Origin of the sequence: Parabacteroides sp. TM07-1AC, from assembly GCF_003480915.1 — a bacterium.
Taxonomy (GTDB): domain Bacteria; phylum Bacteroidota; class Bacteroidia; order Bacteroidales; family Tannerellaceae; genus Parabacteroides; species Parabacteroides chongii.
Genome location: NZ_QUKD01000002.1, coordinates 490,091 through 605,433, shown reverse-complemented (window position 1 = coordinate 605,433; position 115,343 = coordinate 490,091). Strand labels below are relative to the sequence as shown.

General features: G+C 43.8%; 90 protein-coding genes and 2 tRNA genes (1 of these 92 cut by a window edge). 61 read left to right on the top strand and 31 right to left on the bottom strand.

The window, feature by feature from the left end; all coding sequences use genetic code 11:
- A protein-coding gene (locus DXD68_RS07135; protein ID WP_122361099.1) for a glutamine synthetase III crosses the window boundary here: on the bottom strand, nucleotides 1-329 show its beginning. The gene continues 1,861 nt to the left of window position 1, outside the view; the window shows 329 of its 2,190 coding nt (coding positions 1-329); it begins with the start codon at nucleotides 327-329; its stop codon lies off the left edge, out of view.
- 185 nt (nucleotides 330-514) lie between these two features.
- Nucleotides 515-694: a hypothetical protein gene (locus DXD68_RS07130; RefSeq protein WP_122360937.1), complete on the bottom strand. Its 180-nt coding sequence runs from the start codon at nucleotides 692-694 to the stop codon at nucleotides 515-517.
- A 768-nt stretch (nucleotides 695-1,462) separates the two neighbouring features.
- Here DXD68_RS07130 and DXD68_RS07125 point away from each other — a divergent pair.
- The 3 genes from DXD68_RS07125 to DXD68_RS07115 all read left to right on the top strand — a co-directional run bounded on the left by DXD68_RS07125 (nucleotide 1,463) and on the right by DXD68_RS07115 (nucleotide 7,523).
- A complete protein-coding gene (locus DXD68_RS07125) occupies nucleotides 1,463-4,588 on the top strand; it encodes a DUF6383 domain-containing protein (RefSeq protein WP_147382981.1) in 3,126 nt (1,041 codons plus the stop codon).
- A 425-nt stretch (nucleotides 4,589-5,013) separates the two neighbouring features.
- Nucleotides 5,014-5,295: a hypothetical protein gene (locus DXD68_RS07120; protein ID WP_233577022.1), complete on the top strand. Its 282-nt coding sequence runs from the start codon at nucleotides 5,014-5,016 to the stop codon at nucleotides 5,293-5,295.
- 116 nt (nucleotides 5,296-5,411) lie between these two features.
- The gene (locus tag DXD68_RS07115) at nucleotides 5,412-7,523 is read left to right on the top strand and encodes a VapE domain-containing protein (RefSeq protein ID WP_122360934.1); all 2,112 of its coding nucleotides are present in this window, start codon (nucleotides 5,412-5,414) and stop codon (nucleotides 7,521-7,523) included.
- A gap of 315 nt (nucleotides 7,524-7,838) precedes the next feature.
- Here the strand turns inward: DXD68_RS07115 and DXD68_RS07110 are convergent, their stop codons facing one another.
- A complete protein-coding gene (locus DXD68_RS07110; RefSeq protein ID WP_122360933.1) occupies nucleotides 7,839-8,063 on the bottom strand; it encodes a DUF4248 domain-containing protein in 225 nt (74 codons plus the stop codon).
- 453 nt (nucleotides 8,064-8,516) lie between these two features.
- Between DXD68_RS07110 and DXD68_RS07105 the strand changes: the two genes are divergently transcribed.
- Complete coding sequence (locus DXD68_RS07105) at nucleotides 8,517-8,972, top strand: HU family DNA-binding protein (protein WP_122360932.1); 456 nt, start codon at nucleotides 8,517-8,519, stop codon at nucleotides 8,970-8,972.
- A 22-nt stretch (nucleotides 8,973-8,994) separates the two neighbouring features.
- On the top strand, nucleotides 8,995-9,468 hold the full coding sequence (locus DXD68_RS07100; RefSeq protein WP_122360931.1) for a glucosaminidase domain-containing protein: 474 nt from the start codon (nucleotides 8,995-8,997) through the stop codon (nucleotides 9,466-9,468).
- Between the two features lie 106 nt (nucleotides 9,469-9,574).
- On the opposite strand, the gene DXD68_RS24070 is transcribed toward DXD68_RS07100, so the two are convergent.
- Nucleotides 9,575-9,712 carry a hypothetical protein gene (locus DXD68_RS24070; protein ID WP_158585861.1) on the bottom strand — a complete coding sequence of 46 codons (138 nt, stop codon included), beginning with the start codon at nucleotides 9,710-9,712 and terminating at the stop codon, nucleotides 9,575-9,577.
- A gap of 5 nt (nucleotides 9,713-9,717) precedes the next feature.
- Nucleotides 9,718-11,922: a sodium-translocating pyrophosphatase gene (locus DXD68_RS07095; RefSeq protein WP_122360930.1), complete on the bottom strand. Its 2,205-nt coding sequence runs from the start codon at nucleotides 11,920-11,922 to the stop codon at nucleotides 9,718-9,720.
- A gap of 148 nt (nucleotides 11,923-12,070) precedes the next feature.
- On the opposite strand from DXD68_RS07095, the gene DXD68_RS07090 reads away from it, so the two are divergent.
- The 3 genes from DXD68_RS07090 (at nucleotide 12,071) to DXD68_RS07080 (ending at nucleotide 15,781) form a co-directional block, all read left to right on the top strand.
- Entirely contained in the window at nucleotides 12,071-12,910 is an 840-nt protein-coding gene (locus DXD68_RS07090; RefSeq protein ID WP_122360929.1) for a patatin-like phospholipase family protein, read from the top strand.
- 58 nt (nucleotides 12,911-12,968) lie between these two features.
- On the top strand, nucleotides 12,969-14,666 hold the full coding sequence (locus DXD68_RS07085; protein ID WP_122360928.1) for an alpha-amylase family glycosyl hydrolase: 1,698 nt from the start codon (nucleotides 12,969-12,971) through the stop codon (nucleotides 14,664-14,666).
- A 173-nt stretch (nucleotides 14,667-14,839) separates the two neighbouring features.
- Entirely contained in the window at nucleotides 14,840-15,781 is a 942-nt protein-coding gene (locus DXD68_RS07080; RefSeq protein ID WP_122360927.1) for a ribose-phosphate pyrophosphokinase, read from the top strand.
- 71 nt (nucleotides 15,782-15,852) lie between these two features.
- On the opposite strand, the gene DXD68_RS07075 is transcribed toward DXD68_RS07080, so the two are convergent.
- The 6 genes from DXD68_RS07075 to mnmA all read right to left on the bottom strand — a co-directional run bounded on the left by DXD68_RS07075 (nucleotide 15,853) and on the right by mnmA (nucleotide 18,764).
- Entirely contained in the window at nucleotides 15,853-16,134 is a 282-nt protein-coding gene (locus DXD68_RS07075) for a winged helix-turn-helix domain-containing protein (protein WP_122360926.1), read from the bottom strand.
- Nucleotides 16,119-16,748 carry a hypothetical protein gene (locus DXD68_RS07070; RefSeq protein WP_122360925.1) on the bottom strand — a complete coding sequence of 210 codons (630 nt, stop codon included), beginning with the start codon at nucleotides 16,746-16,748 and terminating at the stop codon, nucleotides 16,119-16,121. Before DXD68_RS07070 ends, DXD68_RS07075 begins: the two co-directional genes overlap by 16 nt.
- Before the next feature lie 13 nt (nucleotides 16,749-16,761).
- Complete coding sequence (locus tag DXD68_RS07065) at nucleotides 16,762-17,034, bottom strand: 2TM domain-containing protein (protein ID WP_122360924.1); 273 nt, start codon at nucleotides 17,032-17,034, stop codon at nucleotides 16,762-16,764.
- Between the two features lie 184 nt (nucleotides 17,035-17,218).
- Nucleotides 17,219-17,419, bottom strand: a complete 201-nt coding sequence (locus DXD68_RS07060; protein WP_122360923.1) for a type II toxin-antitoxin system YafQ family toxin — start codon at nucleotides 17,417-17,419, stop codon at nucleotides 17,219-17,221.
- Entirely contained in the window at nucleotides 17,416-17,628 is a 213-nt protein-coding gene (locus tag DXD68_RS07055; RefSeq protein WP_122360922.1) for a hypothetical protein, read from the bottom strand. Before DXD68_RS07055 ends, DXD68_RS07060 begins: the two co-directional genes overlap by 4 nt.
- A gap of 59 nt (nucleotides 17,629-17,687) precedes the next feature.
- Nucleotides 17,688-18,764, bottom strand: coding sequence for a tRNA 2-thiouridine(34) synthase MnmA (gene mnmA / locus DXD68_RS07050; RefSeq protein ID WP_122360921.1), 1,077 nt, complete (start codon nucleotides 18,762-18,764; stop codon nucleotides 17,688-17,690).
- A 137-nt stretch (nucleotides 18,765-18,901) separates the two neighbouring features.
- Between mnmA and DXD68_RS07045 the strand changes: the two genes are divergently transcribed.
- The 5 genes from DXD68_RS07045 to DXD68_RS07025 all read left to right on the top strand — a co-directional run bounded on the left by DXD68_RS07045 (nucleotide 18,902) and on the right by DXD68_RS07025 (nucleotide 24,280).
- Entirely contained in the window at nucleotides 18,902-20,959 is a 2,058-nt protein-coding gene (locus tag DXD68_RS07045; protein ID WP_122360920.1) for a dipeptidyl-peptidase 3 family protein, read from the top strand.
- 3 nt (nucleotides 20,960-20,962) lie between these two features.
- On the top strand, nucleotides 20,963-21,646 hold the full coding sequence (locus tag DXD68_RS07040) for a DNA alkylation repair protein (protein ID WP_122360919.1): 684 nt from the start codon (nucleotides 20,963-20,965) through the stop codon (nucleotides 21,644-21,646).
- Between the two features lie 57 nt (nucleotides 21,647-21,703).
- Entirely contained in the window at nucleotides 21,704-22,168 is a 465-nt protein-coding gene (locus tag DXD68_RS07035) for a Fur family transcriptional regulator (RefSeq protein ID WP_075556218.1), read from the top strand.
- A 29-nt stretch (nucleotides 22,169-22,197) separates the two neighbouring features.
- Complete coding sequence (locus DXD68_RS07030; protein WP_075556219.1) at nucleotides 22,198-23,469, top strand: adenylosuccinate synthase; 1,272 nt, start codon at nucleotides 22,198-22,200, stop codon at nucleotides 23,467-23,469.
- A 124-nt stretch (nucleotides 23,470-23,593) separates the two neighbouring features.
- Nucleotides 23,594-24,280 carry a zinc metallopeptidase gene (locus DXD68_RS07025; protein ID WP_122360918.1) on the top strand — a complete coding sequence of 229 codons (687 nt, stop codon included), beginning with the start codon at nucleotides 23,594-23,596 and terminating at the stop codon, nucleotides 24,278-24,280.
- 230 nt (nucleotides 24,281-24,510) lie between these two features.
- On the opposite strand, the gene DXD68_RS07020 is transcribed toward DXD68_RS07025, so the two are convergent.
- Nucleotides 24,511-24,717: a DUF6722 family protein gene (locus tag DXD68_RS07020; protein WP_122360917.1), complete on the bottom strand. Its 207-nt coding sequence runs from the start codon at nucleotides 24,715-24,717 to the stop codon at nucleotides 24,511-24,513.
- 172 nt (nucleotides 24,718-24,889) lie between these two features.
- On the opposite strand from DXD68_RS07020, the gene hisS reads away from it, so the two are divergent.
- From hisS to DXD68_RS06970, 10 genes are all read left to right on the top strand, one after another.
- On the top strand, nucleotides 24,890-26,245 hold the full coding sequence (gene hisS / locus DXD68_RS07015) for a histidine--tRNA ligase (protein ID WP_122360916.1): 1,356 nt from the start codon (nucleotides 24,890-24,892) through the stop codon (nucleotides 26,243-26,245).
- A 168-nt stretch (nucleotides 26,246-26,413) separates the two neighbouring features.
- A complete protein-coding gene (locus DXD68_RS07010) occupies nucleotides 26,414-27,844 on the top strand; it encodes a glycoside hydrolase family 30 protein (protein WP_122360915.1) in 1,431 nt (476 codons plus the stop codon).
- Between the two features lie 254 nt (nucleotides 27,845-28,098).
- Entirely contained in the window at nucleotides 28,099-28,368 is a 270-nt protein-coding gene (locus tag DXD68_RS07005) for a co-chaperone GroES (protein WP_075556223.1), read from the top strand.
- Nucleotides 28,369-28,401: 33 nt separating this feature from the next.
- Nucleotides 28,402-30,042, top strand: coding sequence for a chaperonin GroEL (groL, locus tag DXD68_RS07000; protein WP_122360914.1), 1,641 nt, complete (start codon nucleotides 28,402-28,404; stop codon nucleotides 30,040-30,042).
- Nucleotides 30,043-30,141: 99 nt separating this feature from the next.
- Nucleotides 30,142-31,041 carry an AraC family transcriptional regulator gene (locus DXD68_RS06995; RefSeq protein ID WP_122360913.1) on the top strand — a complete coding sequence of 300 codons (900 nt, stop codon included), beginning with the start codon at nucleotides 30,142-30,144 and terminating at the stop codon, nucleotides 31,039-31,041.
- Between the two features lie 258 nt (nucleotides 31,042-31,299).
- Entirely contained in the window at nucleotides 31,300-34,770 is a 3,471-nt protein-coding gene (locus DXD68_RS06990; RefSeq protein ID WP_122360912.1) for a DUF6383 domain-containing protein, read from the top strand.
- Between the two features lie 475 nt (nucleotides 34,771-35,245).
- A tRNA-Leu gene (locus DXD68_RS06985) sits at nucleotides 35,246-35,327 on the top strand.
- Between the two features lie 82 nt (nucleotides 35,328-35,409).
- On the top strand, nucleotides 35,410-35,961 hold the full coding sequence (locus tag DXD68_RS06980) for an RNA polymerase sigma factor (RefSeq protein ID WP_122360911.1): 552 nt from the start codon (nucleotides 35,410-35,412) through the stop codon (nucleotides 35,959-35,961).
- A gap of 46 nt (nucleotides 35,962-36,007) precedes the next feature.
- Nucleotides 36,008-36,394, top strand: coding sequence for a hypothetical protein (locus tag DXD68_RS06975; protein WP_122360910.1), 387 nt, complete (start codon nucleotides 36,008-36,010; stop codon nucleotides 36,392-36,394).
- Nucleotides 36,395-36,442: 48 nt separating this feature from the next.
- Nucleotides 36,443-36,913, top strand: a complete 471-nt coding sequence (locus DXD68_RS06970) for a hypothetical protein (RefSeq protein WP_122360909.1) — start codon at nucleotides 36,443-36,445, stop codon at nucleotides 36,911-36,913.
- Nucleotides 36,914-37,009: 96 nt separating this feature from the next.
- On the opposite strand, the gene mazG is transcribed toward DXD68_RS06970, so the two are convergent.
- The 4 genes from mazG to DXD68_RS06950 form a co-directional block, all read right to left on the bottom strand.
- Nucleotides 37,010-37,795 carry a nucleoside triphosphate pyrophosphohydrolase gene (gene mazG / locus DXD68_RS06965; RefSeq protein ID WP_122360908.1) on the bottom strand — a complete coding sequence of 262 codons (786 nt, stop codon included), beginning with the start codon at nucleotides 37,793-37,795 and terminating at the stop codon, nucleotides 37,010-37,012.
- Nucleotides 37,796-37,916: 121 nt separating this feature from the next.
- Nucleotides 37,917-39,992, bottom strand: coding sequence for a protein-disulfide reductase DsbD family protein (locus DXD68_RS06960; RefSeq protein ID WP_122360907.1), 2,076 nt, complete (start codon nucleotides 39,990-39,992; stop codon nucleotides 37,917-37,919).
- Nucleotides 39,993-40,017: 25 nt separating this feature from the next.
- Complete coding sequence (locus tag DXD68_RS06955; protein ID WP_122360906.1) at nucleotides 40,018-40,929, bottom strand: RluA family pseudouridine synthase; 912 nt, start codon at nucleotides 40,927-40,929, stop codon at nucleotides 40,018-40,020.
- A gap of 531 nt (nucleotides 40,930-41,460) precedes the next feature.
- Entirely contained in the window at nucleotides 41,461-43,101 is a 1,641-nt protein-coding gene (locus DXD68_RS06950; protein WP_122360905.1) for a vWA domain-containing protein, read from the bottom strand.
- Between the two features lie 138 nt (nucleotides 43,102-43,239).
- Between DXD68_RS06950 and DXD68_RS06945 the strand changes: the two genes are divergently transcribed.
- From DXD68_RS06945 to DXD68_RS06875, 15 genes are all read left to right on the top strand, one after another.
- Nucleotides 43,240-43,818 (top strand): RNA polymerase sigma factor, encoded by a 579-nt coding sequence (locus tag DXD68_RS06945; protein ID WP_122360904.1) that lies wholly within the window; start codon nucleotides 43,240-43,242, stop codon nucleotides 43,816-43,818.
- Nucleotides 43,815-44,678 (top strand): energy transducer TonB, encoded by an 864-nt coding sequence (locus tag DXD68_RS06940; protein ID WP_122360903.1) that lies wholly within the window; start codon nucleotides 43,815-43,817, stop codon nucleotides 44,676-44,678. Before DXD68_RS06945 ends, DXD68_RS06940 begins: the two co-directional genes overlap by 4 nt.
- A gap of 739 nt (nucleotides 44,679-45,417) precedes the next feature.
- Entirely contained in the window at nucleotides 45,418-45,960 is a 543-nt protein-coding gene (locus tag DXD68_RS06935; protein ID WP_122360902.1) for an RNA polymerase sigma-70 factor, read from the top strand.
- Nucleotides 45,961-46,030: 70 nt separating this feature from the next.
- Nucleotides 46,031-46,996, top strand: a complete 966-nt coding sequence (locus tag DXD68_RS06930; protein WP_122360901.1) for a FecR family protein — start codon at nucleotides 46,031-46,033, stop codon at nucleotides 46,994-46,996.
- Nucleotides 46,997-47,261: 265 nt separating this feature from the next.
- Nucleotides 47,262-50,513 carry a TonB-dependent receptor gene (locus tag DXD68_RS06925; RefSeq protein WP_233577021.1) on the top strand — a complete coding sequence of 1,084 codons (3,252 nt, stop codon included), beginning with the start codon at nucleotides 47,262-47,264 and terminating at the stop codon, nucleotides 50,511-50,513.
- 12 nt (nucleotides 50,514-50,525) lie between these two features.
- Nucleotides 50,526-52,160, top strand: coding sequence for a RagB/SusD family nutrient uptake outer membrane protein (locus DXD68_RS06920; protein ID WP_122360899.1), 1,635 nt, complete (start codon nucleotides 50,526-50,528; stop codon nucleotides 52,158-52,160).
- Between the two features lie 78 nt (nucleotides 52,161-52,238).
- Nucleotides 52,239-54,932 (top strand): glycoside hydrolase family 2 protein, encoded by a 2,694-nt coding sequence (locus tag DXD68_RS06915; protein WP_122360898.1) that lies wholly within the window; start codon nucleotides 52,239-52,241, stop codon nucleotides 54,930-54,932.
- A 210-nt stretch (nucleotides 54,933-55,142) separates the two neighbouring features.
- Complete coding sequence (locus tag DXD68_RS06910) at nucleotides 55,143-57,758, top strand: valine--tRNA ligase (protein ID WP_122360897.1); 2,616 nt, start codon at nucleotides 55,143-55,145, stop codon at nucleotides 57,756-57,758.
- Nucleotides 57,759-57,908: 150 nt separating this feature from the next.
- The gene (locus DXD68_RS06905) at nucleotides 57,909-59,876 is read left to right on the top strand and encodes a sensor histidine kinase (protein WP_122360896.1); all 1,968 of its coding nucleotides are present in this window, start codon (nucleotides 57,909-57,911) and stop codon (nucleotides 59,874-59,876) included.
- Nucleotides 59,877-59,903: 27 nt separating this feature from the next.
- Entirely contained in the window at nucleotides 59,904-60,755 is an 852-nt protein-coding gene (locus DXD68_RS06900; RefSeq protein ID WP_122360895.1) for a sugar phosphate isomerase/epimerase family protein, read from the top strand.
- Nucleotides 60,756-60,797: 42 nt separating this feature from the next.
- A complete protein-coding gene (locus DXD68_RS06895; RefSeq protein ID WP_122360894.1) occupies nucleotides 60,798-61,829 on the top strand; it encodes a DUF6340 family protein in 1,032 nt (343 codons plus the stop codon).
- 67 nt (nucleotides 61,830-61,896) lie between these two features.
- On the top strand, nucleotides 61,897-62,358 hold the full coding sequence (locus DXD68_RS06890) for a hypothetical protein (RefSeq protein ID WP_122360893.1): 462 nt from the start codon (nucleotides 61,897-61,899) through the stop codon (nucleotides 62,356-62,358).
- Between the two features lie 57 nt (nucleotides 62,359-62,415).
- Nucleotides 62,416-62,488 (top strand) — tRNA-Thr (locus DXD68_RS06885).
- A 193-nt stretch (nucleotides 62,489-62,681) separates the two neighbouring features.
- Nucleotides 62,682-65,594: an ATP-binding cassette domain-containing protein gene (locus DXD68_RS06880; RefSeq protein ID WP_122360892.1), complete on the top strand. Its 2,913-nt coding sequence runs from the start codon at nucleotides 62,682-62,684 to the stop codon at nucleotides 65,592-65,594.
- Nucleotides 65,595-65,627: 33 nt separating this feature from the next.
- Nucleotides 65,628-66,458 carry a hypothetical protein gene (locus DXD68_RS06875; protein ID WP_122360891.1) on the top strand — a complete coding sequence of 277 codons (831 nt, stop codon included), beginning with the start codon at nucleotides 65,628-65,630 and terminating at the stop codon, nucleotides 66,456-66,458.
- Between the two features lie 56 nt (nucleotides 66,459-66,514).
- On the opposite strand, the gene DXD68_RS06870 is transcribed toward DXD68_RS06875, so the two are convergent.
- The 6 genes from DXD68_RS06870 to DXD68_RS06845 all read right to left on the bottom strand — a co-directional run bounded on the left by DXD68_RS06870 (nucleotide 66,515) and on the right by DXD68_RS06845 (nucleotide 73,349).
- Nucleotides 66,515-67,678 carry a PP2C family protein-serine/threonine phosphatase gene (locus tag DXD68_RS06870; RefSeq protein WP_122360890.1) on the bottom strand — a complete coding sequence of 388 codons (1,164 nt, stop codon included), beginning with the start codon at nucleotides 67,676-67,678 and terminating at the stop codon, nucleotides 66,515-66,517.
- 19 nt (nucleotides 67,679-67,697) lie between these two features.
- The gene (locus tag DXD68_RS06865; protein ID WP_122360889.1) at nucleotides 67,698-68,531 is read right to left on the bottom strand and encodes a sensor histidine kinase; all 834 of its coding nucleotides are present in this window, start codon (nucleotides 68,529-68,531) and stop codon (nucleotides 67,698-67,700) included.
- Complete coding sequence (locus DXD68_RS06860) at nucleotides 68,524-69,642, bottom strand: sensor histidine kinase (protein WP_122360888.1); 1,119 nt, start codon at nucleotides 69,640-69,642, stop codon at nucleotides 68,524-68,526. The genes DXD68_RS06865 and DXD68_RS06860 overlap by 8 nt, the downstream gene beginning before the upstream one ends.
- A 1-nt stretch (nucleotide 69,643) precedes the next feature.
- The gene (locus DXD68_RS06855) at nucleotides 69,644-70,054 is read right to left on the bottom strand and encodes an ATP-binding protein (protein ID WP_122360887.1); all 411 of its coding nucleotides are present in this window, start codon (nucleotides 70,052-70,054) and stop codon (nucleotides 69,644-69,646) included.
- Between the two features lie 17 nt (nucleotides 70,055-70,071).
- Nucleotides 70,072-70,374: an STAS domain-containing protein gene (locus DXD68_RS06850; RefSeq protein ID WP_122361098.1), complete on the bottom strand. Its 303-nt coding sequence runs from the start codon at nucleotides 70,372-70,374 to the stop codon at nucleotides 70,072-70,074.
- Nucleotides 70,375-70,664: 290 nt separating this feature from the next.
- Nucleotides 70,665-73,349, bottom strand: coding sequence for a calcium-translocating P-type ATPase, PMCA-type (locus tag DXD68_RS06845; protein ID WP_122360886.1), 2,685 nt, complete (start codon nucleotides 73,347-73,349; stop codon nucleotides 70,665-70,667).
- A 244-nt stretch (nucleotides 73,350-73,593) separates the two neighbouring features.
- On the opposite strand from DXD68_RS06845, the gene DXD68_RS06840 reads away from it, so the two are divergent.
- Nucleotides 73,594-74,091 (top strand): DUF4251 domain-containing protein, encoded by a 498-nt coding sequence (locus tag DXD68_RS06840; RefSeq protein ID WP_122360885.1) that lies wholly within the window; start codon nucleotides 73,594-73,596, stop codon nucleotides 74,089-74,091.
- Here the strand turns inward: DXD68_RS06840 and DXD68_RS06835 are convergent.
- Nucleotides 74,051-75,007, bottom strand: coding sequence for a TIGR01212 family radical SAM protein (locus tag DXD68_RS06835; RefSeq protein ID WP_122360884.1), 957 nt, complete (start codon nucleotides 75,005-75,007; stop codon nucleotides 74,051-74,053). The two genes, DXD68_RS06840 and DXD68_RS06835, sit on opposite strands and share 41 nt — an antisense overlap.
- A 168-nt stretch (nucleotides 75,008-75,175) precedes the next feature.
- Here DXD68_RS06835 and DXD68_RS06830 point away from each other — a divergent pair, with 168 nt between their 5' ends.
- The 3 genes from DXD68_RS06830 to DXD68_RS06820 all read left to right on the top strand — a co-directional run bounded on the left by DXD68_RS06830 (nucleotide 75,176) and on the right by DXD68_RS06820 (nucleotide 79,378).
- On the top strand, nucleotides 75,176-77,350 hold the full coding sequence (locus DXD68_RS06830) for a S9 family peptidase (RefSeq protein ID WP_122360883.1): 2,175 nt from the start codon (nucleotides 75,176-75,178) through the stop codon (nucleotides 77,348-77,350).
- Nucleotides 77,350-78,195, top strand: coding sequence for a lipoyl synthase (gene lipA, locus DXD68_RS06825; RefSeq protein ID WP_122360882.1), 846 nt, complete (start codon nucleotides 77,350-77,352; stop codon nucleotides 78,193-78,195). Before DXD68_RS06830 ends, lipA begins: the two co-directional genes overlap by 1 nt.
- 64 nt (nucleotides 78,196-78,259) lie before the next feature.
- A complete protein-coding gene (locus DXD68_RS06820; RefSeq protein WP_122360881.1) occupies nucleotides 78,260-79,378 on the top strand; it encodes a hypothetical protein in 1,119 nt (372 codons plus the stop codon).
- 9 nt (nucleotides 79,379-79,387) lie between these two features.
- On the opposite strand, the gene DXD68_RS06815 is transcribed toward DXD68_RS06820, so the two are convergent.
- Nucleotides 79,388-79,882, bottom strand: a complete 495-nt coding sequence (locus DXD68_RS06815) for a metallophosphoesterase family protein (RefSeq protein ID WP_122360880.1) — start codon at nucleotides 79,880-79,882, stop codon at nucleotides 79,388-79,390.
- Nucleotides 79,883-79,940: 58 nt separating this feature from the next.
- On the opposite strand from DXD68_RS06815, the gene DXD68_RS06810 reads away from it, so the two are divergent.
- From DXD68_RS06810 to DXD68_RS06800, 3 genes are all read left to right on the top strand, one after another.
- A complete protein-coding gene (locus DXD68_RS06810) occupies nucleotides 79,941-82,019 on the top strand; it encodes an RNA degradosome polyphosphate kinase (protein WP_122360879.1) in 2,079 nt (692 codons plus the stop codon).
- Nucleotides 82,007-82,669 (top strand): hypothetical protein, encoded by a 663-nt coding sequence (locus DXD68_RS06805; RefSeq protein ID WP_122360878.1) that lies wholly within the window; start codon nucleotides 82,007-82,009, stop codon nucleotides 82,667-82,669. Before DXD68_RS06810 ends, DXD68_RS06805 begins: the two co-directional genes overlap by 13 nt.
- 569 nt (nucleotides 82,670-83,238) lie before the next feature.
- A complete protein-coding gene (locus DXD68_RS06800; RefSeq protein ID WP_122360877.1) occupies nucleotides 83,239-84,228 on the top strand; it encodes a DUF4837 family protein in 990 nt (329 codons plus the stop codon).
- A gap of 72 nt (nucleotides 84,229-84,300) precedes the next feature.
- Here the strand turns inward: DXD68_RS06800 and DXD68_RS06795 are convergent, their stop codons facing one another.
- On the bottom strand, nucleotides 84,301-85,683 hold the full coding sequence (locus DXD68_RS06795; protein WP_122360876.1) for a methyltransferase RsmF C-terminal domain-like protein: 1,383 nt from the start codon (nucleotides 85,681-85,683) through the stop codon (nucleotides 84,301-84,303).
- Between the two features lie 52 nt (nucleotides 85,684-85,735).
- Here DXD68_RS06795 and DXD68_RS06790 point away from each other — a divergent pair, with 52 nt between their 5' ends.
- Both DXD68_RS06790 and DXD68_RS06785 read left to right on the top strand, forming a co-directional pair.
- The gene (locus DXD68_RS06790; RefSeq protein ID WP_122360875.1) at nucleotides 85,736-86,440 is read left to right on the top strand and encodes an SAM-dependent methyltransferase; all 705 of its coding nucleotides are present in this window, start codon (nucleotides 85,736-85,738) and stop codon (nucleotides 86,438-86,440) included.
- A 6-nt stretch (nucleotides 86,441-86,446) separates the two neighbouring features.
- Entirely contained in the window at nucleotides 86,447-87,022 is a 576-nt protein-coding gene (locus tag DXD68_RS06785; protein WP_122360874.1) for an acyltransferase, read from the top strand.
- A 161-nt stretch (nucleotides 87,023-87,183) separates the two neighbouring features.
- Here the strand turns inward: DXD68_RS06785 and DXD68_RS24730 are convergent, their stop codons facing one another.
- The 3 genes from DXD68_RS24730 to DXD68_RS06770 all read right to left on the bottom strand — a co-directional run bounded on the left by DXD68_RS24730 (nucleotide 87,184) and on the right by DXD68_RS06770 (nucleotide 88,747).
- Entirely contained in the window at nucleotides 87,184-87,417 is a 234-nt protein-coding gene (locus DXD68_RS24730) for a DUF6722 family protein (RefSeq protein WP_122361097.1), read from the bottom strand.
- 115 nt (nucleotides 87,418-87,532) lie between these two features.
- On the bottom strand, nucleotides 87,533-88,372 hold the full coding sequence (gene nadC, locus DXD68_RS06775; protein ID WP_122360873.1) for a carboxylating nicotinate-nucleotide diphosphorylase: 840 nt from the start codon (nucleotides 88,370-88,372) through the stop codon (nucleotides 87,533-87,535).
- 3 nt (nucleotides 88,373-88,375) lie between these two features.
- Nucleotides 88,376-88,747, bottom strand: coding sequence for a DUF4783 domain-containing protein (locus DXD68_RS06770; protein ID WP_087880576.1), 372 nt, complete (start codon nucleotides 88,745-88,747; stop codon nucleotides 88,376-88,378).
- An 89-nt stretch (nucleotides 88,748-88,836) separates the two neighbouring features.
- Between DXD68_RS06770 and rlmH the strand changes: the two genes are divergently transcribed.
- A complete protein-coding gene (gene rlmH, locus DXD68_RS06765; RefSeq protein WP_075556271.1) occupies nucleotides 88,837-89,310 on the top strand; it encodes a 23S rRNA (pseudouridine(1915)-N(3))-methyltransferase RlmH in 474 nt (157 codons plus the stop codon).
- A 72-nt stretch (nucleotides 89,311-89,382) separates the two neighbouring features.
- Here rlmH and aroC read toward each other — a convergent pair whose 3' ends face one another.
- Nucleotides 89,383-90,453, bottom strand: a complete 1,071-nt coding sequence (aroC, locus tag DXD68_RS06760) for a chorismate synthase (protein ID WP_075556272.1) — start codon at nucleotides 90,451-90,453, stop codon at nucleotides 89,383-89,385.
- A gap of 125 nt (nucleotides 90,454-90,578) precedes the next feature.
- Nucleotides 90,579-91,157, bottom strand: a complete 579-nt coding sequence (locus DXD68_RS06755) for a peptidylprolyl isomerase (RefSeq protein ID WP_122360872.1) — start codon at nucleotides 91,155-91,157, stop codon at nucleotides 90,579-90,581.
- Between the two features lie 317 nt (nucleotides 91,158-91,474).
- Here DXD68_RS06755 and DXD68_RS06750 point away from each other — a divergent pair, with 317 nt between their 5' ends.
- Nucleotides 91,475-93,193: an LTA synthase family protein gene (locus DXD68_RS06750; protein WP_233577019.1), complete on the top strand. Its 1,719-nt coding sequence runs from the start codon at nucleotides 91,475-91,477 to the stop codon at nucleotides 93,191-93,193.
- A 79-nt stretch (nucleotides 93,194-93,272) separates the two neighbouring features.
- Here the strand turns inward: DXD68_RS06750 and DXD68_RS06745 are convergent, their stop codons facing one another.
- Nucleotides 93,273-94,448, bottom strand: coding sequence for a MalY/PatB family protein (locus tag DXD68_RS06745; protein ID WP_122360870.1), 1,176 nt, complete (start codon nucleotides 94,446-94,448; stop codon nucleotides 93,273-93,275).
- Nucleotides 94,449-94,645: 197 nt separating this feature from the next.
- Here DXD68_RS06745 and DXD68_RS06740 point away from each other — a divergent pair, with 197 nt between their 5' ends.
- The 12 genes from DXD68_RS06740 to DXD68_RS06685 all read left to right on the top strand — a co-directional run bounded on the left by DXD68_RS06740 (nucleotide 94,646) and on the right by DXD68_RS06685 (nucleotide 115,215).
- A complete protein-coding gene (locus tag DXD68_RS06740) occupies nucleotides 94,646-95,203 on the top strand; it encodes an RNA polymerase sigma-70 factor (protein ID WP_122361096.1) in 558 nt (185 codons plus the stop codon).
- Between the two features lie 196 nt (nucleotides 95,204-95,399).
- Complete coding sequence (locus tag DXD68_RS06735; protein WP_122361095.1) at nucleotides 95,400-96,395, top strand: FecR family protein; 996 nt, start codon at nucleotides 95,400-95,402, stop codon at nucleotides 96,393-96,395.
- A gap of 158 nt (nucleotides 96,396-96,553) precedes the next feature.
- The gene (locus DXD68_RS06730) at nucleotides 96,554-99,856 is read left to right on the top strand and encodes a TonB-dependent receptor (RefSeq protein WP_233577018.1); all 3,303 of its coding nucleotides are present in this window, start codon (nucleotides 96,554-96,556) and stop codon (nucleotides 99,854-99,856) included.
- A 14-nt stretch (nucleotides 99,857-99,870) separates the two neighbouring features.
- On the top strand, nucleotides 99,871-101,304 hold the full coding sequence (locus DXD68_RS06725) for a RagB/SusD family nutrient uptake outer membrane protein (RefSeq protein WP_233577017.1): 1,434 nt from the start codon (nucleotides 99,871-99,873) through the stop codon (nucleotides 101,302-101,304).
- 73 nt (nucleotides 101,305-101,377) lie between these two features.
- Complete coding sequence (locus DXD68_RS06720; protein WP_122360867.1) at nucleotides 101,378-102,838, top strand: alpha-L-fucosidase; 1,461 nt, start codon at nucleotides 101,378-101,380, stop codon at nucleotides 102,836-102,838.
- A 403-nt stretch (nucleotides 102,839-103,241) separates the two neighbouring features.
- Nucleotides 103,242-105,074, top strand: a complete 1,833-nt coding sequence (gene ilvD / locus DXD68_RS06715; protein WP_075556865.1) for a dihydroxy-acid dehydratase — start codon at nucleotides 103,242-103,244, stop codon at nucleotides 105,072-105,074.
- Between the two features lie 108 nt (nucleotides 105,075-105,182).
- Complete coding sequence (gene ilvB / locus DXD68_RS06710; protein WP_122360866.1) at nucleotides 105,183-106,883, top strand: biosynthetic-type acetolactate synthase large subunit; 1,701 nt, start codon at nucleotides 105,183-105,185, stop codon at nucleotides 106,881-106,883.
- 12 nt (nucleotides 106,884-106,895) lie between these two features.
- Nucleotides 106,896-107,447 (top strand): acetolactate synthase small subunit, encoded by a 552-nt coding sequence (gene ilvN, locus DXD68_RS06705; RefSeq protein ID WP_075556283.1) that lies wholly within the window; start codon nucleotides 106,896-106,898, stop codon nucleotides 107,445-107,447.
- A gap of 39 nt (nucleotides 107,448-107,486) precedes the next feature.
- Complete coding sequence (locus DXD68_RS06700; RefSeq protein ID WP_122360865.1) at nucleotides 107,487-108,218, top strand: acyl-[acyl-carrier-protein] thioesterase; 732 nt, start codon at nucleotides 107,487-107,489, stop codon at nucleotides 108,216-108,218.
- Between the two features lie 168 nt (nucleotides 108,219-108,386).
- Nucleotides 108,387-109,433 carry a ketol-acid reductoisomerase gene (ilvC, locus tag DXD68_RS06695; RefSeq protein ID WP_007654491.1) on the top strand — a complete coding sequence of 349 codons (1,047 nt, stop codon included), beginning with the start codon at nucleotides 108,387-108,389 and terminating at the stop codon, nucleotides 109,431-109,433.
- Between the two features lie 887 nt (nucleotides 109,434-110,320).
- A complete protein-coding gene (locus DXD68_RS06690) occupies nucleotides 110,321-113,605 on the top strand; it encodes a SusC/RagA family TonB-linked outer membrane protein (protein ID WP_233577014.1) in 3,285 nt (1,094 codons plus the stop codon).
- 17 nt (nucleotides 113,606-113,622) lie between these two features.
- Nucleotides 113,623-115,215, top strand: coding sequence for a RagB/SusD family nutrient uptake outer membrane protein (locus DXD68_RS06685; RefSeq protein ID WP_122360863.1), 1,593 nt, complete (start codon nucleotides 113,623-113,625; stop codon nucleotides 115,213-115,215).
- Nucleotides 115,216-115,343 lie beyond the last annotated feature (128 nt).

Sequence of the window (115,343 nt, the reverse complement as noted above, 5' to 3'; positions counted from 1 at the left end):
CCGTCGTGTTCTACAAAAGCGTCGTGCTTTTCGGCTGTTCCGTCGGTAAGCGGTTGGAACCAGTGTGTGTAATGGGTTACTCCTTTTTCCAGTGCCCACATACGCATACCGGCAGCTACATGGTTGGCTATTTCCCGGTCGATAGGTGTTCCATTATCAATGGCGTGGGTCAGGGCTTTGTACGTTTCCTTGGAGAGATACTTTTGCATCGCCTTGCGGTTAAATACGTTCTCGCCATAGTACTCGGATACTTTCTGTTTGGGAGTGATGGCTTCTACGGCCTTACGGTTGGAAGCTTTCTCCACTGCATTAAAGCGTGAGATTGACATACGGATTATTTTTTTGTTTACCGGCTGCAAAGATACGGGCAAATCTTTGTTTATGCTTTCATTGGGTAGTTAAAAAGAAACAAAGCCCACCCGACTTGGGATGAGCTTCGATTATCTTTTTTTAGAGTACAGTATGTTAGGACTGAGCTAACAAGGGCACTATTATGGAGCAAAAGTAGGGTATTCTATTTTTTCTCGTTACAATCTTCTTCGGAGTCTTTTTTTCCCCATTTATGCCTTGCCCAGAAATATACAATAGACAAGCAAGCCACTAGAAAAAGCTGAATTATAAGTCTATCGTCCATTTTGTTTCTTTTATCAATAAAATATTTGCCAAGCTCCTTCAGCATGTCTTCGTTCTTCATACAAATTTAGATTATTATGTGTATATATCAAAGGTTATTCACTAAATTCTTTTGCATCTTAGCATAAATACATTGTTTTTCTTTCGAAAAGCGAAGAAATGATTTTTTACATGCTTCAATTCTATATCCAATAGTGAAGCAATAATACAGGGAAGGATTAATACACTTATTCATAGTATAAAAGTTTTGAGTTACCGAACATCAAGTAACAATGCAAATATAAAGATTAGTTTTCATTTCCTAAATTATTCGACTTTTTATTTTCAAGAAATCAACGCAAATTATTCTTTTATTGGGTGTTCAGAATGGCTTTTTGAATGTAAAAAATGCGATTATTCCCGTTTCTCTTGATTTTATTCTTCCAGGTAACTAATTAAATTAATGTACACACGCGTACATTATATAAGGATATGTTTTATTTTGATGATTGTTTTTGGGAACGTATAATGCTGTGTAGACTTTGAATATTATATATTGGAGGGCTGAAAATGAGTGACTAATTTTAACGTCCCTTTTTTCTCGTCACTTTTTGGGAATTCGTTTTCTAAAGCGAGTATTTCGTACTAACTTTGCTATCCAATTGATAAGAAAGGATATAGGAAAAGAAAAATTATTCGGAAAAAGATTGGCGGTTAGAAAGAATGTTGTAATTTTGCTGACGAGAAAAAAGGGACGTTTAAACTAGTCATTCGAGTTTTGACAGTATCAAAAGCCCCTACGGAAAAGGACTTTTAAGTAACACTATTATTAATATTAAATTTATTGATTATGAACAAAAAGTTTTCTACGCTTGTAGCTAGCTTGTTATTTGCTTCAGCTTTTTCAGCTTATGCAGGTACAGCGGCTTCAATGTTTACGGCTCCTACAGCTGTTGTGGCTTCTACTCGTGCTACAGTTGCAGCAGTGGAAACAGACTTGGATGCTTTGGATGGTTGGGATGCAACTGCTACAGTGGAAGGACAGTTGTTGTCTACTATTAAAGACAATTCTCGTTTATTTGTTATTCAGAAGGCTGCAACAACAGCTGCTGATGCTGACGATTTCCTGACTTATAATGCAACTTTTAAAGGAGATGCTTATGATGGAACTTCTGCTGCTGTTGCTGCTCCTTTCTACTGGTCTTTAACTGCTAATGGTCAGGTTAAGAATCAGGCTGGTAATGTACTTAGTGTTGGCGGTTTCTCTAACTTCGAAGTTGTTCCGGTTAAGAACAGTGGTTCTGTAACTGTAAATGGTGCTTTCTATGCGTTGGCTGTAAAAGCTGCTGATGGTAAAGTTTCTTATGTAGAATATGATGGTACAGATTTTACGCTGGGAACTGCTGATGCTGCTTATGCTACTAACATTGCTGATGCAGCTTTGTTTTCACCGGTAGAAGCTGCTTATACAACTGCTGCTAAAGGTGAAGATTTGAATAAAGAACTAAAAGATGGCTTTAGCCTGGCAGTTACTTATGGTGACAAAACAGTTACTGGAGCAGAGTTATTTGCAGACAAGTTGACTGCAATGGCCTTTGCAGGTGGTAATTTTGCTGCTGCAACGACAGAGACTACTTTCTATCTGAAAAATAAAGCAGGAAAATATCTTGTTTTTGATCCGAGCTTGAACTCAACAAATGCAGTAAAAGGTGGTTTTAAGCTAATTAGCGAAGCTGATGCAAAAACATTAGCTGCTGGTGCTAGTGCTGCTACAGCTCAATTTATTATCAACACAGCTGATAACGGAACAAATACCGTACAGGTATTGGTTGATACTGACAAACGTTTATATGTAAATGTATCAAGTGCTACTAATGTATTGACAGCTCTTGATCCTGCAGCTTTGGGTACAAATGCTGCAAACTGGGCTGGATCAGCTATTGGCGCCTCAAACACACTTGACTTCAAGACCTTGTTGACAGGTCAGTTCTATAAAGTTAGCTATGTGAAGACAGGTGATGAAACGAATGCTAACGCATACAAAATCAATGGTGTGTTAGGTTTGAGATATAATACTACTACTGCTGCTGTTGAAGACGATTTCGTAAAGGCTGTTGACTTTGTTGCTGAAGATCCTTCTACAATGTGGGCTCCGAGCATTGATGGCGGTAACCTGGTATTAACAAACCGTGAAAATACAGGTATTAAAGTATCTCTTTCTTCATTGCGTCTTGTTGATGGTTCTTATGAAGCGGCTGTCGTAGCTAGTGAAGGTATTGCAGACAATGACTTGATCAAGATCACTCCGGTAGCTTCAGTTACAAAAACTGACGGTTATGAAGTGTATGCAGACAATGTACTGATCAACTCAACATTCTATTTGGGACAATCTCGTCGCAATGCTGACGGTGACGTTCCTGCTTATTGGGCAGAAAATCATGGTACTCACCAGATTGGTGCTACTGTAAATCAGGAAGAAGCTACTCAGTGGAATGTACAATTGGTTAAGAAAGAAGATGCTAAATATAATACACAGATCGACTCTGTATTGGTAGATAGCAAATTGTATTCTTACAATGCAACAACTGGTGTTATTACTGAAACTACCAATACATTGGCAGTTCTCCCGTATGTATTCCAAAACAGAGGTAACCGCGAATATGTAACTTTGAACGATGAAGTAAATTTGGAATATTACATCTGCGACAAGGACAACAAGAATACTCCTCGTGATGCTAAGTTCTTTGCATTGAAGAAAAGACCGGGTAATACATACAACTATGTAACTCTGGCTCTTAATAATACTTATAACGATAAAGGTAATGTTGATGCTATTGCTGCAATCAACGGTGCTGACAAAGTATACTTGAAGAACAGTGCCAACAAAGGTACTTGGGAAAACGTTGCAACTTATTCAGACGATGCTAACTCTTTGATGGTTGTTGATCCTATCGACGCTCCTGAATACCGTAAGGTGAAAAAAGACTGGGGTGATATCGTTAAGATCTACCGCGAAGAATATCCTACAGAAGTATTGTTCGAAAAAGCTGACGCTAAGTCTGTTGTAGACGGCGAAACTTTGAGCTTCCTGAATGTAAACAACAGCGTAAGCGGTGCAAACCCTGCATTGTTTGTTGACACAGCTTATGTAAACCGTACAGTTGGTGGTGTTGCAAACACTTGCTACCAATATCTGTTGGCTGTAAACGTAGACAAAGAAAACTCTGTTTACTGTCCTTACAATCCTGAACATAACACAGATGCTTGGAGAGAAGAACACGGTGGTCCTTGCGCTGACGCAAAAGAAAACCCGGCTGTAGTAAAAGGTCGCTTCTTGATCAACTTGATCGACACTGCATTTGCTTACAAAGAAGATCATCTGCACAACAATCCGTATATCAATATGGTTGAAGCAGACGAAAACAAAGCTAAGTTGTCATTCGTAGAAGGTATTCACAGCCAGGATACATTGTATATTACTCGCAAGGGTGGTGAAGTTGTTAAATTGGCTATGGACTCTCCGGAATTCAATGTTGCTAAGTTTGCTTTCCGTTATGTAGATAACAATGCTGGCTCATTCAAGATTCAGACTCAGTATAAGGAATATAATGCTGCTGACAAAGATGCATTTGATAAATCAGCTGATAATGAAGGTTACCTGCGTTGGGTGAACGGTACTGTAGTTGTAACTAATCAGTACACTAACGGTGAAACATTCAACATGGAAGAAAACTACGAAGGTAATGCGACAGCTAACGATGCAACTCCTGAAGTATCTGCAATCTCTGTTGCTACTGTTAAGGGTGCCGTTATCATCAAGGGTGCTGCTGATAAGAACGTGGTGATCACTAACGTACTTGGTCAGACAATTGCTAACACAGTAATCACTTCTAACGAAGCAACAATCTCTGCTCCTGCAGGTGTAGTTGTAGTAGCTGTAGAAGGCGAAGCTGCTGTAAAAGCAATCGTAAAATAAGCAATTATTTATAATCAAAATAATTCTAAATTGTTTACCGCGCGGTTCATATTGCATGCAACGCACAAAGAACCAATTAGCCTGTGACAGGCGAACAAGCGGTAGATATTAATACTAAAGTAATGAAATAAAGTTCTTCTGTTCGATCTCTGTGATGAGCAAAGACAGACAAAAACAAGCCCCGACGGTTCATTCCGCCGGGGCTTCGTTGTTAGAAAATATTGAACCTACTTTTGGCTTGATCTTTTGGTTACTTTTCTTTCAAGAGAAAAGTAACATTCAATTCTTATAAAACAAACAAATATGAAAAAAAACTGGACGCCGCACTACTGACAAACGCGGCACAAGATTTCAGGAACCAGTGTGAACAACTGGAGAGTGTATTGAATGAAGTGAAGAAAAGCGACAACTATATGTGTCGGCTTTTGAAAAACGCAGTGTGGAACGAAGATATGGTCGTGGAAGAAACGATCGTTTTCAACGGAACCGGTGCAGAGTTCGTCGAGCTGATCGGCCCCTTGCTGATGAGCGGGAAATGGACTGTCAACGACAAACATGCGGTGAAAGCTTTCCTCCGCTCGCTTTATTCCGTCTTTCAGATATGCTATGACTCGAAGAAAGAACCTCTGACACTCGGATCACTCGAAAATCTGGTACGGAATTATATGGATGAACACCGTGAAAGTCGTTCACACTTAGGTTATTAATTCCTTATTTTTCAAGCCGCCTATTGTTTCCCTAAAATAGTGTAAAACAATAGGCGGCCTTCTTTTTACTTCTTACATTGAGCATTTGTTAATCAACCTCTTTAATACAATTTATTATGCTGAAAGTAACACAGTTTGCCCGGTTCAAGCGCAATGAAGGAGATGTAAACCTGATCGATGTCCTGCAGGATATCCGTAGCGGGAAGTATGCCACCAAAGTCAACCAGATCCGTGTGTATATGGATAAGGGCAACCCCGACGCTGCCGAGACACTGAAGAAAGAGCTGCCTGCCGTCACCCTCTCGGCTACCTACGCGGGGCAGCGACTGGCTAAGTGTATCACTGCTTATAACCCGCTGGTGATTCTCGATTTCGATGAACTGAAGAAAGAAGACCTTGCCCGTTTGCTGGAAACGGCACGCCAGGCTGTCTATACGGTGGCCTGCTGGATCAGTCCGCGCGGACACGGAATCAAGATCATCGCTTATCCGGCTGTCCGCATGGAGCGCACCCTGAAGAACCATAAGGCGGTCTACACCCTGGTGAAGGATTGGTATGAAAACCAGCTGGGCATCGGGGCGGATGCGTCGGGGAGCGACATCGGGCGTCTGTGCCTGTTGTCGTACGATCCGACGTTGTATATCTCTCCCTGTTTCGAAGCGTGGCTGAAAGGCGAAAGCGGCGAGCCGGAAGGGATCGGCCTCATCGAGCCGCCGGTCGATCCGAAAGCGTCGCGCCTGCTCGCTTCTGCCCGCAAGAAGACCACCCGTAAGTATGCCTACGACAAAGGCAACCGTAACAATTATGTCCATCTTTTTGCCAGCCATTGCAACCGCCTGGGCATTAACCGGGCCGATGTGGTGAATTATGCCGCGAAAGCTTTTGCCGATCTCCCGGCGGATGAACGTGCAGCAGTTATCGACAGCGCCTATGCGCACGATGAACAGCATGCCACCGTTTTTTTGCAGACCGGCAGGAGAGGAGCGAGTTATGTGGTGCAGATACAGGAGCATTTGTCCGCTCACTATGATCTGCGCCGCAATGTGGTGCGCCGTCTGGTGGAGTGTAGACCGAAGGGTACGGATGAGTCGTTTACGCCGGTCAACGACTATTGGGAAAACTCCGTTTGGTGTGCCTTGCAGAAGGAGGGCGTATTGTGCAGTGTCTCCGAGCTGCGGTCGGTGATCCATTCCGATTTCAGTCCGGAGTATGATCCGTTCTGTTCTTATTTTGATCAGTTGCCTGCCTGGGACAGACAGACCGATCCGATCGGGGCATTGGCGGCTACTGTCTGCACGACCCGCCCGGCGTATTGGGAGAAATGTCTGCGAAAATGGCTGGTTGCCCTCGTTGCCTGTGCCTGCGACGAGCGGTTGGAGAATCATACGGTTTTGATGGTGAGCGGTGCGCAGGGGTTGGGCAAGACCACCTGGCTGCGTAACCTGGTGCCTCCCCGGTTGCGGCAGTATGTCTATTCGGGCAACCTCGACCCGACGGCCAAGGATTCGTCGTTGATGATGAGCGACTGTTTCCTGATCATCCTCGACGAGCTGTCGGGGCAGAGCCGCACGGAGCTGAATCAGTTGAAGGCGTTGATCACGAAAAACAGCGTGTACGAACGCCGTCCCTATGCCCGTAATGCCGAGACCTATGTGCGTCGTGCCTCCTTTGCCGCTACTGTCAACGACAGTGAGGTGCTGACCGACCGCACCGGGTCGCGGCGTTTCCTCTGTTTCGAGGCGACGCGTATCGACTATACCCTGCCGGTCGACCATACCGCCGTTTATGCGCAGGCGCTGGCTTTGTTTCGCGAAGGTTTCTGTTTTTGGTTTGCCAATGCGGATATTGCGGAGATCAACAGTAACAACGAACCTTTCCAGCTGGTCAGCCCGGAGCTGGAGCTGCTTTATACCTATTACCGTAAGCCGGTACGCTTCGAGATGCCGTTGTTGCTCTCCTGTAGCGAACTGGTCACCCGTATTGCCGAGCGGACACGTTTTCCGGTGACTGCTTCCGGTATAAATATCATGGGAAAAATGTTAAAAAGAGAGGGTTTCGAGTGGGTGAAGAAGCATGGCAAGCAGCTTTACAGGGTGATCGAGCTGACTTCCGAACAGGTGGAGGCCCGACGTAAAGGGTTCGGTTACGATCCGTCGGAAAATCCAGAAGACACAGATAAAGAGAAAGATATAGGAGACGATCAGACCGATCCGAAACTACCATTCTGAAAGCCGGGGGTAGGATGGGGCAGGCAAAAGATGTTTTCCGAAACTTTTTTAGCCTGTTCCTTTTGTTCCCTCTCTCCCGAAACCGCAAGGAACAAAAGGAACGGGTCGGAAAAGGTTCCCGGAGAGGGCTTTTAGGCTGCCTTATCCTGCCTTTTTCATCGCTGCCCTGCTTTTTGATATATATTTCTTTTCGGTGGCTGCCCGAGCCACTTTGTGTGGCTGCTGCAGTCGTTTCCGGTGGCTGCTGCAACTGTTTTGAGTGGTTGCAGCAGCGGTTTCAAATAGCTGTGGCAGCCACGGAAAAACAGTTACCGTTCAAGGTTCTCCCAAATGCAGGACGATGCACTCCACCTGTCTTGGCGTGAAGCTCCGCGCACCGGTATGATAGCCGAGTTCGATTAATTTTGCTTTCAGTGTGCCGTGATAGTTTATCCACCGCCAAAGTTGCATAATGGCTCCCCGCCGGCTGAGGTGGGGGTTATAGAGTTCCGCCAGTTCGCCTACTCCGTATGACCGTATAATGAAGCTTGCTTGTTCCATAGCTCGTTGTTTTTTATTTACTAAGATACGAATAATCAATGGATTGCCGAAATGTATCACTGCTTATTTTATACAAAAAAAGGTTTCCACTTAGTGAAAACCTTTATGATATTAATAAATCCTGACTGATCGTCAATATGTCTACTCTTCCTGATGGCGTTCTTCTTTGCGGTCTTGTATCATAAAGTAAATGCCACCAACAAAAGCGATAACAATTACTAATCCAAACATAATTAATGCTCCCATTTTATTTCCTCCTTTTCTTTTTTTCCGGTTGTTCTTTTGTCAAATAGAGCCCCCTAAGGCAAAGTTAGTAAATGTTTTTCATTCTCTATCACTTTACCGGAAATAAAATGTCGTTTCGTCACGTCCTGTCACCTAGGACATCAATGCCTCCTCATGGCTGTTGTATCTTTGATATATCATTAATAATCAACTAAAAACAATTGGATTATGGCATTTCAGTATCATTTGGTTCTCAGGAAGAACCTCAGTAAGAATGTAGAGGAAGGGAAGGAGAAACTTTTCTATGCGCAGACCCGTGCGACGGGGACGTGTACCTTCGCAGAGTTGTGTGCCCTGGTGGCACAGAGTTCCACGGCTTCGAGTGGTGATGTGAAGGTGGTGATCGACCGTTTGATAGAATTTCTCCTGTTGTTCCTGGCACGCGGTGAAGTGGTTCAGTGCGGCGAGTTCGGAACCTTCCAGTTGGTGCAGACCAGTTCCGGAAGTGTCACGGTCGATGATTTCTCTTCATCTATGTTGTATCGTGCACGTCTTCGTTTCCGTCCCGGCGAGAAGTTGCGCAACCTGATCGCGACAGCCAAAGGCGAGCGTTTCAAATTGGATGAGCCGAAAACGGACACAGGTGGCGGCAGTGGCGAAGATGACCGTCCGGTAATCGAATAATATCCTTACCCCCCCTGTGTGTATGGATAAAGAGTCGTTTACCCGCAAGTACCTCCCCGCCGCACGTGTGGCGGGTGAGTTGTACGGACTGAACCCGGTGGTTATCCTGGCGCAGTCTGCCATCGAATCCGGCTGGGGCGAGAGCACCCTGGCTACCCTCTACAACAACTTTTTCGGGCTGACGGGCTACGGTGTGGCGAATGCCTACTGGCATGGCGGCAAGACAGTTCCGGATAAGCCGGACGGCCTGTTGTTCCGCCGGTATGACCGTCCTGAAAACAGCTTCCTCGATTTTGCCCGCCTGATAACGACGGTCTACAAACAGGCGGCTGCCGTGAGCCATTATCCGGCGGCTTATGCCCGTGAGATTGCTTACAGCCGGTATATCAGTGAAGTGAACGGGGATAACCGCGAAGCGTATTGCAATATGCTGGAACGTATTGCACGGTCGCTGGTCCCCATAGTGTATAATCTTAATAATAAAGAAAGTGTATGAGCGAGAATGGAAACAGTAACAAGGTGAGAGGAATACTTCAGTTTATAATGGATTTGCTGGGATTCCTGTTGGGTAGGAGAAAGCAATAGAAAGAGAGGGGGAGAGCTCAATGTTTGTCAGATGTGAATGTAGCGTCGTTGGTAGGGGCGGTTCGCGAACCGCCCTTACAGGCGCCGTCATAATGGAACAGGCAGGTTCGACCGTAGGGGCGGGGTCTGCCCGCCCCTACAGCTGAACCTGTCATTTGGGTTAAAACAGACTCCATGCCACCGTCAGTCCAGCCATCACAATCGCCACCATGCTCATCAGTTTGATCAGGATATTGAGGCTCGGTCCGGAAGTATCTTTGAACGGATCGCCGACCGTATCGCCAACGACAGTTGCCTTGTGGGCTTCGCTGCCTTTGCCACCGTGGTTACCCTCTTCGATATGCTTCTTTGCATTGTCCCAGGCTCCTCCGGCATTCGCCATGAAGATGGCTAGGACGAAGCCGGTGCTAAGGCCGCCGATCAGCAGTCCGATCACTCCGGTAACTCCGAATATCAGTCCGGTAACGATTGGAGCAATGATAGCCAGCAATGAAGGAACAATCATCTCATGCTGTGCCCCTTTCGTCGAAATCTCCACGCAACGGGCATAATCGGGTTCTGCCTTGCCGGTCAGAATACCCGGTATTTCGCGGAACTGGCGGCGTACTTCCTCCACCATATGTCCGGCAGCACGTCCGACGGCATTCATCGTCAATCCGCAGAACATAAACGCCATCATAGAGCCGAGGAACATGCCCGAAAGTACTTTCGGATTCATCAATGTCACATCATAATAAATCATGAAGTCGGAGAAAGAAGCCTTCGAAATCTCCATCGTCCGTCCGTCGGCGAATGACAGGACGGTTTCTCCCAGGCGAAGCAAACCGATTTTGATCTCTTCTATATACGAAGCAAGCAATGCCAGTCCCGTCAGTGCTGCTGAACCGATGGCAAAACCTTTGCCCGTAGCCGCTGTCGTATTTCCGAGCGAGTCGAGCGCATCGGTACGTTTGCGCACTTCTTTACCCAGGCCGGACATTTCGGCATTACCTCCGGCATTGTCGGCTATCGGTCCGTATGCATCGGTCGCCAGTGTAATACCCAACGTGGAAAGCATTCCGACGGCGGCAATACCGATCCCGTACAATCCCATCCCGACATTGCTGAAATCGAATCCGGAAGCAAAAAGGAAGGAACAGATGATACCGACAACGACGGCCAGTACGGGGATAGCGGTAGACATCATTCCTAATCCCAATCCGGAGATGATAACGGTAGCCGGTCCGGTCAGTCCTGCTTCGGATACCCGTCTGGTGGGTTTATATGATTGCGAAGTGTAATATTCCGTAGCCTGTCCGATCACGATACCTACCAGCAAACCGATCACTACCGAGCAGCTGATCCAAAACCAGTTGTTCAGTCCCAGCATATAAAGTATCCCGAACGTAGAGAGTGCGATCAGCACCGAACTGAGGTTTGTTCCCGTCGCCAGTGCTTTCAGCAATTGCCGGATCGTAGCATCTTCATTGGTCCGGACGGCAAAGATACCCAGGATCGAGAGGACGATCCCGACGGCTGCGATCAGCATCGGTGCGATAACAGCCTTGTACTGCATTTCTATATCTCCGGAAGAGACAAAGGCGGCGGCACCGAGGGCTGCGGTCGCCAGTATCGATCCGCAATAAGATTCATAGAGGTCGGCACCCATACCGGCTACGTCGCCTACATTATCACCTACGTTGTCGGCGATGGTGGCAGGGTTACGCGGGTCGTCTTCCGGAATACCGGCTTCCACTTTCCCGACCAGGTCGGCACCTACGTCGGCTGCTTTGGTATAGATGCCGCCACCTACACGGGCAAAGAGTGCCTGGGTGGAAGCACCCATTCCGAACGTCAGCATGGTAGTGGTGATAATGGTCAGTTTATGAGTCGGATTCAATGCTTCATCGGGGATAAGAGCATTCAGGAGGATATACCAGAAAGATATGTCGAGCAGTCCGAGCCCCACAACCACGAGTCCCATTACGGCACCGCTGCGGAAGGCAACCTGTAGTCCCTTATTTAAAGACGAGCGGGCTGCATTGGCTGTACGGGCAGAAGCATAGGTCGCAGTTTTCATCCCCAGGAACCCCGCCAGCCCGGAGAAGAAACCGCCGGTCAGGAAGGCAATGGGAACCCATTCGTTCTGCACGCCGAAACCATAAGCCATAATGGAAAACAAGATAACCAATACAAGGAAGACCGAGGCTACGACCTTGTATTGTTGTTTCAGGTACGACATCGCACCTTCACGTACATAAGAAGCGATCTTTGCCATCGTTTCCGTTCCTTCACTCTCTTTCATCATTTGCCGGAAGAAGAACCAGGCAAATACCAGCGCCAGAACCGACGCTACGGGTACAATCCAGAAAATACTAGTTATCATAGTCATTCGATTTAAAGTGATTCAAGACCTTATTTTGTCTCCCGTAAATGTAACGAAAATAAAGAAGTGGAGAAACTTTTTCGTAAATAATAATGTTTCATTCTAAAAAAAACAGCATATTTGTCACATAAAAGAGAGAAAACATACAATGACGCAAGAATCGAACCATAAGACCTATAAACTGGGATTGGCCTTGAGCGGAGGTGGCGCGAAAGGTTTTGCACACCTGGGAGTATTCAAGTTGCTGGAAGAGTGCGGATTGAAGCCGGATGTGATCGTTGGGACGAGCGTCGGATCGTTAATGGGTACCTTGTTTGCCGACGGTTATTCGGCGGATGAGTTGAAAGAACTTTTTACCGGTCGTGAATTCTCCGAATTTGCACAGCTTCAGATCCCCAAATCCGGATTGTTTGACAGCAAACGTTTCCGGTATTTTCTGAAACGCCATTTAAGAGCCAAGACGTTTGAAGAGCTGAAGATTCCTATGATAGTGGTAGCGACCGATCTCGATAACGGCGAAAGCCATGAGTTCAAGAGCGGACCTATCGTGGATGCGGTGACTGCCTCGTGCAGTATTCCGATCATTTTCAGCCCGGTGGTCATCAACGGAGTGCATTATGTGGATGGCGGCCTGTTCCATAACTTCCCGGTATCCATTATCCGCGATATGTGCGAGAGGGTGATCGGGGTGAATGTCAGTCCGCTTGTCCCCCAGAAATACAAGCAAACGATATTTCATATAGCAGAGCGTTCCTATCACTATATGTTCCGGGCGAATACGCTGGAAGACCGCGAAATGTGCGACGTACTGATCGAAGCGGAAGAATTTGGCATGTATAAAACCTTTGATCTGGAGAATGTGGAACAGATTGCACGTATCGGCTATGATGCGGCGATCCGGGCATTCGAACTGGTGATACAAGAGAATAAATATGAAACCCTGGTGAAAGCGATTGTGGCACGAAAGAATAATATACTCTTGCCATAGTTTGGCACGGCACTGGACCGGGTAACTTTTACCGATAATTTTTAAAGTGGATAAAGCGATGAAACAAATGGATAAGATGGTCATTTATCAGGTATTTCCCCGTTGGTTCGGAAATTTGAGATCTTCGTTGGTGAAGAACGGCAGTAAAGATGAGAACGGAGTAGGTAAGTTCTCTGCCTTTTCGTCGACGGCACTGGCTAAGATCAAGGAGTTGGGCACTACGCATATCTGGTATACGGGAGTGATAGAACATGCTACCCAAACAGATTATACCGCTTATCAGATACGTAAGGATCATGCGGACGTGGTGAAAGGAAAAGCCGGTTCTCCTTACGCGATAAAAGATTATTATGATATAGATCCCGACCTGGCGGAAAATGTGCAGAACCGTATGAAAGAGTTCGAAGCGCTGGTGAAACGTACGCATGAGGCGGGTATGAAAGTAATCATTGACTTTGTGCCTAATCATGTGGCACGCGAGTATTATTCGGATGCGCGCATGTCGTATGTGGAAGACCTGGGTCAGCATGATAATACGACGAAAGGATTCGACCGTAATAACAATTTCTATTATATTCCGGGATGCCCGTTACACCTGTCGTTTGCCGATTCGCACGGCGAATATGATTATAGCGAGTTCCCGGCAAAAGTAACCGGAAATGACTGTTTCAGTCCTGCTCCCGGAAAGAATGACTGGTACGAAACGGTCAAACTGAATTACGGAGTGGATTATGTGAACGGACGGATCGGTTATTTCGACCCGATTCCGAATACCTGGACGAAGATGCTGGATATCCTGTTGTATTGGGCGGATAAAGGTGTGGACGGTTTCCGTTGCGATATGGCGGAAATGGTGCCGGTGGAATTTTGGAACTGGGTGATCCCGAAAGTAAAAGAAAAACATAAAGTGTGTTTTATTGCCGAGGTGTATAATCCGGCGGAGTATCGTAACTACATCTTTAACGGTCATTTTGACTATCTGTATGATAAAGTGGGCTTATACGATACGGTGCGTGCGGTTATGTGTAACCAGGCTCCGGCAAGTAATATCTCTTACTGCTGGCAAGGGTTGGAAGGTATCCAGTCGAATATGCTGAATTTCCTGGAAAACCATGACGAACAGCGTGTTGCATCTTATTTCTTTGCAGGCGATGCCCGCCCGGGTATTCCCGGTATGATCGTATCGGCGATGATGAATACGAATCCGGTCATGATCTACAGCGGTCAGGAACTGGGTGAACCGGGCATGGACGAGGAGGGTTTCAGCGGACGCGACGGTCGTACGACGATATTCGATTACTGGAGCGTCGATAGTTTGCGTAAATGGATTAACGACTGGAAGTTCGACGGTGCCGGCTTAACGGCTGAACAGCGTGCCTTGCGCGAAAAGTACGCTAAGATACTGAATGTGGCGAAGACAGAACAGGCGATCACACAGGGGGCTTTCTTCGATCTGATGTATGCCAACTCGAAAAATCCGTATTTTAATACGCACCGGCAGTATGCTTTTATGCGTAAATACCGCAATGAAGTCGTACTGATTGTCGTTAATTTTGATAAGAATGAACAGACCGTACGAGTGAAAATTCCTATTGAAGCTTTTCAGATATTGGACTTTGACGACAATAAAGCGGCTGTGCAGACCGATTTGCTGACGGGAGATACTTGTATCAGTACGTTGACGACGGCTTGTCCGTACCAGCTGGTTTTACCAGCCTATTCCGGTAGGATACTGCGGTTTACGTATGATAAGTAATTGACAATTGACAATTGATAATTGACAATTAAGAGTAAAGAATTATCTTAGAATAAAAGCTTCTTGTAATTGTTTTATATTTTAATTGTCAATTGTGCATTGTCAATTGTCAATTGTTTTGTACTTTTGCACCACAATTCAAATCTATTTACTTAAGATAAATATTCGGAATAATGAGTGCACAAACTCCTTTCTTGGTGTTTTCGGGAACCAACTCCCGGTATCTTGCAGAGAAAATTTGCAATAGTCTTGGTTGTCCTCTGGGACAGATGAACATTCAACACTTTGCTGACGGTGAATTTTCAGTTTCTTATGAAGAATCTATCCGTGGCCGCGATGTGTTCCTGGTTCAATCGACATTTCCTAATTCGGACAATCTGATGGAGCTTCTCCTGATGATTGATGCTGCTAAACGTGCTTCTGCACACTCTGTAATTGCTGTCGTTCCTTATTTTGGTTGGGCCCGTCAGGACAGAAAGGATAAACCCCGTGTATCTATCGGTGCGAAACTGATCGCTGATATGTTGAGTACAGCCGGTATCGACCGTTTGATTACGATGGACTTGCATGCTGACCAGATTCAGGGATTCTTCAATGTTCCTGTCGATCACTTGTATGCTTCTTCTATCTTCCTGGATTATATCAAGGGTGAACTGCCTTTGGATAACTTGTGTATCGCTACTCCTGACGTAGGTGGTACGAAACGTGCCAGCAGCTATTCCAAATATCTGGGATTGCCGATGGTTATCTGTCATAAGTCACGCCTGCGTGCCAATGAAGTTGCAGAAATGCGTATCATCGGTGATGTGGAAGGTTTGGATGTCCTGTTGGTAGACGACATGGTCGATACAGCCGGTACGATTACGAAAGCTGCTAACCTGATGATGGAAAACGGTGCTAAGTCGGTACGTGCGATTGCCAGTCATGCTGTCATGTCTGACCCGGCTTCTACCCGTGTAGATCAGTCTGCATTGACGGAAATGATCTTTACGGATTCTATTCCTTACGCAAAGAAATGCGAGAAGGTGAAAGTTTTGTCTGTTGCCGATATGTTTGCCGAAGCGATCCGTCGTGTTTGCAGTGGCGAATCTATCAGTTCTTTATATGCTATTTAATTAGCGGGATTAATGATATAAAAAGGCTGCCGTCTGTTGATGGCAGCCTTTTTTATGTTTGATCCTTGGGGTTATCCGATGTAATCTTTCAGGGCGTTTACGTAATTCTCGAAAGCCTGCCGTCCTGCGGCTGTTATCTGGCAGGTCGTACGGGGTTTCTTTCCGACAAAGCTCTTTTCTACTTCTATATAACCGGCTTCGCTCAGTTTGTCTATCTGTACACTCAGGTTCCCCGCCGTAGCCTGTGTCTTTTCTTTCAGATAGACGAATTCAGCCTCCTCGACCGAAAGGAGGATGGACATCACGGCAAGCCGTAATTGGGAGTGGAGTAGCGGATCTAGTTCTTTAAACATTGCATTTTAGCTTTATTGTTGACGATATGTCCGGGTATGATCATCATAAACACGAACGACAAACCGAAGTAAAGATACCATAAAGTGGTCGCTTTTTCACCAATCATCAGCATGGTAAGCATATAGATTGCGATAATAAAAGCGATCAGAGGTGTATAAGTCATCCAGCGCTCCTGTATGATAATGCCGGTAATGGAAACGCCGATTCCGCAATAAATCAAAGAGAGCGGCAGCATCAGAATGAAGTCGATATACCGGGCGAAACTAAATTCGATGATACCGATCGTCAGAAAAGTAACGATGAACATCCAGCCCATTACCTGCCATACTTTTGAGATGACTTTGTCGGTATAAGTCACTACTTTCGGAGGTTTTTGTCTTTGTCTGTAAGACATTATCGGCCATATAACGAACATCAGCATCCATCCCCAACTCCATATAAAGTCGTGTGTAAGACTGATCAGTGCAAATAAAACGATTGATAGGGCCGTTGTGAAATAGCCATATATTAGCATGATATTCCCTTGCCCAATCTCCATGTTCTTTTTACTGGAGTTTATCATTTGAGTGATGAGCGCTAGACTCTCTTTCTCGTTCAATTTTTTGTCTTCCATGATTTTATATGTTTTATTGTTGTTTGTAATAGGTTGATTTTACATTAATGTCATTTGTCGGACAGTCTTCTTCTCGCTCTTCTTTGATCATGTAATGACAAACTATCTCCAATATCAGATTGATGCCCCAGCCGGCAATTACCCATAGAACCCACCAGTAATGTGGGGTTGTGACATAATTTACTACTGCTAAAAAGCTGCATATAACGATATAGCGGAGGATGTTCATCTTCAGCTGTGCTGGAAATGAATTGTTTTTCTTGTTTGAGTTTACTGTTGCTTCCATTGTTGTTCTCTCTTTAATTGTTGTTTGTAAAATGGTTTATATTATAAACTATATATGGATTAAAAAAGTGCAAGGAGCTGCGCATTTCTCACTTACACACCGCAAATATAAAATGGTTTATAATATAAACCAAATAAAACAGAAAAAAAAATAGACTGATCTGGTATAAATTTATTTTTCTATCCTATCTGATTGGATTTATATGACATTCCCACAGACCTTCGTATTTGCCGCTTAATTTGTGTGGGTGATACGAAGGGGGGAGAGTTCCGGTTTCACATAATAAGGATATTGCATCACGTAAAAGATGAGTATTGTATCCACGTTTTTCACAGCGCTTCATATCCTTTTTAAACTTGTTGGAATAACGAGCGCTGTATTTCATGCTGTTAGATCTTTCCAGAGTTCATCCATATCTGTATAGGCTTTCGATACTCTTCCGGCTTTCACGTCTTCCCATGCTTCATCAAGCCCGCATTTCTTTTCTTTGCGAACCGTGATGCTTCCTCCCATGCTTTTTACCAGTTTACGTATAGCAGATACGTATTTTTCGGGAATGGAGATTTCGAATGTTTTTAAAGTTGTTGTTTCCATAGTTGTTTATATTATAGTCTGATACAAAGATTATCATAGGTATAATTATTGACAAAGGTTTATTTTCCCTCGTCGATTATCATACCGCTACCCAGGCAGAGACGGTGGTCTTTGTCGTAGACAACACCGTACTGGCCGGGGGCAATTCCCTGTATTTTGTTCTCGGACTCGATACGATACAAATCTCCGATACGGCGGATACGTCCCGGGGTAAAGTCCGGTGTATGGCGGATTTTGAAGGTGATCTCCTTCTCGTCGGTGAATTCTCCCCACGGGTCTTCGGTGATGAAGTCGAAACCGTGCAGGTTGATTGTTTTGCCGTATTGTGTTTCCGGATCGTAGCCGTTGGAGACGTAGATGATATTGCGTTTGATATCTTTCTTGATAACGAACCAGGGACCGCCGCTCAATCCGAGACCTTTGCGCTGCCCGATCGTGTGAAACCAGTAGCCGTTGTGTTTACCTAAGACTTTACCCGTTTCCAGTTCGACGATCTTGCCGACACGTTTTCCCAGGTAACGTTCGATAAAGTCGTTATAGTTGATTTTGCCGAGGAAACAGATACCCTGGCTGTCCTTACGCATGGCGCTGGGCAACTTCTGTTCGGCGGCGATGGCGCGTACTTCGGCTTTCATCAGGTGACCGATCGGGAACATCAGCTTCTGGATTTGCAGACGGGTGATCTGTCCGAGGAAGTCGGTCTGGTCCTTTACCGGGTCTTTAGCGGTAGAAAGCCATACTTTGCCGTCTATCTCAGTCGTTGTGGCGTAATGGCCGGTTGCGATCTTGTCGAAGTCTTTTCCCCATTTTTCTTCGAAGCAGCCGAACTTGATAAATTTGTTGCACATCATGTCCGGGTTGGGAGTGAGGCCGCGCTTCACCGAGTCGATCGTGTAGCTGACCACCTTGTCCCAGTATTCGTCATGCAGGGATACCACTTCCATGCGGCAACCGTATTTGCGTGCTATATAAGATGTTATTTCTATGTCTTCTTCGGCAGGGCAGTCGATATATCCGTCTTTATCTTCCATACCGATACGGATATAGAAGATGGTAGGATCGTATCCTGCCTCCTTCAACTGATGGACAACTACAGAGCTGTCCACACCTCCTGATACTAATGCTGCTATTTCCATTCTTTTCTAAGTATATCGGGTACAAAGGTACAAAATATTGGGGTGATATTCCTATGGCTTCGATTTATTCGTTACCTTTGCGGGAGAGCCTTTCGTTGTAATACTTCAGAAAAAATAAAAGAGTTATTATAAATAATATGAGAAATACAATAGTATCGCTTATGACAGTAATGGCATTGACTGCTTGTGCTGGTCCGAAAGAAAATAAAGGACAGGCACCGCAGGAGGATTTTAATTATGTGGTAGACCAGTTCGCTGACCTGCAGATTCTTCGTTATCAGGTTCCCGGATTCGAGTCTCTTTCATTGAAACAAAAACAGTTATTATATCATTTGTCGCAGGCTGCGCTGATGGGCCGCGATATATTCTTTGATCAGAATTGTCGCTATAACCTACCGATCCGTCGCACTCTGGAGACGATTTACACAACGTATAAAGGAAATCGGGAAGATGCGCAGTTCAAGGCGCTGGAGACTTACCTGAAACGGGTGTGGTTTTCAAGCGGCATCCATCATCATTATGCAGAGGATAAGTTTGTTCCCGGATTTACACCTGAGTTTTTCAAGAGTTGTCTGGAACAGGTAGACGTGGCTAATCTTCCTTTACGTGAAGGGCAGACATTGGAGCAGTTTGTCGCTGAGATATCTCCGGTGATCTTTGATCCGTCTGTATTGGCGAAGCGTACCGTGCAAAGCGGTGATCAGGATCTGATTCTGGCATCCGCCAATAATTACTATGGCGAAGGTGTTACCGAGAAAGAGGTGGAAGGCTTTTATTCTGCCATGAAAGCGGGAAAAGATACTATCACCCCGATTTCTTACGGTCTGAACAGTCGTTTGGTGAAAGAGAACGGAAAGATCGTTGAGAAGGTGTGGAAAGTCGGCGGCCTTTATTCGGCAGCCATCGAACAGATAGTCGGCGAGTTGCAGAAAGCCGTGCCTTTTGCCGAGAACGATGCACAGAAGGCGATCATCGAAAAACTGATCGAATACTATCAGACGGGCGATCTGAAAACGTTCGATGCTTATTCCATCCTTTGGGTAGAAGATACGACATCTGATGTGGACTTTGTAAACGGTTTTATCGAAACTTACGGCGATCCGCTGGGAATGAAGGCTAGTTGGGAATCTACCGTGAACTTTATCAACAAGGAAGCGACAAAGCGTACAAAGATTATCAGTGATAACGCACAATGGTTTGAAGACCATTCCCCGGTAGACAAACGTTTCAAAAAAGAAAAGGTGAAAGGTGTAAGCGCCAAGGTGATTACCGTCGCCATGCTGGGAGGCGATTGCTATCCGGCAACTCCGATCGGCATCAATCTGCCGAATGCAGACTGGATACGCCGCGACCACGGTTCGAAATCAGTTACTATCGAGAATATAACGGAAGCCTACGATAAGGCTTCGCAAGGCAACGGTTTTAGCGAAGAGTTCGTTTGGAGTGACGTTGAACGCGAGGCGTTGAAGAAATACGGATTTATCACGGATAATTTACATACGGATTTGCACGAATGTTTGGGGCATGGTTCCGGTAAACTGTTGCCGGATACGGAATCCGGAGCCTTGAAAGCGTACGATTCTACGCTTGAAGAAGCTCGTGCCGACCTGTTCGGACTGTATTATCTGGGTGATCCGAAATTAGTGGAATTAGGTTTGGTGCCGGATGCAGAAGCATATAAGGCAGAGTATTATAAGTATATTATGAATGGCCTGATGACACAACTTGTCCGTATCGAAGCCGGTAAGAATGTGGAAGAAGCCCACATGCGTAACCGTCAGTTGATTGCTCAATGGGCCTACGAGAACGGTAAAGCCGATAACGTGATCGAATATAAGAAACGTGACGGCAAAACATACGTAGTTGTAAACGATTACGAAAAACTCCGTAATCTTTTCGGTACGTTACTGGCTGAAGTACAGCGCATCAAGAGCGAAGGCGATTTTGCAGCCGGAAAGAAACTGGTGGAAGATTATGGCGTAAAAGTAGACCAAATATTACACGACGAAGTGCTTGCCCGTTATGCCAAACTGAACCTGGCTCCTTACAAAGGTTTTGTGAACCCGGTTATGAAAGAGGTGAAGAACGATAACGGAGAAGTGACCGATATCGTCCTCGATTATACCGAAGGCTACACGGACCAGATGCTTCGTTACAGTAACGATTATTCATTCCTCCCATCTTACAACGACTAAGCTATGTTGCAGGACCAATTAAGAGAAATAAGAACCCAGCTCCGCATGGCAATGAATGGTATTACATCCACCAGCATGCGCGAGAAAGGGATAAACTATAAACTGAACTTCGGTGTTCCTCTGCCCGAAATAAAGCAGATTGCCGCTATGCACGAACCCGGTTCGGAGCTGGCAGCGGCTCTGTGGAAAGAAGATATCCGTGAGTTCAAGATACTGGCATCCATGTTACAGCCTGCGGATGATTTTCCTTTCGATCAGGCAAAGCAATGGGTGAAAGAAATACCCTATTTGGAAATCGCGGAGCAATGCAGCCGTAATCTGTTTTGCAAGTTGCCTTATGTCGATAACCTTCTTTTGGGATTAATCTTCAATGTGGAAGACGAGTATGCCCGTACGGTGGCCTACCTGATTTGGGCGGAACTGTTCAAGGAGGGGAAAACTGTGGTTGCGCCGGTAAGAGCTGCATTCATTGTAGAATGTATGCGTTCTATTGCCTGGCCCGACTTCGGCGCTACCTGGAAAGAGAAGCAGGCAGCTGTAAAAGCAATGAAATTTTACGGTCGCCAGTCTGCCGATCATGCCCGGCAAATGTTAAGTGGTTTCGATGAGTTTCCGGAGTTCATGGAGACGCCGGAAGGACAGGAAATATATAATGATTTAAAATTTGAATTTGAATATTATAGCTAAGGCTTTGCGTTTAAAATAAATGCGCTAACTTTGTCGGTCGCGTAGAGTCGCAACGAAATGGATGAAAAGAAGTACATAGAGATGAAGCAGTCGTTTACGGAGTATCTGACTGAGAAAAAACTACGAAAGACGGAGGAAAGATATGCTATATTTGAATGCATATGTCGTTTCTCGGGTCATTTCGACATGTACTCACTCCAGGAAAAACTGGAAGAAACGAACTTCCATGTGAGCAAGGCAACGCTTTACAATACGCTGGACGTGCTGGAAGACGGTGGCCTGATCGTGCGGCATCAACTCAACGCCCAATCGGTTCAATACGAACTCCGGGCTTTGGCGGAAACGCATCTTCATCTGATCTGTATGAAGTGCGGGGCGATCCGGGAAATGAAAGACAGTATGCTGAAAAAGGATGTCAACAATCTGAAGATATCCCGTTTCACACCTGAGTTTCATGCGTTGTATATTTATGGGATATGCAGTAAATGCAAGTTCAAGCTTCAGCAGAAGAATGGTAAATAAGAATATTAATAGTCTATTATAAAGATAACATGAAAGTAGATGTTTTATTAGGATTGCAATGGGGTGACGAGGGCAAAGGTAAAGTTGTCGACGTGCTGACTCCGAATTACGATGTAATCACTCGTTTTCAGGGAGGTCCCAATGCAGGACACACATTGGAGTTTAACGGAGAAAAGTATATCCTTCGTTCTATTCCGTCAGGTATTTTCCAGGGTGGAAAAGTGAATGTAATCGGTAATGGCGTCGTTCTCGACCCGTTATTGTTTAAGCAGGAAGCCGAAGCGCTTGCTGCCAGTGGTCACGACCTGACCAAACAACTTTGTATTTCCAAGAAGGCACACCTGATCCTGCCTACCCACCGTATGCTGGATGCTGCTTACGAAGCGGCTAAAGGTTCAGGTAAGATCGGTACGACCGGTAAAGGTATCGGCCCGACATATACAGACAAGATCAGCCGTAACGGTCTCCGTGTAGGTGACTTGCTGCATAACTTCGATGAAAAATATGCTGCTGCCAAGGCACGTCACGAAGCAATCCTGAAATCACTGAACTATTCTTATGATATCAAGGAACTGGAAGCTCAATGGTTTGAAGCATTGGAATATCTGAAACAATTCAACCTGATCGACAGCGAGCATGTGGTAAACAACTACCTGAAAGACGGTAAGTCTGTTTTGGCGGAAGGCGCACAGGGAACTATGCTGGATATCGACTTCGGCTCTTATCCGTTCGTTACTTCTTCGAATACGATCTGTGCCGGTTGTTGTACGGGTCTGGGCGTATCTCCGCGCAATATCGGTGAAGTATACGGTATCTTCAAGGCGTATTGTACACGTGTCGGCAGCGGTCCGTTCCCGACAGAGTTGTTCGATGAAACAGGCGATCTGCTTTGTACGTTAGGGCATGAGTTCGGTTCTGTAACAGGACGTAAACGTCGTTGCGGCTGGATTGACCTGGTTGCTTTGAAATATGCCGTTATGATCAACGGTGTAAGCCAGCTTATCATGATGAAGAGCGACGTACTCGATAGCTTCGAAACGATCAAGGCTTGTGTGGCTTACAAGATCAACGGCGAAGAAGTAACGGAATTTCCGTTCGAGATCGACGATACGATCGAACCGGTATACGTTGAACTGCCGGGTTGGAAGACTGACATGACAAAGATGCAGAGCGAAGATGAATTCCCTGAAGAATTCAACGCTTACCTTTCCTTCCTGGAAGAAGAGTTGGGTGTTCCCGTTAAAATCGTGTCAGTAGGACCTGACCGTGAACAGACAATTATCCGGTATACGGAAGAATAAACCTCATATACTATTACAAAATGGCAGAAGACCACCTCTCAGCAGGCCTATCTTCTGCCATTTTTGTTTTTGGCAGACTTTTTGTAAGACATTTCTTGTATAACACTTAATTAATTAGAGCATTATGAGCATGTATTGGATTATATTTATTGGTTTTGCCTTGTTAAGCTGGCTGGTATCTTCCCGACTGAAAAACAAGTTTGAGAAGTATTCTAAGATCCCTATGCCTAACGGTATGACCGGAAAGGACGTGGCTGAGAAGATGTTGCATGATAACGGCATTTACGACGTGAAGGTGATTTCTACTCCCGGACATTTGACAGACCATTACAATCCTGCAAATCAAACGGTGAATCTTAGTGAATCGGTATATTACAGTAATAGTATTGCTGCGGCAGCCGTTGCAGCCCATGAATGCGGTCATGCGGTACAGCATGCCACTTCGTATGCTCCGCTGAAGATGCGGTCGGCATTGGTGCCGGTGGTCAGCTTCGCTTCGAATATCATGACGTGGGTGTTGCTGGGCGGTATGTTGCTGATCCATCAGTTCCCGCAGTTGCTGCTGTTCGGTATCATTCTGTTCGCATCTACGACGTTGTTCAGCTTTATCACGTTGCCGGTCGAGATCAATGCCAGCCAGCGTGCATTGGTTTGGTTGAGTAGTGCCGGTATAACGAATGTCAGTACGCATGGAATGGCGGAAGATGCTTTGCGTTCTGCTGCTTATACCTATGTGGTGGCTGCTTTAGGTTCGCTGGCTACATTATTATATTATATAATGATCTTCCTGGGCGGAAGAAGCCGTGACTAAACGGAAATGACTGCGGCAGCGGATAAAACTGGCTGCTGCAGTGAATAGGGACTGGCTGCTGCACCCACTAAAAATAGCTGCCCGAGCCATTCAAAATGACTCGGGCAGCTATTTTTATTTCTTCTTTTTCTTCTCTTGACTGAATTTTCGTTCGATATAGAGAGACCAAATAAAGGCTACGATTGCCAATATCATAGGAATTGAAAATGCTAAAAGAATGTTAGTCATAATTACTCCTCCTTTAATTTTATGAATCGCAAGCCTAGTCCAAGAAAGACGGCAACTGCGATAATTCCACTTAAATAAATAGTGATGGTATAGTCTCCAAAATCTTTTAATAAGGTGGAAACAATTACCCCAGTAATGATATATTTGGCTAAATCGGTGAAAAAACTACCGAGCTCGCCATACAACGCTTTCTTCTGTTTCTTTTTCATAGTCTTGTTATCTTTTGATTATGCTACAAACGTAATAAAAAGAAACCGGTAAAACAATCAACTTAACCGGAAAACTACGAAATTGAAACAAAATACCTACCTTTGCATTCCGAATAATAATTTAATAGATAAAAGTCGGTTAGCTCCGACGATAAACAAGAGCAAACGATATATGCAGAAGCCGTCTATACCAAAAGGTACCAGAGATTTTTCGCCTGAAGAAATGGCGAAACGTAATTATATATTCAATACGATTCGTGAAGTATATCATCTGTACGGATTTCAGCAAATAGAAACCCCAGCCATGGAAAACCTGTCGACCCTGATGGGCAAGTATGGTGAGGAAGGTGATAAACTGCTTTTCAAGATATTAAACTCAGGAGATTGCTTTTCAGGTATCACCGATGAGGAGTTGCTGGAACGCAATGCCGTACGGTTTGGCGTGAAAGCCTGCGAGAAAGGTCTGCGTTACGACCTGACCGTACCTTTTGCCCGTTACGTGGTACAGCACCGCAATGACATAACATTCCCTTTCAAACGTTATCAGATACAACCTGTATGGCGTGCCGACCGTCCGCAGAAAGGACGTTATCGCGAATTCTACCAATGTGATGGTGACGTGGTCGGTTCCGACTCGCTGATCAATGAAGTGGAACTGATCCAGATCATGGATGAGGTATTCCACCGTTTCGGTATCCGCGTTTGCATCAAGATGAACAACCGTAAGATCTTATCCGGTATTGCCGAGATCATTGGTGAAGCAGATAAGATTGTCGATATAACCGTAGCTATCGATAAGCTGGATAAGATCGGCCTGGACAATGTAAACGAAGAACTTCGCTCGAAAGGCCTTACCGAAGATGCCATTGCCCGCCTGCAGCCGATCATCATGCTGGCAGGAACCAACCGTGAGAAACTGGCTGTATTGAAAGAGCAGCTGGCAACCTCTGAGATCGCCATGAAGGGTATTGAAGAAATGACCTTCATCCTCGACCGTATCGATCAGCTGCCTATGCGTGCCGAACTGGAACTTGACCTGACATTGGCGCGCGGACTGAACTATTATACCGGAGCCATCTTTGAAGTGAAAGCCCTCGACGTACAGATCGGAAGTATCACCGGTGGCGGACGATATGACAACTTGACCGGCGTATTTGGCATGGACGGTGTGTCGGGTGTCGGTATCTCTTTCGGTGCAGACCGTATCTTCGACGTGCTGAACCAGCTGGATCTCTATCCAGCCGATTCATTAATGACAACGCAGCTGTTGTTTGTCAACTTCGGAGCCACGGAAGAGAGCTACCTGTTGCCGATTATCTCGAAAGTGCGTGCTGCCGGAATCCGTACGGAGTTATTCCCGGAAGCGTCCAAGATGAAGAAACAGATGGGCTATGCCGATACGAAGAAAATCCCGTTTGTCGCCATCGTCGGTGAAACGGAAATGAACGAAGGCAAGATCAACCTGAAGAATATGATCACAGGCGAACAGGTCCCTGTCACTGTGGAAGAGCTGATCGCCCGGTTCTAATAAAAAAGCCGGTGATAAAAGTCTGTAAATGGCACGCAGATGACACAGATTAGGTGGATTGACACAGATAAAGTATTTATTAATAATAACAATCAGTGGTCATCTGCTCAATCCGCGTCATCTGTGTGCCGTTTACAAACTTAGATACCACGTTTATCCTTATTTATCATGAAAGCATATCAATTAATTCTCACATTCGCATTATGTCTTTCGGCCTGTACTATCCAACCGCGTGCATCGTGGGTGACAACGACCGAAAACGATCAATGGGTGGAACGCCCCGACCTGGTATCGGCCTCTGTAGATACCATTCCCGACATCGACGCCGTTGTCCATACCGGAAAGAAACTCCAAAAGATAGACGGCTTCGGTGCCTGTTTCAACGAACTGGGCTGGATCTCTCTGAGTAAACTCGACCCGACAGTCCGTGAAGAAATCCTCGAAGAACTCTTCTTCCCCGAGATAGGGGCAAACTTTACCATCTGCCGTATGCCGGTAGGAGCCAATGACTTCTCCCGCGACTGGTACTCGTACAACGAAACCGACGGTGATTTCGACATGCAATATTTCACCATCGCCAACGACCAGCAGACGTTGATCCCTTTCATCAAAGGTGCGCAAAAATACAATCCCGGTCTGAGTATCTGGGCTTCCCCCTGGTGTCCTCCATCCTGGATGAAACACAATAAGCATTACGCCTCCGCCTATACCGGCGAAGCCTATAACGAGAAATACCGCAACGGCCTGCCTGCCGATAAAGTCGGTTACGAAGGCACGGACATGTTTATCCAGGATTCGCTTTACTTGCAAGCGTACGCCCTTTATTTCTCCAAATTCATCGAAGCTTATCGCGAACAAGGCATCGACATCTTTGCCGTCATGCCGCAGAACGAATTTAACTCGGCACAGATATTCCCCAGCTGTTGCTGGACGGCTGCCTCGCTGGCTAACTTTGTCGGCAACTACCTCGGTCCGGCTATGAAGGAGCTGGATGTCAAAGTCATGTTCGGAACCATGGAGCGTGCCAACGAAGCCCTGGTCGATACTATCCTGACTGATCCGGCAAGCGGAAAATATATCAGCGGTGTCGGTTTCCAATGGGCGGGGAAAGGAGCCATCAAAGGAATCCACGAACGCTATCCGGCTATGAAACTCTACCAGACGGAGCAGGAATGCGGCGACGGTAAGAACGACTGGAGCGGTGCCGTCTATTCCTGGAACCTGATGCGTCATTACCTGGATAACGGAGCCTCGGCATATATGTACTGGAATATCTCGCTCGACAAAGGTGGCATCAGCCGTTGGGGATGGGCGCAAAATTCGTTGGTCGTTGTCGATCCCGATACGAAAACCTTCCGTTATACCCCCGAATATTATGTCATGAAACATCTGAGCCATTACGTTCAGCCCGGTGCCCGGAAGCTCGAAACCACCGGCCGGTACAGCAATCTGATGGCTTTTGTCAATCCCGATAAAAGTATAGTTGTCGCTTTGGCAAACGAGGGGAATGAAGACCGCCAGGTATCTGTCGAAATCGACGGTCGTGTTTACCAACCCGTACTGCCTGCGCATTCCTTTGCCACGCTGCAGATAGACTAAATATTACTAGCTTTAGGTTAAAAGGTGGTTACTTATGAACTACCATACTGCTACTTTTGTTCTAGTCGGGAAGCATGGAGGGCGGAATGTATAGTCATCCTGTCAGTCATGTCGGTGTATCTACCGGTCTGTTTATGCAAAATTGTCAGTCTTTTTCCTGTCAGTAAATTTGGCACAGATTTCGCATAGGAGTAAACGTGAATTAGAAATTCATAGTAAAACATAATATTATTAACATTAAAAATATATCAAAGATGAACATTAGACCATTAGCAGACAGAGTGCTTATCAAGCCGGCTGCAGCAGAAGAAAAGACACTTGGCGGAATCATTATCCCTGATTCAGCAAAAGAAAAACCTTTAAAAGGTGAAGTTGTTGCCGTAGGTAACGGAACAAAGGATGAAGAAATGGTTGTGAAAAGTGGCGATACTGTACTGTACGGAAAGTATGCAGGAACAGAGATCGAACTGGACGGTGAAAAGTATTTGATCATGCGTCAGTCTGATATCTTAGCTATTATCTAATTCATTAACGGACAATAAAAAAATAATATAATCATGGCAAAAGAAATTAAGTACGATATGGATGCCCGCGACCTTTTGAAGAAAGGTGTGGACGAACTGGCAAATGCAGTAAAAGTAACATTAGGCCCGAAAGGCCGTAACGTGATCATCGAAAAGAAATTCGGTGCTCCTCACATTACAAAAGACGGTGTAACGGTTGCAAAAGAAGTTGAATTGGCTTGCCCGTTCGAAAACATGGGTGCACAGTTGGTTAAAGAAGTTGCTTCCAAGACTAACGACAATGCAGGTGACGGTACTACTACTGCTACTGTATTGGCACAATCCATCATCGGTGTCGGTCTGAAGAACGTTACAGCAGGTGCTAATCCAATGGACTTGAAACGCGGTATTGACAAAGCTGTTGCCAAAGTGGTTGAAAAGATCGCCGACCAGGCTGAAGAAGTAGGCGACCAGTTCGAAAAGATCGAACACGTTGCTAAAATCTCTGCCAACGGTGACGAAACTATCGGTAAGCTGATTGCAGAAGCTATGCAGAAAGTGAAGAAAGAAGGCGTTATCACAGTGGAAGAAGCTAAAGGTACTGAAACTACAGTAGACGTAGTGGAAGGTATGCAGTTCGACCGTGGTTACATCTCTCCGTACTTCGTAACAAATACAGAAAAGATGGAATGCGAGATGGAAAATCCGTATATCCTGATCTACGACAAGAAGATCTCTGTATTGAAAGACCTGCTTCCTATCCTTGAACCGGCTGTTCAGAGCGGACGTCCTCTGTTGATCATCGCTGAAGATATCGACAGTGAAGCATTGGCTACATTGGTAGTGAACCGTCTGCGTGGTTCTCTGAAGATCTGTGCAGTGAAGGCTCCGGGCTTCGGCGACCGTCGTAAAGCCATGTTGGAAGATATCGCTGTCCTGACAGGCGGTGTTGTTATCTCCGAAGAAAAAGGTTTGAAGCTGGAAGGCGCTACAATGGATATGCTGGGTACTGCCGAAAAGATCACTGTAGACAAAGATACTACTATCATTGTTAACGGTGCAGGCGACAAAGCTGCTATCCAGGCTCGTATCGGTCAGATCAAGACTCAGATCGAAAACACTACTTCCGATTATGATAAAGAAAAACTGCAGGAACGTCTGGCTAAGATGGCAGGTGGTGTAGCTGTTCTTTACGTAGGTGCTCCTTCTGAAGTGGAAATGAAAGAAAAGAAAGACCGTGTTGACGATGCTTTGCATGCAACCCGCGCTGCTATCGAAGAAGGTACAGTTCCTGGTGGTGGTGTAGCTTACATCCGTGCTATCGAAGCATTGGAAGGAATGAAGGGCGAAAACGAAGACGAAACAACAGGTATCGAAATCGTTAAACGTGCTATCGAAGAGCCGTTGCGTCAGATCGTTGCCAATGCTGGTAAAGAAGGTGCCGTTATCGTTCAGAAAGTAAAAGAAGGTAAAGGTGACTTCGGTTACAATGCCCGTACAGATAAATATGAAAACCTGTGCGCTGTCGGCGTAATCGACCCGGCTAAGGTTACTCGTGTTGCTTTGGAAAATGCAGCTTCTATCGCTGGTATGTTCCTGACAACAGAATGCGTAATTGCTGAAAAGAAAGAAGAAGGTCCTGCTATGCCTCCGATGAACCCGGGTATGGGTGGCGGAATGGGCGGCATGATGTAATCTCTTCCCATAAGATAAATTATAAACGGCTGCTTCCGAAAAAGGAAGTGGCCGTTTTTTTATTATATTTGTTGCGGTTTACATATATAATAATGTATAGTGATAAAGATTAAAGAAGGATTCAAAGGAGAACGATTCGTCTCTTTGCCGGACGAGTTGCTTGAAATGTATAGTCGCGAACCGCTTATAGGCAATTTGTATGTCCGTAAGATCGGTTTCTTCCCGAAAGTCAAGTACCATTACGTACAAAAGGATAAGGGATGCAACTATGCCATGCTTATCTACTGTACGGAAGGGGAGGGCTGGTATACGGTTCATGGAAAGACGTATCCCGTCAGGCAGAACCAATACATTATTATTCCCCCGAATGTTCCTTATTCTTTCGGTGCTTCGGAGACTGATCCGTGGACTATTTATTGGGTTCACTTTATGGGAGAACTGAGTGACCAGTTTCTGCCGTCCACTCCTATACCCGGATCGATCCTTCCGGGGGAATATTCACGTCTCCAGGATCGGATACAATTGTTCGAGGAGATATATGCCTGTTTCTCGATGGGGTATATAAAGGAATATATGGTTTATTCTTCCATGTGTCTTTATATGTTCCTTACCTCTTTTTTATATCTGGAACAGTATCGTTATATAAATTTGCCTAACCATAAGGAGTATTCTTTTGCTTCGCGGGTGATCCATTATATGAATGAGCATGTCGAGCGAAACCTTACATTGGATCAGCTGGCGGCCTATTTCAAGTATTCCCCGTCTCATTTCTCCATGCTGTTTCAAAAGGAAACAGGCGTGGCGCCGATCAGTTATTTTATCCGGCTGAAGATCCAAAAGGCTTGCCAGTATATTGTACTGACTGGCTTGAAACTGAATGAGATATCTACTAAGCTTGGTTTTGAAGAGCCCGCTTACTTTTCGCGTACTTTCACGAAAGTGATGGGCCTCTCGCCTTCCGAATACCGGAAACGGGAGTCGGAACACGGGATAGTTTGATAGGAATGATGAAGGTTGTACGTGAAAACCTATCATTTGTCCTTTTTAAGCTTGGTATAGGATAAGAAAGCAAGGTTAAAGGGAAAAAAAGATATCAAAAAAATAGTCTAACTAAAAAAGATATGTATCTTTGTGCTATGTTTTTGGTGCGAAGTATGCACCGATGGGATTAAATGATATCCGTTGTCGAGCTTTATTTTTATTATAAGATAGATTTATTAGAACTTTATATTTTATTACTAATTAAATTATTTGATTATGAACAAAAAGTTTTCTACTCTTTTTGTCGGCGCCCTGCTGACAACTAGTCTTGGAGCTTTCGCGCAAGGTACAACTGCCGTACATACCAATGTAAATGAAATTGGTCACGGTATTGAACTGCGCCCAACTGCAACTGCCAGCGCTGAAACAGGTGATGGTGTTAATCGTTTTGATACAAACAAATTGTATCAGTTGACAGACGCAGATGCAGATGGAAAAGTATTGATCCAGACTCGTAATTACACTACCGGAGAATTGAATTTGAAGTTGGTTGCTGTGGAAGATGCTCCTATCAATGCTTCTTTATGGTCTATAAAGGTAAAAGGTGACCTCACTAGCGGTTACAGCTATACTTTTGTAAACAAAGAAACAAACCTTGAACTGGTTTATGCACATGTTAATGCAGCAGCATTTGATGGTGATGCTCCGAAAAAAACATCTGACACAGATGAAGCAACAAGTATTCTTGAAGGTTGTCTGACAGATTGGAGTTGGTATACAACGGATGTGCAGACTGATAATTTCAAATTAGCTCCTGTTTATTCTTATTTTAACAATCAGGATTCTGTTGTTGTATTGCAGAAAAACCAGGATGATGAAATTGTCGCAGTTAAATATTCTAAGAAAGTTGCCGGTGACCGTGTAGTATCTATCACTGATGCTGTAACGTTGAAACCTGTATTAGCTGGTGGTATCGTTTTGAAAGCGGCTGATCTGAACAATGTAGTTGATTTCCAGTATGGTGGAAAATTCACTATTGCTTCTGCTGTTGCTCCTAAAACAGTTAGCCCGTTCTTAGCGAATGCATTTACTGCAAAAGATTATAATGACACGGATTTCCCGAGTGTTAATACTGCAGTAGGTGTTGAAGCTAATAGAAAGAAATTAGGTCTTTCTGATGATCCGGCTGTAGGGTTATATGCTGATCATTTTGTTTATCTGACAACTGGTACGAATAAAGTACTGAGCGTTGGTACAGAATTCTTCTCTAGTAGTAGTAAAGAGTTGCCAATGGTTTTATTGGAAGGTCTTCCTAAAGATGTAGATAAACCTGTCGCTTCTATGAGTGATGCAGCATGGGAAGCTCGTAGCTTGTTCAAATTTACTTATTATCCTTCTCAGGATAGTCTGGTTGTTGAACCGATGAATGCTTTATCAAAGAATCCTACTAGCGATGTATGGCAGAATGCTGATTATGCATTTAACTCTACAAACAATAACGAAAATGCAATACATGTAGACGCTACGCCTACTGAGGCTGATTTGAACAAGGATACTTATGGCGAAGTTGTTGTTCGTATCGCTTATTTGACAGACGATCAGGCTGTTATTACAGCTAAGAACACGGAGTTGAATGGTTATGATATGCCGGGTTCTCTGCAGACTAAGTTTAATTTCAAAGACAGAACTTTCAAGTATCTGACTCGTACGAAAGTTGATCAGGGTTTGTATTTCATCAAAGATGTAGCAACTGAAAAGTATGTTGTTGACAATTTCGTTGGTAAACTGATGCTGGATGCTGAAACAGCTGTTCAGAATTATAATGATATGCCGGCTACTATGTGGGTTGTTAAGACTACAGGTTGCGGTTTAGTTCCGACAGTTGCTGTTTACAACCGTGAATATGCAGACGAAGTATACGAAGGTCAGCTTTATTCTAATGAAGATGGTAGCGTTTACTTTATCAATCAGAACTTTGATTCTTTCACAGATAAACAACTACTGCATACTGACAACTATAAGTTTAATACTGTTGCAGACGGTGAAGCTACAACTAGCGTTTACCATGGTTACGGACATTTAACTTCTGATGATCTGCTTTATACTAAGTATTATCTGAACTATAACTTGTTCGCTAATCCGAACTTGTATCTGAATGTAACTGCTACTAAGAGCTTTGCTCCGACTGAAGGTCAGGCTACTACTTATGAGTTGACTGAAGCTAAGAATGTATTTGACGTTAATGGTACTGCTATTGATGTTCCTTTCGGTTACGGTGCTCAAATCGGTTTACCGCAGTTGATCAGAACCGGTTATGTATTGAAAGTTAGCGATAAAAACTTGATCGATAACGATAAGGTTTATGTATATCTGGTTGAACCGAAAGGTAAGACTCCTTACTACAAGGCTATGACGAAAGAGGAAGCTGCTGCTGCTACGGATGAAAATCCGAAACTGGCTGTATTCTATCTGAAGGCTGACCAGCGCATGCATAGCGATCTTGACACTCGTGCTTATGTATTGATTGACATTAACAATGGTACAACTTTGGATGTTAATAACGGTTGGATGCAGGCTAACTGCGAAGATGCTCCGGGTGATATGACTTACCTGCGTCTTGACAACATGGCTCAGGAAAGAGCTACAGCATTCTCTATCAATATTGATCCTCGTCCATTATATATGGATCTGGGTGAAATCGGTAAGAACATCAACATCTTCCGTGGAAGAGGTACTGGCGCTGAATATCTGTTCGAAGATACTAACAACCAGAGCAACGCTCCGCAAGTTGTTAAGGGTTTCGGTTACCTGGGTATGACTGCTGAAAAGATCAAACCGATCGGTGAAGGTAAAACAACTGCTTTGTATGCTGATTATGTGGTAAGTTCTACAGACCGTATGCCTCAGTATCTGTTTGTTGTGCGTCCGGATTCAGTGAAAGACGGCAAATGGTGTAACACTCACGGTTACAACCCGAACTGCGAACATGAAATTGATTACAACGGTTACCTGGCAGGTAGCTTCTTGATCAATCTGACTGACTCTATCGAAGGCGGTACTAACATGTTGAACAATCCTGACGTTTACAAATGGCAGTCTTACACTCGCCTTGGATTCGTAGAAGGTGTTCACCAGGTAGATGGCGAAAATGAATATCTGTATATCCTGAAGAACGGTCTGAAGTTGGCTGATCTGAAGAATAAAGACGGTGTTCTTGATCCTCGTGACCTGTACGATGCCAGCAAGTTCGAAAAGAAAGAACTGACAGGCTTGCACAAAAACTATGCATTCTCTCTGCGTTACACAGACGACGATCATAAAGATTTCTTACTGGAATCTAACAAGGTAGGTGTATCACACGTAGCATCATTCAAGGGTGCATGGGTGAAAATCCACAACGGAGTTCCTGTATTGGCTGAATACGAAGTTGATAACGGTAACCACCAGGATGATGACGATAAGATGAAAGAACTTATCAACCAGGCTCAGATCTTCAACCTGGAAGATACTGAAGATTTCGCAACATCTAACGAAGGTGTTTCTACATCAACAGTTAGCGTAATCGCTGGTGAAGGTGTTATCACTATCACAAATGCTGCTGGTAAGAAAGTTTCTGTAAGCAACATCCTTGGTCAGACAGTAGCTACTCAGACTATTTCTTCTGACAACGTAACAATCTCTGCTCCTGCAGGTATCGTGGTTGTTTCTGTTGACGGTGAAGAAGCTGTAAAAGCTATCGTTAAATAAGTAGGACAATTCCTGGTAAACCGTTAGGTTGACAGGTTACATACAACAAAGCCCCGCTGGTTATCCGGCGGGGCTTTTTGCGTATCAGAGGACAGAATCGGAATATTGTACAACTCAATCGGAATAATATGACTTGCCGGAATTGCAGAAGATTGCTTCTTCCAAACGGACGGAGGTTGTAGTACAGAGCCAGTGTACGAAATAGCAAGTCCTCTGTACGCCTTTAGAGTCTTTCCGTTTCCCGGCTTCTGAACTATTGAAAGGAGGCTCTATGACTCTTGAAATGTCCTCGGAACCTAATTATTCGTGGGGAGTTGAATAAATACCGGAGAAATAATCGTGGTATCCTTTCAAATGAAAGGGTGTCACGATAAAATATTCTCGAAAAATAATTGCCGGATATTTTGTTTTATAAAAAAAAACACTACCTTTGCACCGCAATCACGAGAGATTGCTTACCTGAAAATGATGAATTGCCCAGGTGGCGGAATTGGTAGACGCGCACGTTTCAGGTGCGTGTGTCGCGAGGCGTGCAGGTTCGAGTCCTGTTCTGGGCACTTCCGAAAGCGGACAACTGATAAAGTTGCCCGCTTTTTTTATGTCCGTATTTTTTTATATATTTGAGCCAAAATGGAGAGGATGCAGCAATATACGGAAGATGAAATAGTAGAACAACTGCGGGATCCGGCCCGGCAAAGGGATGCTTTTGCCAGTGTCGTGAGCCTTTACGGGGAAAAGTTGTATTGGCAGATACGAAAGATGGTATTGAGCCATGACGATGCAAACGATCTTTTGCAGAATACTTTTCTGAAAGCCTGGACGAATATCGACTATTTCCGGGGTGAAGCGAAGTTATCTACCTGGCTGTATAAAATTGCCATCAACGAGTGTCTTACCTTTCTGAACCGTCAGCGGAATATAAATAATGTATCGATCGACGATACTGATGTCTTTTTGCTGGAACGTCTGAAAGGGGACGAGTACTTTGACGGTGATGAAGCCCAGTTGAAGTTGCAGAAAGCAATTCTCACCTTGCCGGAGAAACAACGTTTGGTGTTTACCATGAAATACTTTGACGAGATGAAGTATGAAGATATGTCGGATGTTCTTGGAACCTCTGTCGGAGCCTTGAAGGCTTCTTATCATCATGCAGTCAAAAAAGTCGAGGAGTTTTTAACTAAAGACATTTAAACCTTTTGGCCCGAAGCTCGTCAAAGGTGTATTAAAACGGAAGAGTATGGAAAAAGAACAAAACAATCTGGATCGTTTTAAAGGAAAGAATCCTTTTAGTGTGCCTGATGGGTACATGAAGGATCTCACGGCTAATATTATGAGCCAGCTGCCGGAGAAGCCGCATGTGGAGGCAAAGAAAGTCTCTATGACGGACCGTATCCGTCCGTGGTTGTATATGGCTGCAGTATTTGCCGGGCTGGGATTGTTCTTTAAAGCAATAGTCGGTTTCGACGGTGAAAAGAGCCAGTCTGATACGCTGTTGGTGCAGTCGACAGATGCATCGGAAACTAAAGCTGCTATATTGGAAGCGGAAAATGAAGAATATCTGGAATATCTGGAAGCCCAGTATACAGATTATCTTTTAGCAGAAGAATTGGGCAATTACGAATAAATTGACGAAAAAAAGAAGTTATTAGCATATTTTTGTAATAATAATTGTATGAGCAAAATATTTTTTATTACATTTGTGGCGATTTCAGTTTTATTCTCTTCGGGAGTGTTGGCACAGGGAGATAAACAACATCGACATTTTGACAAAGAGGCCTTTCAGGCAAAAAGAAATGCCTTTATTACAGCTGAAGTAGGTTTGACACCGGAAGAAGCTGAAGCTTTCATTCCTTTATGTAATGAATTGCAAGAAAAGATGTTTGAGGTTGGTCGTGAATGCCGTAAACTGTCAAAGGAACTAAAGCACATGAAATCTCCGACAGAAAACGATTATTCAAAAGTAAATGATGAATGTATCGGAGTGAAAATGAAGGAGGCTGCTTTAGAGAAAGAATATTACGAAAAATTTAAAAAGATACTATCGCCTGAGAAACTTTATAAATACCGGCGTGCTGAATACAAATTTGCACGGAATTTTATGAAAGGTCCGGACGATAAGAAAGAAGAAAACAAGAAAAAATAAAATATTATCATTATTTGTGTTTTTTGTTTAGATTTAGTTTTGGCGTTTAAGTTAAGGGAGGGGTGGCGACGTGATGTCGGTTCCCCTTTTGTTTTTTTATAGGCCTTTCGATTTGGCTTCATTCCATATTTTATCCATTTCTTCCAAAGACATTTCTTTCAGTGAACGGCCTTCTTTAATGGTATGATCTTCCAGGTAATTGAAACGGCGGATAAATTTTTGGTTCGTACGTTCCAGTGCATTGTCCGGATTGATCTTGTAAAGGCGGGCAGCGTTGATCAGGCTGAAGAACAGATCTCCAAATTCAGCTTCCATCTTGTCTGCATCCATCTTATCGATCTCCTCTTTCAGTTCGGTAAACTCCTCATGTACTTTATCCCATACCTGGTCACGTTGTTCCCAGTCGAAACCGACATTGCGGGCTTTATCCTGGATACGGTGGGCTTTGACGACAGAGGGGAGAGAAGAAGGAACACCTTCCAGAACGGTTTTGTTTCCGCCTTTTTCTTTTAATTTTATCTGTTCCCAGCTCTGCTCTACTTTTTGGGCAGTGTCGGCAGAAGCGTCGCCGAATACGTGCGGGTGGCGGAAAATCAGTTTCTGGCAAAGACTGTCGCATACATCTTTGATGTCGAAAGCTTCTTTCTCTTCACCGATCTTTGCATAGAAAACGATATGAAGAAGCAGGTCTCCCAATTCTTTCTTGATGTTGTAATTGTCATTCTTCATGATTGCGTCGCACAATTCGTAGGTTTCCTCGATTGTGTTGGTACGCAGGCTCTCGTTTGTCTGTTTTCTGTCCCAGGGACATTTCACCCGGAGTTCATCCAGGATGTCGAGCAGTTGCCCGAAAGCTTCCATTTTTTCTTCTCTTGTTGCCATTGTAATAATATGCCAAAATGTTAATGCCAATGTGTTAATATGCCAATGTGCCAATTAAATACTCCTGTACTATGGACAGGGGTTCTTTATTGGCACATTGGCATATTGGCAAATTGATTAATTATTTATTTTGCTCTTTGAACGCTTTCAATCCGTTTTCAAGGAATTGTATATATTTTGATACGTCTTCGTTGAATGCATATGACGGACCGAGCGGTTTGCCTTCGTCATTCAGCAGAATGTAGAAAGGTTGTGCATTGGCTCCGAACTTGCTTCTCTGAAGATAACTCCATTTGTCACCGATTGTTTTCAGTTTACGCACTTTGCCGTGTTCTTCGATTTCGATCGGTTGAGGCAGTTTGGTCTTGTCGTCTACCATCAGAGTAATCAGGACGTAATCCTTTTCAAGCAATTGTTTTACTTTCGGATCGGTCCATACGGATGCTTCCATCTTACGACAGTTAACACAACCGAAGCCGGAGAAGTCGATCATGACTGGTTTATTCACCCGTTTGGCATAAGCCATACCGCTTTCATAATCATCATAAGGGGCATGTACCTCGTCGTTATACAGGCTGAAATCCTGTGTATACAAAGGTGGAGCGAAAGCGCTGATCGATTTCAGAGGTGCACCCCAAAGTCCCGGAACCATGTAAACGGCGAAACCGAACGAGATGATCGCCATGAAAAGACGCGGTACGGATACATACTTAACATCGCTGTCATGGCTGAATTTGATCTTTCCTAGCAAGTAAAGTCCTAACAGGAAGAATATCACGATCCACAGAACGATAAATACTTCGCGGTCTAGCAGACGCCAGCCGTAAGCCAGGTCGGCAACAGAAAGGAACTTCAGTGCCAGTGCCAGCTCCAGGAAGCCTAATACCACTTTTACCGAGTTCAGCCATCCGCCGGATTTAGGCATACTTTGCAGCATATTCGGGAAGATAGCGAACAAACTGAACGGAATGGAAAGTGCCAGGGCAAACCCGAACATTCCGATAGCCGGGCCGACTGCCGTACCCATGGATGCCGCCTGTACCAGCAGTGTACCGATGATCGGACCTGTGCAGGAGAATGATACCAGTACCAGCGTAAACGACATGAAGAAGATACTTAATATACCAGTCGTAGAATCCGCTTTGCTGTCCAGTTTGGTTGTCCAGGAAGCAGGTAATACCATTTCAAATGCTCCGAAGAACGATATGGCAAATACGACCAGCAGTAGGAAGAATATAATATTGAAGATCGCATTTGTCGACAGGTCATTCAAGGCACTAGCTCCGAAAATACCTGTGATAAGCAATCCCATCACCAGGTAAATCACGATGATGGACATTCCATAGGTGAGTGCATCGCGGATCGCTTTCTTCCGGTCTTTGGTACGTTTCAGGAAGAAACTAACCGTCATCGGGATCATCGGCCATACGCATGGAGTCAGCAAAGCGATCAGTCCGCCCAGGAATCCGGCGAAGAAGATGAATAGCCAGGAAGTATCCGTTGCCGTAACAGTCGTGTCTCCATACGCTTTCAGGTCATCGATAACCGGTGTCCATAGAGCGGCATCGTTTGTCAATGCGTTAGCGATCTTTTCCGGATTGGCGATAACCGTTTCTTCTTTGGCGACCGGATCCGGAGTGGTCAGGGTCTTCCCTTCTTCCGCTACTTGATTGGTGTCCGGCTGTTCTTCGGTCACATCGTCTTTCTCTACGACGGGTGCATCGGCCGGCAATGTCAATTTTGTATTTTTACTGTCAAAAGCAAAGCTGACACGGTCGGGCGGCAGGCAAGTTTCGTCGTTGCAGACCATAAATTCTACTTCACCTTCGATCTTGAACTTTTTAGGATTGAGGATTTTTACCTTTTGGGTAAAAGTTACGGCACCTGGAAACCAGCGGAGATCCATTGCGAACTGTTCGTCATATACAACGGTCGGCTTGATGTTGGATACCGGCTGTCCTATCAATTCTGCCCCTTGAAGTGTCTCGAAGGTGAACGAGGTTGATACAGGTCCTCCTTCCGGCAGATTCATATCGTATAAATGCCAGCCTTTATCGATTGTGGCGGCGAATACGATTTCTTTCTCGGCAGACTGGGAGTCTTCCAGTTTAATTTTCCACTTGACAGGCTGATGGATTTGAGCCTGTACAGCCAGTGTTACGAACACCAGCAATAAGATGCTAAAGAGTTTCTTCATTACAATGTTTATATTTCAGTCTAGTTTATTTAGCTAATGAAACGAAAGCATCCGGAATACGCGTTTCAAAACGCATCTCTTCTCCTGTCTCCGGATGAATAAAATAGAGCCGTCGGGCATGAAGCATCAGCCTTCCGGCGGGATCGGTTTCTGCGCCGTACTTGTAATCGCCGGCAATCGGGTGTCCGATAGATTCCATTTGGACGCGTATCTGGTTCTTACGACCTGTTTCCAGATCAAGCTCCAATAGAGAATAATGGCCGTTACTATGCAAGACGTGGTAACGGGTGATGGCTTCCTTCCCTTCACCTTCTGCTGTTATATACACCTGCATCTTTGCGTTTTCAACCAGGTTGGAGACGATCAGGTCAGAATCTTTTTCCGGACGACCTTCTACGACGGCTACATACGTACGCTGTGTGATTGCCGAGTTCCAGTTTGATTGTAAAGCCTTTTGCACACGTTGGTTCTTGGCAAACATCATCAGTCCGGATGTGTCACGGTCAAGACGATGCAGGACAAAAATTTTGCTTCGCGGATCATTCTTCTTGACATAATCGCTGAGCAGGTGGTAAGCGGTACGTTCCTTTACACGATCGCTGGAAACAGACAGGAGCCCGTTCTTTTTGTTGACAACGATCAGGTCGTCATCTTCCCACACGATGTGTAATAGAGGATTGCTGAACTCCACCTTTCCTCGTTCGTAACTGATCTCGACTTCGTCTCCCGGCACTAAAGGAGCGTTGAACTGGGAAGTGACTTTCCCGTTTATCAAGATTTGTCCGTGGGCAAGTAAGGCCTTGACGGAACTTTTGCTCTGTTCGCTCAACAATTGGAACAGAAAAGGAAGCAGTGTATTCTCTTCCTTCACCGCAACTTTGCGTCCGCGAGGGGCTTTTTTTAGATTTGTGTCTTTGTAACCTGAGCGTCTTCTCATTTTATTATCATAAATAATTCACAAAGATACTGGCATTTGCGGAATGTTGCAAGCTGTGTTTCATAATCTTGGGGTCTGTTTAAATTTTATTCAATAAACATTGTATTGACTTTTTCCCGTTTGTGCAAACATTCATCTTTTCAAACATAGGTGTTTTGTCGTTAAATCATATATGTTTTGATAACAAAAGACGTATGTTTGGCCTGTTAAATACATAAGTATTTTCTGCAACCGCTCGGCGGCTTTTTTCAAATGGGTAGGCATCGCTTTATTCATGGATAGGTACTCGTTTTCAGGCTCTGTTGTTTGTTGATATTTAGTCTTTAATCGGAGTCACTATATGTATACATGGTACTTAGATGATGATATTCAACAATTAATGGATGACGCCGGAGGCAGTTTCCGGCGTCATCCATTAATTGTTGAATATCAATCTGTATACTCTGCGTTTTAAAAAGTGACGCCCAAAATCGATCGGAATACATAAAGCCGGCTGGCTTCTTAATCGTCGGCGATGCTTTTCTCGCTTGGTTAGTGAGTTGCAGCAGTCAACCCGTTCATTGTTTCAACCAACCGGATAAATTCCCGTTTGTAACCCTGGCGGTCATTTACCAGTCCGCTTTGTGCCAGAGAGATCACCTGATTATATGAGCCTGTTCCTTTGTATTCGGAGTTGCGCAGTAACTGGCCGAACATGGCGACAGCCGATGCAAAATAGAAATCGGGGGAAAGCTTGTTGTTGCCGCTTGCTTTCAATTTAGTCTCGATCAACTGGCTAACGTCGCTGTCAGGAGCTTTGTAGCGCAGGCGTATAGCCAGTAACTCCGGTTCTGCAAACTGCATGGTGCGGGGAGCATTGTTCGGCTTTATTTCGTAAAAAGCCGTTACCGTATGTCCGGCACCCATTTCACCGGCATCTTTGGTATCGTCGTTGAAATCCCTGTTATTCAATAAGCGACTTTCGTAACCGACCAGACGATATTCCTGTACCTGATCGGGATTGAAAGCGATCTGTAACTTCACGTCTTTGGCTACGGCATACATTGTACTACCAAACTCATGGACGAGTGTTTTGTTTGCTTCCTGGATATTGTCGATATAAGCATGGTTGCCGTTTCCTTTTTCGGCAAGAACCTGCATCTTACTGTCTTTATAATTCCCCATACCATAACCCAGAACGGTTAGGAATACACCGCTTTTACGTTCTTTTTCGACTAATCGTTCCAATCCTTCGGAAGATGATACTCCCACATTGAAATCGCCATCGGTGCAGAGTATCACGCGGTTGTTTCCTTCCCGGATATAATTCTTCCGTGCAATATCGTAGGCAAGTTGGATACCGGCACCACCGGCAGTCGAACCTCCTGCCGTCAGTTCGTCGAGTGCTTCACGTATTTTTTGCTTATTACTTCCGGAGGTGGATGGTAGTACCACACCTGCTTCTCCGGCATATACCACGATGGCTACGCGATCTTCTTCCCGCAGATTATTGATCAGGAGTTTCAGGGATGACTTAACCAATCCCAGGCGGTCCGGCCCATACATAGAACCTGATACGTCTACGAGGAAAACCAGATTGGAAGCCGGCAGATTTTCAGAAGGAATCTCTTTCGCTTTTAACCCGATACGTACCAGGCGATTTTCTTTATTCCAGGGACATGGTCCTACTTCGGTGGTGATATTTACAGGATCTTTTCCTCTTGGTTTCTCGTAATTGTAGGAGAAATAATTGATTAATTCTTCTACGCGGACAGCATCGGCCGGAGGATTTTGCCCTTCATTGATATAACGGCGGATCGTCCCGTAAGAAGCGGCATCGACATCGATCGAGAAAGTAGAAAGCGGTTCGTTATTGACTTTCCTGAATTTGTTTTCTGCCAATTGGTTATATTCGTTCCTGTTTGTCTCCTGATCGTAATCATAGGATGAAGATGTGGTCACCAAAGCTTCGCAGCAAACGACTTCTTCTTCTGCAATGATGGGAGCTGCGTCTTCAACGATAGAGAGAACCTCTGCCTGTGCCTTCGCTGTTTTCTGTGTTTGTGCCTCTGCCTGTGTCGGATGCGGAACCGGAGGAGGCGTACAGATTAACGGCTTTTTTACAAGAAGAAACAGACCGCCAGCCAGGATAGCTGCCGTAAGTAAGCTGATGATTGTTGTTTTCGTTTTCATGACTGATCCTGTTTAATGATTAATGAATTGCTTTTACCTGATAGATGCCGCGATAAAGGGGAATTCCATAAATGTTTCGGACTTTTTTGAGAAAGATTTTAATTTAAAGTTTACATTTGTAGAAAAAACGAGAACAACTTGCTGTTTTTCAGACGTAACATATCAACCTATTCAGATAGCGAATTGCTGCAATTATATAAGGAAACCGGGAAAAGCGATTATTTCGGTGAACTGTATAATCGCTATATCCCATTGCTATACGGGTTGTGTCTGAAATATTTGCAGGAAGAAGAGAAAGCACAGGATGCTGTCATGCAATTGTTCGAAGACTTGCTGCCGAAGCTTTCGCGTTACGAGATACGGGAGTTCAGAACCTGGATTTACAGTGTGGCAAAAAACCATTGCTTCCAGTTGTTACGAAAAGAAAATCCCGAGATAGCAACCGATTTCGACCGGCAATTTGTGGAATCGTACGATTTATTGCATCTATTAGATAAAGAAGAAACGAGTGACGATACCCGTACGGTAGCTCTCATGCACTGTCTGGAGATGCTGCCCGAACCTCAGCAACGTTGTATCCTGTCTTTTTTTATGGAAGAAATGTCGTACGTCGATATCGTAGAGCAGACCGGGTATCAGCTCAAAAGCGTAAAAAGTTATATTCAGAATGGCAAACGCAATCTGAAAAGTTGTATTGAAAAGAGAATGGCGCAATGAGAAATCTGTTGCAATACATACAAGGTTCACGAAAAGGCAAGGAAGCCCATCGTCTGGAAAAAGAGGCGATGAAAGATCCTTTCCTGGCCGACGCACTGGATGGTTTTCAGACAGTGGAGGGCAACCATGTGGAAAGTATCGAAGCAATGCGCCGCCGTATCTCCCGCCGTACCCGTTCTCAAAGAGATCAGATCGCGAAATGGAGTATTGCTGCCAGCTTGTTGATCTGTCTGGGATTTGGCAGTTACTTTTGGTTCAACAGAGATGCCGCTATGCCGAAAGAGTTACAGTCGATGGTTATACAGGAAAAAGCTGTGACACCGCCGCCACCTCCTGAACCGGCGATCGCCCAGGCAGCTGTTACCCCTGAATTACAGGAAGAAACGGAAACAATGCAAAAACAAGCACCGGTAGCTGCAAAAAAGCCCGAAGCTAGAATGCGGCAGGCAACACCTACGCCGGCCCCTTTGGCTGCTGCTCCTGCGAGTGCTGAAGTCTTGTCTATCGTTGAAGATGATGCCGATGTAGCAGAAATGATCGTGGCGGAAGAAGAAGTCGCGATGGATGCAACTATGGCTCGTGCCCCGATACACCGGCCGGAACCTGTTATAGGCTATAAAGCCTATGAAGAATATTTGCGTAAAGAATTGATTCACCCGCAGGACTCAACCTGTAAAGGGGTGACCGGAACTGTCGTTGTTGCATTCCATATCAATGAAAAAGGCCGTCCGGTCGATCTGGAAGTCAAACGAAGCCTGTGCGCATCAGCAGACAAGGAAGCGCTTCGCCTGATCGAAAAAGGTCCGGACTGGAAGGTGGATACGACCCAGGTTATTGTTCCTGTCCTTTTCGCTCCGTAAAGGATATTTCTATTTTGTTTTCGCTTGTAGCGTCTATTGATGCAATATACGAATTGTCAAAATGTCATTTTGATAATTAATCTCTTTGAGAATGTTGTATAGACGGCTGGTTGCTCAATCTGTTTTGAATAATGCTGTGAAGTTATAGTTGTTGAATGATATTTAGAAAGAAAAAAGGCAGAAAAGGTAGCATGCTGCTTTTTTGTTAGAGATTATCCGGATGGTAAATGAGAAAGGGGATATTTTCCGACTTCTTTCTGCATAAAAATGTTAGGTGGAAAAAGTGTTTTCTGTAAATGCTTCCAGAGAGAATAAGTTCCTTTTTTTTACAATCTATGGTTGTTTTTGAGGTTTCATCTTCAGAAAATCATTTATCTGCCGGACTTCTTTCCATTACCCGGCAGCTAATCCCAACTGTCTCGGACTTTATAACAATTATCTCGGACTTGAGTGTTGGTTTCCCGGCAGGTAATATTTATTAGGACGGACTTTATCTCGAAAAATTACTGTAAACGAACTGATAAATGGCTGGTAGAGATGTTTTGTCAGTTAGGATAGTTATGTGAAAAGCGTATATGCTTTCATTTTATTTTTATTTATTACATATAGATGTTTATGTGTTATTGGGGAAGTTCTTGTTGTGATGTCTTATTAGAAGAGAAAATACATTAATTTTATCCGATTGCTTAAAAGTTGAAATAATATATTACTTTTGCTAATAGGGAATAAGTATATAAATATGAATTATATTCAAAGTGATTTTGAAAGGATATATAAGTTGTACTATCCGAAGATGTTTGGATTTGCCAAAAACTATGTTTTGGCAGATGAAGACGCCGAGAATATAGTACAGGATGTTTTTTTGGTGCTTTGGGAAAAAAAAGATGAACTTGAAATTACTTATACATTAACCACCTATTTATTTACCCTTGTTAAGAATAAGTGCCTTAGTTTTCTGCGACACAAACTGATAGAGGAAGAATATAATCTTCAGATGAAGGAAGAGCTAAGTTTCAAACTGTATGCCTTGGAATCGTTGGATTATTCTTATCAATCGGAAACGGAATTGCAGGAAGCCATAAAACGGGCTCTTGATGCCCTGCCGGAGCGTTGCCGGGAAGTCTTTATTAAAAGTCGTATAGAAGGATTGAAGTATAAAGAAATATCGGAAGAATTGGGTATTTCTGTAAATACTGTTGAAAATCATATAGTCACAGCTTTAAAGAAACTACGTGTTGAACTAAAAAATTATCTGCCCCTATTATTATTCCTTGTTAAATAATATTTATTTCTGATTGGCTTATAGTGGTCTTTCCAGAGATAAGAGTTTAACTTATATATAAGGAAGAAATATGTTGGATTTATTATCAAAGTATTTGACGGGAAATATCTCGTCTGAAGAAAAGCAAACTCTTTTCCGTCGATTGAAAGAAGATGTCGGTGACAGGAAGGAAGCTGCTGATATGCAAAATTTATCAGCACTTGTTTCTATGGCTAAGGAAGATCGTATGGCTTCCGATATGCAGTATCGTTCATTTGTCAGTTTACGAAGAAAGCGTACGTTCTTTTTAGGTTTCAGGAAGATTGCTAGTTACGCAGCCATAATGATTTTTTCTGTCTTGTCGACTTATTTATTGATGACATATACGGGGAATATGAAGGATGAATTGGTTCGTTATCAGGAATTTTCAACGCCAGCAGGACAGCGGGCGAAAGTTTTGTTAGCTGATGGTACGGAAGTCTGGCTGAATGCTAATTCCAGATTACGTTACCCTGAACATTTCGATTTGAAACAACGGGAAGTCGAACTGAATGGGGAAGCTTTCTTTGAGGTCGAAAAGGATACGGGAAGTCCTTTTATCGTAAAAACGAATAAGATGGATATAAAAGTGACTGGAACAAAATTCAATGTGAGTGCATATGATTCTGAAATGTATTTTGTAACGTCCTTACTTGAAGGAAGCGTTTCTGTATCCTGTGTAAATGATAGGAGTCGTAATTATGCACTACGTCCGCAGCAACAAATAGTTGTGTCCGATCATTCATCGGAAATTTCTTTATTTACTAATACTGATTTTATGTCTTGGAGGGATGGCGTATTCATTTTTGATGATATGCTATTAACTGATATTATAAAGAAATTAGAGCTTTACTATGATGTCTCAATTATTGTGAAGGATACAAAACTCGGTAATTTCCGCTATACGGGGAAATTTCGACAAAGGGATGGGGTAGAAAGTGTTTTGAAAAAGTTGCAAATAGTATATCCGTTCACTTACACCAAAGACGATGATCGTAATCAGATTCTTTTGCAATAAATAATTTCCAAATTTCCATATGGAGGAGTTAACTATATAAATACAGGAAAGTATGTGTAACCTTAAAAATAATATGCCTATGGTTTAAAAATAAGAAATCTTTTTATAAATAAAGAGCTGACAGGTGTTCCACCACCTGTCAGCAATACATCTAACACTCTTAGTCGAAAAAGTATTAAACATTTAATTATACAAAGGTATGGAAAAATATGCTTTGTCAATCTTATTATTTCAAAGAAAACACTTTAAGAAGTTTTTTAATATTATGAGAATTTCAACATTGTTCTTGTTTGTCTGCTTGTTTGCATCTTATGCGTCGAATGTAAATTCGCAGACGGCAAAAGTAAACATCGCAAACGGTCGTATGACAATCGGGACTTTTATCAATCAGGTTGAAAAGGAGACCGACTATCTGTTTGTCTATAATAAGGGAGAAATTGACGTAAATAAAACAGTTTCATTGAATGAAGGCGAAAATGCTGTAGCCGATTGCTTGAACCGTATTTTTAAGAACTCGGGTGTGTCATACGTTTTCGAAGACGATTATATCGTGTTGACAAAACGGGTGAAGATACAGGGAGAGACTGTCGCTCAGCAATCAGGAAAAGTTATCCAGGGAATTATTACAGACGAGGCAGGGACGTTGATAATTGGAGCGAATGTGTTTGTGAAAGGAACAACAATCGGTACGGTGACAGATATCAATGGAAAATTCTCATTGGAAATACCTTCGGAGAATGCATCTTTAGTGATCTCTTACATTGGCTATGTGGAGCAACAAGTTCCGGTGAAAGGAAGGAAAAACTGGACGATTACTCTGAAAGAAGATTTGCAAAGTTTGGAAGAAGTCGTCGTTGTCGGATATGGTACTGTGAAAAAAGGAAATCTGACTACAGCAGTAACTGCTGTTAAAGCAGATGTTTTGACTAATAAACCGTCTCAAACGATTACAGATGCTTTGCAGGGAGCCGTTCCTGGCTTGAGTATCGTACAATCAGGTCGTCCGGGTAGCGCTTCATCCATGCAGTTACGCGGGGCTACATCTTTGAATGAAAGCGGATCTCCTCTTTTATTAGTGGATGGAGTTCCGAGTGAATTTAATTATTTGAATGTAGAAGATATAGAAAGTGTAACTGTTTTGAAAGATGCTGCATCTGCTGCTATTTATGGTTCTCGGGCAGCTCATGGCGTTATTTTGGTAACAACAAAACGTGGGCAACTGGGAAAACCTACTTTTCGCTATAATGGATATGTCGGTGTAAATACTCCGACTGATATGCCGGAAATGGTGGGATCTGCCGAATATGCTAGAATTTATAATGAATCTCAGCGTAATATAGGACGTAGTGATGTCTATTCAGAAGATGATATAAGAAAATTTGCAAGTGGCGAAGATCCGAACCGTTATCCAAATACCAATTGGTTGGATTTGATGTTTCAGAATAGTATTACAACCCGCCATTCGATTGCAGCAACTGGTGGAACAGAAAGTGTAAAATATTATTTGAGTGGAGGTTTTGACCATCAGACAGGTGTGATTCCTGAAGTAGAACATGATGTGTTCAACGTGCGTTCAAATGTGGATGTTCAGGTAACGAACAAGTTTAATATATCTTTTGATATGAGATATATTCTACGTAAGAAAGATGAAGTTATCTCAATGGATAACAATATTATAGATGTATATAAAATGAATCCGACCAACATCGCTTACTATACTGATGGAAGTTATGGATATAATCCGAAAGCAATTATAAATCCGATTGCTTATATACATGAGTTTGGGCATGATTTGTGGGATAAACATGATGCTTCCGGTATTTTTAAGATGAGTTATGAGTTTATTGACGGTTTGAAGTTGACCGGACTAGCCAATGTAAATTATATCTTTGGTAAGACTTCGACGTTTGGGCGTGAAATTTCTTTTACGGATTTTTTCACACAGGAGGTGACTACCAAGGGGATCAATTCAATGAAAGAAGAACGTACTTCTACTGCATATTATAATTTGCAGGCGTTGTTGACTTATCAGAAAACATTTGGAAAACATTCTATTGATGTTTTAGCCGGTTATCAGCAGGAAAATCAGCGTTATGATTGGATCAATGCTTATCGGGATGGTTATCCGACGGATATCGTACATGTTTTGACTGGAGGATCTAAAGATAATTGGAGTAATGATGGGAATGCAGAACATTGGGCAATTGCTTCTTTTATCGGAAGTATGAATTATGATTATGCGGGTAAATATTTATTGTCTTTGAAGGTGCGTTCTGATGGTTCTTCTCGTTTTGCCAGTGGCCATCGTTGGTCAACTTTCCCTTCTGTTTCAGCTGCATGGCGTATTTCAGGGGAAAACTTCATGGGGGTGACCTCTTCATTTCTGGATGATATGAAAATTCGTGCTTCATGGGGTAAAACCGGAGCTTCTTCCGGATTAGGATTGTATCCGAGTTATACAACGATAGCGATGGGAGGAGTCGCATTGAATAACTCTTATGTACAGACTGCCTATTTGAAAACGTTGGGTAATACCGATTTGGGTTGGGAAAAAACGACCATGTTCGATGTGGGAACTGATGCTTATTTTTTGAAAAATCGCTTGGGAGTTACATTCGATTATTATATCAAGAATACGAATGAAATTTTGATCGGTTTACCTGTCCCGATGGAATATGGTTTTGGAAAACCGAATGTGAATATCGGAGAAGTAGAGAATCGTGGTTGGGAAATGGAATTAAGTTGGAACGATAAAGTCGGTGAAGTAAGTTACTCTATCCAAGCCAATCTTTCAAATAATAAGAATAAAGTTTTGGATTTGGCAGGAACAGGTCCTTGGAAAGATGGTTATACGGCTGAAGGACTGCCGATGAAATCTATTTATGGATATGAAGCATTGGGTTTTTTCGAGTCGGAAGAAGATATTGCAAATTCTCCATTCCAAAATGTGAAAAATAAACCGGGAGATATCAAATATAAGAATCAGAATAATGATGACAAGATCGATGGAGATGACCGTGTTGTTATAGGTGATCCTAATCCGCATTATTTGTATGGCTTGCGTTTGAATGCTGCTTGGAAAGGCTTTGATATAAGTATGTTGTTTCAAGGTATTGGGAAGAAGGATTATATTATGAGTGGTCCTGGTATCCAGCCGTTAAGCGATGGAGGAGGAGGCCCGGTGTTTGTGCACCAGTTGGATTATTGGAGAGAGGATAATCGAGATGCTGAATATCCGCGTATTTTGACTTCCGATCAAGCTTCTTTCAATTATGAAAAATCGGATTTTTGGAAAATCAATGCAGGGTATTTTCGTATGAAAAATTTGCAAGTGGGATATAATTTCTCTAATGATTTGTTGAAGAATTCAGGCTTTTCTAATTTGCGTCTGTTTTTCTCAGCTTCTAATTTGTTTACGATTGATAATTTTGTTCCGGGCTATGATCCGGAAACATCCAATGCGTATACATATCCTTTGTCAAGAACCTATTCTTTTGGTTTGAATGTTCAATTTTAATAAAGTACAGTCATGAAAAATATAAAATATTATCTGATATTGCTGGGGATGATTGTTTTGACAGGTTGTGATGATTTTTTGACCACGCCTCCTCTTGATCAAATAACGGAAGATGATTGGTGGAAAGATGAAAGCCAGGCAAAAATGATGGTGGATAATTGTTATGTCCATCTGTATAATGATGATGGGGATAATCTTCTTGTTTTCCGGGATGGATTTACAGATAATGCTATTTGGAGCGGGAATGCAGTGATGGCGGACGGTTCCATGACGGCTTATACCGGAAAAGTGAAAAATGAATGGAAATATTCTGAGATCGCTAATTTGAATTATGTATTGGAAGGATTGGAGAAAGCGAAAGAATCCGTAAGTTCGGAACAGTATGATCACATGCGGGCAGAAGTTCGTTTTATTCGTGCTTTCTTGTATTACGATATGTTATTCTACTTTGGTGATATTCCGTTAGTAACGAAAGTTTTGACAATTGATGAATCCAGACAGACCTCTCGTCAGCCACGTGAAGAGGTGTTGAATTTTATTTTGACAGAATTGAATGAAGTCCTGGTTGATATTCAGAAAGATACTTCGTCTGAAACAGGACGTGTCAATGAGAATGTTGTGAAAGCTTTCTTGGCTAGAATTTATTTGCATGAAAAGAACTACGATAAAGTTTTGGAATATACGAAGGCGATTATCGATTCTGGTAATTATGGCTTATACCGCGCATTTGATGGAAATGCGGACAAGAATAGTTATGAAGAATTGTTCCGCCCGCAGGCTGATGGAAACAATAATGAAATTATTTTTGAGAAACAATATTCGGCTCCATTGAAGGTACATGCATTAAATCGTAATTTGTCACCCGCATCTTCTGTATATTTGGGTTGGACTGGTCTACGCCCTCTGCAAAGTCTGGTAGATGAGTATGAATGTTTGGGTGGTCATGCAACAAGTGAGTGTGAAAGATTGGACTGTAAGTATGTGCAAATGAGAGAAGAGGTATCGGCAAATGGTGGATATGGAGAATATGAATATCGGGATCCCCGTTTGAAGTCTACTATTATAACTCCAGGCTGGGAGTGGAAAGCGAATGGGACGGTTAGATCTGTATTTGGTGTAGAAGATCCGAACAGTAAAGATTATATCCAGAAAAATCCTTCTTATACTGGCTTCTTGGTTACGAAATATGTCGATTTGGAAGGTGAAGAGGCCGACCGTACTTTAGGTGGTAAGAATCTGAGCATAATTCGGTATGCAGATGTGTTATTGATGCGTTCTGAAGCTTTGATTGAGAAAAATGAAAATTTGGATGAGGCGGTTGCTTTAATTAATGATGTGCGTGATAGGGCAAGGTTGCCGAAAAATGTACAAGTAACGAATCAGAGTGATTTGCGTGACAAATTGCGCCATGAGCGTCGTGTGGAATTTGCTATGGAAGGATTGCGCTATTATGATATTATCCGTTGGAAAATTTGTGATAAGGTAAGAGGAGGCGATGCCTATGGTTTTGCTAAAATGACAGAATCCGGTAAGCGGGAGAATATCTTCATGGAAACAAGAGTGTGGAAAGATCACATGTATCTGTGGCCTGTGCCTCAAGATGCCCGTGATTTGAATGAAAATTTGACACAAAATCCCAATTGGTAATTTGATTGAATTGAAATAAAAATGTCCCGGAATTCGTTGATAGGATCCGGGATGTTTTTTTAATCATAAAGTAAAAAAATGAGATCGATAGTTATAGTATTATTGTGTCTGCTGACGGGTATTAACTGGGGGAAAGGAAGCGAATCTCGATTTTCAACTGCCGGATTTTATGAGTTGACTAATAGTGGTAGGTGTGTATATAATATGAACGTTGCTTGGCGCTTTCATAAAGGAGATATAGCCAATGGAGGTGCTCTAGAATTGGTGGATTCTACTTGGGCGGTCGTTTCTTTGCCTAATGGAATAGAACTGTTGCCAGAAGAAGCAAGTGGAAATATCAATTATCAGGGAAAGGTTTGGTATCGCAAACATTTTTTGGTTGATGCAGAATGGAGAAATAAAAAAGTAATGATCCATTTTGAAGGGATTATGGGAAAATCTGAAGTTTGGATAAATGGTCAATTGATCAAAAAGCATTATGGAGGATATTTGCCTGTCATTGCAGATTTAAGTTCTTGGTTGAAGTATGGGGCAGAGAATGTGATAGCCGTATGTGCTGATAATAGTGATGACTCGTCTTATCCTCCCGGAAAACCGCAGCGTGCACTTGATTTTTCTTATTTTGGAGGTATATATAGGGATTGTTGGCTTATAACACATGATAAATTGTTTATTACTGATCCGAATTATGAAAAAGAAAAAGGTGGCGGAGGTATCTTTATTTCTTATCCGGAGGTAAATGAAGAAAAAGCGAAAGTGGATATTAGGCTTCATTTGAGAAATGAATATAAACAACTTCGGAAGGGGATGGTTTCTTATGCATTGACGGATAGAGAGGGTACAGTGGTTGCTACCGGAAAGAATGCTTATCGAGTGAGTTCGGGAGAAGCGATCGTGGTTCAGTCGAATTTGCAGGTAAGGAATCCCTCTTTATGGTCTCCCGAATCTCCATCCCTTTATTGGCTCAACGTTTATGTGAAAGATGAAAAGGGGGTGGTGATAGATGGTTATAAGCAACGAATAGGGGTTCGTTGTATCGAAATGAAAGGTGTTGAGGGCTTGTGGCTAAATGGCAAACCTTATCACCGAAAGTTGATTGGCGGAAATCGTCATCAGGATTTTGCCGTGATTGGGAATGCTTTGCCTAATTCGTTACATTGGCGAGATGCTTTTCGGTTGAGAGATGCAGGTATGACAGTGATTCGGGCTGCCCATTATCCGCAAGATCCAGCCTTTATAGATGCTTGTGATGAATTAGGTCTGTTCTATATTGAGGCGACTCCTGGGTGGCAATTTTATAATAAGGATTCTATCTTTGTGGAGCGTGTATATGATGATATTCGGAATATGGTTCGTAGGGATCGAAATCGTCCTTCTTTACTTTTCTGGGAACCGGTACTTAATGAGACAGGTTTTCCTTTGGAATTCGCTTTGCAAGCCAAAAAGTGTGTGGATGAAGAAATGCGTACTCCAAATGCTTATTCTGCTATTGATCCGGGTTCAAAAGGAAGTGAATATTTTCCCGTGGTCTATACTCATCCGCTAAGCATAAGTCCGCAAAAAAGTAGTGTCAGTGTGGATAAGGCTGATCCGTCGAAAGTTTATTTTACACGTGAATTCGGTGATAATGTGGATGACTGGAGTGCCAACAATTCTTCAAGTCGTGTTTGTAGATCTTGGGGAGAAGTGCCGATGCTGGTACAAGCAGAACATTATGCTGCTCCTTATTATTCTTCACGTTTTACTACGATAGAAGCACTTTGTCGTGCGGAGAGTAATCATTTGGGAGGAACTCTTTGGCATTCATTTGATCATCAGCGTGGATGTCATCCGATCGCTTTTTATGGAGGGATAATGGATGCTTACAGGCAACCTAAAACTGCTTATTACATGTTTAAATCCCAACGTCCGAATATAATGAATGACTCTTCTCCCGTTGAAAGTGGGCCAATGGTTTATATAGCCCATCAGATGACTCCTTTTTCTCCGGCTGATGTGACTGTATATTCTAATTGTGAAGAGGTGCGACTGACTGTTTATGAAGGGGGGAAGCAATATGTGTGGAAGAGATCTTCCTCTTCTTTAAAAATGCCGTCACCCATTATTACTTTCAAGAATGTATTTGATTTTATGGATACTAAAGCGCTATCGCGGGCTGGAAAACAAAAAGATGTTTATCTACTGGCAGAGGGATTGATTGACGGAAAGGTTGTGGCTACTTACAAACGTTCTCCTTCGCGTAAGCCTATGAAAATAAGATTGCGGATGGATAATGACGGTGTTCCTCTAATATCGGATGGATCGGATATTGCTGTTGTTGTTGCGGAAATAGTGGATCATAATGGCATAGTGAACAGATTGAACAACTTTGCTGTCCGTTTTTCAATAGAAGGTGAAGGGCTTTTATTGGAGGATGAATCTATTGGAGTCAATCCTGTTCGGGCTAATTGGGGGAGTGCACCTATCTTGTTGCGTACCACAATACGTCCCGGGAAAATACGGATAAAAGCGGAAATCTTTGGTGACGGAGTGAATGCTATCGAGCCCGGAGAGTTGGAAGTTGAATCCGTACAACCCTCAATGAAGTTTATTTATAAACCTTCTGAACTTATATCGATGAAAGTAGCAAGCAAAGATGTGACAAATACTAAGATCCCGGAAGGTTCAGATGTACAGATGATGAAAAAGGAAATATTACGATTGCAGAAAATAATATCTGAAAAAGACCTGGAGGATGTTGAAATCCAACAGGAGAAGTTCGGAGAGAAATAATAAGTAGATAGGGAGACCTCTTGTAAATAGCAAGAAAAATAACAGATGCAGTTCGGAATTAGCATTAATGATTAATTCTGAATGTGAGGAAATATAAAATTTAGCATTTACGGGCTTATCTATATTACTATTATTTTTGTACTTTTGCGTCTGAAAAATGACGGACTTTTTTGTCTGTATTGAACATAGATATAATTTGAATAAAACAATATGGAAATTGCAAGTAAGTACAATCCCGCAGAAGTAGAGGGAAAGTGGTATCAGTATTGGTTGGATAACGGCTTTTTCAAGTCGAAACCGGACGGTCGCGAACCGTACACAATCGTCATTCCGCCTCCTAACGTCACCGGCGTACTTCACATGGGACACATGCTTAACAATACCATTCAGGATATCTTGATCCGTCGTGCCCGTATGTTGGGTAAGAATGCTTGCTGGGTACCGGGTACCGACCACGCATCTATCGCTACCGAGGCAAAGGTGGTGAACAGACTGGCACAGCAGGGAATCAAAAAGACCGACCTGACCCGCGATGAATTCCTGAAACATGCCTGGGAATGGAAAGAAGAACACGGAGGTATCATCCTGAAACAGTTACGTAAACTGGGTGCATCCTGCGATTGGGACCGTACGGCTTTTACGATGGACGAAAAACGTTCGGAAAGCGTATTGAAAGTTTTTGTCGACCTGTTCGACAAAGGCCTGATCTATCGTGGCGTGCGTATGGTAAACTGGGACCCGAAGGCCCTGACTGCTCTTTCTGATGAAGAAGTAATTTATAAAGAAGAACATAGCAAACTGTTTTACCTCCGTTATAAAATCGAAGGGGAAGACGGTTACGCCGTTGTTGCAACTACCCGTCCGGAAACGATCATGGGGGATACCGCCATGTGTATCAATCCGAACGACCCGAAGAACCAGCACCTGAAAGGTAAGAAAGTGATCGTTCCGCTGGTAAACCGTGTGATCCCGGTTATCGAGGACGATTATGTAGATATCGAATTCGGTACAGGTTGCCTGAAAGTAACTCCGGCCCATGACGTAAACGACTATATGCTGGGCGAGAAATATAACTTGCCTTCCATCGATATCTTCAACGATAACGGAACACTGAGCGAAGCCGCCGGCTTGTATATCGGTATGGATCGTTTCGATGTTCGTACACAGATCGAAAAAGACCTGGAAGCTGCCGGCCTGTTGGAAAAGGTAGAAGCATACGAAAATAAGGTAGGTTATTCGGAACGTACCAATGTGCCTATCGAACCGAAATTGTCTATGCAATGGTTCCTGAAGATGGAACACCTGGCACAGATCGCTTTGACTCCGGTTATGAATGACGACCTGAAGTTCTATCCGCCTAAGTTCAAGAATACATACCGTCACTGGATGGAGAACATCAAGGACTGGTGCATCAGCCGTCAGTTGTGGTGGGGACATCGTATCCCGGCTTATTATCTGCCGGAAGGCGGTTATGTGGTAGCCGAAACACCTGAAAAGGCATTGGAACTGGCGAAACAAAAGAATCCGGCACTGACAATGGCCGATCTTCGTCAGGACGACGACTGTCTGGATACCTGGTTCTCTTCCTGGTTATGGCCGATCTCTCTATTCGACGGCATCAATAACCCGGATAACGAAGAGATCAACTATTACTATCCTACCAGCGATCTGGTAACAGGGCCGGATATCATCTTCTTCTGGGTAGCCCGTATGATTATGGCAGGTTACGAATACAGAGGCGATATGCCGTTCAAGAATGTTTACTTTACCGGTATCGTTCGCGATAAACTCGGACGTAAGATGTCGAAGTCATTAGGAAACTCTCCCGATCCGTTATTGCTGATCGAACAGTACGGAGCCGACGGCGTTCGTATGGGATTGATGATGGCAGCACCTGCCGGAAACGATATTCCTTTCGACGAAGCTTTGTGCGAACAGGGACGTAATTTCAATAACAAGATATGGAATGCCTTCCGTCTGATCAAAGGTTGGACGGTCGACGATACGATTGCACAGCCGGAAGCATCGGCTACTGCTGTCAAATGGTTCAAGATGCAGTTGGATAAGACGATTGCTGAGGTAGACGATCTGTTCAGCAAATACCGTCTGAGCGAAGCGATGATGGTTATCTATAAACTGTTCTGGGATGAATTCTCTTCCTGGTATCTGGAAATGATCAAGCCGGGCTATCAACTGCCGATCGATAAGGTGACTTATCAGGCAACACTCGGTTTCTTCGACGCGTTGCTTCGTCTGCTCCATCCGTTCATGCCGTTTATTACGGAAGAATTATGGCAGGCTCTCGAACCGCGTAAAGAAGGAGAAAGTCTGATGGTTGCATTAATGCCTGAAGTTACGCCGGTGGATGCTGCTTATCTGGAATCATTCGAGATCGTGAAAGAGATTGTGAGCGGTGTCCGTACGATCCGTCTGCAGAAGAATATTCCGAATAAGGAAGAATTGACTTTACAGGTATTGGGCGATCATAACGATGCTTTCAATCCGGTAATCGCTAAGATGTGTAACCTGTCAGAGATAACAAAGACTGACGATAAGGCTGCCGGTGCTGTATCCTTCCTGGTTCGTACCACGGAATATGCTGTTCCTCTGGGCAGTATGATCAATGTGGAAGAAGAGTTGGCTAAATTGCGTGAAGAACTGAAATATCAGCAGGGCTTCCTCGCTTCCGTTATAAAGAAACTGAGCAACGAAAGCTTTGTAAGCAAAGCCCCGGCTAAGGTAATCGATATGGAACGTAAGAAACAAGCCGATGCCGAAAGCAAGATCAAATCGATAGAGGAGAGCATTGCTGCATTGACGAAATAAGGAAGGTACCTTTACACATAAAAAACATCCATGTTTGTCTCTGTTTGGACAAATATGGATGTTTTTGTTTTATTTTGTGACGTAAAAGAACAACAGAGTTCTTTTTTTGCTAACTTGCAGCCATTGAAATATATGCAAGAGCTATAAAAAATGGGGGAAGTGAAAAGTTGGTTGCTGATCTTTTCTTGTTTATTGTGGGGATTGGGTCTCCCTTTAACTTTATATGGTACCGAAAGCAAGGATACGACATTGTCGTTGGATTCGCTGTTTATTCTGGCACAGGCACATGTGCAGCAACAAAAAGGTTTTGACTATACTACGCAGTTGCTGGAACGATCACGGAATGAGAAGGATCGTTATCATGAAGCAAGTGCCATGTTCTGTTATGTTCGGTATTATTTCTCTAAAAATCCGGATAGTATGTATTTCTGGATGCAAAAGGCATTGCCTCTTTTTAATGAACAAAAGCGGTATGTCGAGTATTTCCGGATGAAGGCATGGTACATTTATGTGCTGACCCGTTCAAAAAAGAATGAAGAAGCACTGAAATATGTTACCGGTTTGAAGCAGGAAGCTGAGAACTTAAAATTTCCGGAAGGACTGGAGATGGCAAATCAGGCACTGGCTGACTTTTATTTATCCAATAACTTAGGTGAAGAGGGCGTCGCTTTATATGAGGAAGTCCTGAAAAGCATGGAGATGAGGAATGCTCCTTTGATTAAACGTATTAATATTATCCGGCAGTTGATGAACAAGGCGCATACTTCGGACTTGAAAATGAAATACACCAGGCGTTTGGATGATTATGTAAAGATATGCAAGGACAGGAAGATAACCTGGCTGGACGAAGAGATGCCAATTTACTACCTGGAGTATGTGGTACACAGGCATTATGCTTTAGCCTATATAGACAGGAAAGAGTTTCGGGAAGCTTTGGTGCATCTGCAAAAAGCTCAGGCTCTTCTGAATAAATATGAAATGTATAACTACGGGAGCGAATTGAAGACAATTTATGCGGCTTATTATAAACAGAATAAAGAATATGATAAAGCTTTAGCCATTTACGATTCGTTATTGCCTGTCTGGCGCATGAGAAACTCAATGTCTCTTTATCTTGAAATGTTAAAAGATAAGGCAGATGTCCTGTTGGATGCCGGAAGAAACAAGAGTGCTTCGTTGGCTTATAAAGAGTATGCTGCTCTGAATGATTCTTTGTCGAAAGTTCATTTTTACAATGAGCTGGCAGAAATGAAAACACAGCATGAAGTGGACAAGCTGGAGTTGAAGAATAAGCAAATGGACCTGGAGGTTTCGCAGACACATTCCCATTTGTTATTAATGGGAGGAGGAGTTATATTTTTGTTCGTTTTGTGTTGTTTGTTGGGATATATTTCTTATAGCCGTCACCGGTATGGACAGCAACTGAAACTGGCTAAGGAGAAGGCTGAAGAAGCGGATCATTTGAAGTCGGCTTTCCTGGCGAACATGAATCATGAGATACGGACACCGCTGAATGCTATTGTCGGTTTTTCCCAGGTGCTGGTCGATGAGGAGGATGTCGAAACCCGCCAGGAATATGCCAATATTATTCAAAGTAATAATGAATTGCTCCAACGGCTGATCACGGATGTACTGGATCTGTCAAAGATCGAATCGAATACAATGGCGCTTCATTACGCTGATTGTGAGCTTTCTGTCTTGATGAAAGAAATTTACAATGTCATCCTGCTACGCATACCGGAAGGAGTGGAACTACAACTAAATAATAGTCCCCAACAACTTTTTTATACCGATCGTAACCGTCTTACGCAAATTCTTACTAACTTGCTGACCAATGCAATCAAGCATACGGAAAAAGGTTTTATCCGTTTGGGTTATGAGGTGACGGAGACGGATGTCGTCTTTTCTGTGGAAGATTCGGGTGAAGGTATTCCCGAAGATAAGTTGGAAAAGATATTCAGCCGTTTCGTCCAGCTGAATGACTGGAGCAAAGGGGTAGGACTGGGGTTAGCAATTTGTAAAGGACTTATTTCTCAGATGGGAGGAACAATCAGCGTTTCTTCCCGGTTTGGTGAGGGATCTACCTTTATTGTAGTGCTGCCCTTGAAGAAACCGTAACATATTTTATATACATTATTATATACCATGGAGAATTCTAGAAGAAAATTTTTTAGACAAGGGCTTGCCGGCGCTTTATTGTTAGGATCGGCAGGGGTAGTAAAAGCCGGTTTGCCGGACCGGATCATTCCTAAAGCGGCAAAGTCGATTAATCCTTGGCGTTTGGGTATGGCAGGCTATACATTTGTTAATTTTGACCTGGATACCACTTTGAAGACATTGCAGAGACTCGATATTCATTATCTTTGCATCAAGGATTTCCACTTGCCGATGGATAGCACCGATGAACAGATTAAAGCATTTCATGATAAATGCGCTGCCCATAAGGTAACAGGTTATGCCGTTGGTCCTATATATATGAAGAGTGAAGCGGAAATAGACCGTGCTTTCGAGTATGCGAAACGCGTAGGTGTAAAACTGATTGTGGGCGTTCCCAATTACGAATTGCTTCCTTATGTGGACAAGAAAGTAAAGGAATACGACTTTAATTATGCGATCCATCTGCATGGTCCCGATATTAAAACGTATCCGGATGCGACAGATGTCTGGGAACATACGAAAGATCTGGATCCGCGTATCGGAATGTGCCTGGATATCGGTCACGACCTGCGTAACGGATGCAATCCGGTGACGGATTTGAAGAAGTATCATACTCGTGTGTTTGACATGCATATCAAAGATGTGACGGATGCTTCGAAAGCGGGTGTCGGTATCGAAATCGGACGGGGTAAAATAGACTTCCCGGCATTGATGAAGATGATGCGTGAAGTGAACTATACCGGAATGTGTAGTCTTGAATATGAAAAGGATATGAAAGATCCTTTCCTTGGTATAGCTGAATCGATCGGCTATTTCAAGGCTGTGAGTGATATTGTATAATTAGGGGCGCAAATCAGTGCGCCTCCTTTAATAGTAAGAGTGATGAGAGTTGCCTGTTGTTTGTTAAGTGTTTGCTTTTTAGCCTCCTGTAGTTCAGTGAATTATGTGGGTATAGAGACTTACAATCCTGCCGAGATTACCTTTCCTGGTAATGTCGGTAAGATCCTGGTAGTGAACAATGCTGTCCATCAGCCGGATGATGTCGGGTGTGAGTTCACGTTATTTGGTGATAAGGTGGATACTTGCAGGGTGAAGGCTGACAGTGCTTTGTTCTATGCTTGTAGTGGTTTAGGGAAAGCAATGGCTGATATCTCTTTCTTTAATGATGTGCTTCTCTATCATGATGCTGTTCGTAAAGATGATGTCTACTATGAAGACAAGAAACTGACGCAGGATCAGGTGCAGGAATTGTGCGACGAAACCGGGACAGACGCGGTGGTTTCCATCGACCGTTTGTTATTCGAATCGAAGAAAAATATCATGGCTTATGCGGAAGGTTATGTGGGAGGTGAGATTCAGGTAAAGATATCGGGAGTCGTGCGCGGTTATCTTCCCGGCAGACCGAATCCTCTGGCTACAGTCTATGTGGCCGATAGTGTCTTTTTTAATGAAGAGGCCCCTAATCTGATTCTTCTTGATAAGTTCCTGCCTTCTTCAGAAAACGCGTTGCGTGCGTCTGCGGAATATATAGGAATGAAAACCAGTCCGAATTTTGTCCCTCACTGGAATAATGAGACACGGTGGTTTTATACCGGCATGGGAACGAAATGGAAAGAAGCTTCGGCTTATGCCCAGTCCGAGAAATGGGATAAGGCGGTTGAGTATTGGGAGCATTTATATGAAAAGTCAGGCGGTTGGAAGGCAAAAGCAAAGGCTGCATCCAATATCGCTTTGGGCTATGAAATGAAAACAAAACTGGATGAAGCCTATGAATGGGCGAATAAATCGGCTGAGTTATTTAAAAAAGGAGAAGGCGAGGACGGCAAGAATACCAAACTTTTAGCGCTTTATGTAGAGGTGTTACGTAACCGGGTACGTTCAGATAAAAAACTTAACATGCAATTTGGAGAATAATATCATATATTCTCCGAATTATTATTACTTTTGACAGACGATTCGAAAAAAGAATAAAAAAAGAGTTATGAGTGCAAATAATGCAAAGATTCAGTCTGTCCTGGAGACAACATTTACTTCTGCCATTAACAAATTGACTGCAGAAGATTCTACCGGCTATTATAGCGATTTATATGTCCAGGCTGATCCTGAAAGCGGGGAATTGCAAATCTACGACGAAGAGGAACGATTACTGGATAAAGTAATTGTTTTTGATTGGGTAGGTTGTCCCTGTGAAGAAGAACAATTCAATAAGCAGGTAGCCAACACCGTAAAATCTGTGCTGACTCTTTTGGTTGCGAAAAATGCTTTTGACAGCCCTCATATAATGAAACCTTTCTCTGTCAGCTTGACGGATGAGGATTTTGTTGTAATAGAGGAGCTTCTCTTCATTGACGACGAGCTTTTACGGGCGGATGATCCGTTGTTGAAAGATTTGGATGCAGATTTAGATGATTTTTTGACAAAACTTCTTTCAGATGTCGAATAGAGTTTTTATCTTTGTGCCCGGATTGAAAAACAAGTAACAATAGCAATATAGTTTGTTGCCGAAATAGCTCAGCTGGTAGAGCAACGCATTCGTAATGCGTAGGTCGCCGGTTCAAGTCCGGCTTTCGGCTCAATAAAATAAAAGCAGCTGTCTTTGGGGATGGCTGCTTTTTGTTTTTTGATGAGGTGGATGTTCTTGCCTGGTGAGTATTCTTTTTATACTCTTAATTGGAATGTTTTGTTCGAATCTTTCGCCAAACCTATCGATTCTTGTTATATTTGTAACTTTATTTATCATTATACAGACAAATAACAGCCAAGCAAATGAATGAAACCATACTGAACGGACTATTGAATCTATTTGCCATCTTTGCTTCTTCCGTGCGTATTGAAAGGGAGCAGGCCAGTCGTGCCGTTCATTCGTATTTGTCCAGTCATTTCGGGGTACGATCCCATAAAGAATATATCGAACTTTATAATGCGTTGCGCGATATGTACGACGATTCTCTCTTTGTGCTCGACAAGGAACAGATCGTGCGGAATATCTGCGAACAAATGAAGGTGAAGTTGCGGGCAGAGGAACAGTTGCTTCTGTTGATCCGCTTTGTTGAATTTGCCTATACGAACAGCAAGGAAGCGGATGAGCATATGGCTCTTTTCCGTCTGGTAGCGGATATCTTTGCTATTTCACAGGAGGAATTTGATGATTCGCTGGCCTTTATCACAGGCAAGCCATCGTCGTCGTTATTGACGATCAGCGGTGAAGAGGAAACTGACGGTAACCATATCAGGCGGAAAGGCATGGAGGGAATGATCCGTGTGTTCTTTATCCGCCGGTTTGATAAGCAGATATTTACATATCATGGAAGCGGGCAGGTCTTTATGAACGATATTCCCCTTTCACCGGATATGTTTTATGCCTGGCAGCATAGCAGTGTACTCAAGGGGCCATTGTTCCTGCCTGTTTATTATAGCGACCTGCTTACTGTTTTCAACAAGAATGAGCAGAAAGAAATCGTTCGTCTGGCGGGACGGGATATTGATTTTACTTTTAAGAACAGCCGTAACGGACTACATAATTTCTCTTTTAATCTGGAATCCGGGCAGCTGGTTGCCATTATGGGAGGAAGCGGAGTCGGTAAGTCTACGTTGTTGGGCATTATGAATGGGAATATCCGTCCGGACCAGGGAACAATTACTGTGAACGGGCATCTGCTCGATTCTCCCGAAGCACGCCGGCTGATTGGTTTTGTTCCGCAGGATGATTTGCTGATCGAGGAACTGACCGTTTATCAGAATCTTCTGTATACAGCCCGTCTTTGTTTTGCCTGTCTTTCCGATCAGGAGATCGGAGAACGGGTGGATACCGTATTGAAAGAGTTGGGGCTGGAGGAAATAAAGGACCTGGAAGTCGGTTCCCCTATCCGTAAAACGATCAGCGGGGGACAACGGAAACGTCTCAATATCGCTCTCGAACTGATCCGTGAACCGGCTATCCTGTATTTGGATGAGCCAACTTCCGGACTTTCATCATCGGATTCGGAGAAAGTGATCATGCTTCTGAAAGAACAGACACACCGTGGTAAGCTCGTGGTAGTGAATATCCATCAGCCTTCTTCTGAAATTTACAAGTTGTTCGACCGTTTATGGTTGTTGGATAAAGGGGGGTATCCCATTTACGACGGGAATCCGATAGAGGCTATTACCTATTTTAAGCAAGCGGCAAAATATACGGATCCGGATATTAGTGTGTGTAGTGCCTGTGGTAACGTAAATCCAGAGTTGATTCTGAATATCATCGATTCCAAGAAGATCGACGATTCGGGTAACCAGACTAATATCCGTAAGTTTACTCCGGAAGAATGGCATGAAGAATATCTTCGTTCACGTCCGTCTTTTTCTCCGGTAAGCGAAGAAGAGTTGCCGGAGAATCTGCAGAAGAAACCATCCTGGTTCAGGCAATTCATGATTTTCCTGGAAAGAAATATCCGGACGAAGCTGGCTAACAAGCAATACCTGGCCATCACTTTGCTGGAGGCTCCGTTGCTGGCGCTGATCGTGGCACTTCTGACGCGTTATGTGGATGATGGCGAATATGAGTTGCTTACCAATAAGAATTTTGTATCCTATATCTTTATGGCTGTGATCGTAGTGACTTTCATGGGGCTGAGTATCAGTGCCGAAGAGATAATAAAAGACCGGACGATCCTGAAGCGGGAACATTTTCTCCGGTTGAGCCGTAGTAGTTATCTGACTTCCAAGATGATCTATCTGCTGTTCGTTTCCGGACTTCAGTCCTTGTTATTCATAGCTGTTGGAAATGTAATCATTGGGGTCGGGGGAGAGATGTTTTTCATCTGGTGGAGTATCCTGTGGGCTACTTCTTTCCTGGCGAACCTTACAGGTCTGATTCTGTCGCAAACCATGAGTTCAGTAGTTGCCATCTATATTACGATTCCGCTTTTGCTGATTCCTCAGATATTGCTTTGTGGCTTGGTGATCAAGTTCGACGATCTGAATACCCGTGCTTCCGATGAGAACATTGTGCCGTTGATCGGAGAACTGATCCCTTCGCGCTGGGCTTTCGAGGCTTTGATGGTCGAACAGTTTTGTGATAATGCGTACAACCGGACCTATTTCCCGATTGAGAAAGAAAAGTATTTGGCTCAATATTATGAGAATGTACATTTGCCGGAAGTCCGGACGCTGGCGGAACAGCTTGCAACCAGTGATGATCCTGTAAAACGAAAAACAGTTGAAAATGAGTTGGCTGTGCTTGCCCGTGCTGCCCGTATCGAACCACATACGGAAGGGGAAAACTATTCTGCATATTTGGATAAGGCGGCGGCAGCATTGCATCAGCGTGCACATAATTTTACGGCCTATCTGGATCAGGTACAACGGGAACAAAGCCGTGAAAATGGTTCTGAATGGCTGACTGCACAGAAAAAGGCGCACCATAATATGGCGATAGAAGACCTGGTAATGGGGACAGGAAACCGTCGCATGTATAAAGAAACGAACAACCGTATTTACCCGCTTGTCGGTACTATTTATGTGGAACCCGACAACTACTGGGGGCGTGCCGCCTTCTATAGTCATGAGAAAAACTGGGGCGGATTTTATTTTTCTACCTATAAATTTAATTTATTGGTTATAGGTTTCTTTGCATTATTAGCGATTATCGCTATATTCGCAGAGTTTCCCGGACGTTTTTTTAAACAGGACGAAGGATGAGGTTTAAAATAATAAATTATTAAATTATACAATATGAAAAAGAGTGTATTAAGCATGCTCGCCGTAGCAGCATTAGTGTTTGGAATGACTTCCTGCAACGGAGCCAAAAAATCAAACGAACAAGCCCAAGAAACTGAAGAAGCTGCTGTTATAGCAGGTCAGGCTCCTAAAGATCTGTTAACCGAGGAGTTGAAACAAGAAACAATCAATTTGCTGAAAGACATGCCGGATTCTGAAATCCCTTATCGTCTGACCAGCGGTGATGTAAAAGTAAACGTAGGTGATGTAAAATATATGTTGCCGACAGCCAAGGCTGCTGAACTGAGTACACCGACACAGAAAGCCCGTGCATTGGGTATGTATATGGCTGACTATAACGTGTTGAAAGGAATGGGACAACCTACTGCTGAAGTTGAAGCTGTAATTGCTAAACTGGCTACCGACCTGAATATCTCTTTCGTTCTGGATATTTTGAAAGAACAGGCTCCGAAAGATGCAACAAAAGAACAGGTACAGGCATTCCTGCAATCTCAGGAAGATAAGATTATTGAAAAGATGGCTGCAGAAGACAAAATTGACGTTGAAGTTGAAATGTTAGGTGCTGCTTCTGCTGAATATGCCTGTCTGATCGCTAATCCGACATTGGTAGTAAAAGGTGATGCTACATCTGCCGGTCTTTCTGCCAATATGGAAAAACGTGTCAGCATGCTGGAAGAAGTGGTTGCCGACCTGGCTAATTACTATCCGGACCTGAAACAACTGGGTGAAACTATTTCTCCGTTGAAAACGAAAGTTGCAACTATTCAGGATGCAAGAGCTGCCAATGCAGACATCACTGCTATCCGCGATTCATTGCTGAAATAAGTTGTATATAATATAATGTATAGAAAAAGGCTGTCGGAAGACAGCCTTTTTTATTGTTATCCTTTGTATGAGATCGAGAGTAATGTTATATCATCTGATTGTACGGCGTCTACAACAAATTCGCCTACTGTTTCGGTAATCTTATCTACTACCTCTTTCGGTTCTTTTCCCGCCAGTTCCCGGCAGTTATCGAGTAGCCGGCGTTCGCTGTATAGTTCATGTTTTCTGTTCATAGCCTCTGTCACTCCGTCCGTGTAAAGGAACAGATTATCACCGGGAGCAAGTTTCAACTCTTTCTCGTGATAGGTGGCATCGCTCATGGCACCCAATATCATGTCGTTCGTAGTCGGGACTTTTGAAACCGAACCGTCTTTCTGCATCAGGATGGGCGGATTATGTCCGGCATTGCAATAAGTAACAACTCCCGTGCGGATATTCAGAATGCCGTAAAAGACAGTGACGAACATATCATTCACACTTTCCTGGCAGAGAATGCTGTTGGAACGTTGCATACACAAAGCGGCGGAGTTCTCAGTGAGTGCAATGGCACGTATCACCGTACGACTGATTGCCATAAATATGGCTGCCGATACTCCTTTGCCTGATACATCTGCGATCACGAACCCCAAACGGTCTTCTCCTATGCGGAAGAAATCATAGAAATCGCCTCCCACATATTTGGCGGCACTCATATAGGCATACAGGTCGAACGATTTCAGGTCCGGGAACGGAGGAAATGTCTTTGGAAGAATAGTTTGTTGTATTTCCTGTGCCACATGCAGATCGTTTTGGATGGATTCCAGTTGTGTATGTTCCTTTTGGGCCTGTTTGATGAAAGCGATTTGTTCGGCTGCTTTCTCGATGGTCCGTTCCAGATCCTCCAGGTTGATCGGCTTTGTTGTGAAGTCGAACGCACCCTGGTTCATGGCGCTTCGGATATTTTCCATATCGCCGTAAGCCGATACCATAATACATTTGAGTGCCGGGTTACGCATCTCGTTGATCTTGGTGAGTAAGGTCAGACCGTCCATTTCCGGCATATTGATATCGCTCAGAATCACATCGAAGTCCGGTTTGGCAAGCAACATCTGAAGTGCTTCCAGTCCGTTATGTGCGAACGAGAATTCATATTCGCCTTTCTTTATCTTGCGGCGGAAATATTGGGTTAACAGTATTTCCAGGTCCAGTTCGTCGTCTACACTTAATATTTTTATAGCCATAGCAGCATTGTTTCTGTAATTATTGAATCGGAATAGTGATAGTAAAACGGGTAAACTCGTTAGGTTGTGATTCCATTTCTATCGTTCCGTTATGTTTTTGTTCGATGATCGATTTAGTGATGGAGAGACCCAGACCAGTTCCTTCGCCCAATGGTTTGGTGGTGAAGAACGGAGTATAGAGTTTCTTTTTTACTTCTTCCGTGATGCCGGAGCCGTTATCTTCGATGGTAAGACAGGCTTTATCCCCGTCTTTTTTCAGGCTTACTTTGATAGTCGGTCTGTAAGGCGTTTCGGTCGCCCCTTTTGATTTGTTGAATACGGCGTAACAGGCATTGTTCATCAGGTTGAGTACTGCACGGCTGAAATCCTGCGGGATTACCTTGACCAATTGGAGTGTTTCGTCGTATTCTTCTTCAATGGCAACATTGAAACTCTTATTGTTTGCCCGCACCGCATGGTAGGAAAGCCATACATATTCTTTCGTGAGCTGGCAAAGGTTGGTTGGGATATATTCATCATCCTTTCCGCGGGAGTAGAGTAGGATACCCCGGATCACGCTGGATGCCCGGTTGCCGTTCTCTTCAATCTTGATCATATTGCCTTTCAGATCCTCCATGATTTCCCGGAGTTCTTCGTCGGCATCTGCGGGCAGCTTGTCGTTCAGCTCGTCCAGCACTTCTTCCATATCCTGCAGCAACTTGCATGATAGTTTACTGAAGTTGATTACGAAGTTGAGCGGGTTTTGTATCTCGTGTGCAATACCTGCGCTTAACAGTCCGAGTGAAGCCATCTTTTCCTGTTGGCTGACTTGTTTTCTCAGACGTTCAATTTCTTGTTTGCTGTTATCACTCATTGTTGCTCTTTTGATAAATAGGAATAGTAATCATGAACTCAGTGAAGTTGTCCTTCTCACTCTTTACGATGATGGAACCGCGGTGGTTCAGGATAACTTCCCGGCAGAGGTACAAACCGACACCAGCTGCTTCGGCGGTGGGTTTCGTAGTGAAGAACGGTTCGAATATCTTATTCTTGATATTGTCTTCGATGCCGATACCGTTGTCACGGATACTGAGATAAATCGTTCCGTTCAGCCTTTTCTCCACCTGGATCGTGATAACCGGGGAGAATTCTACTTTCTGTAACTTTTTAAGCAATGCATAGATACAGTTTTTCAGTAGGCTGAGCATCACCTTGTTCATCTGTTCGATATCGATTTCTGCCATGGCAGGTTCTGCCGGGCACAGGATATCGATCTGTATCTGTTTACTTTCAATTTCTTCTTTGAACGCTTTGCGGATCACGTCTACGTTCACTTTACAGAGTTCGCAGATATCGGTCGAAGTGACATTGCCGTTCCGGTCTTTCAACAGTTCCTCCATGGCCTTCACGATCCGCACGGTGTTACAGCCATGTTCGTTGATCTTTTGCAGGTTACTGTTGATCATGTCGAGTATTTCGATGCTGTCGGCATAATTTTCTTTCGACATGACTGTCTGTTCCTCCATGATGTTTTCTTTCAGGTCTTTGATCAAATTGGCGGAAAGTCCGGCGAAGTTATTGATGTAATTGATCGGGTTCAGGATACGGTCGACCAGTCCTTGTGTCAGTTGTCCGACGGTAGCGAGCTTTTCCTTGCGGACAAGTTCGTCCTGTGCTTTAGCCAATGCATCCAGGGCATCGGAAAGTTTCTTGGATTCGTTTAATACCTGGTCGCGCTGGATGCGGAGTTCGATGGTCCGTTCTTCTACGATCTTTGCCAGATATTCTTTTTGCTTCAATTGTTTGCGAAACCGTCCTTTAATGATATAGAGGATGATAATTGTTACAACCGCGAGACCGGGAATTGTCTCCCAGTCATAATAAAGCCCCAGGATGATTATGATCCATCCCGCCAGTGTCGCTTTCTCAATGATCCGTAATTTCAGTTTGAGCGCGCTTATCTCTTTGATGTCGAAGTCTGCCATATCAGTGAATGTCTTTTGTCATTGTGAGTATATTTTTTCCTGATGAACGGGTATAAATGACTTCTGTCATCAGTTGTTTGACCAGATAGATACCGAGACCGCCGATAGGACGTTCTTCCGGAGGAAGGCTAATGTCAGGCTCTTTCATTTCCAACGGGTTGAAAGCTGTGCCGTTGTCAGTAATGACGATGGTCAATAGTTCATCCCTGTAGTTCATATCAATGCGTATATCCTGATCTTTTTTATCCGGGTAGGCGTATAATATGACGTTGGTCACAACTTCTTCAAGAGCCAGTTTGATTTGCATCGACAATTGTTCTTCCAACCCGTAAGTAGATGCTTGCAGGTCTAGAAACTCGTACAAACGGGTGAGCTGTTCCAGTTCGTTCTTTATGTGTAACGTGTTTATCATCTGCCGGTACGGGGCGCTTAGGATTCGATGGTAAGGAAAGAAGAGAAACCGGTGATATTCAGGATTTCTATAATGTCCTGTTTTAGGTTTCTTAGCCGGAAAGTTCCGTTTTTCGCTTTCATCCCTTTTTGTAAGGTCAGCAATAAACGAAGTCCGGCGCTACTGATATAAGTGAGTTCCGTTCCGTCGAGTACTACCGTATGTACATCCTCTGCAAGTATTTTTGTGATCTCTTTTTCAAAATCAGCAGAAGTAAGCGTATCTAACTGGCCGGAAAGACCGATGATCGTTTCGTTTCCGTTTTTTACTGTGATCTTCATATATTGTTTTGTTCTGATTTCTATTACAACAAAAGTATAGATAATCATTTAGTTGGACAAGTTATTTAGGGCTTTTGTACGGATCATAGCTGAAATCGACAGAGGGTGTATAGGCTGGTCGTATCGATATGCCGATATGTTTCACTTTTCGTTGTGATAAAAGTGTTTTGCCACAATGATGGCAGAGCCTTGCCACAGCGATGGCAGAGTTGTGCCATCACCGTGGCAAAGTCTTTTCTTTAGGCTGAAAATCCTTATAGGTAAGGAGTCCGGCCTGATAATACTATGTACTATTTCCTGATCAACCGGCTGATACCTCTCGCTATCTCTCCGATCCAAAGAACCAGAGAGCTTAAACCGATAATGATACCCCAGTCTTTCAGGGACAAAGGCACTACGTTAAACATCTCTCCGCCGAACGTAACGATCAGATACTGACCGATAATGATCAACAGGGCGACAAACAGGAAGCTTTTGCTCTCTTTCAGGTTGGCAAAAGCGGAACGGCCTTCCATGAACGCTTTCGCATTGAACATATTCCAGAACTGAAGCATTACGAAGAAGCTGAAGAACCAGGACAAGTCGTGCGGCGTTAATCCGGTCTGGGCATGGAAGTAATATAATACCCCCATCAGAATTACAACGAAAGCTATACCGACTCCGAAGATATTGTAAGCCATCGGGCGGGTAATGATAAAGTCGCCATCTTTACCGCTACGTCGGGGTTTATCTTTCATCACCCGTTCGTTGGGAGGTAATGAAGCCAATGCTCCGGCGGCAAATGTATCCATGATCAGGTTTACCCATAACATCTGTGTGATGGTAAGCGGTGATTCGGTCCCGAACAGAGAGCCTAGCAATACGATCAGGCAGGCCGCCACGTTGATGGTAAGCTGGAATAGAAGGAACTTTTGTATGTTACGATACAGGGAGCGTCCCCACATGACAGCACGGGTAATACTGCCGAATGAATTGTCCAGGATTGTTATATCGCTGGCTTCTTTGGCAACAGAGGTACCGTCACCCATAGACAAACCTACCTGAGCGGCTTTCAATGCCGGGGCATCATTCGTTCCGTCGCCGGTTACTGCAACGACAGCACCTTTCTTCTGTAGTAATTGTACCAGACGCTGTTTGTCGGTCGGACGGGCGCGGCACATGATCTTCAGATCGAGAACGCGGTCGAGTGCTTCTTCGTCTGTCAATACTTCGAATCCCGGGCCGGTAATGATGTTACGGTCGGTATCTTCCGGTTTCCATGTACCGATCTGACGGCCTATTTCGCGGGCAGTTCCCGGTGTATCGCCTGTGACGATTTTGACATCGATACCGGCATTCAAGCAACTTTGTACGGCTGCCGGAACATCTGCGCGGACAGGATCGGAGATGGCTACGATTCCTAAATAGGTCAGGTCGGTCCCATGCAAACGTCCGTTGACGAAATAAGCATCATCCTTCCCGCCTTCGATGATTTGGTAGGCAAAGCCCAGTGTACGCATCGCCTGGTTCTGATAATCCAGTAATTGTTTCTCGATATCAGCTTTACAAGATTCAACCGTTTTGTATGTACCGTCGGCTGCTACCCGCTGGCTGTTGGCTAGGACGATTTCGGGAGCACCTTTTACATATAATACTTTTTTACCTAACAGGGGAGACTGCACCACAGTGGCCATGTATTTCCGTTCGGTAGAGAACGTAAGCTGTGCCAGCACCAGAGCTTCTTCCCGTAATGTCAGATAGTTCTGATTCTGACTGTTCAGCCAGAGCAATAAGGCTGCTTCGGTCGGGTTACCCAGTGTTTTCACCTTTTCTTCCGAGAAGTCGAGATAGGCAGTCGAGTTAACGGAAATGCCTTCTTTGATCAGATTGCTCAACTCGTCGTCTCCCAGTTTCTGGTCTTTGAGGTTGTAGAAGTTTGTCCGGTAAACCTGCATCTGGTTTTGTGTCAGCGTACCTGTTTTATCCGTACAAATAACCGTTGTAGCCCCCATTGTTTCGCAAGCATGCATCTTACGAACCAGGTTGTTTGTCTTGAGCATGCGGTTCATGCTTAGGGCAAGGCTTAGGGTTACACTCATCGGCAGACCTTCAGGTACGGATACGACGATCAGCGTTACTGCTACCATAAAGATATTCAGTATATGTGAGATCAGATCCATCACCGGCATATCACCGGAAGTCATCAATAATTTAGCCAGTAAGGCGACAAAAGTAAGTCCGGCAACTGTATAGCCCCCTTTACTGATGACACCGGCAAGCCCTTTGAGCTGTATCTGTAACGGTGTTTCCACATCGCTTTCTATCTGCGAGCCTTCATATACTTTCCCGTAGCCGGTAGCATCGCCCACCAGCTCGACTTTCATCACCCCATGTCCGTCGACAACCGTTGTGCCGCGCATCACCCTGTTAGAAGGATAGGTAGCTTCGTGATCGAACTCGGCTTCGTTGGTCGTCTTGCTGATGATCGGTTCTCCGGTCAATGTCGATTCGTTGATCTGTAGAGAGATAGCTTCCAGCAGGTAGCCGTCGGCAGGAACTTCCTCCCCGGTTTCCAGTACGACAATATCACCGACAACGACTTCTTTTTTAGTCACCTGGCAAATGTTTCCTTCACGGATCACTTTGACGAGCGTATCGTCGTTTACGGTATTCAATACGTCGAACGCTTTGTTGGCTTTCATTTCAAAAAAGAAACCGACACAGGATGCCAGCATGATGGCAAAGAAGATGCCGATCGGTTCGAGGAAGGCTGTAAAACCTTTCGCTTCCGGTCCCCAACAATGTACGCCGGCAATAATCATGGATAGCAGCCACGCTACCAGCAGAATCTTAATGATCGGATCATTAAACTTTTCGAGGAACTGGCTCCAGAGAGAGGCTTTCTCCGGAGGAGTGAGGATGTTTTCGCCATGAAGGCGCCTGCTTTCTTCAACTTCTTGTTTGGTTAATCCCTGATACTGATGTTTTTTCTCCATAAATTTGTTTAATCTGATTCAAAAAATGAGTCAACAAATTACGTAAAGTTGCAGGACATACGCAAGTGCTTTGGTTTTTAATTGATAGTAGCATTTATTAATTTATGTACCAGATCCTTTGAAATGTCACCAGGTAATGGTTTGTTAACTATTTGTTGTGTTAAATTAACGGGTTTGGGATAAACTTTTGGCTTTCGTAATTGTCTTATATATAAAGGAGAATTGTGTGTTAGTATTTAAGGTTATGAAGAATGTTAGGTTATTTTGGTTAGTGGGGATTGTCCTTCTGTTAGCGGGGCAATCCCTTTATGCTCAAAGTAAAAAAGAAAAGAAAGAGCAGAAGGCGAATGAAGTAAAAGAATTAATAGATAGTAAACGGTTTACGGTAGATGTAGACCGTGCGATACCCATGGGAGGACGGTCGGTCAACCTGACTTCTCCCTACTCTTTGGAAATGCGCGGTGACTCGGTTATTTCCTGTCTTCCTTATTTCGGAAGAGCATATTCGGCTCCTTATGGTGGCGGTGACGGGTTACGTTTCGAAGGATCAATTACCGATTATCAATGTTCTTTTAATAAGAAAGGAACCGCTCAAATACAGTTTCGTACCCGAAGCGATGATGATACATTTGCATTCAGTGTGCAGGTATTTTCAAATGGCTCCGCGACAATCAATGTGACACCTGTCAATAAACAGAACATCACATTCTATGGGGAACTGGCTCTTGAGAAAAAGGAATAAATAACCGCCCTTGCCGTGCATTTCTTTCGGCAATACGCTTATTGACTTTCGCTGTGAATTCGAAGTTTTTAAGTCCCCAGTCAGGAGCGATCAGAAGCTCTTTGGGGGATTGCGATACAAACCTCTCTACTACAATAGAGGGGTTTAATTTTTCTATGAAGTCGATCACGAGGTCGATATATTCGTCGGCAGTGTACAGATGGAACTCTTCCGGATGTTCGGCATATTCCTTTGCCATACGGGTGTTGCGGATCAGTTGCAACTGATGCAGTTTCAGGGTTGTGACCGGCAATGCCGATAACCGGTCGGCATGATGCAGTATTTCTTCCCGGCTTTCTCCCGGCAACCCGAGGATCAGATGGGCTCCTGTATAAATACCTCTCTCTGCTGTCCGGCGGATGGCAGTTTCCGATTCTTCGTAAGTATGTCCGCGATTGATACGGATCAATGTTTTATCCAATGTACTTTCCAGCCCGTATTCTATCATTACGAACTTCTCTTTGGATAAGGCTGTAAAATAATCCAGCAAAGCTTCCGGCATGCAGTCCGGACGTGTCCCAACAATCAGTCCTACCACACCGGGATAAGATAACGCCTCCTCATATTTCGCTTTCAGCGAACTTAGTTCATCATATGTGTTGGTATACGCCTGGAAATAGGCCAGATACTTCATCTCCGGATATTTGCGGGAAAAGAAACGGATACCTTCTTCCAATTGTTCGGTCACACTCTTCTCTGTATGGCAATATTCCGGACTGAATGTCTGGTTATTGCAGTAAGTACAACCTCCCCATCCCTTCGAACCGTCGCGATTGGGACAGGTAAAGCCGGCATTTATGGAGATTTTCTGTACTTTATAAGGGAATACTTTCCGTAGGAAATCTCCGAAATCGTTATAAGGTTTTACGTTTTCCATGACGACAAAGGTAATTTATAATGGTTAATGGTCAATGTCCGGTGGTTAATTTAACGATAAAATATCCGGTAAACTCCGGTCGGGTACATAATTTACCTTTAACGGCTAAGGGTTTACCATGATAAAATACTACCTTTGCAGCCTATTCAAAATAAAATAATAGTATTCATGAAACGATTGGGTGTTGGTTTCTTGCTTTCATTGGCGATAATTGGAAGCGTATCTGCTCAGAGTGGGAGCAAACGTGTCGATTTAAAAGAAATTACAGATGGTAAGTTCCGTCAGGTAACCGCTATTGGTGAAATGCGGTCGTTACCGGATGGCGAACATTATACGGCAATGAATAAAGACCGTAGTATGATCATTAAATACTCCTATCGCACAGGAAATCCGGTGGACACCTTGTTCAATGCCCGGACGGCCCGTGAATGTACGTTTGATGATTTCGACGGCTATGATATCAGCAGTACCGGCCATCATATTCTGGTTTGGAGAGAGACCGAACCCATCTACCGCCGCTCTTTCAAAGCGATGGTGTACGATTATGACGTACGTCGTAACTATGTCAAACCTGTTTCCGACTCAAAGAACAAACAGATGATCCCGACCTATTCGCCCGACGGACGTATGTGTGCCTATGTAGTGGATAACAATATTTGGATCCGCAAGTTCGACTATGATACGGAAGTGCAGGTGACTAAAGACGGCGAACTGAACAAGATTCTGAACGGTATCACTGATTGGGTGTATGAAGAAGAGTTTGCCGTTACAAACCTGATGGCATGGTCTCCGGACAGTGAATACCTGGCGTATGTCCGTTTCGATGAAAGCGAAGTGCCGGAATATTCCATGCAGATGTATGGCACCGGTTTATATCCGGGATATTATAATTTCAAATATCCGAAAGCCGGAGAGAATAACTCAAAGGTAAGCGTTCATTCGTATAGTGTCGCAACGAAAGATATCAAAGAATTGAAAATGCCTGTGGATGCGGACAGCTATATTCCCCGGATCACTTTCACGACTAATTCCGATCAGCTGGCTGTCATGACTTTGAACCGTCAGCAGAATCTTTTCAATATGTATTATGTGAATCCGAAGAGCGGTGTATCCCGCCTGATCCTTCGTGATGAAAACAAATGCTATGTAGATTCCGAATGGCTGACTTCCATCCATTTCAATCCGAATGGGTTTACCTATGTGAGCGAGCAGGATGGCTATTCACACATCTACCTGTATTCGCCGACAGGGGTCATGCAGCGTCAGGTGACAAAAGGTAACTGGGACGTAACCCGCCTGATCGGTTATGACGATGCAGCTAAGGTTGTCTATTATGAATCGGCAGAGGAAAGCCCGTTGCGCCGTTCTGTCTATAAAATAGACCAGAAAGGTGTGAAGACAAAGCTGTCGGAAAACGAAGGAACGAACAGTGCCGACTTCAGTGCGAACTATGCCTATTTCGTGAATAACTATTCAAATGCCAATACACCGGCCGTTATCACCGTAAATGAAACGAAGTCGAAGAAAGTATTGCGCGTGCTGCAGGATAATGCTGCCTTGCGCGAAAAGCTGGCAAGTACATCCTTCTCTAAAAAAGAATTTTTCAAAGTACATACAGCCTCTGATATAGAGCTGAATGCCTGGATCGTAAAACCGGTAAACTTCGATGAATCGAAGAAATATCCGGTACTGATGGTTCAATATAGTGGACCGAATTCGCAACAAGTACTGGACAAATATGGTTTTGACTGGGAACATTACCTGGCTGCGAACGGAATCATCGTGGTCAGTGTGGATGGCCGGGGAACCGGTGCGCGTGGTGAAGCCTTCCGCAAATGTACATACCTGCGGATGGGCGATTTGGAATCCAGAGACCAGGTGGAAGCCGCACAGGCTTTAGGCAAGCTGCCGTATATCGATGCAAAACGCATTGCCATCTGGGGCTGGAGCTTTGGCGGATATAATACATTGATGTCGATGAGCGTGGGTAACGGCACATTCAAGGCCGGTATCGCTGTCGCTCCTCCGACAGACTGGAAATATTATGATTCGGTATATACCGAACGTTTTATGCGTACGCCAAAGGAAAACTTCTCGGGCTATGCTGCAACTTCACCGATCCGGCTGGCAAAAGACTTACAAGGTAAGCTGTTGCTGGTGCACGGAACTGCTGACGATAATGTACACTTCCAGCAGACGATGGATTATGCAGAAGCATTGGTACAAGCCGGTAAACAGTTCGATATGCAGGTCTACAAAGACCGTAATCACAGTATTTACGGAGGAAATACCCGTTATCATCTGTATACCAGGATGTCTAACTTCTTATTTGATAACTTATAATGTCAGAACATGTGAGAAAGCCGGATTGGTTAAAGATCCGGCTGGGTGGGAACGAGCAGTTTACAAAGACGAAAAGCATTGTTGAGTCTCATTGTCTGCACACCATTTGTACGAGCGGCAAATGCCCGAATATGGGAGAATGCTGGAGCCGGGGAACGGCCACGTTCATGATAGCGGGTGAGATATGTACCCGTTCCTGCCGCTTTTGTAATACGCTAACAGGCAAGCCGCTGCCGCTGGACCCGAAAGAACCGGCCAATGTTGCGGAAAGTATTCGCCTGATGAACTTAAAACACGCAGTGATAACGTCGGTCGATCGTGACGATCTGCCCGACCTGGGAGCCCGGCATTGGGTTGATACGATCCGGACAATCAAAGAAGTAAACCCGGATACGACGGTAGAAGTCCTGATTCCTGACTTTCAGGGACGCCTTGATCTGGTCGATCAGGTAGTGGCTGCCGCTCCCGAAATCATATCGCATAATATGGAAACAGTGCGGCGTATCAGTCCGCAGGTTCGTAGTGCCGCCAAATATGATGTCAGCCTGGCTGTCCTGTCACGCATTGCAAAACAGGGTGCTACGGCAAAAACCGGTATCATGGTCGGCCTGGGAGAAACACCCGAAGAGGTCTGCTGCCTGATGGACGATGTGCTGGCGGCAGGTGTTTCCGTATTAACAATTGGTCAATATTTACAACCTTCCAGAAAAAATATTCAAGTAACTGAGTATGTCACCCCAGAACAGTTTAATGTCTATAAATCAATCGCTTTGAAAAAAGGATTCCGTATGGTAGAGAGCGCTCCGTTGGTCCGTTCCTCCTATCACGCTGAAAAGCATGTTTAATTACGAAAACTTTTAACACATTGGGTTGTTATATATTTAAAGTGCGAAGAAAGGGGGAAAGGGTATGAACAAAGTTAAGAAAGGATTGGACAACCAAGCCATAGGCTTATTGCCATTGTTGCTTTTTATGTTCCTGGATAATTATTTTTCTTATCTGTTGTCTTTCATTATCGGAGTTACCTTTTGTTTTGTATGTATTTTTCTTTATCAGGTATTGAGTAAGGATAAAGTGTATCAATTTTTATTGTTACCTTCAGCGATTACGCTGGTGTTGTATTCTATCTTTCTCTGCTTGAAACTGGAACCCGTGTTATTCATTTATTCTCCGTTGATTACGGAGGTGTTATTGGTGGTGGTACTTGCGTTTATCGGTTTTAGCCGGCGCTCTGTACTGAAAAAGATAAGAACATCGAAACACCCGACTTATAAACGGACATTGATGCGTACGACGTTGAATGAATTTTATTTCATTGCCCAGCTGGTTCAGAATTTGTATACATTACATCTGTTTGCCATTTTGGTGTATAGTATCCTGCCGGATACGATGCAGAATGTGCATACGGAGCGGTTCCTTTACAGGGAACTGGGGGTATTGATCGGGGTGCTGATCATTCTTTATGAGCAAATACGCTTATCGTTGATGCAAGGTAGTTTACAGAAAGAAATGTGGTTGCCGGTATTAAATGACGGAGGGAAAGTTATCGGTTGTATTGCGCGTTCGGTCAGCCGTTCGTTACCGAAAAAATACTATCATCCGATCGTCCGAATAGCCGTTATCCATAATGGAATGCTTTATTTGATGAAAAGGAGTAAAGATGCATTCGTATCACCGGATACGATCGATTATCCTTTCCATAGTTATGTACTGTTCAGGCACAGTATCGAAAGTACGGTGCGTGAATCGGTAGGTGAACTTGCTGAACAGCAGGATGTGAATCCTCGTTTCCTGATACGTTATACGTTTGAGAACGAGAAGGTGAAACATCTGGTATCGCTTTACGTGATCTGTCTTCGTACGGAAGAGCAGCTGAGTCAATGCAAGCGGGCAGGCGGAAAGCTTTGGACTGCCAAGCAAATAGAAGAGAATCTGCAATCCGGTGTATTCAGCGAATACTTCGAGCAGGAGTTCTCTTATCTTCAGAATACGATCTTGTTGGCAGAGAACTTCTGCTGTGGTAAGTAACCGGGTATTCTACCGGATACCCAGTTCGATCACTTCGAGATCTTTTATATTTTTGCCGTCGATGACGAAGCGGACCAGGGTACGAACCTGGTGGAAACCGCTTTTGCCGGCAGCGCCCGGATTGATATACAAACAATTCAGGTACTTATCAAATGCAACTTTAAGAATGTGCGAATGACCCGCTATGAACAAGTTCGGGCGGGTATCGTACAATTCTTTGCGGATAGACGGGTTGTAACGGCCCGGATAACCGCCTATATGCGTCATCATCACATTTACTTCTTCTGCTTTGAAATGAGCCACTTCGGGATATTCCAGCCGGAGTGATTGCCCGTCTATATTTCCGTATACAGCCCGGAAGGGTTTCAATGCTGCCAGCCGTGCTGCCAGTCCGTCCGAACCGATATCGCCTGCATGCCATATTTCATCACATTCTGCGAAGTATTCCGCATATTTATCATCCCACCAGGCGTGAGTATCCGAGAGAAGTCCAACTTTAATCATAACAATTTCTTTTATTCTACAAAAGTATCTATATTTACGCAGCTAAGAATAGAATACGATGGAGAATTCATATAAATACTTTAAGCGCGACGTTAGTTGGCTCTCTTTCAACTACCGGGTTTTACTGGAGGCGGAAGACGACGCACTGCCTATCTATGAGCGGATTAAATTCTTGTCTATCTATTCTTCCAACCTGGAAGAATTTTACGAAATACGTGTGGCGGAACACCGTGGAGTGATCATGAAGAAGAACTTCACCGAAGAAAGCGGTGCTGAAGCCGAAGAAGTGTTGACCGAGATAACCAATGAAGTGAACCGCCAGCAACGGGAATATTACCGTATCTTTTCGGAAAAGATATTGCCGGAGCTGAATCGTCAGAACATTTACCTGTATCAAGGAAGCGAACCCGAACCTTTCCATGAAGAGTTCGTGCATAACTTCTTTAATGAAGAGGTCTTTCCGTTCCTCTCGCCTGTCATGATACAGGCGGGCGATATCCGTACCTTTATCCGTGACCGCCGTTTATACCTGGTGATCCGTATGGTAAAGAAGAGCAAGCGGAAGCCGGAGGGCGATACGGCTCCCGAATATCATTATGCCCTGATGAAAATACCCTATGCCAAAGTGCCCCGTTTCATCGAGTTGCCAGCGCACGAAGGGAAGTTTTACATTATGTTTATCGATGATATTATCCGGGCGAACCTGGCGAATGTATTTCCGGGATATGAGATAGACAGCTGTTACAGTATCAAGATATCCCGCGATGCCGATATCTACCTGGAGGATGAGAAAGGAAATATCGTGGAAAGTATCCGCAAGAAAGTGAAGAAACGGAAGATCGGCGCGCTGAGCCGTTTCATGTACGACCGGGCGATGCCGGAGGACTTCCTTTCTTTCATATGCGATGCTTTCGGTATTACCCGCGACGACCTGGTGGTAGGTGGTCGTTACCTGAATTTGCAGGACCTTGCCAAGCTGCCCAATCCGAAAGGGAAGGAGCTGGAGCAGAAGATTCCGACACCGATGCGGGTTCCTTATCTGGATGAGAAAGGGTCTGTGTTCCGGGCGGTGAAGAAGAAAGATATTATGTTGCATTTCCCTTACCAGTCGTTCGATTACCTGATCCGTTTTCTGATGGAGGCGGCTTTCGATCCGAAGGTGGACGAGATAAAGATTACCCAATACCGGGTGGCGGAGAACTCGGCTGTCATCAATACGCTGGTGAGTGCTGCGCAGAACGGAAAGAAAGTGACGGTTTTCGTCGAGCTGAAAGCCCGTTTCGACGAGGAGAACAATATGAGTACGGCTGAACGGATGGAGAAAGCCGGCATACGTATTATTTATAGTATTCCCGGACTGAAGGTACATGCCAAGGTTGCGGTTATCATCCGGAAAGATTCGGAGGACGGCAATAAACGCCGTGACTTTGCTTATCTCAGTACCGGAAACTTCAATGAGAAGACCGCCCGTATCTATTCGGACATGGCGTTGCTTACCTGTAATGACGAGATCATTACGGATATAAATAAGGTGTTTGCCGTTTTGGAGGGGAAGATGTCGGAGCCGACTTTCCGCCATTTACTGGTGGCGCGTTTCAATATGGTTCCCGAACTGACCCGTATGATCCATCGGGAGATCGAACATGTAAAACAGGGGCGTAAAGGACGGATCGTTTTGAAGATGAACGGACTGCACGACCAGAATATGATCAATGAGCTGTATCATGCCAGCGAGAAAGGGGTGGAGATAGACCTGATCGTACGGGGCATCTGCTGCCTGGTTCCCGGTCAGCCTTATAGTGCCAATATCCGGGTGACGCGTATTGTGGATATGTTCCTGGAGCATTCCCGTATCTGGTATTTCTATAATGACGGCCGGGAAGATGTCTTTCTGACATCGGCAGACTGGATGCGTCGTAATCTGAACCGTCGTATCGAGACAGCCTTCCCGATACTGGTACCAGAGATCAAGCAGGAAGTGATCGATATACTGAAGATACAGATGCGCGATAATGTGAAAGCCTGTCTGATCGACGGACAGTTACATAACAACTTCAAGCATAACGACGATCCGGTGAAGGTTCGTTCGCAACTGGCTATCTATGAATATCTGAAAAATAAATCATGGAAGAGTTGATATTGTTCTGTTTCTGCTGGGTGGCGCTGATAGCCGGTGCCGTATTGGGATATATTATCGGTATCCGTATGGCACGCAGCAAAGAACGCCACCGGCTTGTCAAGGAAAAGATCAGGAAGAATAAGGTTGCCATTTATCATTATCAGAAAGAGAAATACGATTACATCGAACAGATAAACCGCCTGGAGGCCGATTTGCAAAACCTGGCGGAAGAATCGGAACTCTATAAAGAGCGTGTCGCCGATCTGGACTATTACCAGCGGAAGGTCCGTGAAAGCGAACAGATCATCGAACGCCTTTCTGCTGTATCGGAAGAGACGATCGAGTTGTCGGCGGATGCCTTTTCTTTATTGATCCAGCTCAAGCAGGACCCTGTCCGTACGAATCTGACCAAACCGGAGTGGGCGGAGTTGCTCCGTATCACCGATCTTCTTTTCAACAATTTCCTGACGGAGCTGAAGGAGAAGTCAGGTATCACCCGTCATGAGGAAGAAATCTGTTGCCTGATCAAATGGAACTTTCCCCGTAAGGATCAAATGGCTGTCTTCAATAATACCACCGATGCTCTGACTAAGTCGAAGAGCCGTCTGAAGAAACGGTTGCAGCTGGACGAGAAGACGGATTTGGATCAGTTTATCCGGCTTTACTGAAGAGAAAAAATCAAAAGAACTATCATACTATCATTTTTGCAATGTACTCCTTGAATATTAGTACTTTAGTTTATGATAGTTCTTATTTTGATCTATCATTTATCTATCACACAACTATCATAGCCTTGTCTTGAAGATTGCCGGATTACTATATAATTTGAGTAAGTATATGACTTAAAATCAGTGGAGTAGTGATATATGTTGTCTGACATCCGGGTCTGAATGAGGTTTACATCCGGGTGTGAGCATCGTCAAGATCCGGGTGTGAAAAGGGGGGAGACGGGCATCCTGGCAACAAAAAGTAAGTACTCCAGTGAAAAAAGGCTATAGTATCGTTGAAAAAAGGTGGTAAGGAGAAGTAAATAATCACGCAACACTCGTATCCCTGAGATGGGAATTGTCCTGTTAAATGGTAGTTTAATGGATTGTAAACAGGGTTATGGCGTTGTTGCATAGTTAGTTATGCTTGTGCGCATTTGTCCGGTATGCTTCTTTCTTCCCTTTCTTTTTGTATTCTATCTTTGCTGCCATAAACAATTAACTCTGAAATAGAATAAAGAATAATGCTTATGAGAACACAATGTCTATGTATCGTTTACCTGTTAGGTTTGCTTACTTTAATGAGTTGCAATAGCTCCGTAGTGGAGAAACGTGCGACCGGTCTGCCTTATGAAATTTTGGTTGTTATGAGCAAAGAAGTAGGAGAGAGCGAGGTCGGTGAATTGGTAAAAGAGCAGCTGAACTCTTCGGTGGCAGGGCTTCCGCAACCTGAACCCTCCATGCGGGTTACTTTCGTTCCCAACGAGACCTTCGATGGTCTGTTGAGATATGTCCGTAATATTCTTATTGTAGATATCGATCCGACGAAATATACGATGGTGGCATTGAACGGGTATAAGGATGAATGGGCTAAGAATCAGGAAGTAATAAAGCTCAATGCTCCGTCAATACAGGAACTGGTGACGTATCTGACGCTGCATGACTCCGATCTGGTGAATCATTTTTGCAGCATAGAAAAGGAACGTCGTGTGGCTATTCTGAAAGAACATTACAGCAAGCTGGCAATGGATAAGGTGCAGGAGAAATTCAATATCAGTCTCCATGCTCCGGAAGATATGACTTACTACAAGGATACTACCGATTTCCTGTGGGTATCGAACAATGCCAATACGGGGCGTGTCGATCTGTTGGTGTATTCTTTTCCGTATACGGATGAAAATACATTTACGGAAGAGTATCTGGTGGCTAAACGCGACTCGGTTCTGAAATGCAACCTGCCCGGTGCTTTCCCTAATTCGTATATGGCAACAGAAACGCGTGCCGGACTGACTTATGAACCGATCATGCTGAATGAAAAATATTGCGGTGTGTTACGTGGCCTGTGGAAGATGGTAGGCGATAAAATGGGAGGACCCTTTGTCAGTCATGCTTTCCTGGATACGAAGAAACAGCGTGTGATTGTTACCGAAGGGCTTGTTTTTGCTCCGGAAACAAACAAACGGAATTATATACGTAAGATAGAGGCGTCGCTTCATACGGTACGTCCGATGGTGAAGTGATCGTTTTGCCTGCCCATGCAAAGGTATTTTGCCTTACTGGGCAAAGGGTCTTTGCGTGAGCAGGCAAAGAGGTTATGGAAATAGCAGTACCTGTTCAGGAAGGTAACTGCTGCGAATCCTCCATTCCTGCGGATAAAGGTTGTTTGCACGGTTTCCCAAATGTTTGACAAAACCGAGTGGGAAGCCTTTGTAACAGACTAATACATATCCTTTTTCTATCTCTGGAGGAAGGACCAATGCTTCTTTTTTCAGGTATTTGACGGCTTCTTCCCAACTGATCTCTACGCAGGTAAAAGCCGTTTTGTCCAGTGCCGTGCTCAATGCCAGTGAGTGAGCCGGTAAGATGTCTTTCCCTTTCAGTTCGCCTACGCGTATGCCGGCGGATACGATACGTAACTGACCGGACAGGATTTGCCAGGTGTCATGATGGGCGGCAGGCAGGGCTTGCAGGATGTCGCCCGACACTTCTATCCGGAACGTCTCCGGATTCTGTATCCAGTGGCTTACCTGAGGCGGGACGGCAGGAGCTGCTTTCCCTTTCTCTTTCTTGCTTTTTCCTTTCGGACGAATTTCTTCTATCTCGCCGGGGGCTTTGCGCAAAACGGCGAGGAAGAAACCTTCCCCTTTTGTTTTGTGCGGGAAGAAGCGGTAAACCGGATGGTCGTAATGCAGAGGACCGGTGATCTGCCATTCTTCTTTGACCGGAATAGTCAGGGCTTCCGCTCCCAATTCTTCCTGTATGTAATGTATATTGTCCTCGTCTTCCTCGGTGTTGTACGTACAGGTACTGTAAATGAGCAGTCCGCCGGGCTTGAGTGCATTCCAGATATCGTGGATAATGCGGCGCTGGCGGGCGGCACACAGGTTTACGTTTGCCACACTCCACTCGCCGGTGCTGTCGGTATCTTTGCGGAACATGCCTTCGCCGGAGCAGGGTACATCGGTGACGATGACATCGAAGAGATGTGTCAGACGGCCTATCTCTTCCGGGTCGTTGTTGGTAACGATGCTGTTCGGATTACCCCACTTAGTGATATTTTCTGCCAGGATATTACTGCGTGTACGGATCACTTCGTTGCTGACCAGCAGGCTTCCTTCGGGTAAAAGACTCAGCAGATGGGTGGATTTACCGCCTGGTGCAGCACAGAGGTCCAGACATTTGACCGGTTCGCTGACAAACGTACGGATGGCTTGCTCCAGGAACATCGATGATGCTTCCTGCACATAATAGGCTCCGGCATGAAACAGCGGGTCGAACGTAAACGAAAGACGTTGGGGCAGGTAATAGCCGGTTTCGCTCCAGGCAACCGGTGGGGTTGCGGGTGCCCCAGTCCCTTTGCGCTGATTGATACGGATACTGACGGGAACGTCCGCTTGCAATGCGGCTTCCAGTTTGTCATATTCTTCGCCTAGTAAAGCACGGGTGCGTGCGATAAATTCGATAGGAAGTGCCATCTTATTCTGTTTGTTTGGTGCAAAAGTACTAACTTTGCAGAAAACTAACAGTATGCAAGCATCGCTTTTCCTTATACCGGTTACATTGGGGGATACCGAGCATCGTCGGGTCCTGCCGGAATATAATCGTGAAATAATCCTTCAGATCAGACATTTTATTGTTGAAAATATACGTACTGCACGTCGTTTTCTGAAAAAGACGGAGCCTTCCATTGTCATTGATGACCTGACTTTTTATGAGTTGAACAAGCACACTTCTCCGGAAGATGTGGCGGGTTATCTGGCTCCTTTGGCGAAAGGTGAACATGTGGGGGTTATTTCGGAAGCGGGTTGTCCGGCAGTTGCCGATCCGGGAGCGGATGTGGTAGCGATTGCGCAGCGGAAGAATTATCCGGTCGTGCCGTTGGTGGGACCGTCTTCCATTCTGATGTCGGTAATGGCTTCCGGTTTCAACGGGCAGAGCTTCGCTTTTCACGGGTATCTGCCTATCGATGCGTCGGAGCGTACCAATACGATCAAGAAGCTGGAGGGCCGCATCTATTCGGAAAATCAGACACAGCTTTTTATCGAGACGCCTTATCGCAATAACAAGCTGGCTGAGGAGCTGATCCGTACCTGCCGTCCGTCTACCAAGCTGTGCATCGCTTCGGATATCACGTGTGAAGATGAATACATTCATACGCGTCCGGTAAAAGATTGGGCAGGGAAAGTACCCGACCTGAGTAAAAAACCGACTATTTTCTTAATCTATAAATAATCTCTTATGGCAACTTATCAGGCACACGAGACAGCAGTGATCGATTCCGGCTGTACGATCGGGGATGATACTCGTATCTGGCATTTCTCACATATCATGTCGGGTTGTACGATCGGCGAACGGTGTAATATCGGACAGAATGTTGTTATCTCACCGGAAGTTGTTTTGGGAAATAACGTGAAGGTGCAGAACAATGTGTCTGTTTATACAGGGGTGACTTGTGAGGATGATGTTTTCTTAGGTCCCAGCTGCGTCTTTACGAACGTTATCAATCCCCGAAGTGCCGTCAGCCGGAAAGACCGGTATACGAAAACACATGTCGGTAAAGGGGCGACTATCGGGGCGAATGCTACGATTGTCTGCGGACATAATATAGGGGCGTATGCTTTGATTGGTGCAGGAGCGGTTGTGACTAAGGAAATTCCGCCTTATGCCCTGGTTGTTGGTAATCCATCCAAACAGATAGGCTGGGTGAGTGAGTATGGTCATCGGCTGCATTTTGACGGAGATGGCTTTGCTGTCTGTCCGGAAAGCGGGGAGAAGTATCAGTTGAAGGATAATCAGGTAATTCGTATCAAGTAAAAATGAAAAAGGCGAAAGAGATTCCGCCTTTTCTATATCTTATTTCTTGTAAATCATTATTTCTCATGCAACCATCTTTGGCCTTTAGGTGTCAATAGCCAAATAAAGAAAATTATACATGGAACAGTTAGTGTAATACATAAATAGACAAATCCCATAATTTACTCCTTTCCTTTTAAAAATAATAATAGACTAAGACTTGTAAGAACTATAACTGCAAATAATCCGAATACAAAGATAATCATTTTATCAATATTAAAACTTAATACATTCGTTAAAATGATACCTCCGAATATCAACTTGGTGAGGTCGCTAATGTATTTGCTAGCTTCCAAATAGATCGCTTTTTGGGTCTTTTTGTTTACTTTGGGAAGTAAACCGGATGTGTTAGGCATCTTCCGCCGATGAATTGTTGTAATATTTTTCATAGTTGATAGTTGTTTTGTTAATACTTTGGCAAATATATAAAAAGAAAGGCGGATAATCATCATCCGCCTTATAAAAAATCTCTTAGCAAGCCTTTAAACTCATGTCGAGACTCTTGACTGAATGGGTCAACGCTCCGACAGAGATAAAGTCGACACCGCATTCAGCATAGTCACGCAGTGTATCGAATGTGATACCGCCGGATGATTCTGTCTCGTAGCGTCCGCCGATCATTTCGACTGCCTTTTTGGTGTCTTCGATATTGAAGTTGTCCAGCATGATGCGGTCGATACCTCCAACGTTCATTGCTTGCTGCAATTCGTCGAAGTTACGTACTTCTATTTCGATCTTCAGGTTTTTGCCTTTTTCTTTCAAGTAGTTCTGTGCACGGGTAATGGCCTGTTCGATGCCACCGGCAAAGTCTACGTGATTATCTTTCAACAGGATCATATCGAAAAGTCCGATACGGTGATTAACGCCGCCGCCGATCTTAACAGCATCTTTTTCCATCATACGCATACCCGGTGTTGTTTTGCGGGTATCCAATACACGGGTTTTGGTACCTTCCAATGCTTTAACATATTTACGGGTAGTCGTAGCGATACCGCTCATGCGTTGCATAACGTTCAGCATCAAGCGTTCTGTTTGCAACAGCGACTGTGTTTTTCCTTCTACTGTAAAAGCAATGTCCCCTTTCTTTACTTCTGCACCGTCATTAATAAAGATAGTCATTTTTAGTTCCGGGTCGAAGTCATGGAAGATACGTTTTGCCATCTCTACGCCGGCCAGAACGCCATCTTCTTTAATGATAAGCTGGCTTTTTCCCATAGCTGTTTCGGGAATACAGCATAAAGTTGTATGATCGCCGTCGCCGATATCTTCGGCAAACGATAATTTAATTAAGTCGTCAATTAACTGATCCATTTGTTATTCTATTCTGATTGATTGTATAATCGCTTTGTCGCCGTCGGCACGGTAAGTGATGTTCACACGATATTCACCGGAGGCTGTCGGAAGTTTACCGACAAAGAAGCCGGCATCTTTTTTATCTGCGTGATGAACTACGGAAAAACCTGTAGGTTTATTGCTACCAAAGAACGTAGAAAGCATCTTAACAGCTTCGCTTCCGTTGCATTTCTTGGAAGAGCCGGGCAAGGCTATGTCTACTTCCTGGTCCATCGCTCCTGTTAGTGAAGAGGCATTTCCTCCTTTGAAGGCATTTGATATAGGAGTAATATCGGCTGCCATGACGCTCAAAAATGAGAGTATCAATGCCAATGTAAGTAATAATCGTTTCATAAGCTATCTCCTCTTTTTATGAGTTTTCTGATGCAAAGGTATGTATTTTTCCTGTAAATTAGCGCCTTCAATACTAATAATGTAAACGAATGAAAATTGCACTGGTCGTAATAGGTAAAACGGATGCCGGCTATTTTGTGGAGGCAATCAATGAATACAAAAACCGTTTAGTCCATTACATCCCATTTGAGATGGAGGTTATTCCGGATATAAAGAACGTGAAGAATTTGTCGGAATCGCAGCAAAAAGAAAAGGAAGGAGAACTGATTTTAAAGGCATTACAGGCTGGCGATCAGTTGGTTTTGCTGGATGATAAGGGTAAAGAGTTTACTTCGATGCAATTCTCTGCTTATATTGAAAGGAAGATGCATACGGTTTCGAAGCGCCTGGTCTTTGTTGTCGGCGGCCCTTATGGATTCAGTGAGGCTGTTTATAAAGCCGCTTCAGAAAAGATTTCATTAAGCAAAATGACCTTCTCGCATCAGATGATCCGTTTAATCTTTGTAGAACAGGTTTACCGGGCAATGACAATCTTGAATAATGAGCCTTACCATCATGAATAGTTGCCAAGTGACAGTTGACAGATAAATTTCGTATTCGAGTTTCAAACTGTCAATTGTCACTTGTCAACTGTCTTACTCTCTTGTTTTTTGGAGCAACAGATAATCTAATAGCGTCATTGCCGTCATCGATTCCACAATGGGAACGGCGCGAGGCAGGACGCATGGGTCATGACGTCCGCGAGCTTTCAGGATAGTATCTTCACCATCCATATTAACGGTTTCCTGTTCCATAAGGATGGTTGCTACCGATTTGAATGCAACACGGAAATAAATATCCTGACCGTTGGAAATACCTCCCTGTATACCTCCTGAATTATTTGTACGGGTATTGATATGTCCGTTGTCATTAAAGAAACGGTCGTTACGTTCGGAACCGCGGTAAAGAGCTGCATTAAATCCGTCACCGTATTCGAACCCTTTCACTGCATTGATTGTTAGCATGGCGTGTCCTAAAGCCGCATGCAGCTTACCAAATACAGGTTCTCCCAGTCCGACAGGCGTACCTTTTACCACACAAGTAATTACACCACCGATCGTGTCGCCTTTCGACTTCACTTCTGCAATCAGCTTTTCCATTTCGGCTGCTTTCTCCGGATCGGGACATCTTACTGCATTTTCTTCTGTCAGATTCAGATCATAATCTTTATAAGTACCATCCAGTTTGATAGGGCCGACCTGTGAGGTGAATGCCTGTATATTTATGCCTGTCTGGCGTAGTGCAAGCTTGGCAATTGCTCCGGCAACACATCGGGCTATCGTTTCACGAGCCGACGAACGTCCGCCTCCTTTAGGATCACGGATACCATACTTCATCTGATAAGTATAGTCTGCATGTGAAGGGCGATAAACCGTTTTCATATTGTCGTAATCAGACGAATGCTGGTTTTTATTCCAGATAATGAATCCGATCGGTGTACCGGTAGTTTTTCCTTCATAAACACCGGATAGGAATTGTACTTCGTCGTCTTCCTTACGCGGGGTTGTGATCCTTGACTGGCCTGGTTTACGACGATTCAACTCTTGCTGGATAAAGTCTGTATCCAGTTCGATACCAGCCGGACATCCATCTATAACACCTCCGATACCCGGACCATGTGACTCGCCGAACGAGGTTAATCTGTATATATTTCCGAATGTATTCACCTTAGTAATTGAAAATTGAAAGTGGAAAATTGAAAAATATAAAGAAGCCAAATTGATAACACAAAAAATGGAAAAGTATCATATCACAGATAATTTTCCATTTTCAATTATCAATTTTCAATTATTTAGTGGCAGCTACCACATCCGCAACCACCTTCGTGATTGTGATCACCGCAATCGCTTCCGCAGTCGTCGCATCCGCAACCACATCCACCGGCGGGAGCTGACAAAGCTGCAATTTCTTCTGCTGTCGGTTCGTGAACGTCGATAACTTCACCGCTGAAGTGTAGGGTTTCGCCTGCCAACGGATGGTTGAAGTCCATCACAACAACATCGTCTTTTACTTCAAGAACAGAACCGTTCAGGCGGTTGCCGTTTGAATCCATCATAGGAACGGTGTTACCTTCCTTGATAACCTCTGAGTCGAATTTACCTTCAACTTCAAAAATGTTTTTCGGCAGATCCAATACATGATCTTCCACATATTCTCCGTATGCGTCAACCGGAGCGATAGAGAAGTCGAACTTGTCGCCTACTTCCAGGCCTTTCAAAGCATCTTCGAAAGCCGGAAGCATAGCACCTGTTCCGAAAATGAATTTTAAAGGAGTTTCAGGCACTGCTCTTTCCATCAACTCACGCTCTTCACCTTCTCCTACGTTCAGGTCGTATGTAACCGCAACGAATTTATTTGCTGTAATTTTCATTTTTAATTGTATTTGTAATAAATAAAACGAGGACAAATTTACGTATAATTTCCGACTTATCTGGTTATTCTTTAAAAAATAAAGATATGTAATGTTTTCAGAGAGAATATAATTATCTTTGTCCCATGAAATAAAAGATGTTGTACTTACTTCTATGTGACAGTGTTTGCCGATAGATAAATAAAAGTGTTTACTAAATGTGGTTTTCTAAATTGACTAACTATTTCTTTCCTGACGGATCGGAGAGCAGGAAATTGATAGGTTTGTTTTTTGTTTTTTTGTTTCTGAAGTTTATGTGGCTTAATTTGCTTTGGTGCATGCTGTCTACATTTACTCCATTTTCTAAAATAGAAACTTATCTGGATACTATACTGGTCTCTTTGATTTTACTGTTACCCTTGATTTGCTTTCGTGCGGTAAAGACAACGTTGGTCATATTCGTTTTACTGGATGGTTTGTTTGTTGCAAACCTGATGTATTTTCGTACTTATTTTACAGCAATACCCCTGGATAGTTACCTTTTGGTCAGTAACTTGTCTGATTTCTCCAGTAGTGTTATTGATTCCTGCAGAGTGGTTGATTTGTTCTTCCCTTTGTCGACGATTGCCGCCGGTATTTTGTGGTGGCGTAATTTCCGGAAGCCGGAGGATAAACAGGTTAGAAAGGAGCGAAAGAGATATTCGATTGCCCGTTACGTACTCCTGATTCTTTTGGTAGCATTGATTCCGGCTATTCGTCTTTGGAGTCAGAACGGATTTAAGGCTGCTTATGAAAGATTGCAGGATGCTTATTTGCATACCTGTAATGTACCGATGTATACGATATTCGGCTCTCTTTATTATGATTATACCTGCGATCAGATCGTTTATACGGAAGATATCAAAAATGATATCGACTCCTGGCTAGCCAGGAAGACGGATTGCAAATCCGTCTTGCCCCACGTGTATGCGAAAGATAATTGTGTTATTATCCTGGCGGAATCGCTGGAAAGCTGGGTGTTGAATAAGACTGTCGAAGGACAGGAGATCACGCCGAATCTGAACAGGATACTGCGAGATTCGTCGGTTATTTATGCACCTCATGTTTTATCACAGGTAAAAGGAGGTCGTTCTATTGATGCCCAGCTATTGATGTGTACAGGACTTTTGCCTATTAATTCCGGCCCTTATAGTATTAAGTTTCCGGAATCATATTATCCTTCCCTCGTAAAAGCCTTTAAAGAGAAACATAAGAATGCCCGGGCATACAGTTTGACGGTGGATAAGCCTATGGTTTGGAACCAATGTATAATCGCTCCGGTGTTGGGGTATGATAGCCTGATTTCGAAAAGCAGTTTTATACAGGAAGAGCCTGTCGGTTCGCGTAAACAGGTAGGCGACCGTGCTTTCCTGCGTCAGTGTCTGAGTAAAATGAAGAAAAATGAAGTTTGGAGCGATTCCGGGAATACACTGGTTCAATGCGTAACCTATTCCGGTCATAATCCTTTTATTTTGCCGGATTCGTTGAAGAAAGTCTTTTTTTCTGAGGATGTACCCGATGTATTGAATCGCTATATGACGATGGCCAATTATACAGACCGTGCTATAGGAGAGTTTATATCCAGGCTCAAATCTGATAAGCGTTTTGAAAATACGTTAGTTGTGATCATGGGAGACCATGAAGCTTTGGGTACGGTTCGGAAAGAACTGTGCAGTGATCCGGTGGGAAAGAATATCCTGTCGGATAAGGCTTTTGTTCCGCTTATCATTTTGAATGCGCCGTCTAATATGTATTACGGAAAAGTGATGGGACAGATAGATGTCTATCCGACATTGCTTGATTTATTGGGATTAAACGATTATTGGTGGAAAGGACTCGGCGAGAGTATCTTTAATCCGCAGAAACCGGATTTCGATGTCGACTCTCAGTTGAATATAGTAGGAGATACGGCGGGCATCCCGGACGAAGAAGTTCGTATGGCTAAAAAAGCCTGGGAGATTTCAGATTTGATTATCCGCTATGACTACTTGGGACGGAAGCTGAATGTGAAAGAATGATCTATCTACAGATATATGAAAAACCCTGTTTTCTACATGCTAAAACAGGGTTTTCTTCATAGAATATCTACCTTTTTTTTTATTTTTTATCGACCGCTTTCTTCAATGCATTCAGTGCTGTTTCGAGAACGGAACGAGGACAACCTACATTTAGGCGCATATGCCCTTCACCGCCCGGTCCGAACATACTTCCGTCATTTAATAATAGACCGGCTTTATCCTGAAACAGGTTGACCAGTTGTTCCTGGCTCAGTTTCAAGTCGCGGCAATCCAGCCAGACAAGAAATGAAGCTTGCGGAGGATATACCTTTATCTTCGGCAACTTCGTTTTAAAGAATTCGTCTACGAAGCGGACATTCTCCATTACATACATGCGCATTTGTTGCAGCCATTCGGCTCCGTAGGTATAAGCCGCTTCGGTTGCCGTGTAAGCAAAGATTGTACCGTCGCCTAATTCCCCGGCTTCCAGGAATTCATAAAACTCTTTCCGGATCTTATCGTTAGGTACAATCGAATAGGAAGTGACGATCCCTGCAATATTGAAAGTCTTGCTGGGAGCCATAAAAGTGATGCTGCAATTGGCTGCAGCTTCTGAAACAGTGGCAAAAGGATGATGTGTGAATTGCGGATAAGCCATTTCCGCATGTATCTCGTCCGAAATCACCAATAGATTATGTTTGGCACAAATATCAGCCAGTTTAACTAAGGTGTCTTTCTTCCAGACGATGCCGCCCGGATTATGCGGGTTGCAGAGGATAAGGACTTTACAATGTTCATCGATCACGGATTCCAGTTGTTCGAAATCCATTTCGTAAGCGCCGTTCACGAGTTTGAGTGGATTGTTGACCACTTCACGTTTCATGCTTTCCGGTACGATACGGAAAGGGTGATATACGGGAGGTTGAATGATTACTTTGTCACCGGGTTTGGTAAAACATTGAATAACAAAACCGATTCCTTTGACGATTCCCGGAATATAGCTGAGCCATTCCCGTTTGATCTTCCATTTTTGTTTATAATCTACCCATTCAATAATACTGTTGTAGTAAGAATCTGAGCCGAAAGTGTAACCGAATATCTCGTGCTCCAGGCGTTTCTTGATTGCGTCGACAATGAAGTCCGGGGTCCGGAAATCCATATCGGCAACCCATAGAGGAAGAAGATCCTCCTTACCATACCGCTCTTTCAGGCCGTCGTATTTGACGCAATTGGTGCCGCGGCGTTCAATTACTTCATCGAAGTTGTATTGTTTCATTTTATATTAGTTCAGTTTTTGTCGATTGATCGGGGGCAAAGATAATAATTATATATGCAAAAACATCAAAAAAACATCCACAGCTCTTTTTCAGCTTTTTGCAAGCGGACAATTGGCATTATCTCTTGTACGGAACTGATTGGTTTGTGGTTTTTTATTTTGATATTTCTGATATTTTTCGCTACTTCGCATTAGTTATGGAATTACCAGAGGAGAGACATATTTTAGAGGAGATCGCTGAAGGAAACGTAAATGCTTTCGAACGACTTTTTTTCTGTCATCAGCCCAGGTTGGTGAACTTCCTTGTCGGTCTGACGCACGATAAGGAGGTCAGTCGTGATATTGCCCAGGATTTGTTTCTTTCATTATGGAAAGAGCGTGAAAAACTGAAGGAGGTAAACTCCTTTTCCTCTTACCTTTTTCAGATGGCTCGTTTTACAGTGTATGACTATTTTGACCGTTTGGCTGTATCGGAGAAGTATACGAATGAATTTTTATTAGAAGCTTCCATTTCTCAATCGGACGAGGAAGCTATCTTTGCACATGAACTACAAAATATTATCAACAAGACTGTCGAACAAATGTCTCCCCAGCGAAGACGGATCTATCAGATGAGCCGTGAACAAGGTTTGTCGAATGATGAGATTGCTTCTCATTTGGGGATCAGTAAACGTACTGTGGAAAACCATCTGACAGCAGCCCTTGCCATTCTTCGCAAGGTTCTTTATCTTTTTTTTCTTACTTATTTGAGTTAAGAGACTACGACCCTAAAACTGTTTCACCCTAGTGAAACAGTTGTTTCATTACGAAGAAACACTTGTTTCATTAGGGTGAAACACTTTCAACGATGCTACCCGTTAGTTCCGGAATCAAAATATTTTCAAAAAAAGTTCATTGTTGATTGTGTGTGTCGTTGCCGTTAACCTACTTCAATATAAAGACGGATATTTTATGGAAGAAAACAACAAGACAAAACAACTCATGCGACTATATTTCGGAAAACATTTTTCCCGATACGGACGTATCTTGTTTGGGCGTTGGCTGAAAGCGGATGATGAAAGATCGCAAAAGCTGGAGGCGTTGCAGGATATCTGGAAGGAAACAGATGCGGAAGCGACAGAATCTACGCATCGTGACTGGATGGCTTTGCAAAAACAGTTGTTGACAGAACCGGCTCAAAAACGTACAATCCCTTTATACCGTCAGGTATTTAAATATGCAGCTGTTATTGTACTGATGTTGATGACTGCCGGTACGACTTATTGGGCGACCGATCGTTTTAAGCCTGTCCGTCATGTAGAAATGGCTCAGATATTTGTTCCTTACGGGGAAAGTAAAGAGGTTTTATTGCCCGATGGCTCAAAAGTGTGGGTCGATGCCGGTTCTTTGCTGGTCTATCCGAAAGATTTTACAGATACTGATACACGTACGGTTTATCTTACGGGCGAAGCAGCATTTTCCGTTCAAAAGAATCCGGCACAACCATTTATAGTGAAAACAACTTATCTGGATGTGCAGGCACTGGGAACTGTCTTTACTGTAGAAGCTTATCCGAGCGATTCCTGCTCGATGACTACGCTGGAAGAAGGGAGTGTGCTTGTTTCAGTCAATGATGAAGGCATAGAACCTACTCTGTTAAAGCCGGATCAGCAATTGATCTATTCCCATACGGCTCATACCGTAACAGTTCATGCTGTCGATGCATCCATATATCATATGGAAAGGGATGGTTACCTGATTTTCGAAAATATTCCGTTCAATCGTCTGATGGCTTCTTTGGAGCGTAAGTTTAACGTGACGATCCATTATAATTCACAGAAGTATGCCGGTGAATGTTATAATGTGAAATTCTCTCCGAATGAGAATCTGGACGATGTGCTGAATGTGCTGCGGCAATTGGTTGGCATACGTTATACGGTGAAAGGGAAAGTGGTATTTATAAACTAAAAATAGAGGAGGATACAGATATGAACAAAAGAAAACCGGAAAGACAGAAAGTGCGAAAATCCCTCTTTCCGGAATTCGAAATCGAATCTTGAACATCATTGGATTGACGAGTAAATCGTCTGGTTTTATTAATATTCAATTTTCAAATGTACAAATATATGAAATTAACTAATCTAATACCTATAAATAACAGAAAAAGTATATCTAAGCTGTTATTGGTAACAGCTTTATCTTCTTGCAGTTTTTGGGGCTATGCACAGCAACAACAGGTGCGCCTGACAGGGAATAATGTAACATTGAAGACTGCCTTCAAACAGATAGAGCAACAAACAAAATTGTTTGTAGACTATAATACTCAGGAAGTAAATGATTCCCGTCTCATTTCAAAATTACCAAAGAACAGTAGCGTGAAAGAGGTTATGGAACAATTGCTGGAAGGAACCGGCTGTTCGATAGCGTTTAGTAACGGACATATCATTATTACAAAACAAGCTAAAGCAGTATCTGAAACTAAAAAGATCTCAGGTATTGTAAAAGATGAACGGGGAGAACCTGTTATAGGAGCGAATGTCGTGGTGAAAGGAACCACAAACGGAACTGTTACGGATATGGACGGAAAATACACCCTGGAAGTTCCGGCTGGTGGGGTGTTGCAAATATCCTACATCGGCTATAACACCCAGGAAGTGAAAGTCGGGAGTGTAAATGTCGTAAATATATCTCTCAGGGAAGATTCCGAAGCACTGGATGAGGTCGTGGTGATCGGTTATGGTACGGTAAAGAAAAGCGATTTGACAGGAGCTGTCGGTTCTGTACAGATGAAAGATGTGAGTCAGGTGGGCATTACCAGTGCCGACCGTGCTTTGCAAGGGCAGATTGCCGGTGTGCAGGTAAATGCCAGGACTGGTCAGCCGGGCGAAGCGATGATGATCCGTGTTCGTGGTAGCAACTCTTTGGCAGGTGGTAATGAGCCGCTTTATGTTATCGACGGCATGCCGGTAGAAAAGATGAATTCAGATATTAATCCGGAAGATATCTTATCTATGGAGGTGTTGAAAGATGCTTCTTCTACAGCTATTTATGGTTCGCGTGGAGCAAATGGAGTTGTTATGATTACAACTAAAAGAGGTAATACAGGAGCAACGACAATCGACTATAACGGATATGTCGGTGTTTCCATGTTGAGAAAGAAACTGGATTTGCTGGGTAAAGACGATTATATCGCAATGGTGAACGAAGTTTCTCAAAACGATGGAAAAGGTATTGCTATTACTCCGGACGAGGCAGCCTCGCTGGCTAATAATGATTGGCAGGATTTGGTGTATCAGACAGCTCTGACACACAGTCATCAGGTCTCTGTCTCAGGTGGTACCGAACAGACAAAGGTGTACTCTTCTTTGAACTATATGAACCAGGAAGGTATTATAAAAGGTTCTAATTACAATCGTTTTGCATTGCGTATCAATGGTGATCAGAAATTATCGAAGAAATTGTCGTTAAGTGCAAGTATCGCTTATTCATACGGAACTCAGAACACGGCAAACAGTAATGCCGATGGCGGTGGTGCTATAGCTTATACTGCTATGGTGATGCCTCCGATACAGGAGGTTAAAGATGCTGATGGAAAATATACTAATTTTACGGGAACTCCCTGGGGAGGAACTAACCCGGTAGGTATGTCTGAATTGTATAAAAGGGAAATTGTCAACTCCCGTCTGTTAGCTAATATGGCGCTTACTTATAATATTATCGATGGATTGACCTTTCGTGTGAATGCCGGTGCAGAAGTGAATTCCGAAGGTATCGACCGATATATTCCGATCGGTTTGTCCGCCGGAGGCAAATTGGATGGAGATGCTTCTAAAGAGAAAGCGAATTATTACACTATTATCAATGAGAATATTCTGACTTACGATAAGAAGTTTAATAAGAATCATGCTTTGAACCTGATGGGAGGTATCACTTTCCAGACATATCAATATGATAAGTTGACAGGATCGGGAACTGGTTTTCTGCGTGATGTATATGAAACCAATAATTTAGGGGTTGCTTCAACTCCCGGAACACCTTCTTCCGGTTTTAAAGATTACCGGATGGTCTCTTTCTTAGGACGTGCCAATTATAATCTGATGGAAAAATATCTGTTGACTGTAACGGCTCGTTATGACGGCTCTTCCAAATTCAGTAAGAATCATAAATTTGCCTTTTTCCCTTCTGCTGCATTAGCCTGGCGTGTTTCGGAAGAAGAGTTCATGAAAGAGATCGATTGGCTGAGCAACCTGAAGTTGCGTGGCAGTATCGGACAAACCGGTAACCAATCTATCGATCCTTATCAGACTTTTGCCCAGTTGGGGACATCTGCACCTATTTTTGGCAATGGCAAGGATATAGGTTTTAATTTGTCTTCCATGGCAAATGATAATCTGAAATGGGAAACTACCACACAAACTGATATCGGGGTTGATTTTGGATTTTTCTCTAACCGTTTGAATATCGGATTTGACTATTATTGGAAACAGACACGTGACTTGTTGTATAAAGCAACGTTGCCTCCTTCTTCCGGTTATTCTTCTATGTTGAGGAATTTAGGACGTATTGATAATAAGGGATTTGAAATTTCGATCAATACGATCAATATGAAGGGAAAAGTAAACTGGACCACTAATTTGAACATTACATCTAATAAATCGATTGTAAAAGATTTGGGTACGGATGTATATGGAAACAAAATTCAACGAATCGATGCTCCTATCAGTGGAGGAAACTGGTTCCCTTTGTTTGTCGGGAAAGCCCCGTTCCAGTTGTATGGATATGAGATTGAAGGTATTTATCAAACTGACGAAGAAGCTCGTCTGAATGGAGAGGCTACCAAGAAGGCCGGCGATTACCGATATAAAGACACCGATGGGAAGGCCGGTATTACAACAGGTGATAAAACCATTATTGCTAACACACAACCTAAGTTTACTTTTGGTTTGACCAATACGATCAATTGGAATAATTTTGAGTTTTCTTTCCTGATGATCGGTAGTATAGGTGGAGATATCGTAAACGAATTTAACAAGAGTATCACAAATATTGGTGGAACATGGAATATCCGTAAAGACGTATGGGAAAATCACTGGACGCCGGAACATCCGAATGCTAAATATGCACGTGCTTCTGCTTCTACAAAAGATTATTTGGCTTTTGGCGATCCTAACTCTATTTGGGTGGAAAATGGTTCGTATCTGCGATTCAAAGATATTAAACTGGCATATACATTACCGACACAGTGGTTTTCCGGTACACATAAACCGAATATTTCGTTGTATGTGAGCGGACAGAATCTGATTACGATTACAAGCTATTCACATTATGACCCGGAAGCATCGTGGATGTCTTCTGCCGTGAACGGATGGGATAGAGGCGTTTATCCGTCTTCGAAATCATTTACTTTGGGTTTACAGGTTAAATTTTAATACGTATTATAAGTATGAAAACACTGATTAAAAATATATTACTGGCTGTGCCGGTTATTTTATCTACTTCTTGTTCCAGTTGGCTGGAAGAAGAACCGAAAACATTTATTGCTCCTTCTTCTTTCTATAAGACAGTGGAAGATTTTGACGGAGCATTGAAAGGTTTGTATCCCCAGGGACAAAATCTGAATCTGACGGAAGTTTTTGCCGATTATAATGATAAACCGGAATCGGCAGAACAGGTCGGAGATATTTGGGCGAATAATCCGGGATATGGTTTTTATGCATTCAGAAATGCGTGGTCGGGACCTTATGGTACGATTAAAAATACGAATATGATATTGGAGTCGATAGTCGATAAAGACTTTGCAGAGGAAACCAAGAATCGTATTATCGGTGAGGCTAAATGTTTGCGTGCCTGGTCTTATTTTACGTTGGTCCAGTTCTTCGGAGATGTGCCTTTACGTGATAAAGTCGTTACCAGTGATGCGGATATTGCAATAGACCGTACGCCTCAGGCAGATATTTATAAATTTATCTTTGATGATATTCTGGATGCCGAACAAAAGGTGCCGGAAGAAGCACAGGAAATGGGGCGTGTCGATAAGTTTGTGGTGAAAGCCATGATGGCTCGTATGTATCTGACTTCGGCCGGTTTTCCGATGAATCAAAAAGAGAATTATGCAAAAGCGAAGGCAAAAGCGTTGGAAGTAATCAACAGCGGTAAATATTCTTTGATGCCGACATTCGATAAGGTATTCAAAACCGAACGTTACACGGCTGAAACTATTTGGGCACAGTTGTTTTCTGCTCCTGACAGTTATAGCGGCATGCATAAAGAATCTTCACCGATTGGAAGCCAGACCGCCTTGTATTTGCCGACGGATGCTTTTATTGCCGGTTTTGATAAAGGGGATATGCGTAAAGAGTGGGGAATTAAGCCTGAATATGTAAATGCTAAAGGGACTAAGGTGATCAGCCGTACTTATTATAATAAGTATATTAATGAAGAATATCTGGAACAGGAACTTCCGGCTTCAAATACAAGTATCCTGACATGGCAGACGCAATTGATCCGTTTGGCAGAAATGTACCTGATCGCAGCTGAGGCTGAAAATGAAATGAACGGACCGGCGGATGCTTATCAGTATATTAACGCTATTCGTAAACGTGCCCGTGTCGATCAGAATGATCCGACAAATGTACCGGATTTAAGCGGACTTAGTCAGGATCAGTTCCGGGAAGCTGTTTTGCTCGAACGTCAGCACGAATTGTACGAAGAAGGTTTTGCCTGGTTCGATATGAAGCGTACCCAGACTTTTGATAAGGTGCAAAAAGCACGTGGCGATAAAATGAATGTTCCTATCGGAGCTTACAATAATACCTGGTTAATACCTGACACGGAAATTCTGAACAATAATATTCCTCAGAATCCGGATTACAGATAATTAATGTAGAATACATGAAGGGCCGGTCTGATATATTTTATGGATTGGCCCTTCTTATATCCATATAGCGAGAATGAAAAAGCAGTTTATTTATTTTTTGTTTGTATGTACAGCCTGTTTACTGGCTTGCAGTAATCCGGTCGATCCGAACGCTTTAGAACTGAATCCTTCGGAGATTAACCGTTTGATCCCTTTTCGGGGAGAGTTGAATAATGGCGTACGGCAGCTTTATCCGGAGGAACCTTATAAAGCTTTCTGGGCTGAGAACTGGAATACTCCGGAACAGTCGATCGTATGGAAAGTGAATACCGGCGGTGAAGAGTATCAGGCAGCTATGCTGGTTTCCGTCAATCATCTTGAAAAAGGAGAGGAAGCTGTATTGACGCTTTCTAACGGAACGGATAGTGTCGTTTGCCGGATAGGGACGACCGGATGGCAACGTTGCCGTTTTTCACGACCTTTACATTTTAATAAAGGCACTTCTGAATTGTCATTAAAAATCAGCAAGCCGGGGAAAAAGGATGATTTTAATGTGTATCTCTATTCCCTGGAAGTCGTTAAGCCGGAGACTTATAAAAGATTGCAGGCTGAAGCGGCTTCATTACGCAGTAATACGTCGTGGATGGCTGATTTGCCTTACGGGTTCTTCTTTCATTGGAATTCGAAAAGCATGCCGCAGGCAGGCGAGCCGTTAGCTTATGAGGATGCTGTAAATCAATTTGATGTAGAACGTTTTGCCCGGACTGTTCATGAGTGTGGAGGAAAGTTGGTTTTCTTTACGACTTCGTGGGCTGAATATTATTTCCCGGCTCCGATACAAACTATTGATTCGATATTACCGGGGCGGACCACAAAAAGAGATCTTGTTGCTGATCTGTCAGAAGCATTAGGTAAGTATGATATCCGTTTGATCCTGTATTACCATGTAGGGCATGGAGATAAAGAATGGTGGGATAAACAACACTATACACGCAATAATGCCGGAGATCTGTTTACAAATGTGGAAAAGATCGTCAGTGAGATCAGCCAACGTTATGGCAATCGTTTGGCTGGTTTGTGGATGGATGACGGTATTGGTTATTATCCGAATGGCGCATCCTTTGAAAAGATCGCTAAAGCCGCAAAAAGTGGAAATAAAGATTTGGTTATTTGTTTCAATCCCTGGATATTACCGAAGTTGACAGAGTTTCAGGATTATTATGCCGGGGAGTTAGGGTTGTCTTTAGCCAGTGCCGGGGTAAACGATCCTTATCTTCCTGAAGATGGAGACGGTCTGTTTCATGGCGGACCTCAGGATGGTTTGCAAGCCACTTTTTCCGGTACATTGGAACCGGGCGATTGGACTCATATTTATAAAGATTCTATTATCGGTGATCCTGTTCTTTCCATCGAAGAATTGACACAAGTAGTGAAAGAATCCAACAAGCGGAAGAATCTTCCGATGATTAATGTACGTATTTATCAGGACGGCACGATTTCGCCGAAGTCGGCAGCTTTGTTGAAGGAATTGAACAATCGAATTAGCAAGGATTGATAACCGGGAGGTTTCAGATCTAAAGTAAACAGGTGTTCAGGAATAAGAATTCAACCGCTTGAGGGATGGTTCTCTGTTAAAATGCAAGATGAACCATCTCTTTTCTTGATAAATGAAAGAAAAAGTAAGATTTTTCTTTTAAATCCTTTGCTCATATAAATTATTGTTCTACATTTGCAGCGTCAAACAAATTAAAGACGATAAGAAAAGATGATGAACAATGTATTACATATTATTCTCGTGGTGGTCCTTCTAGTCATTAGTAGGTAAGGAGAAAGGTGTGTAAGAAGTTGTGAAGTCGTAAATGATATTTCTTAAGCCTTTCTCCATATAGAGAAGGGCTTTTTTATTTACCGTGGTACGGGCGATTCGCGAATCGCCCATACATAAAAAAACAGATATGATGAAGAATCCGTTAAGAAGTTCATATAGCACAGAGGGCAGACGCATGGCGGGAGCCCGTGCTTTGTGGCGTGCCAACGGCATGAAAGAAGAACAGTTCGGCAAACCGATTATAGCCATTGTGAATTCATTTACTCAGTTTGTCCCGGGACATGTGCATTTGCACGAGATCGGACAACAAGTGAAAGCGGAGATTGAAAAACTCGGTTGCTTTGCCGCAGAATTTAATACGATCGCTATCGATGACGGTATCGCTATGGGACACGACGGAATGCTTTATTCCCTTCCTTCACGCGACATTATTGCAGACAGCGTTGAATACATGGTAAATGCCCATAAGGCTGACGCTATGGTTTGTATCAGCAACTGCGACAAGATCACTCCGGGTATGCTGATGGCTGCGATGCGTTTGAATATCCCGACAATCTTTGTTTCCGGGGGACCGATGGAAGCCGGAAATCTGGACGGACGCGCACTCGACCTGATCGATGCAATGATCGAAGCTGCCGATGATTCTGTAAGCGATGAACAGGTTGAGAAGGTTGAACGTTCGGCTTGTCCGACCTGCGGATGTTGTTCCGGTATGTTTACTGCTAACTCGATGAACTGTCTGAATGAGGCGATCGGTCTGGCTCTTCCCGGTAACGGTACAGTAGTGGCAACGCATGCCAACCGTACGCGCCTGTTTAAGAAGGCAGCTAAAATGATCGTGGATAATGCGTTCAAATATTATCGTGACGGCGATGATTCTGTATTGCCCCGTAGTATTGCCACCCGTCAGGCATTCCTGAATGCGATGTCACTTGATATTGCAATGGGAGGATCTACCAATACAGTCCTTCACTTATTGGCTGTTGCTCATGAAGCGGAAGCTGACTTCACCATGAAAGATATCGATATGCTTTCCCGTAAAACTCCTGTCATCTGTAAAGTGGCTCCAAGCTGTTCCTATCATGTGGAAGATGTGAACCGTGCAGGAGGTATCATGGGGATCATGAATGAATTGGTAAAAGCCGGCCTGGTGGATGATTCGGTGAAACGTGTGGACGGACTGACCCTGGGGCAGGCGATCGACCAATATTGTATCACATCCGTAAATGTAACGGAAGAAGCAATCAATATTTACAAAAGTGCTCCGGCACACCGTTTCAACCTGGTGCTCGGTTCACAGGAAAGCTATTATAAGGAACTCGATACGGATCGTGCAAACGGTTGCATCCGTGATGTGGAACATGCTTATGTAAAAGACGGTGGTCTGGCTGTTCTCTACGGAAATATAGCGCAGGATGGTTGTGTTGTCAAGACAGCAGGGGTAGATGAAAGCATCTTCCGTTTTGCAGGTCCGGCAAAAGTTTTCGATTCGCAGGATGCCGCTTGCGAGGGCATCCTTAAAGACAAAGTCGTCTCCGGCGATGTCGTCGTTATCACCTATGAAGGTCCGAAGGGTGGACCGGGTATGCAGGAAATGTTGTATCCGACCTCTTATATAAAGAGTAAACACCTGGGAAAAGAATGTGCATTGATCACGGACGGACGCTTCAGCGGTGGAACATCAGGTTTGTCAATCGGACATATTTCTCCCGAAGCTGCTGCAGGCGGAGCGATTGGCTTAGTGAAAGACGGCGATATTATTGAAATTAATATTCCCGAGAGAACCATAAACGTAAAGGTAAGCGATGCCGAACTGGCAGAACGCCGCCAGGCAGAAGAAGCCCGCGGACCGAAAGCCTTTACACCTCCTTTCCGCCAGCGTACGGTATCGAAAGCACTGAAGGCATACGCCAAGATGGTTGCTTCGGCCGATAAAGGCGGCGTTAGGGTAATTGACAATTGACAGTGGACAATTGACAATTATGAAAAGTAAAAGACATAATAAGCAGGAAACATTAATAATAACATTCAATTGTCAATTCTCAATTGTCAATTGTCAATTAGAAAAGAGATGGATAAACAAAAGATAACCGGTTCGGAAGCTTTGCTGAAAGCGCTGATCGCTGAAGGAGTAGATACTATCTTCGGTTATCCGGGCGGGCAGGCAATTCCTATATACGATAGTTTATACGACTATAAAGATCAATTGAAACATGTTCTGGTACGCCACGAACAAGGTGCGACACATGCGGCTCAGGGATATGCCCGCGTTTCCGGTAAAGTGGGGGTAACGTTGGTTACTTCCGGACCAGGAGCAACAAATACCATTACCGGTATTGCCGATGCATTGATGGACAGTACGCCGATGGTTGTAATTGCCGGACAAGTTCCGTCTCCACTGCTGGGTACCGACGCTTTTCAGGAAGTCGACGTAATCGGTATTACACAACCAATAACTAAATGGGCTTATCAGATTCGTAAGCCGGAAGAAATAGCCTGGGCCGTATCTCGTGCTTTCTATATCGCATCGACGGGACGTCCCGGTCCGGTAGTACTTGACCTGGCCAAAGATGCACAAGTAGGTTTGGTGGATTATGAATACGAAAAGGTAAATTATATACGCAGTTATCAGCCGGAGCCGGATATCAAACAAGAACGTATTGAAGCCGCTGCCGCTCTGATCAATAGTGCAAAGAAACCGTTCTGTCTGGTAGGCCAGGGGGTTATCCTGGGTGGGGCAGAAGAGGAATTGAAAGCCTTCTTGGAGAAAAACGATATACCTGCCGGTTCGACCGTGTTAGGATTGTCGGCACTTCCTTCCGACTTCCCCTTACATAAAGGTATGCTTGGTATGCATGGAAATGTAGGACCTAACCGGAAGACAAACGAATGTGATGTGCTGATCGCTATCGGTATGCGTTTCGACGACCGTGTGACCGGCGATTTGAAGACATACGCCAAGCAGGCAAAAATTATCCATCTGGATATCGACAACTCGGAAATCGGAAAGAATGTACCTGTTGATATAAAGGTATTGGGGAATGCAAAACATACCATTCCGATGATCACCTCTTTGCTGGAAGAACGGAAGCGTCCCGAATGGAATGCCGAGTTCGAGCCGGATGAAAGGGAAGAAGAAGAAAAAGTGATCCGTAAGGAACTTTTCCCTACCGAAGGGCAGTTGAAGATGGGAGAAGTAGTACGTAAAGTATCCGAAGCAACCGGCAATGATGCTATCCTGGTTACCGATGTAGGTCAAAACCAAATGATGGGTGTCCGTTACTTCAAATATAAGCAAACCCGTAGTGTGGTCACTTCAGGAGGTCTGGGTACGATGGGCTTCGGTCTTCCCGCTGCTATCGGAGCCAAACTGGGTGCTCCCGACCGTACGGTTTGTTTCTTTACCGGCGACGGTGGTATCCAGATGACTATCCAGGAACTGGGAACCATCATGCAGGAAGAACTGAATGTGAAGATCATCGTTCTTAATAATAATTTCCTCGGTATGGTACGCCAGTGGCAGGAATTGTTCTTCCAGGAACGTTATTCGAACACTATCATGAAAAATCCGGACTTTGTCGCGATAGCCAAGGCTTTCGGTATTGCTTCACGCGCTGTCGACAGCCGTGAAGAACTGGACGGTGCAATAGAAGAAATGCTTAACCATGACGGCGCTTACCTGTTGGTTGCCAACGTGGAAACCTGTGGAATGGTATATCCGATGGTTCCGGCCGGAGGAAGCGTTACGAATATGATTTTAGGTGCTAAGTAAGGAGGAACAATTATGAATACGAAAAAATTATATACCGTTATTATCTTTTCAGAAAACACAGTAGGTCTTCTGAACCAGATAACCGTTATCTTTACGCGCCGGCAACTGAACATTGAGACGCTTTCTGTTTCTCCTTCCGCCATAAAGGGAATACATAAGTTCACAATTACTACCTTTGCCGACGAGGATATGATCGATAAGGTCGTTAAACAGATCGACAAGCGTGTGGATATTCTGAAAGCCTATTATAATACGGATGAAGACTTGGTTTACCAGGAAATAGCTCTTTACAAACTGAGTACCGAACTCTTTATCAAGATGGGTACGGTAGAAGATCTGATCCGTAAGTATAATGCCCGTATCCTTGAAATGAACGAGAGCTGTGTCGTACTCGAAAAGAGTGGTCATTATGATGAAACGCAAGCCTTGTTCAAAGAACTGAGTGAGACGATCGGCGTGTTGCAATTCATCCGTTCCGGTCGTGTTGCGATTACGAAGAGTAAGGTAGAGCGCCTGAGCGATATGCTGTCCTCGATGGAAAAGAAGTTGCAGGATAAACATTAATACAAACAGAAGGACTTCGTCCCTTATAAAAAGAAGAGTATGGAGAAGAACAAAGTAGGAGAGTTTCATTTCGTAACCGAGTCTTATCTGATGGACTTTCGGGGGCGCATCACTATTCCGATGATCGGAACTTATTTGCTGCACGCCGCTTCCTGTCATGCCGCCGACCGTGGCTTCGGTTATAACGACATGACCGAAAGGCATACCGCATGGGTGCTTTCCCGCCTGGCAATCGAAATGACTTCCTATCCGGCTATGTCCGAGTCCGTAACCTTATATACCTGGGTCGATGAAGTCGGAAAGTTATTTACCAGCCGTTGTTTCGAACTGGTGAATGGCGAAGGTAAAACATTCGGCTTTGCCCGTTCCATCTGGGCGGCTATCGATGTGGAAACCCGTCGTCCGACTTTGCTCGATGTAGAAGGGCTGAGTGCTTATGTCACCGACCGTCCTTGTCCGATCGAGAAACCCGGTAAGATCTCCCCGGTAGAAAACAAGGTGCCCGGTGAGCCCTATCGTGTGAAATACAGCGACCTCGATGTGAATGGACATTTGAACAGTATCAAATACATGGAACACCTGCTCGATTTATTCGACATCGGCATGTTTCGTGAAAAAGAAATTGGCCGTTTTGAGATCGCTTATCAGTCTGAAGGTAAATATGGCATGGAGTTGACGCTCCATAACCAAGAAGTATCCGAAGGCAAATATAATATGGCAATATGTAACGATGGCAAAGCAATATGCCGCGCCGCTGTCACCTGGACATAGATGCAAAATGGCACACAGATGACGCAGATTGAACAGATGGGCACAGATTTATATTGTGTGAATAAATTATTATCTGTGTAAATCTGTCTAATCTGCGTCATCTGCGTGCCATAGTGAGACTTATATAGAAACAAATTATTTTATATACATTTTAATAGTAAAAAGAAAATGGCAGTAATGAATTTTGGCGGTGTTGATGAAAACGTAGTAACCCGCGAAGAATTTCCGTTGGAAAAGGCAAGAGAAGTATTGAAAGATGAAACTATCGCCGTGATAGGTTATGGCGTACAAGGTCCCGGCCAGAGCCTGAACTTGCGCGACAACGGTTTTAACGTAATTGTAGGACAACGTAAAGGTGGTAAAACCTGGGAAAAAGCCGTTGCTGACGGTTGGGTGCCGGGCGAAACACTGTTCGATATCGAAGAAGCTTGCGAAAAAGCAACAATCATACAGTATCTGCTTTCAGATGCCGCACAGATTGAAGTATGGCCGCGTATCAAAAAATACCTGACTCCGGGTAAGGCATTGTATTTCTCTCACGGTTTCGGTATTACTTATAAAGAACGTACAAACATCATCCCTCCTGCTGATGTAGACGTAATCCTGGTTGCTCCGAAAGGATCGGGTACTTCACTTCGTCGTATGTTCCTGCAGGGCCGTGGCTTGAACTCAAGCTACGCTATCTTCCAGGATGCAACAGGCAAGGCATGGGATCGCGTAATCGCATTGGGTATCGGTGTAGGTTCAGGTTACTTGTTCGAAACAACTTTCAAGAAAGAAGTATATTCCGACCTGACTGGCGAACGTGGTACTTTGATGGGTGCAATCCAGGGATTACTGCTTGCTCAGTACGAAACACTGCGTGAAAACGGTCACGAACCTTCTGAAGCATTCAATGAAACAGTAGAAGAACTTACTCAGTCGTTGATGCCGTTGTTCGCAGAAAACGGTATGGACTGGATGTATGCAAACTGTTCGACTACAGCACAGCGTGGTGCTTTGGACTGGATGGGCCCGTTCCACGATGCTACAAAACCGGTCTTCCAGAAACTGTATAGCGAAGTTGCCTGTGGTAACGAAGCACAGCGTTCTATCGATACAAACAGTAAGCCAGACTACCGTGAAGGTCTTGAAAAAGAACTGGCTGCTCTTCGTGAAAGCGAAATGTGGCGTGCAGGTGCTGTTGTTCGTAAACTTCGTCCTGAAAACAACTAATAGTTGGTGCGATAAGTAAGCTAAACATTTTTGTGATATAAAGCGGTAATCCGGTATGTTCCGGGTTGCCGCTTTTTCTATTCCGTTACCGGTTAAGCATAAACCTCTGACTAATTAAGTCTTACCTCATGACTTATTAATACAAAAGTCCTTACTTATTAAAGCTACCCTGTACACCTTGGCTATCCATCCTGTACACCCTGTCCGGCTACCCTGTACAGGGTAATAATAATAAGTAGGGACTTTTGATTTAAAAACTCCCTAGCTATGCAATAAAAGGTGCTGGAAAGGGATATAGTGGCTACCTGTGTGACTGCTTTTAGCTAAGTAAGTTTTCTATCATAAAGTTTTCCGAATTTATCTGTCATCTGCAACAATTACCTGTATTTGTTTGGCTATTAGGCTATAAATGGTTGCAGATAGTTGTTTTTATCTGCAACCTTATCTGTCATCTGTCACCGGTATGAAACATCACCGTGTTATATGTTAAAACCCGTTATCGGCGAAATTGGTTTATCGATCTCTTATGCTTATTGTATTTGATCGGTTAGGAGTTTTTACCGGATTACTTTTCTTAATTTATGAATGTTAAATAGTGAGGAATAAAGTATTAAATATATATTTTTATGCTTGTAGTTATTAATGATAGATTATATTTGTTGAAGAAAGTATAGTGTGTGTAATCAAGATGAGTAGATCGAAATGTTGTGTGTAAGAAGTTGTGTGTCTTGATTTTGTGAACTTTATTTTAGAACGTATGGACCTAGGCGCTTTTTTGAGGAGAGAAGCGCAACCTCTAATGAAATGAACGCTATTATGATTAAAATTATTTAATTAAAGTCTTGAATTTAACTATGTGGACAGACTCAAAACTAATTAAATCACTAATGTTTTCTGTATTGTTTGGAGCTGCGGGAACTGTAGTTGCAGCTATTCCAACAAGTCCCGAAACGATGGTAGTGCAACAGGGAAATAAGGTCTCAGGCCTTGTCTCTGACGATATGGGGCCCGTAGCCGGTGCTTCTGTCGTAGTAAAAGGAACTTCTGTCGGTACGATTACCGATACCGACGGCCGATTTAGCCTGGATAATGTCCGGCGGGGATCGGTTATTGTAATATCTTTTGTCGGCCTGGCTACGCAGGAGATTACCTGGAATGGGCAAGCCAACTTACATGTTAAGTTGAGCGATGCGACACAAGATTTGGATGAAGTTGTAGTTGTAGCTTATGGTACGGCTAAGAAATCGACCTTTACCGGATCGGCCTCTGTTGTGAAAGCAGAGAAACTGGAAAAGGTGATGGGTACCGGTTTTACGGAAGCATTGCAAGGTATGTCAGCCGGTGTGAATGTGGTAAACGTACAAGGTAATCCCGGTGCCGAAGCCCGTGTCGAAATTCGTGGTATTTCTTCTATGTCCGGAAAGGCTGATCCTTTGTATATTGTGGACGGTATGCCTTACGATGGCGGTCTTAATCAGATCAATCCGACGGATATCGAATCGATGACGGTCTTGAAGGATGCCGCGGCAACCTCTTTGTATGGTTCGCGTGCTGCGAATGGGGTTGTGATGATTACTACCAAGAGGGGTAAATCAGCTAAGCCTCAGATTAATTTCCGTGGGGCATGGGGGACTTCCGACAATGCGGTAAAGAACCCTAAAAAGGCGAACCCTTATCAACAGTTGGAGAATACCTGGTATGCATTGTATTACGATGCATTGCTTTACGATGGCATGGATGCGAAGGCAGCCGGCGATTATGCATCTTCCCAGGCATTGACCAAGCAGGTGAAAGCAACAAGAAATTCAAAGGGAGAAACTATTTATGTGACCCCGTTTAGATATATCAACGAAGATTATGTTTTGCATGACGGTAACGGCAATCCTTACATGAATCCTAATCTGGAATATGTATGGGAGGAAGACGACTGGGATGTTTATAAAGCCATTTTCTCCCGAAAACTACGTCAGGATTATAGTGTGGATATAAGCGGACAGACCGGAAATGGTAAGACTTCATATTTCTTCTCCGGTGGTTACCTGGATGATCAGGGATATGGAAATCGCCAGTATTACAAACGGTATTCTTTCCGTACGAATTTAAGTACGGAACTGTTCGACTGGTGGAAGGTGGCAGGTAGCTTATCCTACTCCCGTCATCGCCAAAATGTATCGGGAGGTGCCAGCCGTGCTGCCAACTTTACGACAACACTGTCGTCTCCCTGGTTGCGTAACGAGGATAATACGGGATGGGTGGTTTCGGAAAAGACCGGAAAAAGAATGTACGACTATGGCAAATACACCAATAACTTTTTCGGAGCACATGTCCTGAACAATTCGGGTGACTATTGGGATAATGAGAATGATGATAGTTTCGATAATAATATGGGACACATTCTCTCGGCTCAGTTTAATACAGAGTTTAAGTTGCCGTATAACCTGAAGTTCCGTTCAGCTTTGAATATCGACGATTACTGGAGTCGTTCGATGGTGTATACATCTGCTGTACATGGTAGCGGCCAGACTGCTCCTTACGGTATTTCTATCCTGGCGGACGGAGGTTATGCCAGCCGTTATGATTTCAATAAGCGCTCTACCACCTGGAATAATGTGTTGTCGGGCGACTGGTCGATCGGCGATCATAATATCTCCGCTATGGCTGGTCACGAGTGGTATACCTGGGATTCCCACTATGAGCAAGGTTGGGGTGAAGGTATCATGGAATTAGGTAAATACGAGTTGTCGAATACGACCAAGAACTTTGGTGTATGGGGAGGCCGTGATAAATATTCTCTGTTGTCATTCTTCGGAAAGTTAGATTATAATTTCCTGAATAAATACTATCTCTCTGCCTCGATTCGTGAGGACGGTTCTTCCCGCTTCAGCTCCGATAACCGTTGGGGTACATTCTGGTCGGCCGGTGCTTCCTGGAGAATATCGAAAGAAGGCTTCCTGGAAGATACGAAATGGATTGACAATCTGGTGCTTCGTGCCAGTTACGGTACGACCGGTAATGATAAGTTGATCGTACGTAATGCCAGTAACGGTAAAGCTGGGGACGAAGTACTATACGGTTATCAGGGAACTTACGAAAGTGATGACCTCTATCTGAAGTCTGGTCTGAAGCCTTCTACTACTCCGACTCCGGATTTGAAATGGGAGAGCAATAAACAATGGAATATTGGTTTGGACTTTTCTTTCCTCAGCCGTCTGAGCGGTACGGTGGAATATTACTCCCGTACGTCCAATGACCTGTTGTATTATAAGGAATTGCCTCTGTCGGCCCAGGTCGGTGCAGCTTCCGGATATAATATGAATATCGGTGACCTTCGTAATAGCGGTGTTGAAATAACGATCAATGCCAACATCTTTACTTCAAAAGATTTCAGATGGGATATCGACGCCAATATGAGTACACTGAAGAATGAGGTTACTTATCTGCCGACAGGTGCTTATACCTATGCAGGTACGGCTTGTACCTATAAAATGGAAGAAGGTAAGTCTATCTACGAGTTTATCGCCCCTCAATATGACGGTGTGAATCCTGAAACAGGTCTGCCCGGTTGGTTGATCCGCGATGGCAACGGCGGTTGGGTACGTACGGAAGACCAGGCGAAAGTAACTACCGATGATTTCGTATACTGCGGTTCTGCCATTCCTAAAGTATTCGGTTCTATCACCAATAATTTCCAGTTTAAAGGGATCGACCTGTCGTTTATGTTCTATTATTCTTATGGATCGAAGATTTCCGACTATACTTACAAAGAACGTATCATGAACCGTCCGGGTGTGGGTGTCGTACAGGAATTGGTAGAAGACCGTTGGAGACAGCCGGGTGACGCGGGAACGCTTATTCCCCGTTGGTCGTATACTCAGTATGGTGCAACGGTTAAATATGCCGACAACTTTGTATTCGACAATCATTACTGGCGTCTGAGAAACCTTACTTTAGGCTATACTTTACCAAAGAATATCAGCCGTAAGGCATTGGTGGAAAATCTGCGTGTGTATGTGACAGGTAATAACCTGTTGACTTTCGGACCGGCAAAGAAACGCTTTACAGATCCCGAAACAGGTGTCATGGGTAACAGTTATAACGGTAACGCTGAAACGGATAACGGTATTCAGGGTTCGAGAAGACTGTATATGGTCGGTATTCAAATCACATTATAAATGCAAAAAAGATATTTATGAAAAGATTATTTATAAACATATCCTTCCTGTCCCTCGCTCTTGTAGGTTTTATTCTAACAGGATGTGATGACGATCTGACAACTAGTTCGTATGTGAAAGTGAATGATACGGATGTGCTCGAAAATATATCCCAGCTGGAAAAAGTATTGACTTCGGCTTATAAACAGTTGTATTTTAATACGGATAAAGGCGATCGTGTGTATGCCGGGCTTCCGGGCTTCCAAATGTATGTCGATGCAGGCGGTGCGGATATCGTGAGCCATACCAATATGGGTGGCGACCAGGTAACGGCTTATCAGTATTCGAACTCAAAGACGCAGGCGGATGGAAATGCATCCAAGATATGGTCGATGTGCTATAACGTGATCAACCGTGCCAACATTATCCTGACCAATGTGGATAATGCCAGCGGAGATGAAACGCAAAAGAAACATATCAAAGGGCAGGCGTTGGCTATGCGTGGAATTCAATACTTCCATCTGATACAGAATTATCAGCAGACGTATGTTATTGCAAAAAATAAACGGGGTGTGATTTTGCGTACCTCTTCCAATGATGAAGCTCATAAAGGCTTTTCAACGGTGGAGGAAATATATACGCAGATTGTGTCTGACCTTACCACTGCAAAGTCGTTGCTCGCTGATTATCATCCGACAGACTTATGGTTAATTAATTCGGAGATTTGTTCCGGTATCCTGGCCCGTGTATATCTGGTGATGCAGAACTGGGAAGGGGCTTACAACGAAGCGAAGATCGTTTATGACAACCATAGCCAGTTGATGACGCGCGAACAGTACCGTTCGGGATTCGACGATATGATCAGCGGCAATTATCCGGAAGTGGTTTGGGCGATGAAGTATACAGCCGATAACAACCTGGGTGGTAGTACGCAGTTTAACTTTTGGTATAATCAAGATGAAAGTTATGGCGAAGGCTATGCGGATGGTCCGATCTATTCTTTCCTGGATTACTTTGTAGATGAGCAGTTTGTAAAACTGTTTGAGGAAAAAGAAGACCGGTATCAGTTTTGGAAACGTACAAGGAATGCGAACAAGGAAATCAATACAAAATGGGCTTTCGACAAGTATAAACATTACGGAGAAGATGGAGGAAGTGTGATCCAAAGTGCTACTCGTCCTGAAGTGTGCCTGATGCGTGGTGCTGAAATGCTGTTGATCATGGCGGAGGCTGCTGCTCAGAAAGGAAGTACAGGAGAGGCTCTGACTTTATTGAATCGTTTGCAGGTAGCACGTAATGCGACTCCGACAACCAACGGAGGTGGGGATGCATTATTGGAAGATATCTACAAAGAACGGCGTAAAGAGCTGATCTGTGAAGGACAGGCTGGTTTTTATGATCTGGTTCGTTTGCAGAAGCGATTGATTCGTTATGGCGAAACAGCTGCAAATCCTGCCGGACATTATGTGTGGGGCATGCAATATCTGAATGGTTATAATGTCAGCGATCCTCAACCTGTGGGAATTCTGGAATCGAACGATTACCGTTTCTTCTGTCAGATTCCTCAAATGGAAATCCTTAATAATGATGCAATCTCAGAGGCTGATCAGAATCCTTGGAGCGGGCAGTAAAAATTCATTCATATTATAATAGAAGGAGCTTTTAGGAGCTCCTTTTTTTGTGTTGAAAATACCATAGTCTCTATAGAACTCTTGTTATTTCGCGGTCAAATATAGTAATATTATTTAATTTGGATTTA

Coding starts and splice junctions, on each gene's coding strand:
- DXD68_RS07130 (WP_122360937.1), bottom strand. CDS start 694: ATGAAGAACGAAGACATGCTGAAGGAGCTTGGCAAATATTTTATTGAT.
- DXD68_RS07125 (WP_147382981.1), top strand. CDS start 1,463: ATGAACAAAAAGTTTTCTACGCTTGTAGCTAGCTTGTTATTTGCTTCA.
- DXD68_RS07115 (WP_122360934.1), top strand. CDS start 5,412: ATGCTGAAAGTAACACAGTTTGCCCGGTTCAAGCGCAATGAAGGAGAT.
- DXD68_RS07110 (WP_122360933.1), bottom strand. CDS start 8,063: ATGGAACAAGCAAGCTTCATTATACGGTCATACGGAGTAGGCGAACTG.
- DXD68_RS07105 (WP_122360932.1), top strand. CDS start 8,517: ATGGCATTTCAGTATCATTTGGTTCTCAGGAAGAACCTCAGTAAGAAT.
- DXD68_RS07100 (WP_122360931.1), top strand. CDS start 8,995: ATGGATAAAGAGTCGTTTACCCGCAAGTACCTCCCCGCCGCACGTGTG.
- DXD68_RS24070 (WP_158585861.1), bottom strand. CDS start 9,712: ATGACAGGTTCAGCTGTAGGGGCGGGCAGACCCCGCCCCTACGGTCGA.
- DXD68_RS07095 (WP_122360930.1), bottom strand. CDS start 11,922: ATGATAACTAGTATTTTCTGGATTGTACCCGTAGCGTCGGTTCTGGCG.
- DXD68_RS07090 (WP_122360929.1), top strand. CDS start 12,071: ATGACGCAAGAATCGAACCATAAGACCTATAAACTGGGATTGGCCTTG.
- DXD68_RS07085 (WP_122360928.1), top strand. CDS start 12,969: ATGAAACAAATGGATAAGATGGTCATTTATCAGGTATTTCCCCGTTGG.
- DXD68_RS07080 (WP_122360927.1), top strand. CDS start 14,840: ATGAGTGCACAAACTCCTTTCTTGGTGTTTTCGGGAACCAACTCCCGG.
- DXD68_RS07075 (WP_122360926.1), bottom strand. CDS start 16,134: ATGTTTAAAGAACTAGATCCGCTACTCCACTCCCAATTACGGCTTGCC.
- DXD68_RS07070 (WP_122360925.1), bottom strand. CDS start 16,748: ATGGAAGACAAAAAATTGAACGAGAAAGAGAGTCTAGCGCTCATCACT.
- DXD68_RS07065 (WP_122360924.1), bottom strand. CDS start 17,034: ATGGAAGCAACAGTAAACTCAAACAAGAAAAACAATTCATTTCCAGCA.
- DXD68_RS07060 (WP_122360923.1), bottom strand. CDS start 17,419: ATGAAATACAGCGCTCGTTATTCCAACAAGTTTAAAAAGGATATGAAG.
- DXD68_RS07055 (WP_122360922.1), bottom strand. CDS start 17,628: ATGGAAACAACAACTTTAAAAACATTCGAAATCTCCATTCCCGAAAAA.
- mnmA (WP_122360921.1), bottom strand. CDS start 18,764: ATGGAAATAGCAGCATTAGTATCAGGAGGTGTGGACAGCTCTGTAGTT.
- DXD68_RS07045 (WP_122360920.1), top strand. CDS start 18,902: ATGAGAAATACAATAGTATCGCTTATGACAGTAATGGCATTGACTGCT.
- DXD68_RS07040 (WP_122360919.1), top strand. CDS start 20,963: ATGTTGCAGGACCAATTAAGAGAAATAAGAACCCAGCTCCGCATGGCA.
- DXD68_RS07035 (WP_075556218.1), top strand. CDS start 21,704: ATGGATGAAAAGAAGTACATAGAGATGAAGCAGTCGTTTACGGAGTAT.
- DXD68_RS07030 (WP_075556219.1), top strand. CDS start 22,198: ATGAAAGTAGATGTTTTATTAGGATTGCAATGGGGTGACGAGGGCAAA.
- DXD68_RS07025 (WP_122360918.1), top strand. CDS start 23,594: ATGAGCATGTATTGGATTATATTTATTGGTTTTGCCTTGTTAAGCTGG.
- DXD68_RS07020 (WP_122360917.1), bottom strand. CDS start 24,717: ATGAAAAAGAAACAGAAGAAAGCGTTGTATGGCGAGCTCGGTAGTTTT.
- hisS (WP_122360916.1), top strand. CDS start 24,890: ATGCAGAAGCCGTCTATACCAAAAGGTACCAGAGATTTTTCGCCTGAA.
- DXD68_RS07010 (WP_122360915.1), top strand. CDS start 26,414: ATGAAAGCATATCAATTAATTCTCACATTCGCATTATGTCTTTCGGCC.
- DXD68_RS07005 (WP_075556223.1), top strand. CDS start 28,099: ATGAACATTAGACCATTAGCAGACAGAGTGCTTATCAAGCCGGCTGCA.
- groL (WP_122360914.1), top strand. CDS start 28,402: ATGGCAAAAGAAATTAAGTACGATATGGATGCCCGCGACCTTTTGAAG.
- DXD68_RS06990 (WP_122360912.1), top strand. CDS start 31,300: ATGAACAAAAAGTTTTCTACTCTTTTTGTCGGCGCCCTGCTGACAACT.
- DXD68_RS06980 (WP_122360911.1), top strand. CDS start 35,410: ATGCAGCAATATACGGAAGATGAAATAGTAGAACAACTGCGGGATCCG.
- DXD68_RS06975 (WP_122360910.1), top strand. CDS start 36,008: ATGGAAAAAGAACAAAACAATCTGGATCGTTTTAAAGGAAAGAATCCT.
- DXD68_RS06970 (WP_122360909.1), top strand. CDS start 36,443: ATGAGCAAAATATTTTTTATTACATTTGTGGCGATTTCAGTTTTATTC.
- mazG (WP_122360908.1), bottom strand. CDS start 37,795: ATGGCAACAAGAGAAGAAAAAATGGAAGCTTTCGGGCAACTGCTCGAC.
- DXD68_RS06960 (WP_122360907.1), bottom strand. CDS start 39,992: ATGAAGAAACTCTTTAGCATCTTATTGCTGGTGTTCGTAACACTGGCT.
- DXD68_RS06955 (WP_122360906.1), bottom strand. CDS start 40,929: ATGAGAAGACGCTCAGGTTACAAAGACACAAATCTAAAAAAAGCCCCT.
- DXD68_RS06950 (WP_122360905.1), bottom strand. CDS start 43,101: ATGAAAACGAAAACAACAATCATCAGCTTACTTACGGCAGCTATCCTG.
- DXD68_RS06940 (WP_122360903.1), top strand. CDS start 43,815: ATGAGAAATCTGTTGCAATACATACAAGGTTCACGAAAAGGCAAGGAA.
- DXD68_RS06935 (WP_122360902.1), top strand. CDS start 45,418: ATGAATTATATTCAAAGTGATTTTGAAAGGATATATAAGTTGTACTAT.
- DXD68_RS06930 (WP_122360901.1), top strand. CDS start 46,031: ATGTTGGATTTATTATCAAAGTATTTGACGGGAAATATCTCGTCTGAA.
- DXD68_RS06925 (WP_233577021.1), top strand. CDS start 47,262: ATGAGAATTTCAACATTGTTCTTGTTTGTCTGCTTGTTTGCATCTTAT.
- DXD68_RS06920 (WP_122360899.1), top strand. CDS start 50,526: ATGAAAAATATAAAATATTATCTGATATTGCTGGGGATGATTGTTTTG.
- DXD68_RS06915 (WP_122360898.1), top strand. CDS start 52,239: ATGAGATCGATAGTTATAGTATTATTGTGTCTGCTGACGGGTATTAAC.
- DXD68_RS06910 (WP_122360897.1), top strand. CDS start 55,143: ATGGAAATTGCAAGTAAGTACAATCCCGCAGAAGTAGAGGGAAAGTGG.
- DXD68_RS06905 (WP_122360896.1), top strand. CDS start 57,909: ATGGGGGAAGTGAAAAGTTGGTTGCTGATCTTTTCTTGTTTATTGTGG.
- DXD68_RS06900 (WP_122360895.1), top strand. CDS start 59,904: ATGGAGAATTCTAGAAGAAAATTTTTTAGACAAGGGCTTGCCGGCGCT.
- DXD68_RS06895 (WP_122360894.1), top strand. CDS start 60,798: ATGAGAGTTGCCTGTTGTTTGTTAAGTGTTTGCTTTTTAGCCTCCTGT.
- DXD68_RS06890 (WP_122360893.1), top strand. CDS start 61,897: ATGAGTGCAAATAATGCAAAGATTCAGTCTGTCCTGGAGACAACATTT.
- DXD68_RS06880 (WP_122360892.1), top strand. CDS start 62,682: ATGAATGAAACCATACTGAACGGACTATTGAATCTATTTGCCATCTTT.
- DXD68_RS06875 (WP_122360891.1), top strand. CDS start 65,628: ATGAAAAAGAGTGTATTAAGCATGCTCGCCGTAGCAGCATTAGTGTTT.
- DXD68_RS06870 (WP_122360890.1), bottom strand. CDS start 67,678: ATGGCTATAAAAATATTAAGTGTAGACGACGAACTGGACCTGGAAATA.
- DXD68_RS06865 (WP_122360889.1), bottom strand. CDS start 68,531: ATGAGTGATAACAGCAAACAAGAAATTGAACGTCTGAGAAAACAAGTC.
- DXD68_RS06860 (WP_122360888.1), bottom strand. CDS start 69,642: ATGGCAGACTTCGACATCAAAGAGATAAGCGCGCTCAAACTGAAATTA.
- DXD68_RS06855 (WP_122360887.1), bottom strand. CDS start 70,054: ATGATAAACACGTTACACATAAAGAACGAACTGGAACAGCTCACCCGT.
- DXD68_RS06850 (WP_122361098.1), bottom strand. CDS start 70,374: ATGAAGATCACAGTAAAAAACGGAAACGAAACGATCATCGGTCTTTCC.
- DXD68_RS06845 (WP_122360886.1), bottom strand. CDS start 73,349: ATGGAGAAAAAACATCAGTATCAGGGATTAACCAAACAAGAAGTTGAA.
- DXD68_RS06840 (WP_122360885.1), top strand. CDS start 73,594: ATGAAGAATGTTAGGTTATTTTGGTTAGTGGGGATTGTCCTTCTGTTA.
- DXD68_RS06835 (WP_122360884.1), bottom strand. CDS start 75,007: ATGGAAAACGTAAAACCTTATAACGATTTCGGAGATTTCCTACGGAAA.
- DXD68_RS06830 (WP_122360883.1), top strand. CDS start 75,176: ATGAAACGATTGGGTGTTGGTTTCTTGCTTTCATTGGCGATAATTGGA.
- lipA (WP_122360882.1), top strand. CDS start 77,350: ATGTCAGAACATGTGAGAAAGCCGGATTGGTTAAAGATCCGGCTGGGT.
- DXD68_RS06820 (WP_122360881.1), top strand. CDS start 78,260: ATGAACAAAGTTAAGAAAGGATTGGACAACCAAGCCATAGGCTTATTG.
- DXD68_RS06815 (WP_122360880.1), bottom strand. CDS start 79,882: ATGATTAAAGTTGGACTTCTCTCGGATACTCACGCCTGGTGGGATGAT.
- DXD68_RS06810 (WP_122360879.1), top strand. CDS start 79,941: ATGGAGAATTCATATAAATACTTTAAGCGCGACGTTAGTTGGCTCTCT.
- DXD68_RS06805 (WP_122360878.1), top strand. CDS start 82,007: ATGGAAGAGTTGATATTGTTCTGTTTCTGCTGGGTGGCGCTGATAGCC.
- DXD68_RS06800 (WP_122360877.1), top strand. CDS start 83,239: ATGAGAACACAATGTCTATGTATCGTTTACCTGTTAGGTTTGCTTACT.
- DXD68_RS06795 (WP_122360876.1), bottom strand. CDS start 85,683: ATGGCACTTCCTATCGAATTTATCGCACGCACCCGTGCTTTACTAGGC.
- DXD68_RS06790 (WP_122360875.1), top strand. CDS start 85,736: ATGCAAGCATCGCTTTTCCTTATACCGGTTACATTGGGGGATACCGAG.
- DXD68_RS06785 (WP_122360874.1), top strand. CDS start 86,447: ATGGCAACTTATCAGGCACACGAGACAGCAGTGATCGATTCCGGCTGT.
- DXD68_RS24730 (WP_122361097.1), bottom strand. CDS start 87,417: ATGCCTAACACATCCGGTTTACTTCCCAAAGTAAACAAAAAGACCCAA.
- nadC (WP_122360873.1), bottom strand. CDS start 88,372: ATGGATCAGTTAATTGACGACTTAATTAAATTATCGTTTGCCGAAGAT.
- DXD68_RS06770 (WP_087880576.1), bottom strand. CDS start 88,747: ATGAAACGATTATTACTTACATTGGCATTGATACTCTCATTTTTGAGC.
- rlmH (WP_075556271.1), top strand. CDS start 88,837: ATGAAAATTGCACTGGTCGTAATAGGTAAAACGGATGCCGGCTATTTT.
- DXD68_RS06755 (WP_122360872.1), bottom strand. CDS start 91,157: ATGAAAATTACAGCAAATAAATTCGTTGCGGTTACATACGACCTGAAC.
- DXD68_RS06750 (WP_233577019.1), top strand. CDS start 91,475: ATGCTGTCTACATTTACTCCATTTTCTAAAATAGAAACTTATCTGGAT.
- DXD68_RS06745 (WP_122360870.1), bottom strand. CDS start 94,448: ATGAAACAATACAACTTCGATGAAGTAATTGAACGCCGCGGCACCAAT.
- DXD68_RS06740 (WP_122361096.1), top strand. CDS start 94,646: ATGGAATTACCAGAGGAGAGACATATTTTAGAGGAGATCGCTGAAGGA.
- DXD68_RS06735 (WP_122361095.1), top strand. CDS start 95,400: ATGGAAGAAAACAACAAGACAAAACAACTCATGCGACTATATTTCGGA.
- DXD68_RS06730 (WP_233577018.1), top strand. CDS start 96,554: ATGAAATTAACTAATCTAATACCTATAAATAACAGAAAAAGTATATCT.
- DXD68_RS06725 (WP_233577017.1), top strand. CDS start 99,871: ATGAAAACACTGATTAAAAATATATTACTGGCTGTGCCGGTTATTTTA.
- DXD68_RS06720 (WP_122360867.1), top strand. CDS start 101,378: ATGAAAAAGCAGTTTATTTATTTTTTGTTTGTATGTACAGCCTGTTTA.
- ilvD (WP_075556865.1), top strand. CDS start 103,242: ATGAAGAATCCGTTAAGAAGTTCATATAGCACAGAGGGCAGACGCATG.
- ilvB (WP_122360866.1), top strand. CDS start 105,183: ATGGATAAACAAAAGATAACCGGTTCGGAAGCTTTGCTGAAAGCGCTG.
- ilvN (WP_075556283.1), top strand. CDS start 106,896: ATGAATACGAAAAAATTATATACCGTTATTATCTTTTCAGAAAACACA.
- DXD68_RS06700 (WP_122360865.1), top strand. CDS start 107,487: ATGGAGAAGAACAAAGTAGGAGAGTTTCATTTCGTAACCGAGTCTTAT.
- ilvC (WP_007654491.1), top strand. CDS start 108,387: ATGGCAGTAATGAATTTTGGCGGTGTTGATGAAAACGTAGTAACCCGC.
- DXD68_RS06690 (WP_233577014.1), top strand. CDS start 110,321: ATGTTTTCTGTATTGTTTGGAGCTGCGGGAACTGTAGTTGCAGCTATT.
- DXD68_RS06685 (WP_122360863.1), top strand. CDS start 113,623: ATGAAAAGATTATTTATAAACATATCCTTCCTGTCCCTCGCTCTTGTA.